This window comes from Flavobacterium tagetis (assembly GCF_016735615.1).
GTDB lineage: Bacteria > Bacteroidota > Bacteroidia > Flavobacteriales > Flavobacteriaceae > Flavobacterium > Flavobacterium tagetis.
Genome location: NZ_JAERSF010000005.1, coordinates 57,672 through 173,014 on the forward strand (window position 1 = coordinate 57,672; position 115,343 = coordinate 173,014).

The following is a 115,343-nucleotide window of genomic DNA, read 5'->3' on the forward strand; positions in this document are numbered from 1 at the left end:
TTGAGCAATCTTCTTTAATAAAAAACTTAATTGAAGGAAAAAGCGGTGTTCAGTTTGTACACAGAACTTTTGCTTATGTTGTTGTAGCGATTATTCTTTTTCTTTTCTTCAAAAGTAAAAAATACACACTTACTCATACTCAATCAAACGGAATCAAAACTTTAGTTGTTTTTGTTTTCATTCAGTTCTTACTTGGCGTTTTCACTTTATTATACAGTGTACCTTTGGCTTTAGGATTAATTCATCAAATTATGGCATTCTTCCTTTTGAGTGCTATGACGTATACTTTACACCGATTAAGCAAATAAGATTGAAATATATTAAAACATAAAAAGGCTGTCTAAAAAAGACAGCCTTTTTTTATTGGAAGGAATATTATTTTTAAAATTTATTTTATATGCAAAACCCCAGCGGAGTGAAATATTTATAGAATTACATTAAGACAAATAAAAAGAGCTCCGGAGGAGCGACATATATGTAGACTTTACAAAAATATGTCGCTCCTCTGAAGCTTTATCCTGTAAACATTTATCTTTTGCTATAAATATTTCGCTTCTCCGAAGCTTACAAAAAAAAGGCTGTCCTTTTAAGACAGCCCATTTTATCATTTCAATTTTAATCAAATCAATTAAAATCTACTGAATTTCTATATTTTATTTGAATTTTATCCCAACCAAGCTTTAAAATCCTGTACCTTCTCTCGGCTTACAATTACCTCATCGTCTTTGTAGCTTGGCAAAATAACTTTTAATCTCGAATTGGTATACACCTGAATTTCTTTGATTGCTTTTAACGGAACAATAAACTTTCTGCTTACGCGAAAGAAATCCTTCTTATCGAGTTCTTGCTCTAAAATCTCTAATGTCGAATCGATCAAATAATCTCGATTGTCATATGTATGAATATATGTTCCTTTATTTTCGCTGAAAAAACATTCAATTTCTTCTGTAGTAATAACTTTTAAATGTTGCCCTATTTTAACCGTAAATCTCTTTTTATACGTTTTCTCAAAAGGATTTGACAGCATTTGACGAATCTGCTCAAAGTCTAATTGCAGATTTGAAGTTTCTGCTATTTTCGGAAGACGCGATTTGAATTTTGAAACCGCAATTTCCAAATCATCTTCATCAATTGGTTTTAGAAGATAATCTATACTGTTTAGTTTGAAAGCTTTTAACGCATATTCATCGTACGCAGTAGTAAAAATGATAGCGCTTTTGATATCTATTTTTTCAAAAATCTCAAATGATAAACCATCAGACAACTGGATATCCAGAAAAATCAAATCTGGGTGCGGATTATTTTCAAACCAATGAACCGATTCTTCAACTGAGTGAAGCATGGTTTCTACGGTTACATCTAACTTTTCAAGTTTTCTTTGCAGCAATCTTGCTGCTGGTTTTTCGTCTTCTATAATTAATGTGATCATTTACTATAATGTGAAATTTGAAAAAATTAAGAAGTCAAAGTTACTCCCATTTATTTTTATTTGCAGTATCTTTTTCCATGTATTTTTGGATTTTTCTTTTCTCCCAATCTGGGCCAAAAAACCAATCAGCACCGAAAACAGATAATGCGTGAGCTAATAGACCAATTCCCCAAAAAAACACCGTAGAGTAAGTTTGCCATTTTGTTAAACCACTTAAATCCATCACCATTAGACCAGCAGACCTATCTCGAGTCAAACTTGATACAATGATGATAATATTTACAATAATGAAAATTTTCAAATGCGAATAAAATCTTTTAAGTCTTTTTACTCTTCTATAAGCTGCATTATAACTTGGATCATCTGTATACTCTCCAGAATGCTGTCTTGCGTAATCTTCGTACATTTCTCTTCTAAAACGTCCCATAACTATATTTTAATTATTTCCACTTGTTTTTATTCTGTTTTTCCTTCTCCATAAATTCTTTAATTTTTCTCTCTTCCCATTCCTTTCCCATTCCTGGAAAGACTTCAAAGACTTTTAATCCGTGAAAAACGACTCCTACTCCCCACCACATTAAAGGCCAAAAAAACCATAAATAGCTTGGTGATGTATAAAGGTTTATAAAAATTAAAATTGCATTTACTAAAATGTACGCTAGAAGATTTCCGTAAAATCCTTTAATGTTTTCAACTTTCTTTTTGGCTTGGATATATTTTTCCTCGTCGCTTAAATTCCTTTCCATATTATTCCCATTTTTGTTTTTTATACTTTTTTTCTAAAATGCTTCTTAGTTTGCGCTCTTCCCATTCTTGTCCAAAAATCTTGTAAGAAGCAAACAAATCGATTGCAGAACCTACAATTACAGCTGTCCAAATAATTACAATCACCCAATTGATATATTTAATCGGAAAAAATTGCAATGGCAGATTAGTGTATTCTTTTAAAAGGAAAAGAATCAGAGCAATGGTGTAAATGAACAAATGCTTGTAAAAAGATTTCAGCTGAATTACTTTTTTACTGGCTAATTCTTGCAACATTACTTCTTCCTGATCATTATTCAAATCTGTTTCCATGACTATTTTCTAAATGTTGTTTGTTTTCCTTTTCTAGAATCTCTCTTATTTTTCTTTCTTCCCATTTCTTATTGAAGAAGGGCGGCAAACTAAAAACTTTTAATCCGTGTAAAACAATTGCTATTCCCCAGCCCATCACAGACCATATCCACCAAAGGTATTCTGGAGAAGTCATATAATTTACAACAATCACAATCGGATTACATAAAACGTAGACAGTCAAGTGCTCGTAAAATCCTTTTATCTCTTTTACTTTTTTCTGAGCATCATAATAGCGAACTGTTTCTGTGAAATCTTTTTCCATTATTTCCACGTTTTTTGATTGTTGTCTTTCTCTAAAATTTCGCGAATTTTTCTTTCTTCCCAATCTGAGCTGTATCCAAAAACTTTAAAAGCATGCATAGCAACTCCAAATCCCCAGCCTAAAGCAGAGAACCAAAACCATTGAAATCCTGGTGAAAATTTTAGATTAATAAAAATCAAGAACGGAATCACACAGCAGTATGAAATTATATTTCCGTAAAATCCTTTTAGTTCTTCTACTCGCTTTTTGGCTCTATAATAAGCTTTTACTTCGTCGGTATATTCTGCACTCATTTCCATAACCGTAATCTGTTTGGTTAAAATTGGAATCCTAACAGTGAAATTCTTTCCATCTTCCTCAACCTTCACTTTTCTATCCGTTACTATTCCGTATCTGTTTACAATATTTTGCAATCCAACGCCTTGTCTGTCCTGCAAAACCTCTTTTTTCTGAAGATCATTCTGAATGGCCAGATAATCTCGATCAATAAAAATTCTAATATGAAGCGGTTTTTGCTCACTTACCACATTATGCTTTACTGTATTCTCTAATAAAAGCTGTAAAGAAAGCGGCACCACTTTAGCTTCTGGGTTAATGTTTTCTGTTGGCAATTCGTAAAACAAACTATTTTCGAAACGCATTTTAAGCAAATTCATATAGGTTTTTGCAAATGACAATTCGTCTTCAACCGAAACCAATTCTTTATCTTTCTGTTCTAAAACATATCTATAAATTTTAGAAAGAGAAGTCGTAAAACGCTGTGCATTATCTGGATTCTCTTCTATTAAAGAACTAAGAACATTTAAGCTATTAAAAAGAAAATGTGGATCAATCTGGTTTTTTAAACTTTCGAATTTGGCATTTGCCGTACCTGCAATAATCTTTTGCTGGGTAACTTTATTTTCCTGATAAAGCTTATAAAAATTAAGTCCATGAAAAAACAGTAGGACAATAAAGGTCATTACTGCAGATTCTATATAATTCTCTGCTTTTTCATTGGCAAGAAAACCGATAATTGTTTTGTTCTCAATTATTACACTTGTAAACAAACGCAATACTCCAATTACGATCATCGAGACTAAAAACGAACTAGCAAAACCAATTAAAATTCTCTTTACGGAATATGGATTTTCTCTGAATACTCTATCTAAAAAATCAAAAAGAACGACGTTTACGATATATAAAACCACACTGTAAAGCATGCAGTACAAGAAATAAATGTAAAGATTCTTGTTAAAGACTGCTGTTCCTAAAGAAGCAAACCGAATTAGGAAAGAGAACAAAAATACTATTCCTCCAACTAAGCATGCTTTTAACAAATTAGGTTTTAATATCATCATATTTTATAAACTACTGAATTATTTACAAGTTTTTTGAATTTCTAAAGCTCTTTCCAATCCCCATTTTGGAGAATAAGGAGTTGCTGGTTTAAAAGTATTAAAAAGTTCAATAGATTTATCAACTTGCGCGCATAAAGGTTTTGTATCTACTCCTGTCCATTTTGCTCCTCCTAATTGATAATCTGCTTCTCCAAAAACCGCTCTCGGATTATTTGGATCTAATGCTTTAGCTTTCGCGTAAGCTTCCATCACTTTAGCAGAATATTTCATTCCGTTTGTCATTGGGTCAGCCACAACATATCCAGTGTAAATTAACGCCTGCATTACATACAATTCTGAATTGGCTTGGTCTTTTATTAATTCGACATCTAATGCATCTTGCGCTTTTGTCAATAACAAATCGATTTTTGTTTTGTCTTTTTCTGTAAAAACAGCTGTTGCATTAATCAAGGCTACATAATAATTTGGCAAATAGCTGTTTTTTTCTGCTGCGGCGATTCTTTCAAACAATGCAGATGCTTCTGTATTCTTTCCTTCTTTCCAAAGTCCAAATGCTTTATTCATTCCTTGTTCAAATTGTGTTTGAGCTGAACCTATTACTACTACAAATAGTGTGACTAAAGTGATGATTTTTTTCATTTTATAAGTTATTTAATGGTTTGTTTAAATGGATTAGTTAATTTGTTTATTAGAATGCAATTTCAACTTTTGAATCTTTAGTGACATTAAATTTAGCATCGCTATACAAAGGAGGTCCCATAAATCCTTTTGCATTGTTTGAAGCCGCGTATTCTTCTATTGGCATTCCCATTGAATTTCTGTCAAGCTTTCCGTTGATGTTTTCATCATGATAAGTTGAAATAGCATATTCTCCCGCAGGAAGATTTTCAAATGTTACAACCGCTTTATTGTCTTTAATTTCGGAAGCCAAACTTTTGTAAGTTGTTTTAAGGAAAGTTCCGTCTGAATTATATAATCCTACTTTCACGATTCCTGTGTCATTTTTCAAACCTGAAACGGCAACAGTTAATTTCACATTTTGAGCAGACATTAAGCTGCAGATAAATAAAATAGTTATTGTAATAATTTTGGTCATGATTTCTTTTTTTAAATTTCTAAGTTACTAAGGTTCTGAGATTCTAAGTTTTTTTTATTGATGATTAAAACTCTTTTTTTTAGGTTCAGAGTTGCAAAGGTTCAGAGGTTTGGTTTTCTCATTACTAGTATTCAAAACTTTGAACCTTTGTCGCTTTGTTTCTTTGTTCCTTTTAATTTACACTTCAAAAGTATATCGGTTTTTAGTCTTTTAAAATTAAATGCTACTGAGTTGTTGATTTTGGTTACTGAATTGTTTTTTCTTGAGGGACAGAGGTTCAAAGGCACAAAGGTTCAGAGGTTTTCCTCTATTTATTCCCAAAGACTTTGTCCCTTTGAGCCTTTGCCTCTTTGCCCCTTTTTTAAAGGTTTTTCAACTGATTCTCATTCTTATTCTGGCTAATCGTCCAGAAGAAACCTACGAAGAAAAATCTGTCTGCTGTTGGCACCACAGCTTGTCTTTGATAAACACCGCTTGCGTCTGGTGTTTTGGCGTAATCATATCCGAAGATATTTTGTGTTCCTAAAACATTCGAAACAGAGAAATAAAGGATTTTTTGTGTGGTTAATAAATACGCCCAGCTAAAACTCAAACTATTGTACGATTTTGTTTTTCCGTTCATAAACTGTGTCTGATTCGGATCGTTGTACGGACGCCCTGAGCTGAAACTATTTGTTAAACTAACCTGAGATTTCCAATCTGTAATAAAATATTTTGCGACTACAGATAAGTTATGGTTGGCAATAAAACTTGGAGTTGCCATATTTGGAAAGTTCTTATACTGTCTTTCTGAATCGATATAAGAATATGAAATCCAATATTCTAAGTTTTTATGCAAATTGCTGTCTCTCCAAAATAAATCCAATCCTTTTGCATAACCCGATCCGTTGTTATTGAAAACTGAATTGTATTGAATATCTCTTGTGTCGTATTGCACTAAATTACTGTAGTCTTTATAATAAGCTTCGGCTCTCAATGTTTGTCCAGGTCTTGTAAACGTATAATTTAAAATATAATGTCTTGCTTTTTCACTCTCAAACTGATGATATTTAGAAAATTTAATATAATCTACAACTGGCGTTTGAGAATAATCACCATAAGCAAAAGAGAACTGACTGTTTTTTGAAGCTTTATATCCTAATGAAGCTCTTGGTGCAATATTGTTTTCGTTTAACAGACTGTTGTTAGAATATCTTAAACCGACTTTCAAAGCTAGTTTTTTAGAGAATAAAATATCTCCTTCAACATAAGATGCAAAAATGTTAGAATCATAACCATTTGTAACATCAAGAGCAATATTGTCCGCTACGTTTTCATCGTACTTGGTAATGAAATAATCACTTCCGAAAGACAATTTAAAGTAGTTTGAAAATTTCTTGCTTAATTTCAATTTCAGCTGGGCTGCGTTTTCCTGACTGTCAACTCCGGTGATATCATATTTCAGTTTGTTTTTGCTGTAACCATAGCTAACTCCAGAAGTTAACTGCCACCCCGTTCCGAAACTTCCTTTGTAAGACGAGTTCAAATAGAAGTTATTATTATTCATATCAGTTCGAATTGGATTTTCGAAATTGACATTTTTCTGATTCAAGTCAAATTTTTCAGAATCAAAAGACGCATACAACTTAAATATTCCGTTTGTGAAATTATATCTGTAAACTGTCTCCCCTCCAAGCGATTGATAAGGATTATTCCAATCTACATTTTGCGGAATAACCGCCTGATAAGGAGCTAAATTCACATACATCATATTTACGCTCAATGAACTTTTTTTGAATTTCTGAGTATTTCCCAAGCTCAAACCAACTGTCATTAATCCGATATCTGTTTTTTCATGATCTTCTTCATCTTGTGTATTTAAAAGCAAAACACTTGATAAAGCTTCGCCATATTCTGCAGAATAACCACCTGTAGAAAAAGCAATTCCGCTAAACAAAAAAGGAGAAAAACGGCTTCTTGTTGGCAAATTATTGGTTGTTGCCCCATAAGGCTGTGCGACACGAATTCCGTCAACAAAAGTCTGCGTTTCGCTAGCCTCTCCTCCACGTACAAATAAACGCCCGTCTTCGCCAACCGTTTGAGTTCCTGGCAAAGTCTGCAATGCTGCAACAATATTTCCTGCCGAACCAGCTGTCGTTACAATATCTAAAGGTTTTAAAACCGAAACTCTCGCCTTTTCTCCAGATTCTAAAGTTCCCGCTGTAATAACCACAGCATCGAGAGCATTAACATTTTCTCTTAATTTTACCGTTTGATTTTTATAATTGGCGACATCAATTTCTTGCTTGTAAGTTTCAAAAAGTAAAAAGCTTACTACTAAAAATTTGTTTCCTGTTTCTGTAGTTTCAAAAGAAAAATCTCCAGTTTCAGAACTTGTTGCTCCGTCGTAAGTTCCGTCAATATAAATATTTGCACCTGCAACTGGTTTTCCTTTTTGATCTACTACTTTTCCTGAAATAGTATTTTGGGCAAAAATTAAAGCTGTAAAAAATAAAAAGCTTATTGTAAAAAATAATCTGGTTTTCATGTCATCTTTGGTTTTTGATGAAGCAAATGTATTTTAACAATTCATGTTAAAAAATATATAATAACCCAATTGTAGATTTTCGAGGATGAGTTGTAAAATACTAATTTGTATCTTAGCTAGGAAAACCAAAAACATCATTTTATGTCAGAAAGTAAACGAATTTCAAATCTATATCAGTCTATTTATAACGGAAATCCATGGCTTGAAGTCAATTTAGACAATACTTTAAAAAATGTTACAGCCGAGCAAGCATACAGAAAAATAAACCCAAAGCTAAATACAATTTGGGAAATTGTGAATCATTTGATTCAATGGAGGAGAAATATTCTGGAGCGTATGCAGGGAGAAACAATTATAACTCCAGATCACAATTATTTTGTTCCGGTTTTAGATCCTTCTGAAGCGGCTTGGGAACAATCGCTTCAAACCTTAGCAAAATCTCAAGATTCTTGGAATGCTTTTTTTGAAGGTTTTGATGACGAAGATTTAGCAAAGATTTATGTGAATAATGGTCATACCTACTACGAACACATTCACGGAATTATCCAACATGATGTTTATCATTTGGGACAGATTGTTATTTTGAAAAAACTGCTTTAAAAATACATAATCATGAAAAAGCCACTTTTAGTTTTTGTTTTTTTAATAATGAGTGCAATCGGTTTTTCGCAAGAAACCGAAGTGAAATATGACGAAGCCTTAGCCAAATCACTTCATGCCGACGAATACGGAATGAAGAAATATGTTTTCTGTCTTCTAAAATCTGGAAGTAATACAACAGCTTCTAAAGAAGAAAGCAAAAAACTTTTTGAAGGTCATATGGAAAATATTGGCAAATTGGCCAAAGAAGGAAAACTAGCTATTGCTGGACCTTTTATGAAAAATGACCGAAATTATCGTGGCATTTATATATTTAATGTAGAAACAATTGAAGAAGCCAAAGCTCTTGTTGCCACCGATCCGGCAATAAAAGCCAATTTACTCGAAGCCGAATTAACGCCTTGGTATTGCACCGCAGCTTTGCAGGAAATTCCGGAAATGCATGAAAAAATTGCCAAGACGAAAATGTAAATATGAAAACAGAAAAAGAAAAAATGATCTCTGGCGAATACTATAACGCTTTTGATCCAGAATTAGTAAAAGGCCGTCGTACCGCAAAGAATCTTTTGCACAGCTTAAATGTAAAAGAATACAGAGTTACCAAGAAAGCAAAAGAAATTTTAAAAGAACTTATTCCAAACGCTGGAGCTGGATTTTATATAGAACCTCCTTTTCATTGTGATTACGGATACAATATTTTTGCTGGAGAAAATGTTTATTTTAATGTGAATTGTGTCGTTTTAGACTGCGCGCCTGTAAATATTGGATCAAATGTATTTATTGCGCCAAATGTTCAGATATACACCGCTTCACATCCTCTTGACGCCGAACTAAGAAAAACATTGGAAAATGCATATCCTGTAACAATTGGAGACGATTGTTGGATTGGCGGAAACTCTGTTATCTGCCCAGGCGTAACAATCGGAAAAGGTTGTGTTATTGGTGCTGGATCTGTCGTGACAAAAGATATTCCAGACAATTCGCTGGCCGTTGGAAATCCAGCAAAAGTTATTCGAAAATTAAATCAAGAACCTGAATCAAAAAAATAATGCTTACCCTTAATAAAGTTCACCATATTGCCATTTTATGTTCCGATTACGAAAAATCGAAATATTTCTACACTCAGATTTTAGGTTTAACCATTATTCGTGAAATTTACCGCGAAGAACGCCAATCGTATAAATTGGATTTGGCTTTGAATGGCTCTTATGTTGTGGAGTTATTTTCATTTCCAAATCCGCCACAAAGACCTTCAAGACCTGAGGCGGTTGGTTTAAGACATTTGGCATTTGAAGTCATTAATCTGGAAGAAACAATTGCTTTTTTAACTTCAAAAAATATAGAATCGGAACCGATAAGAATTGATGAAACCACAGAAAAGCGTTTTACTTTTATTGCAGATCCGGATTTATTGCCGATTGAGTTTTATGAGCGTTAGGCTTTTGCCACAAAGGCACTAAGACACTAAGTTTTTTATTTAAGGCAACGACAAAACAGGCAGTTTGTCATTTCGACGAAGGAGAAATCTTCACAAGTAACTCCGCAATCAAATCGTCAATCTTTATAGAGCTTCTCGCGGAGATTTCTCCTTCGTCGAAATGACAAAAAACGAGAGAATCTTTGCGTCTTAGCGCCTTTGCGACAAAAAACAAATCGAAAGAATTTTCTTATTTATATTGATTTTAACACACTAAATTAAAGATTTCCTATAAAAAACCGAATTTGATTCTTAATTTTGTAACCCGCAGAAAAAAAATGCGGATCTTCAAATTTAAAATGATGAACAAAACGGCGCAAATCAAAAAAAATCATCAATTAATCAAATTCCGAAAATTAGTTATTGTTTCTATCTTAATTGGCTTTCTTTCTGCCTTTCTCGGAATTTCACTAAAAAAAATAACTGAATATTACGAAGAAATCTTCTTTCATGAAGTTTCAGTTCATCCCTTATTTTACATTATATTTCCGGTTTTCGGCCTATCGGTAATTTATTTCTTAAGGCAATACCTTTTTAAGAAAAAAGAAAACAAAGGAATCAAAGAAGTCTTTGAAAGCACTGCATCAAAATCTAAAAATCTGCCATCTTATAAAATTCCATCACATTTCATAAACGGATTATTAACGGTTATTTTCGGAGGTTCTACAGGAATCGAAGTTTCAACTGTTGTCGCTACAGCAACTATTGGTTCGGTTGCTCACGAAAAAGAAAATGTTTTCCGTCAATACAAAACAGAACTAATCTGCGCGGGAGTTGCAGCGGGAGTTACTGCACTTTTCAGCAGTCCGATTGCGGGAGTTTTATTTGCTTTCGAAGTAATCTCCAGAAAAGTAACAAGAGCATTTATCATTTCAAATTTAATTGCCGTTTCTATTGCTTTTGGTTTGCTAACAATTTTAAAAGAAGAACCATTATTTGCGGTTTCAATTACAACATGGAATTTAAAAGCAATTCCATACTTTATTCTTTTAGGAATTTTAGCGGGAATGAACTCTGTTTATTTAACGCGTTGCGTTTTATTCTTCAAATCTCAATTTGGAAAAATTGATACGCATTATTACAAAATCATTTTAGGATCTGCTGTTTTAAGCCTTTCGTTATTCTTTTTTCCGCAATTATATGGAGAAGGATATCACGCTATTAAAGGAATTTTCGGAAATGCACATCAAGCTCAATTGACAATTACTTTGGCTCTCACATTTATTGGTATTTTAATTCTAAAACCAATTGTAACTTCGATTACACTTGCCTCTGGCGGTGACGGAGGTGTTTTTGCGCCAAGTTTATTCATCGGAGCATTTTTAGGATTATTGCTAGCTTCTATCTTAAACAGCTTTTTCCATGTAAATGTAATTCCAGTAAACTTTATGATTATCGGAATGGCTGCGGTTCTAAGTGCTAGTATTCATGCACCTTTTACAGCAATATTCTTAGTTTGTGGATTAACAAACGATTATACTTTGTTTTTTCCAATTCTTGTAGTTTGTCTGATTTCAAAATACACAGCCAAAACCATTTATCCATATACTGTATACAGTTATTCTCCAAGCCTAATTAAATAACCTCAAACCGACAAGCTACAGATTCGCAAAGCAATAAAGTCTAATAATATACCGCAAAGTATATTTAAAAACATAACGAGCAAAATAATACCACACTACTATGCCCACTGAAAAAATAAAAAGAAGCTATCGCAAAACACGTTACATTCTTTACAAAGAAACTTTAATAGATTATAAAGAACATTTCTGGTCTTTCTTAGGTTCGTTTATTGGAATCGGAATTTTGGCTTACGTTCAATCCATACATTTCTCTGGTCCTGATGCGGTTTATTTAATTGGTTCTTTCGGAGCTTCGAGTGTATTGGTTTACGGTATTATTCAGAGTCCGTTTTCTCAACCACGAAATTTAGTTGGTGGACATGTAATTTCGGCTCTTGTTGGAGTCACAGTCAACAAATTGGTTCCCGATATTATGTGGATTGCCGCGCCTTTAGCGGTTTCAATCGCCATTATTTTAATGCAGATTACTAAAACGCTTCATCCGCCAGGAGGAGCAACAGCTTTAATTGCAGTTATTGGAACAGAAAAAGTAAAAGCCCTTGGTTATATGTATGTTCTTTCTCCCGTTTTTACAGGAGTTATGATTTTACTTTTAACGGCCTTGGTTTTTAACAATATGACTTCAAGCAGAAGTTATCCAAGTCACAGTACGTATCACAAACATTACCATAAAATTAGAAAAAGACTGGCGAGAAAATAAAAGTTATCAGGTCTCGTTTGTCATTTCGAGGAACGAGAAATCACACTAGAAACTCCGCAAAGAAATATCAACAATCTTTATCGATCAGCTTGTTTGAGTTCTCGTTCCTCGAAATGACAAATACATTGAAAATCAATTTTCTAAAATCTTTTCAACAAATCACGATTCGTAATTCGTATTTCGTTTTTTATATTTTACCTTTGACCTCTCAATAAAAACAAAGATTATGGTTTATAAATTTAGAGTTATTCTAGACGCCGAAGAAGATATTTTTAGAGACATTGCAATTCTTGAGGAAGATACACTTGAGGATTTACACAATGCAATCTTCAATGCTTTTGGCTTTGACGGATCAGAAGTGGCTTCATTTTATACTTGTGATGATACATGGAATCAAGAAGATGAAATTCCGCTTTTTGATACAGGAGATATTCCTGGCGAAATGAGAACCATGAACGATTATCCGTTATCTAGTATTTTAGACAAAGAAAATACAAAGATTATCTACGTTTACGACTTTATCAGCATGTGGACTTTCTTAGTTGAATTGGCTGCTATAGAAGATGAAGCTGTTGGAGCAACATACCCAGAAACTTTATTTTCTCACGGTGAAATGCCAGACGAGGCTCTTGAAAAAAACTTCGAGGCTGATGACATGCACAACGATATTTACGGAGAATTTGAAGACGACTTAGACGAAGACGATCTTGATATGTTCGAAGGAGATGACAGCTTCGAAGATTATGGATTTGAGGAGAATTGGAACTAACGTTAAGTTGCTAAGGTTCTGAGACGCTAAGATTCTGAGTTTTTACAATTTGAAAGTTTTTTCTTGTTTTTAAATTTAATTTAAAAATAAGTTAATGAGTCATTTTAGAAAGATTTTAGTCTGGCAGAAATCAATTTCCTTAGTTACAAAAGTTTATAAAGTAACAAGAACTTTTCCAAAAGAAGAAAACTTTTGGATTAACTTCACAAATACGTCGAAGTTCAGTATTAATTCCAAGTAACATTGCAGAAGGATCTGGAAGAGAAAGTAATAAAGATTTTTTACGATTTTTGTATATTTCTCTCGGTTCTTTATTTGAAATGCAGACCCAGCTTGAAATTGCAAAAAATATAATTTATATAACCGAAGAAGAATTTAACCTTTTATATGAGTATAGTCGAGAGATCGAGAGGATGTTAGCGTCGTTAATTAAAAAATTAAAGGACACTATCTAAAAAACTTAGAATCTTAGAAACTTAGAATCTCAGCAACTCAAAAAAATGATCAACTTATTCAACACCCACATCGACACGCTGTCAATACACCGCGTAGGAAACAAAAGCCGTAACGAAGCGATTTTTTTATCGGAGCAGCCGTTTAATTTAAATGACGAGATTGTTCCTTTGATTAAAGAATTCTTTTTTAAGCCTTTTAGAGAAAAAGAAGAAAACTATTATCAGTTTGCACACGAAGTGGACTTGGATTACAACGACATGTTTAAATATGCAACGGAGATTTTTGCTAATCCGTCAAATGTTCATGAGGTTTCTAAAAACATTACAAAGCATTTATTTGAGCAGTCAAATCACCCGCATATTAAAAACGGAGAGGTTTACGTGACTTATTTGACCAATTTGAGCATTGATAATAATGTAGTTGATGCTATTGGTATTTTTAAAAGCGAGTTACAGGCAGACTTTTTACAGTTTGAAGAAAACGGAAGCAATCTTGAAATGATTTTACAGCAAGGAATCAACTTGAGTAAATTAGATAAAGGATGTTTGATTTTCAACTATAAAAAAGAAGAAGGATACAAAATCTTAACTGTAGATAGCAACCGCTATGACGCACGTTACTGGTTAGAGCACTTTTTATCTGTTGATGCTTTTGAAGATGAGAATTTCATCACAAAAAAATATTTAAAGTTCTGTCAAAATTTCGCAAAAGACGTGGTTTTGCCTGCAGAAGACAAGAAAGAGGAAGTAATGTTTATGAACCGATCTGTGAATTATTTTGCGAAAAATGATCAGTTTGAAGAACAGAATTTCTTGAATGAAGTACTAGACAATCCTGATTTGATTCCTGAATTTAAAAACTATAAAGTTGATAAAGGAGAAAAATACAGCATCGAAGATGTAACCTCATTCCCTATTGCCAACGCAGCAGTTTCTGACGCTAGAAAATCGATTAAAAACGTAATTAATTTGGATACTCACATTCAGATTAAAATGGATTTTATTAATCCAGAAAGTGCAGAAAAATTTGTTGAAAAAGGCTGGGATGAAGAAAAACAAATGTATTACTATTTAGTTTACTTCAACAAAGAAGAGAAAAGCTAAGAAGTTTTCATTTTCTATTACTTACTTACAAAAAAGGCAATTACAAATGTAATTGCCTTTTTTTATTGAAACTGATTTTCTAAAATAAAGCGAAAATCGATTTTAAAATATCATCGTAAACTTGCTTATCTCTTTCTCCTGCACGAGCTAAAACTCTAATTCCCGAATAATTATTAAAGATAAAACGAGCTAAAGATCGAGCTTCTTGTTTATCAGAAATCTGGCCTAACTCCTGCCCTTTTTTTATGGCTTGAGAAAAAATATCTTCAACCGTTTTCTGATTATCGTGAACAATTTTTGCAATTTCTGGATCGTGCATTGCCAATTCGACTGACGAATTTACCATAAAACAGCCTTTTGTAATTCGATCTTGAAGACTTTCAACAACAGCTTGCTTGAAAATTTCTGTCAAAGCGGTTTTTATATTTTCGCTATTTTCAAAAAGCTCTTTAAGACTATCTAGATTTTGCTTTTGATATCGTTTTAATGACTTTACAAAAAGCTTTTGCTTATCTCCAAAAGTATCATACAAACTAGAACGGCTCAATCCTAAATGATTTACCAAATCCTGTGCAGAAGTTCCGTTGTAACCTTTGTGCCAAAAAATTTCAATTGCTTTATCTAAAGCCTGATCTTCATTAAACTCTTTCGTTCTAGCCATGACATTCAAATTAAATTCATTTACAAAGATATAAAAATACGGAACAATCGTTCCTGAATTGGTCAAAAAAATTATAACACTGTGTTTACGATAAGTCCGCCGTCAACCACAATTTCAGATCCAGTAATAAATGAAGCATCATCTGAAGCTAAGAAACTAACTGTTTTTGCAACTTCAGCAGATTGTCCAAAACGTTTTAATAAAATCTTTTCGCCTAAAGCAGATCCTAATCCCTCTACTTCTTCTTTTTCTAAACCAACTTTTCCATACAATGGTGTTTCAATTGGACCAGGAGAAACCGCGTTTACTCTAATTTTTCTTGAAGCCAATTCTACAGCAAAAACTTTATTTAAAGATAGTACTGCTGCTTTACTCGCTGCATAAACGCTAGAATTTGGCATTCCGACATGAGCATTTACAGAAGTATTAAATATAATTGAACCGCCGTCATTTAAAATTGGAAGCACTTTTTGAACAGTAAAATAAACTCCTTTAACATTGACATTCATAATACTGTCATAATGATCTTCTGAAGCAGAATCTACTGGCGCAAAAGCTGCAATTCCTGCATTTAAGAATAAAATATCTACTTTCCCGAATTTTGTTTTTACTTCTTCAACTAAATTATCTATTGATTTTAAATCAGATTGATCAGCCACAATTCCTGTAACATTCAATTCTGTTTCTGCTTTTGCCAAAGCTTCTTTATTTCTTCCTGTTACAATTACTTTTGCTCCTTTTGATACTAAATCAGCAGCTGCTGCGTATCCAATTCCGCTGTTTCCCCCTGTCACGATTGCTACTTTGTTTTCTAAATTTTTCATTGTTATTTGTTTTTAAGTTATTGATTATTCAATCATTATGGTACAAAGATATAATAACGGAACGATCGTTCCGTTATTATTGATGTTAATTTTTTGTTAAAACAAAAATTACCGTTCTCACTGCCTTTATTTAGTAGGCAATCAGTTATTTAACTATAGACGAAAGAAATTACAAAATGTCGTACATTCTTAATTTATGCTTAATTTTGCATTAAAAAATAACTCAGATGGATATTCAATTTTTTAAAGAAAGTCCTTTTACCACTATAATTTCATTTCATAAGCTTATTGAATCTTTTGAAGAAATTGCCCAATCAGACGTTGATTACAGATCAAATTATGCCAAGGCGATTTTAGAACAAATTGAATTAATTCCGGAACTTAGGACTGGAATCCAGGATTATTCGGTTATCAAAAAAAATGAAGCTTTAATCAAAAATATTTTAGCCGATTTATTCCCAACTGCATTGACGCACAATGAGATAAAAGCGGTTACCATTCCATTTCAAAATATCTCCTTTAATTATACAGAGCGTTTCAAAAAAATCTTGAAAAATGCAGGAGACGAATTTTATATGGAAATTCGTGATTTTAGCGATCATCAATTCTACATCAATAACTGTTGTTTAATTTTGAGCAGTTATTACAAACAGCATATTGATTTCAATCAGCCGTTTTTCTATGACATTCCAAATGAAAATGGAATTGAAAAACATTATCGCATTTTGTACAATGCTGATTTCATGGAAATTATTCCGACTGAAAACGCTGTTCCGCTAACTCAAGAAGATATCGATCAATTATTAGATAATTACAACGATATAAATTTATGGAAATCCAAATTCCCAAAAGGAAGCTGGATTTTAAGAGGTTTCGGTATTGTTTCATTATTTGATGCTACCACAGAAAGTGCTATTTCTATATTGAAAAGCAATCTCTTGAAACCTGGTCCAAAAACAGTTACAACTGGTGAAGAGGTTTCTAATATTTTTCAGTCGATTTTTAATCTTCCAAATTTGAAAGTCGGATTTATTATTTACAATCCTGAAGAAGAAAAATTCATGAGACCAGCAAAATACGAAAATCAGATGAAGAGCTTTTTGCTTTCAGCTGATCAGGAAGTAGATTGTAAAAATGCCTTTTTTGGATGTTCTTTCGAAAATCTATTAGATAAAAAGGAGCCTTTTGTTATTCCTAATGTTACCAAATTCACCGAAGAACAAACAAATAAAAAACTTGGTGAGCATTTACTTTCGCAAGGTATTCACAGCTGCATATTTGCACCAGTTATAAAAAACGGGCATTTATTAGGCGTTGTAGAATTAGTTTCTCAAAATACACGAGATCTAAATAGTGTAAATGCTACAAAATTAGATTTGGTTCTGCCATACCTAACCGATACTATTGATCGTGTTAATACCGACATGCAGCATCAGATTGAAGCGATTATTCAGCGTGAATACACTACAATTCATCCGAGTGTCTATTGGAAATTTAAAAGAGAATCTCAGAACTATTTTCAAAATATGAATCATACTAAAGATTATATTTTTAAAGAAATTGTTTTTAAAAATGTATATCCGCTGTATGGACAAATTGATATTAAAGGCTCTTCTGAACATCGTAATGAAACGGTAAAAATTGATTTAAAAAGTCAATTGACTGCTCTTATGGAAATTTTTGATAACCAAGAAGAAAACTCAAATCTAGTTCTTCTGGAACAAAGAAAATTTGAATTGGAATCTCTTCGAAGCGAATTGGATTATCCATTAAAAGCAGATACCGAACAACATATACAGCGCTATATCGAAGAAGAAATTCATCCGATATTAAAAAATACTAAAAGCAATCCTAAGTCTGAAAAGTTAGAAAAAATTTACTTTGATAGTCTGGACGAAAAAACAGGAATGTTTTATCAGGAAAGAAAGAAATTTGACAATGCCATGTCGATTATCAATAAAAGATTGGCTACGGTATTAGATAGAAAACAAGTTGAAGCTCAGCAGATTTATCCGCATTACTACGAGCGCTTTAAAACAGATGGTGTTGAACACAACTTATATATAGGAGCTTCAATTTCGCCAACAAAACCATTCGATATTATGTATCTGCACAATCTTCGTTTGTGGCAATTGCAGACTTTATGCGAAATGGAACTGGAACACCACGAACTTAAAGAGTCTCTGCCATACGAATTGGATGTTACTTCATTAATTCTAGTTTTTAGTTCTGCACTTTCTATCCGTTTCAGAATGGACGAAAAACGTTTTGATGTAGACGGAACTTACAATGCGAGATATGAAGTCGTGAAAAAACGAATTGACAAATCGCATATTAAAGGAACAAACGAAAGAATTACTGAAAAAGAGAAAATTACAATTGTATATTCTCAAAATAGCGAAGAAGCAGAATATTTAAAATACATTAAATATCTGCAGCACAAGAAAGTTCTTGAACCTTCAATAGAGCAATTTGAAGTGGAAGATCTTCAGGGAGTTTCTGGTTTGAGAGCGATTCGTGTGAAAGTAATCAACAATAATTCGAATCCAGGAATTAAAAAAATAACCTATCAGGATTTACTAGATGAGCTCAACTAAATAGTTGAGCTTTTTTTATTCTTTAAACACATAGAAACATAGATTTTGAAACTTAAAAAAGGCGTTTCACTTGCATCAATACACATAGCTATGTGTGAGAAACTAGTTTCTTTCGTTATTACTTAAAAATAAAGAAAAAACTATGTCTCTATGTGTTTAAAAACATTTCTGTAAAAGTTTTAAACTCTGACAAAGTTCTCTAAATCTAGATTGATTTAAACGCAATCACAAACGCAATAACCGTTATGATAATTCCGAACATAAAAAAGTTATAAGCAATTCGGAGTAAATTATATTTTCGCTGTAAAACCAATCCCAAGTAATACAAATCTTTGATCATGGTTGAGTATAGATAATCACGATCTTTCATCATTTCGTTCATTGCCCAATCATAATCTTCGAGAGGCATTTTGTAGAAATTTCCGAAAAACATCAGATTCACTTTTTTAGCTTCAACATCGTCTCTCGTAAAAAAACCAGAAGTTACTTTTGGACGTGTCGAAAGAATGGCAAAAATAATTGTAATCACACTCGACATCAGCATAATAAACGTCGGCACAACCAAATGCGCATTTTTTGGACTGTCTAATTTTGGAATAATAGACGATAAAGCAATCGAGATGATAATTGCATTTACAGACAATAAAATATTGGCTTTACTATCAGCAATTCCGCTTAAACGCGTGTGATTCCCGAGAGTGACACGGAATAGAGTATCAATTCCGCGATCTGGTTTTTCAGCTTTTTCAGCTTTCTCTTTCTTTTTATTTTCTTCTTCGAGTGCAGCGGCAGCTTTCAATTCCTGTTTGTTTATTTTTTTCTGAATTAATAATAGATTTTTTTCTTTCAGGGGCTGCCATTTTCTCAACGCATAATCTGTATAAAATCTGTGTTTATTCAATAAAAAATTAAGGTTTTCTCTAGTCCATTCTTCATTAGAGAAACTCACAATTCCTGCATTTTTTAATTCCAAACGCAGTAATTCGCAAGTTGTGGCATATTCAGCTCCCATCAAATGAGCATAATCTGCATCTCTGATGATTTTTTCTAAGTGCGTTCTAGGTTCATATTCTTTAACTGTAGCCAAAATTAAACTTGAAACTAGAGCTATAAATTCTTCCGATTTTCCTTTTTCTCGCAAAAAGTCAGCAGCGATTTCAGTACTTTTCTTTTCATGATTTTCATATCCTTCGATGTATCCCGTATCATGAAACCATGCAGCAATCAAAAGTGCTTCCTTATCCTCACCGCTTACATCTTCTTTTTTGCAAAGTTCTTTAACTGCAGTAACAACTGTAAAAGTATGATTAAAATTATGGTAAGAATATAAATTAGAAAGTTTATCTTTGAGTAAATTACTCACGAAATCTTCGGATTGTTCTATTAGATTCATAAAGAATATTTTTATACCACTAAATTATGAAATTGTTTTTGGATAATCATTTTATTGCTAAGATTAAAAACTGTTTATTAGCAATAATGGCACTATTCATCGTTTATTCCTGTGCAACGCGCAAACCTCAATACGGAAAAAATGTTAGTGCCAACGAAACAGAAAACGCAACAGATACCATAAAAATTGCACATACCTTTTTCCTTGTTGGTGATGCTGGAAATGCTGATGAAGAACAGGCGCAGCAAACTCTGGAACTTCTGCATCAAAAGCTTAAGAAAGCAAGCAAAAAATCAACACTTCTTTTCTTAGGTGACAACATTTACCCGAAGGGTTTCCCTAGCGATAAGCATCCAGAAGACAAGGCTTTAGCAGAGACCAAACTAACTAATCAATTAAAATTGACTGAAGGCTATAAAGGAAAAACAGTTGTAATTCCTGGAAATCATGATTGGTATAGCGGCATCAAAGGCCTAGAACGTCAGGCTGATTTTGTAACGAAATATTTAAATGATAAAAAAGGTTTTCTTCCGAGAAAATCGTGTCCGATTGAAAATGTAAAAATAGACAGCACGACTACTTTGATAGCTGTTGATAGTGAATGGTTTCTTGAAGACTGGAATGATCACCCAACTATCAATGATAATTGCGAAATTAAAACCAGAGAAGCTTTTTTTGAAGAGCTTGAAGGTCTTTTAAACAAAAATCAAGAAAAGACAGTGGTTTTAGCCATTCACCACCCGTTATTAAGTAACGGAACACATGGCGGACAATTTTCATTAGAAAAACAATTATTTCCTTTAGAGCAAAAAATTCCGCTTCCAGTAATTGGTTCGTTTATTAATTTATTGCGAAAAACTTCTGGCGTAAATCCGCAGGACATTCAAAACAAACAATATACGATTTATGCTAAAAGAATTAAAACGCTTTTGCAAAAGCAGAAAAATGTAATTGTAGTTTCTGGTCACGATCATAATCTGCAATATATCAGCAAAGAAAATATTCAGCAGATTATCAGTGGCGCAGGATCAAAATCGGAAGCTGCTAGAGCGATTAGTCCGTATGATTTTTCATATGGCGGAAATGGTTATGCAACACTAACTATGTTTAAAAGCGGAGATGCAAAAGTTTCTTTCTATGGAAATGAAAACGGCAAAGAAAAGCTACTTTTTGAACGTGAAATTATAAAGGCCAAAGAAATTAACTGGGCTTCAGATATTCCGAATAAGTTTCCAGCAAAAGTGACTACTTCGATTTATTCTCCAAAAATGACACAAAAAGGTGCATTCCACAGATTTTTATTCGGTCAGCATTATAGAAAATATTATAGTATGCCAATTGAAGCTACAACTGCTACGGTTGATACTTTAAAAGGAGGTTTAAAACCTATTCGCGAAGGCGGAGGACATCAATCTGTTTCTTTGAGAATGTCTGATCCTCAAGGGCGTGAATATATCATGCGTGCGATGAAAAAAAGTGCGACCGTATTTTTGCAGTCGGTGGCTTTTAAAGATCAATATGTGGTAAATGAATTTGAAAAGACCTACGCTGAGGATTTCTTATTTGATTTTTACACGACTTCTCATCCTTATTCTTCTTTCGCTATCGGAAGCATGTCTGATCAAATTGGACTTAGACATACTAATCCAATTTTATACTATATTCCTAAGCAAAATGGTTTGGGTGAATTTAATGCGAGTTTTGGAGACCAATTATATATGGTTGAAGAAAGACCCGCAGATAATCATCTTGATGGTAAAAATTTCGGAAAACCAAGCAACATCATCGGAACTGATGATATGATGCTGAATCTTCATAAAGATGAAAAATATACTGTTGATGAAAAAGAATATATCAAAGCGCGTTTGTTTGATATTCTTTTAGGAGATTGGGATCGTCACAGTGATCAATGGCGTTGGGCTGAATACAAAGAAGATGGAAAAGTAATTTACAGACCAATTCCGCGTGACCGTGATCAGGCTTTTGTAAAATACGACGGCGCTTTGCTTTCACTTATAATGAATATGCCTCCTCTTCGTCATATGCGAACTTTTAAAGGAGACAGAATCAATGTTAAATGGCTTGGAAGAGAACCTTACCCAATGGATTTGGCATTTCTAAAAACTGCTGGAGAAAAAGAATGGGTTGAACAAGCCAAATACATTCAGGAAAACTTGACAGATTCAGATATCGATTTGGCTTTCAAAAATATGCCAAAAGAAGTTCAAGACGAAACAGTTGATGAAATCAAGACAAAACTAAAAAGCAGAAAAAAAGATCTCCAAAAATATGCTCGTGAGTATTCTGATGTGCTAGATAAAACCGTTATGATTGCGGGAACAGACAAAAAAGACAAGTTTGTTTTAAATCATAATGTAAAGAAAGGAATTGAAATTCAGGTTTTCAGAATTAAAAAAGAAGGCGATGAATTGCTTTACACTAAAAACGTAACAGATGATAAAACCAAAAATCTTTGGATTTACGGACTAGACGATAATGATGTTTTTGAAGTAAAAGGAAACGAAAAATCTAGCATTAAAATTCGTTTGATCGGAGGTCAAAACAATGATACTTATAACATTGAAAATGGAAGAAAGGTTATCGTTTACGATTTCAAATCAAAAGAAAACACATACAATCTCGATTCTAAAACACAAACACAGCTTACAGACGATTACGAAGTTAATGCCTATAATTACGAAAGACCAAAATATAATGTAGTTTCTGGCCTTCCAAATATTGGATATAATCCTGATGATGGGGTAAAAATGGGAGTTAATGTAAATTATACCGTTAATAATTTCAAACAAAATCCGTACACGCAAAGACATATTTTTAATGCTTTCTACTATTTTGCGACTGGTGGTTTAGAATTTAATTATGCAGCACACTTCCCTGGTTTATTAGGAAAATGGGTTATTGATGTCGAATCATTATATACGACTCCTAACTTTGCCATGAACTATTTTGGTTACGGAAATGAATCTCAATACGACGATGATTTAGGAATGGATTACAATCGTGTTCGTATTAGAAAATTTAATGCTTCGGGTGCCATTCGTCACGTTGGACGCTATGGAAGTGAATTTAGCATTCAACCCATTTTCCAGAGAATGACCGTTGAAGATACTGAAAACAGATATATCAATATTCCAGGAATTGTAAATCCTGATGTATTTGACAGTCAGAATTTTGGAAGCTTAAAAGTTAAATATGTATTTAAAAATTCAGATTTTACTGCGAAACCAACTTTAGGAATGTATTTTATGATTGCAGGAACTTGGACGACAAATCTTGACGAAACAAAAAAGAATTTTCCAACGCTTGAAAGTATCTTAGGATTTACTCACAAAATTGATCACAACGGAAAACTGATATTGGCTACTTACGTAAAAGGAAAAGCTATTTTTAATAATAATTATGAATTCTACCAAGGTGCTTCTTTAGGTGGTGATACCGATTTGAGAGGTTATAGAAATGAGCGTTTTTTAGGAAGTTCGTATTTCTCTCAAAGCTCTGATCTGCGTTTAAGCATTGGGAAAATCCGCAAAACAATTGTTCCTTTTACGTATGGAATTTTAGGTGGTTTTGACTACGGTAGAGTTTGGCTTGATGGCGAAGATTCTAAAAAATGGCATCAAGATTACGGCGGCGGACTTTGGCTGAATGCCATAAATGTTATTACGGCAAGAATCTCTTATTTCAAATCTCCTGACGAAATTGGAAGGGTGATTTTTGGAGCGGCATATAGCTTTTAAAAAAAGTTGCTAAGATGCTGAAATGCTAAGGTTCTAAGTTTTTTAGCTCTGAGTTTAAAAAAAATAGCCACGAATTCACGAATTTAAATTAAATCATTCGTGAATTCGTGGCTAACTTTTTTCTTTAAAACTTAGAATCTTAGAGTCTAAACTCATAAACCTTTCCTCCTATTTTGTTCGTTTTTTCGTCTGCTATAAGTAAGGTGTTGTTGTCTTTAAAAACGATAGCTTCTTTTTGTGAGAAGTGATTTAAGCTTAATTCCGTTTGAGTTCCTTTATGATATAAATCTCCTTTGAAGTTTTTAAACAAAAGCACTTTATCATGGCTTAATAAAGCTACTTTTTTTCCGTCAGGACTTATTGTTGCACTGGTCAGCACACAATGATTGTAATTATTGCAAGTTTTAAATTCTCCAATTTTAACTGCTTTTTGAGTTCCTGCAGCATTTTTTATTTTGTATATAAAAGCTGTTCCGTCAAAACCTTTACTTCTATTTTTGGTAAAAAGATAAAAATAACCTCCTTGTTCAAAAAAACCTTCAACATCGAAAAACATTTCTTTTTTCTTTGGTGGAAATTCTTTTTGCTCGGGATACGAAAATGAAATTTTATATTCAGCTTTAGCTAAATCATTATTCAATTGATTTTTTGCGACTTTATAAATACACAAATCTCTTCTTTCGTTATCATTATTTCCAAAATCTCCAATGTAGATGTTTCCAGCTTTATCTTTTGTAATGTCTTCCCAATCGACATTTGTAGCATTAGAAATCGTGATTGCTTTAGCTAATTTACCTTTAGAATCAAGGGCATAAATAGCATTTTTATTTCCACTGTCTTCTAAAGTATAAAGCGTTTGCGTTTCGGGAAAGTAAGTTATTCCAGAAACTTCTTTTAATTTTTTCGGAAGCGAATAAAGTTCTTTTAAATCAGAACCAGATTGTTTCTGGCAAGCTAATAAAACTATAGAAACAACTACTAAAAAAGATTTTTTCATAATATTATTTTTTATTTTGCCACAGATTAAGAGGATTATAATGATTAAAAATCCTTTTAATCTGTAAATCCCGATAACTACCGGGAGTGGCTAAAACTTTAAACTAAGTTAGTGTTTTTAAAATTACGTGTAATAAATTCAAAAGCAGCATGCATGACATGTCCCATCGATTTTGCGTTTTTGAATTTCATATCGTTTGTATAGCGGTATAATTCCATTTTTAATTGCAGTAAATGTTCCTGCGTTGAAATGGTATCGTGGCACATAATGTTCAGCAATTTTTTGATTCTCGTTTCAGCTGAATGAATACGTTTTGCTAAAATCGCCCTTTCTTCATCTTTATACTGAATAATCGAACGATCTTCTAATTTCTCTTTAATCAATTGAATCATCGGGAAATTTTCTTTGAAAAACTGCGGGCGATACACTTTAAAATTTCCTTCGTAACATTGCTGGTCAAAATCGATCGGGCGAATTTTATACACTACCTGATCAAAATCGTGAATTGGAACAATAACATAATTATACGCTCTCATGTCACCTAAAAGTCGAATCATACAGCGCTCATTAAACTTGACAAACTCTTTAGCAATTTGAGCTTTTTCCATTTCACTGCATTTATCAAGGAGCGTATCCATAAAAACGTCACCAGGAATTCCGATAATATGTTCTTCGATCAAAGTGTCTTTATAAACCAAAAAATTGATTTTATCTGGCGAAAGAATATCTTCCAATTCTAATCCGTAAATACGAGAAGCATCGGCTTTTTTGATATAAAAATGAACATAGTTGTCATTTAGAATATTTCGAACCTTAATCCTGAAAGGTTTCGAATTTCCAAACGTACAATAATCAATTGCATCGACATTCAAGTATTGAATAATTTCGCTATTTCCATCAGAATGCAGAAGCGAGTATATTTTCTTTAAATTTAAATCAATTTCATTACGTTCAAATTCGCCGTAATATACCCTAATCCAAAGCGTGTCTGTATCATATTTGTCGTAAACATTTATAGAGCCCGAAAAACGAAGCAAGTCATCATAAAACACAGAAACTTTAGAAATACGCTCGTATCGTTCTAAATAACTTAAAAGTGGCTGTGTTAAAGGGTATGACGGTTTTTTTAAAACCATTAAAGGTTCGCTCATTTTGAATATCTTTATTACAAATTTACATCAATACGATTTAAAGTTAGAATTTAAAGTAACAAAAATCAACTTGGCTCGTCATACTAAAAACTAAAACCAGAAAAATTTGGAAACCATATTAACCATTGAGAATTTAAGCAAAAGATACGGTCGAATTCAGGCTTTAAAAAATGTATCTTTTCAAATACAAAAAGGTCGTGTTTATGGCATTCTAGGGCCAAACGGCAGCGGAAAATCGACTACATTAGGAATTGTATTGAATGTTGTTAATAAATCGTCTGGCAGTTATCGCTGGTTTGATGGCAATGTTGAGACTCATGACGCGTTGAAAAAAGTGGGCGCTATTATAGAAAGACCTAATTTCTATCCGTACATGACGGCCGAGCAAAACTTAAAATTGGTTTGCAAAATCAAAAACATTAACTATTCTAAAGTCAATGAAAAACTGGAATTAGTAGGTTTGAGCGAAAGAAAAGACAGCAAATTCAGCACTTTTTCATTAGGAATGAAACAGCGTCTGGCAATTGCATCGGCGCTTTTAAATGATCCGGAAATTTTAATTCTAGACGAACCAACGAACGGATTAGATCCACAGGGAATTCATCAAATTCGCGATATTATTAAAAAAATTGCTTCGCAAGGAACAACTATTTTACTTGCTTCGCATTTATTGGACGAAGTAGAAAAAGTATGTTCGCAGGTAATTGTCCTGAGAAAAGGCGAAGTTTTATATTCTGGTTCTGTTGACGGAATGTCTTCAAATGAAGGTTTCTTCGAAGTGCAATCAAATGATAATTTAGTTTTAAAATCTGCTTTACAAGAACATCCTGCTGTAGATAGAATTTCTGAAGAAGATGGAAAAGTTCTGGTTTACTTAAAATCTGATTTATCCGCTTCAGAATTAAATCACTTTTTATTTTCTAAAAACATTGTTTTAAGCCATTTAGTAAAACGCAAAAACAGTCTAGAAGCTCAATTTTTAGAATTAACCAAAAATGCCATCGCTCAAAAAAACTAAACCATGAAAAGACTTCTCTCTATAGAATTGCAAAAAATCTGGATGAACAAAGCCAGTAAAATATTAACTCTAACTTATTTTATATTACTTTCTTTTATAGCTTTAATTGCTGTAATAAAATTTGACATAGGCCCATTCAAATTTCATTTGGCAGAAATGGGAATCTTTAATTTTCCGTTTATCTGGCATTTCAACACTTATGTTGCTGCTTGGATGAAATTCTTTCTAGCCATTGTAATTGTTTCGATGATGGCCAATGAATATAGCTATGGAACTTTAAAACAAAATCTAATTGATGGTCTTAGCAAAAAAGAATTTATTCTATCTAAATTCTTAACTGTTGTTTTATTTGCTTTTGTTTCTACCGTTTTTGTTTTTGTAATGAGTTTAATTTTAGGATTTTGCTTTTCTTCTTACACCGAATTTGGTATTGTTTTTAGCGACTTAGATTATCTTTTAGCCTTTTTTGTAAAATTGATTGGATTCTTTTCTTTCTGTTTATTTTTAGGAATCTTAGTAAAACGTTCTGCTTTTGCATTAGGTTTCCTTTTGGTTTGGAACATTCTTGAAGGTATTATTAAAGGTATTTTGGCATTTAAAGTTTTTCCTGATAGCAACACTAATCAAAAAATTATGCAATTTTTCCCATTAGAAGCCATGTCTAATTTAATTGTCAATCCAGGCCCGAGATTATCTGTTGTCAAAAACATTGGCACACAAATGGGAATAGAAACTGATGCTGATTTTAGCGTTGATTATTTTGCTGTTTTAATCGTTTTAATTTGGACTTTTCTGTTTATTTATTTTTCTTACAAATTATTAAAAAATAGAGATTTGTAGTATATTTGCTACTATGAGTCCTTCAAGAGTTTTATTTATAATTTTTATTTTGTGCTGTTTTTGCAATCGAATCAGCGCACAGAATATTTCTGTCAATTCCACAATAACTCCAACAGATTTAATTCAGAATGTTTTAATAAATAGTTCTTGTATTGAAACTAATACTGTAAATGCAACAGGAAACCCAACTCCAAACCAGCAGAGTTATGGTTCTTTTACTGCAGGTGCAAACTTTCCATTTTCCAGCGGAATAGTGTTAAGCACTTCACCAAGTAAAAATGCAGAAGGTCCTTTTGTTCAGCAAAACTCTAAAGGAGTACAAGTCCAAGGATGGAATGGTGACTCCGACCTTAATCAAGCTCTAGGCATTAACAATAGCACACAGGCTACAGTTTTGGAATTTGATTTCGTAGCTCTTACTAATTCAATAAGTTTCAATTATATTTTTGCTTCAAATGAATATCAGAATAATTTCCCATGCATTTATTCAGACGGATTTGCTTTCTTGATTAAAGAAGTGGGAAGCAGTGAACCTTACAAAAATCTTGCAGTTTTACCCAACTCTACAACAGCGGTTTCTGCCACAACAGTTCACCCTAAAATTAATACCATAAATGGCAGCGGCGGAGAACCTTTGATTGGATGTGAAGCTGTTAATGAAAACTACTTTAATGGATACAATACATCTTCTAGCCCAATTAATTATGCAGGTCAGACTGTAGTAATGAACGTTTCTACAGATGTTGTTCCAAATAAAAAATACCACTTAAAATTGGTTATTGCCGATGATGCCACAAGACAATACAACTCGGCAGTTTTTATTGAAGCAGGAAGTTTTGTAACTAAAATAAATTTTGGAGAAGATAGAACTGTGGCGAATAATAATCCTGTTTGTTTTGGAGAAAATTATGTTTTGGATACGAATATAAGTTCACCAAATTATACATTTAAATGGTTCAAAAAAGACGCTTCCAACAATTATGTTCAAATTCCAGGAGCGACAGCTTCATCTTATGCCGTGCAAACAACAGGTATGTATAAAGTAGAAGCTACTTTAGGAACCACAACATGTGTATCAATTGGCGAAATTACAGTCGAATTTTCATCAGAAATTCCATCAACAGATACTTCTTTATTACAATGTGATGATGACACGGACGGCATCACCATTTTTGATTTGACTAAAGTTGCCAATATTGTAAAAAACAACAATCCACAAATAAGCAATCAAGGATATTATGAAACTTTGGCAGATGCACAGTCAAAAACAAATCCAATTTTAAATCCGCAACGTTATACCAACAAAGCGCCGAATCAGATCGTTTTTGCGAGAATTGAAAACACTTTTGGTTGCAGTAAAATAGCTCAAATCACACTGAATATTTCTAATAATGTCATTCCAAATCAAGCTCCAGTAAAAACTTGTGATGGAGATACAATGCAAGACGGTTTATATCAATTTGATTTAGCAACAGAAGTAACTCCTCAAATTTCAGCAGGCCTGCCAACGGGATTAATATTCACTTATTTTCTAACAACCTCTGATGCAATTACAGAGACAAATCAGCTGCCGAATATTTTCAAAAATACAACGTCAAATAGCCAGACTATTTATGCACGTGCTGTTAACGGTTCTGATTGTTACGACATAACCCCTATTGAGTTGATTGTACATACTTTTGATCCGCCTAATTTTGAAGATGTAACGCAATATCTTTGCAAAGGAGACGAAATAACATTGTCTGTAGCAACTGGTTTTAGCAGTTATAATTGGTCAAACGGCAGTATAATAAATTCAACACAAGTGAATAGTGCTGGCGATTATTCTGTAACGGTAACAGACGCAAATGGATGTCAAAAAACTAAAAAATATAAAGTAATTCTCTCTGAGCCAGCGACAATTACAGGAGCAGATGTAAAAGATTTTTCTGGGACAGACAATTCTGTTAAAATTCTGTATACTGGTGTTGGAAATTATGAGTTTTCTCTGGACGGAACTGTTTTTCAAGACGATGCTACTTTCACACAAATAAGTCCGGGAGTTTATAATGCAATCATCAGAGACAAAAACGGTTGCGGTCTTTCTAATGTGGTTCAAATATATGTTTTAGATTATCCTCGTTTCTTTACTCCAAATGGAGACGGATACAATGATTTATGGGTAGTTAAAAACATTGATCAGATGCCAGATTACACTATTTCGATTTTTGATCGTTACGGAAAGTTATTAAAGCAAATGAACCAGAATGGATCAGGCTGGAATGGAATTTTTAACGGAAGAGAAATGCCATCAGATGATTATTGGTTTACTCTTTTATTTGTTAATGGAAAAAATGTAAAAGGGCATTTTAGCCTGAAGAGGTAACACTTCAAATTCTTTCTTTTTTAACAGTAACAATTAATTTAATCGTTTAATTTAACATCCCAGAAAATATATTCTACAAAAAACAAAAAACAGTCAACAAACAACAGTTCACTATTTTAAGATTTTAATTACATTATTTTTACTTTTACGTCTTACTTTAATAAGATGAATCGAGTTAAAATATTTCTGTTATTTCTAATTGTCTCCTTAAAATTTTACGGACAAAATGACTGTAAAGATTTTGTAACCGTTTGCGGCAATAACAACTTATCTGATTTGACTGCTCAAGGAGCAGGCTTAATCAAAGATTTCAAAGATATTACTCGTTGCAAAATACCCGAAGTAAGCAGTTTATGGCTAAAAGTAAACATACAGAAAGGCGGAACACTCGGATTTACTTTAACCCCAGAGAGCAGTGACTTAGGTATTGACTTTGATTTTTATGTTTTTGGTCCGAATGTATCCTGCGACAATCTAGGAGATCCTATTCGATACACATTTACGAATCCTCAACTTGCTAAACAAAGTACGAACATCACTGGCATGAGCTCAATTGCATCTGAAAGTTTTGAAGGCTTAGGTGTGCAGCAAGACTGTAAAGATATAGGAACTAATGGCGATGGCTTTGTACAGTGGCTTACTACCCAAGATAACGAAAGTTATTTTATTGTAATTTGCAGATATTCAGGAGATTCTAAATTTTCTGTAACATGGAATGGCTCCGCTAAATTATACGAGCCACCAACATTTAAGACTCCCGATCCAGGATTCATTCTTAATTCAGAAAAGTGCGACACTGATTCTGTTGATGACAATGCTACGCTTTTTGATTTAACACAAAAGATCGATGCAGTTGTACAAAATCAGCCTGATATTACAATTACCTATCATACTAATGCAAATGATGCAATACTCGGAGAAAATCCTATTATGCATCCTGAAGCTTTTAGAAATACGTCTTTGAAACAGAAAATCTACATAAGACTAACAAATTCAATAACTAAATGTTTTACTACAGCAGATTTTTCAATATCGCTCAATAATTACAAATTACAATTTCCTACTACTACATTTGATGTCTGCGATGATTCTTCTGATGGTAACGACAATAACGGTAAATCCAAATTTTATTTAAAAGATATTACTGAAACTTTTTTTCCAAATAAAAAAGATTTAAACATCAAATATTATTTAACTCAGGCAGATGCAGAAAACAATTTAAACGAATTGACTGAATTCTTTTATAACACAATTCCGGCACAGCAATTTATTTATGCAAAAGCATCCGACTCATTTTATTGCCCTACGATCAGAAAAATTACTCTTAATGTAAATCCGTTACCAGCAAAAACCTCTGCTACACTAAGACAATGCGATTCGAGCAAGAACGGAAGTGGATTAGTTTTATTCAATTTAGATCAGGCAAATTCAGAATTGACATTAGAAAACCCAAACATGGTAACTCATTTTTTCTTAAATAAAAATGATGCCGAGAATAACACAAACGCAATAGCTCCAGATTTTTACAATACAACAAATCCCCAAACATTATATGCTAGTATAACAAATTCTATCACGAAATGTTCTACAGTTGGCACTTTAACACTCAAAACGAATCCTGTTTCAATTATTGAGCACACTTTAAATCCTGTATGCGATGATGACGGAATTGAAGATGGACTGCATTTATTCGATTTGTCTGATACCGGCATAGTAACCAGCAATTTGCAAACTGTAAAATATTATAGTTCAGAAAAAGATGCTTTACTGGAGAAAGATGCAATAGAAAACATAAAAGCATATCAAAATAGAATTCCTTATAATCAAGATGTTTATGCTCGCGTAGAAGAAAATAATAACTGTCTAGAAATTCATAAAATTAATCTTGAAGTGAACAAACTCCCTAGTATTGAAACAGCAGGTTTTACAAACGTTTGCGAGGGTTCTTCTTCTTACTATGCACATTTAGAATCTGGAATTACTGAAAATAGCATAGCTAGCAACTTTAGCTACGAGTGGACAAAAGATGGAATTCAAATTCCTAATCAAATCTTACCTACATTAGACGTAAATGAAACTGGCATTTATACCGTAACAGTAAAAAACAAATTTAATTGCAGCAAGACCAGAACAATAGAAGTTACAACATCTAATAAGGCAACTATAACAAAAATTGACATTACAGATTTAACAATTAACGACTCAAATAAAATCACCGTAATTGTTACAGGAAAAGGAGAATATGAATATGCTCTTGACAATCCTAACGGTCCTTTTCAAGATTCAAACACTTTTGAAAATGTCCCAGCCGGAATCTATGAAGTCTATATTAATGATAAAAAAAATTGCGGGACAATACATAAAACTGTTGCTGTGATTGGAGCTCCGAAATTTTTCACACCAAATAATGATGGTCATAATGATTATTGGAACATTGAAGGGCTTAATACCGATGTCTACAAAAAAGCAGTTATTTTCATTTATGATCGATATGGAAAATTAATAAAACAAATTCATCCATCAGATCTAGGATGGGATGGCACATTTACAGGAAATCCTCTTCCATCAGATGATTATTGGTACACCTTAAAACTCGAAGACAACAGAGAAGCTAAAGGGCATTTTAGTTTAAAAAGATAGCACTTAAAATTTCAACTTTTTAAATTCCAAATTCCAATACTTGGCCAGAAATTTTAAATTTTCAAATTCCATTATTGATTCTGAATTTAAAAATTAAAAAAACTACTTTTAATTGTCGAAAAGAAATTTCAATTAAGTATAAAAAAATCCCAAACTCCAGATTGGAATTTGGGATTTCTATATTGAAAATTAATCTAATTAGATTTTGTATCTCTTTCTATCTGTTTCGCTTAAGTAGATTTTTCTTAAACGTAAAGATTTTGGAGTAACTTCAACATACTCATCTTTTTGGATATACTCTAAAGCTTCTTCTAATGAGAATTTGATAGCTGGAATAATTCTAGCTTTATCATCAGCTCCAGAAGAACGTACATTAGAAAGTTTTTTCGTTTTAGTAACGTTAACAGTCATATCGTCGCTACGAGTGTTTTCCCCAATTACCTGACCTTCATAGATATCCTCGTTAGGATCAACGAAGAATTTACCACGATCTTGTAATTTATCGATAGAGTAAGGAATAGCTTTTCCGTTTTCCATAGAGATTAATGAACCATTGTTACGTCCAGGAATTTCTCCTTTGTATGGTTCGTACCCGATGAAACGGTGCGCCATGATAGCTTCACCAGCAGTAGCAGTTAGCAATTGATTTCTTAAACCGATAATTCCACGAGATGGAATGTTGAATTTAATAATCATACGCTCACCTTTACCTTCCATAGAAAGCATTTCTCCTTTACGGATAGTTACAAATTCAACTGCTCTACCTGAAAGGTTCTCTGGCAAGTCGATAGTTAATTCCTCAATTGGCTCACATTTAACACCATCAACTTCTTTGATGATAACTTGTGGCTGACCAATTTGAAGCTCATATCCTTCTCTTCTCATTGTTTCAATAAGAACAGATAAGTGAAGTACACCACGACCAAAAACCATGAATTTATCAGCAGAATCAGTTTCTCCAACTTTCATCGCTAAGTTTTTCTCTAACTCTTTTGTCAATCTTTCACGGATATGACGAGAAGTAACAAATTTACCTTCTTTACCAAAGAAAGGTGAATCGTTAATTGTGAATAACATAGACATTGTTGGTTCGTCGATAGCAATTGTTTGTAAAGCTTCTGGATTTTCGAAGTCAGCGATAGTATCACCAATTTCGAATCCTTCAATACCTACAACAGCACAAATATCACCAGCAACTACTTCTTCTACTTTTCTACGGCCTAAACCTTCAAAAGTGTGTAATTCTTTAATTCTAGATTTGATGATTTTACCATCTCTTTTTACCAAAGAAATTGGCATACCTTCTTTTAAAGTTCCTCTTTCAAGACGTCCGATAGCGATACGACCTGTAAATGAAGAGAAATCTAAAGATGTAATCAACATTTGAGGAGTTCCTTCAGAAACTTTAGGAGCTGGAACATTAGCAATAACCATGTCTAATAATGGCTCAATGTTTTCTGTTTGATTTTTCCAATCATCAGACATCCAGTTGTTTTTAGCAGAACCGTAAACAGCTGGAAAATCTAACTGCTCTTCAGTAGCACCTAATTCAAACATTAAGTCAAAAACTTTCTCATGAACTTCTTCAGGAGTACAGTTTTCTTTATCAACTTTATTGATAACAACGCATGGCTTCAAACCTAAGTCAATAGCTTTTTGCAATACGAAACGCGTTTGTGGCATTGGCCCTTCAAAAGCATCTACTAGCAAACATACACCATCGGCCATGTTCAATACACGTTCTACTTCACCTCCAAAATCGGCGTGGCCAGGAGTGTCGATAATATTGATTTTTGTTCCTTTATATTGAACCGATACGTTTTTAGAAGTAATTGTAATACCTCTTTCGCGCTCTAAATCATTATTATCTAAGATTAAATCACCTGTGTTTTCGTTCTCACGAAATAACTGACAGTGATACATAATTTTATCAACCAAAGTTGTTTTACCGTGATCGACGTGGGCAATAATTGCAATGTTTCTAATAGATTCCATCTGTGATTTTTAATGGGCGCAAAGGTACACTTTATTTTTTAAAAAAAAATGTTTCTGCCATAGTTTGCGTATATACAATCAATTAGTTAATACAAATCATAAAAATATCGTTTCCAAAATGACATTAAGATACGTTCTGTTATAGTTAAATTAACTATATTTGAGGTGATGAAAAGTAAAACTCTCCAAATTACTCTTATTTATACAATCATCTCGATAATTATGGCAGCCTTATGTCATAAATTACTCACAACCTACTTTTCTTCTTCAGAATATTTATATCTATCTTTAATAAAAGATATTGTATTTATTCTAATAACAGGACTGGTTTTCAGTTTAATACTTTCAAAAAACGAAAAAAGAAACATAACCATCTTTGAAAAGCTAAACAAAACCAACGAAGAAATAAAAGAATCTAATGAGAAATATGACATTGTAGCAAAAGCGACAAGCGATACAATCTGGGACTGGAAAATTCAAGAGGACAGTATTAATTGGAACAAAGGAATTGAAGGTGTCTTTGGTTACGATCCAGCAGAAGTAGGTAAAACTTCTAAATGGTGGTTTGACAAAATTCATCCGGAAGACAGCATCCGAATGTCAATAAAATTATATTCTTTTATAGAACAAAAAACAGAAAAATGGCAAGATCAATACCGTTTTAGATGTGCAGACGGGTCATATAAATATGTTTTGGACCGAGGATTTTTACTAAAAGATGAAACTGGAAGAGCTATAAGAATGATTGGTGCAATTCAAGACATTACAAAACAAAAAGAAGAAGAACAACGACTAAAACTTTTAGAAACGGTAATTACACAATCTAAAGATTCTATTTTAATTACCGAGGCAAATTCCTCCGAAAGAAGAATACCAAAAATAGTTTACGTCAACCCTGCATTTTCTCAAATGTCAGGATATCAATCCAATGAAATAATAGGAAAATCACCAAATATCTTTAAAGGACCAAAATCAGATTCTGACGAACTAAAAAAGCTTTTAAGAGCCATAAAAAACGAAGAAGAATGCTTAATCGAAACCATTACTTACACCAAAAATAAAGAAGAGTACTGGGTGCGTTTCTCCATGATTCCTATTTTTAATAATGAAGGAGTAATTTCCCACTGGATTTCGATACAGAGAGATATTACAGATGAGAAAAAATTGGAGACAGAAAAAGAACATCTTATTCGAGAATTAACACAGAACAACAAAGACTTAAAGCAGTTCTCTTACATTACATCACATAACCTTAGAGCACCGCTTTCTAATTTAATCGGACTATTAAATTTAATAGAAGACATTCCGATTGAAAATGAAGAGTTACAAGAAATACTCGCAGGATTTACAAAATCAACTCATTTATTAAATGAAACTATCAATGATTTAGTAAAAGTTATTATTATTAAAGACAATCCATCAATGCAAAAAGAAGAAGTGTCTTTAAAAGAAGTTTTTGAAAATGTTTTTAGTCAGCTTTCTTTTCAAATTGAATTACACAAACCAATAATTAAGCTAAAATTTGACAAAGTTCCTGAACTTATCACAAACAAAGCTTACATAGAAAGTATTCTATTAAATCTGCTTACTAATTCTATAAAATACAAATCTGAAAACAGAAAACTAAAAATATCCATAACGGCAGAACAAATAGAACAAAGAACGATCTTAACTTTTAAAGACAACGGAATCGGAATTGACTTAGAAAGAAATCGCGACAAAGTATTTGGACTTTATCAAAGATTTCACAATTATCCCGACAGCAAAGGATTAGGATTATACCTTGTAAAATCGCAGGTAGAAACAATGGGAGGCACAATCTCTATTGACAGTGAAGTTAATAAAGGAACTACATTTACGATAACATTTAAAAATTAATTATTATGCTTGAGCAGATTTTATGCATCGATGATGACCCTATCACGTTGATGCTATGCAAAAAGGTAATTTCAAAATCTTCGTTTTCACGTGAAGTTATTACAGCTCAAAACGGCGAAGAAGCCCTTCACCATTTCAATGTCTTGAAATACGCAAAAGACAAAGCAAAAAAAAGGCCTGAATTAATTTTTTTAGATTTAAATATGCCAATTATGGGAGGATGGGAATTTTTAGATCATTTCACTTCTCAAGATTATAGAGAGTTCAACACTGTCCCAGTTATCGTGTTATCTTCAACCATTGACCCTGAAGACCTTGCCAAAGCAAAAAAGTATCCCATTATAATAGATTTTCTTTCTAAACCCATTACACAGCCGATGCTAGAATATCTTAAAAAGAAAATTGATTTGTAAAATATAAAATTCCAAAACCCTTCAACACACAAAAATTAAAATTCCAAATTCCAATATTCATAAAGATTGGAATTTGGAATTTATTTTTTTATTGGAATTTTACTTCGGGTTAAAACAAAAAAAGTCCTCTAAAAGAGGACTTTTTATATCTTTAATAAATTGTTTTTAATTACAATTTAGCAACGTGTTTCGTTAATTTAGACTTCAAGTTAGAAGCTTTATTATCGTGAATGATGTTCTTTTTAGCTAATTTATCAATCATAGAGATTACAGTTGATAATTTTGCAGTAGCATCAGCTTTATCAGTAGCTAATCTTAACGCTTTAATAGCATTACGAGTAGTTTTATGCTGGTATCTGTTAAGAACTCTTCTTTTTTCGTTACTTCTGATTCTTTTTAATGCTGACTTATGATTTGCCATTTTCTTTTAATTTTAGATGTAATAATTATTATAAATACTAGTTAAAAAAGAAAAACCTCCCACAATTGCAACGCAATCACTTTGGTTTTAACTAATAAAACAAAAACCGAGACACCAATTTTTGTTTTACAAAACTTATTTACAACTAATTTGTAGTCCGTAGGGGAATCGAACCCCTGTTACCAGGATGAAAACCTGGCGTCCTAACCCCTAGACGAACGGACCAATATTCTCCTAAGCTGGAAACTTTTCAATATGTAATATAACTTGTAGTCCGTGGGGGAATCGAACCCCCCTTACCAGGATGAAAACCTGGCGTCCTAACCGATAGACGAACGGACCGTGCTTCTGTATTGCGGATGCAAAGATACATCTATTTTTTATTTGCGCAACACCTAATGCAAAAAAAACTATATTTTTTTAATATGCCTTAGCAAAAAGCACTCTTTTAGACGATGGTTTCCCAGTAAACACACAGGTTCCCACCTCTTCAACAGCGTCCAAAGGGATGCAACGAATTGTCGCTTTTGTCAATTCTTTTATCTTCTCTTCTGTCTCAGCAGTTCCATCCCAATGAGCAGATAAAAAGCCTCCTTTTCCTTCCAAAACTTCTTTAAATTCCTCAAAACTATTTACTTCCGTAATATGAGTATTACGATAATCTAATGCTTTAGCAAATAAATCAGTTTGAATCTGTTCTAGAAGATCATTTACATGCTCAACGATTTTTTCGCTAGAAACAACTTCTTTTGTCAAATTATCTCGTCTTGCAACCTCAAAAGTTCCGTTTTCTAAATCTTTTGGACCAACCGCAATTCTAACAGGAACTCCTTTCAATTCCCACTCTGCAAATTTGAATCCTGGCTTTTGAGTTGTTCTGTCATCAAATTTAACCGTGATTTTTAATTTTCTCAATTTAGCCGTCAAATCTTTAACTGCTTCTGTAATTTGAGCTAATTGTTCATCGGTCTTATATATAGGCACAATAACCACTTGAATTGGAGCCAAATTTGGTGGCAACACCAATCCTTGATCATCAGAATGTGTCATAATCAAAGCCCCCATCAAACGAGTAGACACTCCCCAAGAAGTTCCCCATACGTGTTCTTGTTTTCCTTCAGCGTTAGCAAATTTAACATCAAATGCTTTTGCAAAGTTTTGCCCTAAGAAGTGAGATGTACCAGCCTGCAATGCTTTTCCGTCTTGCATTAAAGCTTCAATACAATATGTCTCATCTGCTCCAGCAAAACGTTCTGTTTCGGTTTTAAAACCTTTTACAACTGGAATTGCCATAAAGTTCTCAGCAAAATCAGCATAAACATTCATCATTTTTTCAGACTCCTCAATAGCTTCTGCTTTTGTAGCGTGAGCAGTGTGCCCTTCCTGCCATAAAAACTCAGCAGTTCTTAAAAACAAACGCGTACGCATTTCCCAACGAACCACATTTGCCCATTGATTAATCAACAAAGGTAAATCTCTATAAGACTGAACCCATCCTTTATAAGTAGACCAAATAATAGCTTCACTTGTTGGACGAACGATAAGTTCCTCCTCTAATCTTGCATTCGGATCAACCATTAATTTCCCAGGTCTTTCCTCATCATTTTTCAATCTGTAGTGCGTTACAACTGCACATTCTTTTGCAAATCCTTCCGCATTCTTCTCCTCCGCCTCAAACATGCTTTTTGGTACAAACAATGGGAAGTAAGCATTTTGATGTCCAGTCTCTTTGAACATACGATCTAATTCAGCCTGCATTTTTTCCCAAATAGCATATCCGTATGGCTTTATTACCATACAACCTCTAACTCCTGAATTTTCAGCTAGATCTGCTTTTACAACCAGTTCGTTATACCATTTCGAATAATCTTCTGATCTTGTAGTAAGGTTCTTACTCATATTATATATTTTGGCACAAATTTTGTTTTATACAATTTTAACTAAATAGTTTGACAAAACTAACTAATTTTGTAATGTGCAACAATAAAAAACACCACAGATATGAAAACTTACCTTTCACTCCGCCAAAACTCTAATCATTTTTACTTAATTGGATTATTGAGTTTATTGCTAGCATCGTGTGGTTCTTACCAAAACTCCTCTTATTACGATAATGATGGTGTTTATGGTGGCTCATCTGTAAAATATGCGCAAACTACTGGTACAAACAACCAATACAAAGAATATTTCAGATCACTACAAGATGACAATCAGTCAACTGAAATTTTTACTGATGTTGATAATTACACTAATTATTCAGATAGCACTCAAACCGCTTCAACAGGTTATCCAGCTTGGGGAAGTAGCAGTTCTGACGTTTCTGTAAGCTTCTACACTACTCCAACATGGTCATTCGGATTTGGATGGGGCTATCCTTATTATGGATACGGCTATTACGGATGGGGCTACCCTTATTACGGTTGGGGATACCCAGGATATTACCCAGGTTGGGGTTATCCAGGATGGGGATATCCATATTATGGCTACAACTACTCTTATAACTATGGAAGAAGGGGTTCTGCTGGCTATTATGGAGACAGAAACTATGCTTACAACAGAAATTACAGCACTAATAGAGGATACACAACCAATAGAAACTATACCACTAACAGAGGATATACCACTAATAGAGGATATACCACTAATAGAGGAGATTACACAACAAACAGAAATTATACCACAAACAGATCTAACAGCTATACTGATTTTAGAAGGACCTCTACTTTAAACAGAGGAACCTCTAGTCCAACATTTACAAATAGAGGAAATTACAATAACGGTTCTAATTACAACTATAGCAACAGAAGATCTTATAATAATAGCGGAAATACCACAACAAATAGATCTTACACGCCTAGCAACAGCAGTAGCCCATCAAGAAGCTACACTCCTAGCAATAGTGGCTCTTCAAGAAGCTACTCTCCTAGTAATGGTGGCGGTGGCGGTTCTAGATCATACAGCGGCGGCGGTGGCGGTGGCGGAATGAGATCTGGCGGAGGTGGCGGAGGAAGAAGATAATCTTTCCTCAGTCCATTTAAATTCGAACTAAAACTTATCAAAATGAAAAAAATACTTTTCCTATTTATAACAGGACTAACTGTCAGCGCGTCATATTCACAAGAGGTTTCAGATGCCTTACGTTATTCTCAAGAAAATCTTACTGGAACTGCACGTTATAGAGCCATGAGCGGCGCCTTTGGAGCTGTAGGTGGAGACATCTCCGCTTTAAGCGTTAACCCAGCTGGATCTGCAATCTTCAATAGCAATCAAGTTGGAATATCTTTTAGCAATCAAAATATCAAAAACAATTCTAATTATTTCGGCACTCAGACTTCAGACAAAGAAAACTCCTTTATCTTAAATCAAGCTGGAGGTGTTTTTGTATTTAAAAACCATAACCCTAATATAGGTTGGAATAAAATTTCAATTGGGGCAACTTATGAGAATACCAACAATTTCAACAATGAAGTTTTTTCTGCAGGAACAAACCTTAACCATTCGGTTGACGCGTATTTTTTAGATTATGCAAATTACAGCAATGGAGGAGCACCAGTTCCACATCAACTTGTCAATACTCTACCCAACGAAACTATAACCGACTTATATCAGCATCTAGGGTCTAATTTCCCAAATGCACAATATCCAAACCTAAGTGGTTTTTCAGCTCAACAAGCTTTATTAGGATATCAAGGATATATTATGAATATTGATGATGTTAATAATCCTAATAGCACTTATTCAACAAATGTCCCAAAAGGCCAAAATACAAACTATTACCAAACTAACGATATTTACTCAAGAGGCTATAATAGTAAAGTAAGCTTCAATATCGCCACATCTTATAAAGATCGACTATATTTAGGAGCAAATTTAAATGTTCATGTCACAGATTATAGGAGATCAACAAGTTTTTACGAAACCAACAATGGTGTGCTCACATCAAACGAAACAATATCAAGCATAAGATTCAATAATGATTTATATACTTATGGAAATGGTTTTTCTTTCCAACTTGGAGCAATCGGAAAAGTAACTGACAATTTTAGACTGGGTGTAGCATACGAATCTAACACTTGGTATGAATTGTACGATGAGCTTTCACAAAGTCTATACACAACGAGACAAGCTGCAGGCGGACCAATTGTCAATGCTAATGTAGCTCCTAATGTAGTAAACGTATATGAATCTTATACTTTACAAACACCTGATAGATGGACTTTTAGTGCTGCCTATATTTTTGGAAAATCAGGATTATTAAGTATTGATTACGGAATAAGAAATTACGGAAACGCTAAATTCAAACCAAGCAATGCGGGCTTTGGTGGCATTAACAATGAGATAAACAATAGCCTAACGAGTGCTGGAGAGTTACGTATTGGTGCTGAATACAAAGTCAAACAATTAAGCTTAAGAGGCGGATACCGTTATGAAGGAAGCCCTTATAAAAATGGAATTACAGTTGGAGAATTAAACAGTTATTCTGCTGGTTTAGGTTATAATTTTGGATCTACAAAATTAGACTTGGCTTACTCTTATTTAGAAAGAGATTCAAATCAAGGTTTCTTTACAAGAGGATTCACTGACGAAGCTAACATTACTTCGAAATTAAACAACGTCACTATGACTTTATTATTTGAATTGTAATTAAAAATCAAAATAGATGATTGAAATTTCCGTCAGGTTTTTCCTTGGCGGATTTTTTTTACTCTTTCAAAAAAGCACTTGTTTTAAATTCAACTCAAAAAGCACAAGTAACCAAACCTGTTAACTTCATAAAAAACAGCTAAAACAAACTGCAAACTAGTGTGGTTTGAATAAAAAAAGTGTAATTTTGCACTCCAATTTATAAAAGTATGAGAACCAAGTCTTTAAAAAAGAACAAAATTAACGTAATCACTCTTGGGTGTTCAAAAAATGTTTATGATAGCGAAGTCCTAATGGGACAGCTTCGCGCAAATGGAAAAGAGGTTGAACATGAAGCTCCTGCAGAAAAAGAAGGAAACATTATTGTAATTAATACTTGCGGATTTATTGATAATGCAAAAGCAGAATCTGTAAATATGATTTTGGAATATGCAGATAAAAAAGATAAAGGTCTTGTTGATAAAGTTTTTGTTACAGGATGTTTGTCTGAACGTTACAGACCAGATTTAGAAAAAGAAATTCCAAACGTTGACCAATATTTCGGAACTACAGAATTACCTCAGCTATTAAAAGCTCTTGGAGCCGACTACAAACACGAATTACTTGGAGAACGTTTAACTACAACTCCAAAAAATTATGCGTATTTGAAAATTGCAGAAGGATGCGACAGACCTTGTAGTTTTTGTGCAATTCCATTAATGAGAGGTTCGCATGTTTCTCAGCCAATTGAAAAATTGGTTAAAGAAGCAGAAGGTTTAGCTAAAAATGGGGTTAAAGAATTAATCTTAATTGCTCAAGACTTAACTTATTACGGTCTTGATCTTTATAAAAAAAGAAATCTTGCAGAATTACTAGAAGCTTTAGTAAAAGTAGAAGGAATTGAGTGGATTCGTTTACACTATGCCTTCCCTACTGGTTTCCCTATGGATGTTTTGGAAGTAATGAAACGCGAACCTAAAATCTGTAATTATATAGATATTCCGCTACAGCATATTTCTGATTCGATTTTAAAATCAATGCGTCGCGGAACAACTCAGGCAAAAACAACTCAATTATTAAAAGATTTCCGCGCTGCAGTTCCTGGAATGGCAATTAGAACTACTCTTATTGTTGGTTATCCTGGCGAAACTCAAGAAGATTTTGAAATTTTGAAAGATTTTGTTCAGGAAATGAAATTTGACAGAATGGGATGTTTTGCCTATTCTCATGAAGAAAATACTCATGCTTATTTATTGGAAGATGACGTTCCAGATGATGTAAAACAAGCTAGAGCAAACGAAATTATGGAATTGCAATCTCAAATTTCTTGGGATTTGAATCAAGAAAAAGTAGGTAAAGTATATAAATGCATCATTGACAGAAAAGAAGGCGCTCACTTTGTTGGACGTACAGAATTTGACAGTCCAGATGTTGACAACGAAGTTCTAATTGATGCTTCTAAACATTATGTAAAAACAGGAGAATTTGTTAATATCAAGATAATTGAAGCAACAGAATTTGATTTATACGGGGAACCTGCTTAAATTTACGCTGAACTATTGTTAATCACAGATAAAAATACTTTTATGAAACCTTTTCAAACTTTATTTATTTTAGTTTTTGGCTTATTCACCTTTACTGTTTCTGCTCAATATGGAGGATACAATAATGGCTACGGTAACGGTTATGGCAATGGTTACGGAAGAGGAGGCGGAATGGGCATGGACAGAAGCATGATGGCAGGACAGCAACAGGGCTCACAAAGCAAACCTAAGGAAACTCCACCTGAGGAAACTGCAGCATATATTGTTGAACAAATGAAACCGCAGGTAAATCTAGATGAATTACAAGCAATTGCAATAGCAAATGTTTTGGCAGATAGCGTAAGAGAACAAGGGATTTTATTAAAAAACGAAAGCAGCAGTCAAGATCAAAAAATTGAACAAATAAAAGCTTTGCGCGAAAGTACTGACAAAAAAATTACTGCTTTTTTAAATCCTGATCAAGTTGAAAAGTATAAAACTTTTATGGATACTTTAAAAGAAGTAAAAAAGACCAAATCAAAAAAGAAAAAAGAGAAAGATTCTAAAGAAGATTCAAAAGAAGTAAAAGAGACCCCAGATACGAAAATATCAGAATAATCGTTATTAACTTATAAAACAACGAATTATGACAAAAAAACATTTTTGTTATCTGATTTTAGCTGTCATTGTCAGTGCTTGTTCTACAAATCCGTACAAGAATACTGAAAAAGCTTATGATCAGCAGCTAAAAAATTTGGAAAACCAGATTACAAGTAAAGAAGCCAAACCAATTCCGGCAGTTTCACCTGTTGTTATTGACACTTCGTATGCGCAGCAGCTGAGAATTGTAAAAGATACTTTATCTAAAACAAATTCGACTTATTTACAAAACGGAATTAATACAGAATGGATTGGTACTGTAAATTTCAATTTAAGAAAACCAAGTTTTGTTATTATTCACCATACAGCTCAAGATTCTCTTCAGCAGACAATCAATACTTTTACAAAAACCAAGACTCAGGTAAGTGCTCACTACATCATTTCTGAAAATGGAAAAGTAGTACAAATGCTGAATGATTATTTAAGAGCTTGGCATGCTGGAAATTCTACTTGGGGAAAAACAACAGATTTAAACTCTTGTTCTATCGGAATTGAGTTAGACAATAACGGATTTAAGCCTTTTACGGAAGCTCAAATTAGCAGTTTAGTCGCTTTGTTGACCAAATTAAAAAAGGATTACAATATTCCGACACAAAACTTTTTAGGTCACGCAGATATTGCCCCTGGAAGAAAACAAGATCCAAGCGCCTTATTTCCATGGAAAACCCTAGCAGAAAAAGGATTTGGAATCTGGCCAGACGAAGTCTTAGAACCTGCTCCGTTTGATTTTAAAATTGAACCTGCTTTAAGAATTATTGGTTACAACACAAAAAATCTAACCGCAGCAATTCAAGCATTTAAACTGCATTATATTCAAACCGACGCAACTTCAGTTTTAGACAGAAAAACAATTGATGCTATTTATTCGATTTATAAAAAGCAAGTCCAATAAATAAAGATCTATTTCAAAATATAAAACGCATTTCTAGATAATTTAGAAATGCGTTTTTTTTATTTAAAGCGTATCCCGAATACAATTAAAATTAATCACCACCCAATTAATAATTGACAGCTAATAACCCTGCATATATAAAAAGAGGCACTCTTGTACTTCTCTACAATCCTATTAATAAAAAATGTACAAACATATTTGCACCATATACTGATAATTCATAATTACATAAAGTAAAAAAGCTGCCAAAACATTAATATGTTTCGACAGCTCCAAAAAAAAAAAAAATATCAATCTTTATCTCTAGAAAGAGTATGTTGTTGCAATTAAACCATAGAAGCTTCCTCCTGTTGGCAATGCATTTTTATCTAAAAATATATCTTCAGAAGCCGCATCGTATCTTAGCTCAGGAATTATAGTAAGTTTTCCAACTTTGTAGTTTAAAGAAATTGTGTTAGCAAATACATTTGATCCTGCTAAAGTTCCTAAACTTGGAGCTGCATCTTTAGCATCAAAATATTCTATTCTGTAAGCCAAAAGCAATGCTGGATTGAAAGTATAATTAGCATATCCTACCAAAGAAAACCAATCTCCATCTAAATTACTATCAAAATCATTTGTTGTTTTAGCATAAGTCGCATTTAACCCAAGTGCAAAACTATCACTAATTGTCTTAGATGCTGTCAAATCAAACTGTGTTTTATTTTCATCTGAAACTGGAATTGTACTTCCCGGTATCGGGTTAGTACTTCCTGTTGTAAAATTCAAATAAGCACTTCCTGTATCTCCAATATATCCTACTTGTCCAATGAACGTTTTTTGATACGAACCTGCATCCATAGCCGATTTGAAGTCTGTTGGGTTGGTTAATCCTAACATAGCTGTAAATTTACCAGAAGTATATTGCGCTTTAACCCCCGTATTAAAAAATGGTCCGTAAGAAAACGCATAAGACATACTATAGTTTTTGTTATCTACTGCATCTAATACTTCATAACCGATATGAGTTCCGAAACTACCTGCTACTACTTTAAATTCATCAGTCAAATTGTATGTGAAAAATAATTGTTTAATCATAAATTTTGCGCTCGCATCTTTATCTGGTGTTTCATTATATGAAAATTCTGCTGCTCTTTTTCCGAAACCTAAGTCTACAAAAACAGAAGCTTTTCCAAAAGTATGACCCGCTTCGATCGATGCCATTCCTAATTCGAATGAATTCTGTGAGTTGGTAAAGCTCGTTAATCCATTCATTTGTTTTGAAAAATCATATTTATAGTACGCATCTGCAGAACCTCCCCATGTGGTTGCTGGGGGAGCTGCTGCTTCCTCTTCTTGGGCAAAGGCAAAAGAACTAGTTAACATCGCGGCTAAAATGTGAAATGCTTTTTTCATGTTTTAATTTGGTTTTTAGTTATTAATTGATTCTGGTTAGTTAATCTTTTATATATCTATTTAATAGTATAAGTCATTTCTAAAACCTTTCATGCGCCCTTCAAATCATCATCATTTTCATTAGCGAATTTATTAACTTTTGTATGAGTAGAATAATTCAAAAGTGCTTTTTTGACGTTTTAGACGAAGAATTATGGATTACAAAAATTAAGTCACCAATAATCGTTATTTGATATTTATAGATAAACGTTTTTGAAAATTCAATAACAAAATTTTAACCTATTCAATCATTTTTATATAGTTAAAAGCAAAAAATACTACAAAAACAAGAAATAATTCAATAAAAAATAAAATTAAAAAACAACAACCCCTATTTTTTATAGGGGTAAAATAAAAACATTAAAAAATTACAAATATTTAAAACCCATATAAAACAAACATCCACACACCTTTTCACTTCAAATAAATTCTTACAAAAAACACATTACACAAAAGACTATTCTGCACTATAAACCTCATCTCGTTTTTTCAAAAAAAGAGAGATAAAAAGATTTTTATTTGTATACCTAATAAAGGTTACCGAAATTATATTTCATCACATATTTGCATAAAAAAAGACGCACCTTTCAGTACGTCCTTTTTATAAAATTTTATTAAAAACAAATCTTTAAAATCTTTTTTATGATTTTAGTCCTTCAAACGATACCCAGTCTCCTTCCAATTTGAAGGCAAATATCTTTCATAAGTCCATTGATTATATTTTTTAAAATACTCACGAGCCTTTAACCCAGATTCTTTCAGATCTTTATTTTTCCATTTTCCTCCAGACTTAGCAGATTTATATAAAATGGAACAGGTTTCATCTTTATCAGAAACTGACCATACAATCCAACTCAACTTTCTCTCCTCCATCCAATCTATGTATTCTTGCCAAGCTTGGTAGTTTAATGGTCCATCACCAGAAGCCTCCATTCCTGCCGATTCTGAAATAAAGATTGGAAGTCCCTTTTTTATTGCAGCATCAGTTCTGTCTCGTAATTCTTTTCCATGGGTAGCCGCATAAAAATGCATTGTGTACATTATATTATCATATCCTAAAATAGGATCTGAAGCAGGAAGATCTACATCTTGATCCCAATGTGGCGAACCTACCAAAATTATATTATCGGGGTCATTTTCTCTAATTACTTTAATTACCTCTTCAGAATAAGCCTTAACCTCTGGCCACGTTTCATAATCAGGCTCATTAAATATCTCATATATAATATTAGGATAGCTACCGTACTTTTTTGATATGTCTGCAAAGAATTCTTTAGCTTCTTTCAAATTAATATTATGGGTATGCCAATCAACAATTACATAAATATCCTCTTTTATTGCTCCCTTAATAACAGCTTCTATTTTTTCTTTTGAAAATTCTGGATTTTTCATATATGAATACTCCCCAAGCTCTACTCCTAGTGAAGCACGAACAATGTTGCAATTAAAATCTTTTCTTAACCAACTTACCGCTTTTTTATTATAAAACCTTGGCCACATGCTATGCCATCCAAAACTCATTCCTCTTAAAACGACTGGCTTTTTATTTTTATTTACCAATTGAGTGCCATCAACACTAAGCTTTCCATGTGTTTCTACTTGAGCATTTGAAAATGAAAACACAAATACAAAAGCAACCGCTAAAATTTCACTAAACTTCATAATCAATTAGTTTTAATGAATTAATTTTAAAGTAATCACATCATGCGAAGCTATTTCGGCCATAAAGGCCTTTTTTGTATTTCCGATTTCTTTGTTTTTCCAAAGATCTTTTACTTTGAAGATTATTTTGCTAAAATCAGCTTCATAACCAAAATCAGCATCTTTGATGTTGTTTTTTTTCCAATCAAAATTGATTTTTTTTGAAGTTTCGGTTCTGTTGACAAAGCTTACTGCCCAAGCTCCATCTGAAAGTGGTTTTACCCAAACTTCTACACCATCTAAAATAGCATATTTAAATCCTTGGATTCCAAGTTTATCTTGATTAACAGCTAAAAGTTCTTTATTCGTTAAAATTGCCAAAGTCTCTTTTGACATTTTTCTGTAATCATTTCCAGTAAAAAGAGGCGACGAAAGCATGCACCACATTGCAAAATGGGTTTTGTCTTCGGTATCGTTCATCTCATTTCCAACTTCCATCATATCAAAATCATTCCAATGATCTGAACCAGAGTATTTACGAATATCTTTTCTCATATCGGCAATTTTCATGAATCCCCAAGAAGACCAATTTTCTGGATGTTTAAATTCGCAGTCAAAACATGGATAGATATCTCCCGATATTCTCCAAAGATTGCCAATTGGTTTCCCCCATTCCCACGGCTGATTGTCTCCCCATTCGCAAAGACTAAAAACAATTGGTCTTCCAGCAGTTTTCAATGCATTGCTCATTGTGGTGTAAGCTTCTTTTGCCGTGATTCCTTCTGTATTACACCAATCGTATTTTAAAAAATCTATTCCAAGTTTAGCATAAAATCTTGCATCTTGATATTCATACCCTCTTGTTCCTGGATAACCGGCACAGGTTTTTGTACCAGCACAATTATACAAACCGAATTTCAAACCTTTATTATGCACATAATCGATAAGCGCTTTCATTCCGCTTGGAAACTTCTCAGGATCAGGCACTAAATCGCCATTTTCATCACGTTCGTGCGTCATCCAGCCATCATCTAAAACAATATAATTGTAACCAGCAGCAGCTAACCCCGAAGAAACCATAATATCGGCAGTTTCTTTTACTAATTTTTCATCAATATTGGTCGCAAAAGTATTCCATGAATTCCAGCCCATTGGAGGCGTCATTGCCAATCCTTCAAATTTTCCGCCCTGCTGTTTATGTGTATTGCCCTGACTGAAAACAAAACTCGAAATACTTAGAAGGAATCCTAAAATTATTTTTTTCATTCTTTATACATTTAAAAAAGATCTATAAAAAGATATTCCCTAATTTCTCAATTAGGGAATATCTCAAACTAACTCACAACATATTATTTTTTATAAAAATCCGATATCGTCTATATAAAGGATACTAGATGGAGTAATTGTTCCTCCAGAAAATTCTTGAATAAACACACTATCAAAATTTCCATCAGTTAAAAGTTCAGGATGCAAAGCTGAAATAGGAATTGAAATATTATTCCATTGCCCTGGCACTAAAGTAACTGTAGTACCTTTAGCAGAATCACCCGTGTCACTATTTATGGTAACCATAATTTTAGTGCTTTCTGTTGGAAATACAGACATTTTAACGAATTGATAATCTGCAGCTTTTAGAAGCAAATCTGAGTGCATGAAAAGTCCGCTCCAAGCTTCTGCAACTTTTTTGATTGCATTTGTACCTCTGCTAACTTTTTCTGTGCTATCCCAGGTAATGTCTCCTCCCCAGCCCCAGCCCCATCCTTTCAATGAGTCTTCGTATAATAAATATTTAAGTCCTATTCCGCTTGGAGCAGATACCCCAAATTCAGTTTCTACAACGATAAGAGCGTATGAATCAAAATCTGCTGGAACTGTTGCTTTTATTTCTGTTTTAGAAACCGCAGTAAATGTTGCTTCAGTAGATCCGAACTTTACACTTTTAACTTTTACAAAATTTTGTCCTGTAATTGTTATGACGTCTCCCGCAGAAGCTAAAACTTGCGATAACCCAGTAATTACTGGAGCTGGCGGAGTCAATTCAATCACATTGCTTAAAACATTCACAAAACCATTTGTTCCGTAATAATCTAATCCTGGCGCTTCTTTATCAGATCCATTCACTTTTAAAACACCATTGGTTACATTAATGCTTAGTAAATATAAATCTGCATTTACCGCATTTGCCATTGTAACATAATCGCCTGTTTCTAAATAATCAGCTTCAATACCTTCAAGTTTGCCCACTCTTTTTTTGACACCTTTAATAACATGACTTAAAACAAGTTGTTTTAAATCATCAACAGAAACTAGCGTTATATCTGGATATCCTAGATCATTTACATAACCATTAGCTACCAAATAAGCATCGAAAGCAGCATCGTTTGGAACAAAATACGTGTAATTATCAGCTGTATTTAATGTTGATTCTAAACCAGCTAATTTTATTGCTTTTGTAAACGTAGTTAAATTACTATTTGCCTGAATTAAGCCATATGCTGTATTGTAATTTTGCTGTGCTCCTCCAATATCTTCAATTTCGTTATCGCAGGAAGAAGCCGCAACAACCAAAAAGACACTCAGAGCAATATGTTTTACTTTATTATATATATTTTTCATAAATTCTCTTTTAGTTTTTTAATTATGGATTCAGATTAATAGATTGAACTTTTGTCGAAATCTATTTTTTGAATCCTAACAATTATTTTAGTACCAATCCGATATCATCTAGATAGATCACATTTCCGCCAAAACCGCCAAATTCTTGATATCCAATTTGAGATAATTCAGTAGGATTACCGAGTGAACTATATGGCACCTCAACATAAGTCCAAGAAGTTCTTACGTCAACTATCATAATATTTTTCTCAGCATCTCCATTAGCAAAAAACTTTACTTTTCCTGCTTTTTCACCTTTAAGCCAAAATCTTACCGCTTTAAATTTATCTGTATCATGATAAGACCAATTGTTAATACCAATAACATATCCATCCCATTCACCAGCTTTCCATTGAATGCATTTAGTCCCTTGATAAACATCTTTAGCGTAAGACGGGTCAAACTCATTAGTTCCATCCCAGAGAGATTGCCAGCCCCAAATATTAGTGAAAGCATCGTCATAAATTTCAGATCCTATTACTTGAGGAGCCACTGTTGTTCCAGATACATTTGTTACTGATAAACTTTTCAAGTAACTTCCTTCAGGAACTTTAACCACAATCTCGGTTAATGTAGAAGATATTGGCTCAACTTGAATATCTCCAAAATTAACGACAGGACGCAAGAAATATTCACCAGTAATAGTAATAACATCTCCTGGATTTGGATTGACAGGAAACCCTTTAATATTAGGACTTGGAGGCCTAATAGCCACTTTATAATTCAATGTACCTGAATTGGTTACGATCTTCATTTCGTCCATTTCATTATAGTATGGAGTTTTTGAATCTACTAAAACCACAATTGCGTTGTCTGTTACAAATGTTGGATTAAAATAAGATTCTAATCCGTTAAATGAAATTGATTTTAGCGTTGCAAAACCAGATCCTCTGATGATGTAGTAATTTCCAGCATTAATAACATCAGTAGGCACATCTACTTTTCTATCTCCTTCAACCAAAGGATCGTCAACAACAGATCTGCTAATTCCAGTTACTTCAAGTTTTCCAGATGAACCACCTGATGAATCATCATTTGAACAGGAAGCAAACAGCAAAATTGAAATCGAAGCCAAAAAATACAACTTCAATAACATTCTATTTTTTATATTTTTCATAGTGATTTACTTTTAAAAAATTATTTGAAAGTGTAAGGAACTGGTGCCTCTTTCAATTTTGGATTTTTTCTAACTTCGACATCTGGTTTTGGATAAATAAAATCAGTTGGCGTTGGCGTATAATGTATTACCCCTTGAGAATCAAAACCTCTATCTTGCTGAGAAATTATATTAATTGCCTCCTGACGTGGCAGTCTTCCTAAATCGAACCAAAATTCACCTTCAAAAGCAAATTCAACCCTACGCTCATGAAACAAAGCCGTTTTTGTCAAAGGAACATTGGCTCCTAATTCCCCAAGACCCGCTCTAAGTCTCACTTTATTATACGACTCTTTTGCTGCAGCGTTAGTAGTTTCATCAGCACCAGCCATAGTTGCTTCAGCATGTATTAATAAAAGATCAGCATAACGCATAATATAATTACAGTTACTCATTCCTCCCCATCCATCAGCTGGCCCAGTCTCGCTAGTCACTTGCCCGACAACATATTTCTTAACAGCTGCTCCGGTATTGGCTAATGCATCTGGATATTTCGTTTTATCCATAACAAAACCTACAACACCATCTCCTTTAATATTAGGATAAGAATCTCCATAAATCATAAAAGACTCTTTTCTTCTTAAATCTCCAATTTCAAAAGCATCTTGAACATCATTACTTGGCACATAAGTAGCACCATATGACGCATTATCATTCAAAATATCTAGACCGTATTGAATATTAGAGAAATTTCCACCTCCATAAGTATTTATAGCACCAGACCATTGCCAAGAATAAATAGATTCTTCGTTATTATTTTTACTCGTCAAAAACAAATCTGCAAAATTTGGCAACAATCCGAATTCACCTGAGTTAATCACTTTTTCAGCCATTGCTTTAGAATCTGCATATTTTTTTTCATATAAATATACTTTAGCTAAAAATGCTTCAGCAGAACCTTGAGTTACAAAAATGTTGTCTCCGCTAGCAGATCTAGATCTAATTTTCGATTTTAGATTTGCTGCTGCAAATTTTAAATCGTTTTCAATGAAGGTATAAACGTCTTCAACTCTATTGGTATTTACCATCGGATTTTTTGCCAAAGCCAAATTATCTTCAATAATAGGCACTGGTCCATACAAACGAACCAAATAGAAATAAGCGATTGATCTAAAGAAATGCGCTTCAGCAATCGTGTTTTTAATTACTGCTCTATTTACATCTGCTGTGGCATTTTTTTCAATATTGTTAATCAAGTTATTAGCCTGCGCTATGATTGCAAAACACGCCCTCCAAGGATCTAACAATATTGGACTATCAGAAGTCAATTTAAACTGAATAAGTTCTGGTCCATCGGCATAAGCCAAACAATTTCCTGATGATAGTTCTGACAATGCGTAAAAGTTCTTAGTATAATAAGGGGCCCACATTGCGCCATACATTCCGTAAGTGGTTCTTGCTACCTGCTCATCGGTATTATAAAACTGATCACTGCTGTAACTATCTTCAGAAGGGCGATCTAAGAAATCTTCGCTGCAAGAAGTAGTTGCCAAACCTAGCATTAAGAATAAAACTAAGGTCTTTATATTGATATATTTTTTCATAAGAGTAGTAATTAAAATTCTAAATTCATTCCAAAAGTGAAACTACGATTGGTTGGGTAACGCCCTGAATCGATTCCTGATAATAATGGATCTTGGTTATATGATCCAATTTCAGGATCATAGCCTGTATATTTGGTAAATGTGTAAAGATTTTGAATACCAAAATAAAATCTTAATTTACTAATGCTCGCTTTTGAGAGCACATCTGAAGGCATATTATATCCTAAAGTAACTTGCTGAATTCTTAAATACGAACCATCTTCTACATAACGATCTGAGATTGCAATATTTGGATGTCCGTCTCCGCCATCAGGTCTTGGATATTTTGCATCAACATTTTCTGGTGTCCAAAAATCTGCTGCTTCTGCCAATTGATTTTCATACAAACGTTGGTTTTTAGTACCTGCACGTCTTGTCAAGTTCATTACTTTGTTGCCGTACGATCCTTGCAAAAAGACTCCTAGATCAATATTTTTATATTTAAAAGTATTATTGAATCCATAAGTAAATTTTGGCGCTGGATTACCAATGTAGGTTAAGTCCTTATCATCAATCAAACCGTCTTTGTTTTGATCTACATACTCAACATCTCCCAACTGGCTTTTTACCGCTTTGTTTCCTGTAAAAGGAATTGGTGCATTGGCTAACTGCTCGTTGGTTCTGATAATACCAACTGCCTGATATCCGTAAAACTGACCAACTGGCTGACCCACTATAGTTTTAGTTACCGCTTTTGTTGTATAATCATTAAGCAATACATCTTTTGTCAAATCAAAATTATCTTGTAAGCTCAACAATTTATTTTTGTTTGTAGAGAAAATTACTTTTGAATTCCATGAAAAATCTTTTCCAAATTTCTCATTATAATCTAAAGTCATCTCAAAACCTTGATTTCTTAAGCTTCCTAAATTTACACTTGGCGCTCCTAAACCTCCTTGATACGCATCTGTACCGGTAACATAGTACGGCAATGGCAATACGAATAAAAATCCTTCAGATTCTTTTTTGTACACATCAAATGTTGCTTGAAGTTTTGATTTGAAAAGTGTAAAATCTAACCCTAAGTTGGTTTGTTTAGAAGTTTCCCAAGTTAAATCAGGATTTGCAATATTATTAACTGTAAAGAAGTTCCCCATTGCCGATTTGATTGCGCGAACAGTACTCATATAACCGCCACCGCCAATGTTTTGGTTTCCAGTCTCTCCATATCCACCTCTGAACTTGATATTATCAATGTATTCTCTCGTTCCTTCCATAAACTTTTCGTTCGAAAGTTTCCAATATCCAGAAACTGAAGGAAAGTAACCCCATTTTTGACCTGGACCAAAATTAGAACTTCCGTCTGCTCTCATGGTTGCCTGCAAACCATATCGATTATCATAATCATAATTAAAAGATCCGAAGAAAGAATACAAAGCAGAACTTCCCTTATATTCTGAAGCAATAACCGAATCAGGATCTCCTAAACTAATAGAATGAATATCATTACTTAATAAGCCAGAAACAGATTGCGAATTACCAAACCAATGATTATCATTTGCCTCTTGACCTGCTAAAACATTAAAATGATGATTTCCTACATCGGCCTTATAAGTTAAAACGTTTTTAACATTAAGCTGATACCAATTGTTTGCTCTCTCTGTTAGCATATTGGTTTCTCTCACCGCTGAACCCCATTTATAAGTAGGCTGAAAACCTTCGAAATTATCCACATTTGTAGAGCCACCAAAATCAAAACGATACTCTAATCCTTTTGCAATTCTAAAGCTAGCATAAAAATTTCCTAAGAAATTCTTCTTGATCAATTTATTGGTATTCATCAAAGCTGAAGCTACAGGATTGATCCAAACCCCAATTGATCCATCTGCTGGCGGACCAGAGTAATTACCATTAGTATCTTTTACCGCAACATCTGGAGTAGACAAAATAGAAGTACTGATAATACCATTACTAGCACCATTTATTGTAATATCTTCATTTGTTATTCCCGCACCAACAGACACCCCAACAGTTAACCAATCTTTTATTTTACTATCAACGTTTGTTTTAAAATTATATCTTTTAAAAGCAGAACCAATTACAATACCTTCTTGATTAGTGTAACCTCCAGAAATATAGTAGTTAGTACCTTCTTTAGCACCAGAAAACGAAACCTGATAATTATTCATTATAGCCGTTTTATAAATCTCATCCTGCCAATTTGTTCCTTTACCCAGAACAGACGGAACAGCAAATTCATCTCTCGGCGTTACACCGTAAACACCTGCCAAAGCATTTTGCTGTGCAGCATATTGACTCAAAGTCATAGTATCTAACAAACGAGTTACATTTTGAATAGAGAAATAAGAATCAAAAGTGATTTTTCCTGTTCCTTTCTTACCTCTTTTTGTAGTAATAATAACAACTCCATTCGACGCTCTAGAACCATAGATAGCAGTTGCAGAAGCATCTTTCAAAATATCCATTGTTTCGATATCATTCGGATTTAAAAAAGCTATAGGGCTCGAAGTTACGTTTCCTGTATTGGATCCTAAATAACCTGTAACAATTGAACCTCCAGTTGCCGTATTGGCAGCATCTCCAGAAATCGGAATACCGTCTACAATATACAATGGCTCATTGGTTCCAGAGATTGAAGTAGTTCCACGAATTTTAACCGATACACTACTTCCTGGCTGTCCTGAGTTGTTCGTAACTGTTACCCCAGCAGCACGTCCTTGCAATAATTGATCTACAGATACTTGTGGAGAGTCTGCAATATCCTTAGAACTAACAGTAGAAATAGCTCCTGTTAAGTCTTTTTTCTTTACACTTCTATATCCTACGTTTACCAAAACTTCACGAAGATCTTCGGCGCTAAGTTTTAAAATAACGTTTACTGTTCCGCCATTTTTAACATTGATAGTTTGCGCAACATATCCAATAAATGAAACAGAAATAGTAGAGTTTGCAGGTGCTTCGATAGAATATTTTCCATCGAAATCTGTGGAAACCGTCTTCTTTGTCGCTGTAACTATGATATTGGCGCCTGGTATAGATAACCCCTTTTCATCAGATACAGTTCCCGAAACCTTTACCTGAGCCGTAATAAAATTACTAGTCAGTAACAAAAATAATATCAAAGGAACGGCTTTGTGGTCAGCCCTCCAATGAATGAAGCTAGTCATTAGTTTTTTCATAATAAGTGTTTGGTTAGTTAAATTTGTTTATTGCATAATCCAAAAGTAAATGCCTGGGTAATTTTTACTTTTAAATTATTTAACAAATCTATAACAGAGAGGATTATCAAATCGATAGTATTATATCATTTAATGATAATATTTTTACTATAAGCCTTTAAAAAAACACATATAAAAATAAAAGTGTATAAATTTTAAATTATTCGCAATCACATCTCTCTCAAGAACACAAACGATGCATAAAAACCAATGAAATCTTAAAAATCAAACGTTTTCGTTAAAAATAATATTTACTTGTGATAAAAAAGTATCACTATAAAATTCGTTTTAAACCAGAAAACTCTTCACGATATTGACTTGGAGTACAATTTTTTGTTGCTTTAAAACTGCGATTGAAGTTCGCAATATTATTAAAACCAGATTTAAAAGCCACTTCAGAAACACTCATATCTTTTTCTACCAGCCAACGCGCCGCATAACCAATACGAATGTCATTGATATAGTTAACAAAAGTTTTTCCAGTTCTCTTTTTAATGAATCGGTTAAAAGAAATTATCGACATACTCGCCACATTTGCCACATCTTCTAAAGTAATTTTTTCAGCAAAATGTTTTTGCACATATTCGTAAACCAATTTCATTTTATCATAATCATCAAAAGTGTCATAGTCTACCGTATAAGTCGAAAGCAAACGCTGATTTCTGGAATTGGCTAGATCATACAGTAAAGATGTAATCTCTAAAAAATAATCCATACCGTCCAACTTAGAAAGCCTTACAAGCCTTGGCATCAATTCTTCGGCTGTTTTTTTTGAAAAAAGAATTCCATGAATCGATCTATTAAACATATCTCGAATCGGATTCATGATACGTCTTGCAAGCAAAGATTCATGAAATAAATCGTTATGAAATTGAATCGTAATTTCGTGTATTTTTTTATTTGTGCATTTATTCAACTCCCATCCATGATACAAATTCGGACCAATCAAAACCAATTCAACATTGTCAATCTCTTCGATATTATCTCCTACAACTCGCTTTACTCCCTTTCCATTTAGAATAAAATTAATTTCAAATTCCGGATGATAATGAACCGGAAAATCAAAATTGTCCTTTACGCGATCAAAGACCAAAAAGCTATCACTTGCCGCAAGCGGAGCAATTTCTCTATAAAAATTTTTCGTATTACTCATATTAAAAAGTATTTCTCAGGAAAGTATAATTCTAATTTTTGACTGCAATAATATGATATATAATTGATAAAATAATATTAATTACACGATATTCATCCAATTATCTTTGAAAAAATAAATTATCATTTCTTTAAAAAGAGGTTTAATAATAAACATTAATCATTTTTTATTAAATAACTTTTTATAGTTTTAATAATTTTAGAGGTAAATCGGTAAAGAATTTTCGAGTAAATCATTCAATACATTTCAAAACCATAAAGCATTGTATCTTTAGCATTTAGCTCCATAAACAACTAACAATCCGACAATGAAAAACCATTTTATCATCATTATAGCAAGCCTATTAATAGGTACTTCGTGCCAATCTCAGAAACAACCTAGTAATACAATTTTATCACTTTCAGATAAAAAAGCTACTTCAGAAACCAAAACTCTTTATAAAAACCTAAATACATTATCACAAAAAGGTTTTCTATTTGGACACCAAGATGATCTGGCTTACGGCGTAAAATGGAAATATGAAGATGGTAGAAGCGATGTAAAAGATGTAGCTGGCGATTATCCAGCTGTTTACGGCTGGGATATTGCAGGTTTAGAAAATGATAAACCAAACAATATTGACGGTGTTCCTTTCGCTAAAATGAAACAATATATTATAGAGGCAAATGCCAGAGGCGGAATTTCAACCATAAGCTGGCATTTTGATAATCCTGCAACTGGAAAAGATGCTTGGAATAATGTTCCGAATTCTTTAAAAACAATTTTACCAGGCGCAGAAAATCATAAAAAATATACTTCTTGGTTAGATAAAGCTGCGACTTTCTTCTTGTCATTAAAAGACAAAAACGGAAAAAACATTCCGATACTTTTTAGACCATTTCATGAGCTTACTGGCGGATGGTTTTGGTGGGGAAAAGGAAATTGCACGCCAGAAGAATTTAAAACAGCTTGGAAATTCACATTCGATTACCTTCAGAAAAAAGGCGTTCACAACTTGATTTATGTATACAATACAGGAAGTTTTGGCAGTGAAGCCGATTTCTTGGCCAATTATCCTGGAGATAATTATGCCGACATTTTAAGTTTTGACACTTACCAAAATAATGATGATCCAAATGGCGAAAAATTCATTAACGAAGTTCAAAAACAATTTAAAATCTTAAATGAAATCTGCAAACTGAAAAATAAACCAATGGCATTGGCCGAAGCAGGTTATGAAGCTGTCCCAGATCCAAAATGGTGGACAGGAACTTTATTAAAAGCCATTGGAGATTATAAGATTTCTTATGTCTTATTATGGAGAAACCACGGATGGCAGGAAAAAGAGCAAAAAATGCATTATTATGCCCCATTTTCAGGACAAGTGAGCGAGAAGGATTTTGTCGATTTTTATAACCTAGATAGAACTATATTTGAAAAAGACATTCAGAAAAAATTAAAATAACTGCCCCAAAATAAATCACAATCTTAAAAAATAACCAATGCACGACAAAATTAGTTTAAAAGAAAAAATCGGTTACGGTCTTGGAGACGCTGCTTCATCTATGTTTTGGAAAATTTTCAGCATGTATCTTCTCTTTTTCTACACCGATGTTTTCGGATTAGCGCCTGCCGTAGTGGGAACCATGTTTTTAATTACTCGAATCTGGGATTCTTGCTTTGACCCAATTGTTGGAATTCTAGCGGACAGAACCAAAAGCAAATGGGGAAAATTCAGACCTTATCTTCTTTGGGTTGCCATACCTTTTGCCGTGATTGGAGTTTTAACTTTCTACACACCTGATTTTGACGAAAAAGGAAAAATCATCTACGCTTATGTGACGTATTCGCTAATGATGATGATTTATTCTTTAATCAATGTTCCTTATGCTTCACTTTTGGGAGTTATGTCTTCTGATAGAAAAGAAAGAAACACACTTTCATCTTATCGAATGGTTTTTGCTTTCGGAGGAAGTTTATTGGCACTTTGGCTAATTGAACCTTTGGTAAATTATTTTGGCGGAAATCTAAACTCTAAATCGGGCTGGTTGGCAACAATTGCCGTTTTCGGATTCATTACAACTATCTTTTTCTGGGCTTGTTTTGCATTCACCAAAGAAAGAATCAAACCAATCGCAGACGAACAAAATAATCTAAAAGAGGATTTAAAAGATCTATGGAAAAATAAACCGTGGTGGATTCTACTTGGAGCTGGAATTGGAGCTTTAGTATTCAATTCTATTCGTGACGGAGCGGCTGTTTATTATTTTAAATATTATGTAAGCAGTTCTGTAAACTTTGATTTTTCGCTTTTTGGAACCGATTTTCACATGACTCCAACCTCTATTTATTTGGTATTAGGACAAGCAGCAAACATTATTGGAGTAATCATTGCAACGCCAATTGCAAATAAAATTGGTAAAAAGAAAACCTTTTTTGGAGCGATGGCTTTAGCGGCAATCTTAAGCCTTATTTTCTATTTATTCGGAAAAGAAGATGTTTTCTTAATCATGAGCTTTCAAGTTTTAATTAGTATTTGTGCGGGTTGCATTTTCCCATTAATCTGGTCAATGTATGCCGACAGCGCCGATTATTCTGAATGGAAACAAGGCAGAAGAGCAACAGGATTGGTGTTTTCAGCTTCATCTATGTCACAAAAATTCGGTTGGACTATTGGCGGCGCAGGAGCAGGATGGCTTTTAGGTTATTTTGGTTTTCAGGCAAATGTTGAACAAACAGCAACAGCTCAAAACGGAATTCAATTAATGCTAAGCATACTGCCAGCAATTGCAGCAATAATATCAGTAGCTTTTATCGCATTCTACCCTTTATCAGAAGAAAAACTACAAATTATAGAACAGGATCTAAACGAAAAAAGAGATCAAAATCAATAAAATTTATATCTACAGAAATCAATTTATATGACAACAATAACATCTTCGCCGACCTTTCAAGAAAGAAAATCGGCATTAGAAAATGAACATAAAGCACTCTTAGAACTTAAAAACTCTCCGGTAGAAACAGCTGGAAATGGTATTTACGAGCGCTATAAAAACCCTGTTGTGACTGCAGCACACGCTCCGTTAAACTGGCGTTTTGATTTTAACGAAAAAACAAATCCTTTTCTACAGGAAAGAATTGGCATCAATGCTGCTTTTAACGCGGGAGCAATGAAATGGAACGGCAAATACCTTTTAGCTGTTCGCGTAGAAGGAATCGACAGAAAATCGTTTTTTGCGATTGCCGAAAGTCCGAACGGAATTGACAATTTCAAATTTTGGGACAAACCTTGTGTGATTCCGCAAACAGCAGATCCAGATACAAACGTATATGACATGCGTCTGATCAATCACGAAGATGGTTATGTTTACGGAATTTTCTGCACCGAAAGAAAAGATCCAAAAGCTCCAAAAGGAGATACTAGTTCGGCTGTAGCCAATGCAGGAATTGTACGTTCTAAAGATTTAATAAACTGGGAAAGACTTCCAGATCTAATCTCGAATACAGGACAACAGCGAAATGTGGTATTACACCCAAAGTTCGTAAACGGAAAATATGCTTTATACACACGCCCGCAAGATGGTTTTATCGATGTTGGTTCTGGAGGCGGAATTGGTTTAGGTTATGTTGAAGACATGAAAAATCCAGTTGTGAAAGATGAAAAAATCATTTTTGGCAAACAATATCATACCATTTACGAATTGAAAAATGGTTTGGGTCCAGCGCCAATTAAAACTTCAAAAGGTTGGTTGCATCTAGCACATGGAGTTCGCAACACCGCTGCTGGGTTACGTTATACTTTGTATATGTTTATGACTGATTTGAATGATATTTCGAAAGTAACACACGTTCCGGCTGGGCATTTTATGGGGCCAGAAGGAATTGAAAGAGTTGGAGACGTTTCGAATGTTTTATTCTCTAACGGATGGATTGAAGACGAAGACGGAACTGTTTACATTTATTATGCTTCATCAGATACTAGAATGCACGTAGCCGTTTCAACCGTAGACAAATTGGTCGATTACGTAATCAATACTCCTGCAGACACTTTTATTTCTTCGGGATCTGTACAGACTATCATTAATCAAATTGAAAAAAATAACGCAATTTAAAATATCGTGTCATTACAATTAAAGCTTTTAAAATCAGAGTTAACTGCAGAACTAGATTCTATTCTCAACTACTGGTCAAAACGAACGGTAGATGAGAAAAACGGCGGTTTTGTGGGGCAAATTGATTTTAACGATCATCTGATTGCCAATGCAGAAAAAGGTTCGGTTTTAAATGCCCGAATTCTTTGGACGTTTTCAGCCAGTTACAAAACCACAAACAACGAAAACCACAAAAAACTGGCAGAAAGAGCATTTGAATTTCTTACAGCTTATTTTTATGACAATGAATTTGGAGGTCTTTTTTGGAGCATAAATGAGGATAAAACTCCAAAAGACACCAAAAATCAGATTTATGCTTTAGCCTTTGCGATTTACGGATTGTCTGAATATTATTCGATTTCAAATGAAGAAAGAGCTTTAGAAATTGCTAAGAAACTATACCTGAAAATTGAGGAACATAGTTACGATCCTATAAACAAAGGTTATTTTGAAGCTTTCACAAGAGATTGGCAACCCATTGAAGATTTGCGTTTGAGCGAAAAAGATGCCAACGAAAAGAAAACCATGAATACGCATCTTCACATTATTGAAGGTTATACGAATTTATATAAAGTCTGGAAAGATGAAAAACTACTTGCTACAATAATCGAATTATTAGAGACAATCGAAAAATATTTCATCAATACGAAAACAGGTCATTTGCGTTTGTTTTTTGACGAAAACTGGAACGAAAAGCCAGATGTCATTTCATTCGGACATGATATTGAAGCAGCTTGGCTTTTGCAGCAATGTGCTGAAATTTCAGAAAATAAAATTTTGATTGCCAACTATAAAAAACATGCTATTCAGATTGCCGAAGTAACCAAAGAAGGTTTAGATTCAGACGGTGGTTTATGGTACGAATTTGATCCAGAAAAAGATGAGCTTATAGCCGAAAAACATTGGTGGCCACAAGCCGAAGCCTTAATTGGTTTTTACAACGCTTATCAATTAACTGAAAAAGAAGAATATCTGGATATTGTTTACAAAATCTGGAAATTCATAAAAAAACACATGATCGACCACAAAAACGGAGAATGGTTTTGGGGCGTTTATGACGATTATTACACAATGAAAAAAGATAAAGCTGGATTCTGGAAATGTCCCTATCATAATAGTCGCGCTTGTCTGGAGCTTATCCATCGAATTGAAAACTAAGGTTTCAGATAAAAATCAAAACGTCTTGAAGAACGTAAAGCCCTAGCCCCGATAGAAGCGACATCCTTTTATGGTGGGGTTCACCATAAAAGATACAGCGGATAGCGGGATTAGCTCCTTAAAATATAAATTATGAAAAAAAGATTTTTTAAAACCCTTTCAGTAGCCTTGATTTTTACTGCAATTACTTGTCAGGCACAGGAAAAAATTACGGTAAAAGGAAATGAATTTTACAAAGGTGATAAACCGTACGCTTACATTGGAACCAATTATTGGTACGGAAGCATGCTCGCTTCTAAAAAAATAGGCGATCGTAAAAGGCTTTTACGCGAGTTGGATTTAATGAAGAAAAATGGAATCGATAATTTACGGGTTTTAGTTGGCGCTGATGGCGGGAAATACGATTTTACAGTTCGTCCGGCATTGCAATATGAACAAGGAAAATACGACGAAGATTTATTGGACGGATTGGATTTTCTAATTAGCGAAATGAGCAAACGCGGTATGTATGCCGTTTTATATCTGACTAATAACTGGGAATGGTCTGGCGGAATGTCGCAATATTTAGAATGGAATGGCAAAGGTCCAGTTCCGGTTCCGAATATTCCGCCGAATACTTGGCCACAGTTTATGTCTTATACAGAACAATTTCACAGCTGTGAGTCTTGTATGGAGGCTTTAAACAATCATGTGAAGTTTATTATTGGAAGAACAAATGCGTATTCTAAAAAGAAATATAACGAAGACAATACGATTATGTCATGGCAAGTTGGAAACGAACCTAGACTTTTTACGGTAGAAAATGAAGCAAAATTCACTAAATGGCTGAATAATATTGTGGATTTGATTGACAGTTTAGACAAAAACCATTTGGTTTCTACAGGTTCTGAAGGAAAAAATAGTTCGAATGACAGCATGGAAATCTTCGAAAGAACACATCAAAATCCGAATATCGATTATTTGACGATGCATATTTGGCCAAAAAACTGGAATTGGTTTAAAGCTGATAATGCTGAAGCGACATTTCCAAAAACAGTTGAAAACGCCGGAAAATATATTGATGATCATATAAAAGTTGCCAACAATCTGAAAAGGCCTATAATTATTGAAGAATTTGGTCTTCCGAGAGAAAACGAAAATCTGAATGCTGGATCTTCTTCTGTTTACAGAGATAAATTTTACAGTTATATTTTTGGAAGAGTTGCAGAAAGCGTTAAAAGTGGCGGTCCATTGCAAGCTGCCAATTTCTGGGGATATGGTGGTGAAGGAAAAGCAATTCATCCGGACGGAAAATGGAATCCAGGAGAACCTTTTACAACAGATCCTCCGCAAGAACCGCAAGGTTTAAATTCAGTTTTTAATGGAGACAAATCAACATTAGAAATTGTGAAAAAATACAATTCAGAATTAAAGAAAAAGTAAAGTTAATTTTCCACCATATAAGTTATATAAGTTCATTTAAAAGTTTGACTAAACTGAACTTATATAACTTATATGGTTTAAAAAAATATCCCGATGAAAAATATATTCATTCTTTTTTGTTTTTTATTTCTGAACACCTCTTTTTCTCAAAAGAAACAAGACTTTGTTCTCAAATCTCCCGACGGAAAAATCGAAGTTAAAATTGCTGTGAATGACAAAATCAGCTGGACAATCTCGCATGAAAAAGATTTGATTTTGGCTCCATCTGAAATGTCGATGACTTTAGATCAAAATGAGGTTTTAGGAAAAAATCCTGTTGTTTTAAATTCGAAAAAAGAAAGCGTAAATACTTCTTTTGAAACGCCTTTATACAAAAAGAAAACCGTTAAAAATCAATACAACAAACTGATTCTAAATTTTAAAAATGATTTCAGTATTGAATTTCGTGTTTTTGATGATGGCGCAGCGTATCGTTTCATCACAAAAAAGAAAAAGGAGATTACGGTTAAAGATGAAGAAGTAGTTTTAAATTTCGACAAAGATTACAATACTTTGATGCCTTATGTACGTGATTTGAGAAATCCGAAAGATCAGTTTATTTCTTCGTTTGAGTCGCATTATGAAAACAAAAAAGTCAGTGAGTTTTCTAAAGATACTTTGGCATTTCTTCCATTTTTAATTGATTATAAAAACCATAAAAAAGCCGTTTTCTTAGAAGCTGATCTCGAAGATTATGCTGGATTATTTGTAACTAATAATAAAAACAAAACAGGTTTTGAATCTCGTTTTTCTAAATATCCAACTCAAGAAACCAACGGCGGATTTAACTACCTCAACAAACTCATTACCGAAAGAGCCGATTATTTGGTTAAAACCAAAGGAACGAGAACCTTTCCGTGGCGAGCTATTGTAATTTCTGAAGATGATTCCGATTTAGCCAATAACGATATGGTTCAGAAATTGGCAGAACCTTCTAGAATAAAAGATATTTCGTGGATAAAACCCGGAAAAGTGGCTTGGGATTGGTGGAACGATTGGAATATTTACAACGTAGATTTTAAAGCCGGAATTAATACGCAGACTTATAAATACTATATTGATTTTGCATCAAAAAACAAAGTCGAATATGTGGTTTTGGATGAAGGCTGGAGTATTGAAACCGATATCATGAAACATAATCCGAATGTGGATCTGGAGGCTTTAATCGCTTACGCGAAAGAAAGAAACGTCGGTATTATTTTGTGGGCTTCTTGGATGGCTTTGCATGACAATATTGATGGCGTTTTCAGTAATTATGCGAAATTGGGCGTGAAAGGTTTTAAAGTAGATTTCATAGACCGTGACGATGCCAAAATGGTGAATTCAGTTTATGATATTGCACAAAAAGCAGCCAATCATAAATTGATTATCGATTTTCACGGCATGTACAAACCAACTGGAATTCAGAGAACGTATCCAAATATTTTAAACTTTGAAGGTGTAAAAGGTTTAGAAAACAATAAATGGACACCAAATGATGATGTTCCGCTTTACGATGTAACAATTCCATTTATTAGAATGATGGCTGGGCCAATGGATTATACGCCAGGCGCTATGCGAAATGCTACAAAAAGTGAATTCAAACCAAGTCATTCTACTCCAATGAGTCAGGGAACAAGATGTCATCAATTGGCATTGTACACGATTTTTGAAGCGCCTTTGCAGATGATGGCCGACAGTCCGACCGCTTTTATGAAGGAACAAGAAAGCACCGATTTTATCGCTAAAGTTCCAACGACTTTTGATGAAACTTCTGCTCTTGATGGTGAAGTTGGAAAATTCGTTTCTATCGCGAGAAGAAAAGGAAATACTTGGTATTTGGGTGCCATAACCAATTGGGATTCCAAAGACATTACAATTGATTTTTCTTTCCTTGAAAAAGGCAAAAAATTCCAAGCCGAGATTTTCTCAGATGGTCTAAACGCTGATAAAGCTGCAACTGATTATAAGAGAGAAATTATTACGGTTGATTCAACAACAAAGCTAAAATATAAATTGGCAAGCGGAGGAGGATTGGCGATGATTATTAAATAAAAAAAGGAGAACGAATTGTTCTCCTTTTTTTATCATTTCACATTTTACACCAATATCTTTTCAATTGCATTTAATTCATCATGCGTAAATTCTGTATTCTGCAAACAATCAATATTATTGCACAATTGTTTTACAGAACTTGCACCAATTAAAACCGATGTAATTCGTTTGTCTTTCTGCAACCAAGCCAAAGCCATTTGCGCCAAAGACTGATTTCTATTTTGAGCAATTTCATTCAGCTGAATTAATTTCTGAATTCTTTCCTGTGTCACCTCATCTTCTCTCAAATGCCCGTTTGGATTATGCGCCCTTGAGTTTTCAGGAATTCCTTTTAAATATTTATCTGTCAAAAGCCCTTGAGCCAAAGGCGAAAACGCAATACAGCCAACTCCTTTTTCTTCTAAAACATCCAACAAACCATTTTCAACCCAACGTTCCAGCATTGAGTATTTTGCTTGATGAATTAAACACGGTGTTCCCAATTGTTTCAAAACATCGACCGCAACTCTTGTTTGTTCTGCAGAATAATTACTGATTCCAACATACAAAGCTTTTCCGCTTCTAACAGCGTGATCCAAAGCCATCATTGTTTCTTCAATCGGAGTTTCTGGATCTGGGCGGTGCGAATAAAAAATATCGACATAATCAATGCTCATTCGTTTCAAACTTTGGTCTAAACTTGACAACAAATATTTTCTCGAGCCCCAATCTCCATAAGGTCCTTTCCACATGGTATAACCCGCTTTTGTAGAAATCACGATTTCATCACGAAGATTTCCTTGAAAATTATGCCATAAGATTTTACCAAAGTTTTCCTCGGCAGAACCTGGAACTGGTCCGTAATTATTTGCTAAATCAAAATGGGTAATTCCTTTATCAAAAGCCTCAATGGCAATACTTTCGGCATTTTCGAAATTATCAACCGAACCGAAGTTATGCCATAATCCTAAAGAAATTTCAGGAAGCAATAAACCGCTTTTCCCGCATCTGTTATATTTCATGTTTTTAATTTAAAAGTTGGAGTTTTAATAGATTTTAAAAATACAAAAAACTCCCGCAGATTTTGCAGATTTAGGAGATTAAAAAAATCTATTTGATCTGCAAAATCTGCGGGAGGAAATTAAAATCAGACTTTATTTTCTAAACTAAATCGTGTAGCTTTTTCAATTTAAAAGAAAAATAAATATAAAAAAATCCGCTTGCAATAAAAGCAAAAGCAGTCCAATATACTATTGAAAGTCCTGCAAAAACAGGATTCCATAATAAGAGAAATGAGAACAATAGTCCCAAAATTCCTAATCCCAAAAGATTTTTCCAATCTGGAACCGAATAACTTTTTAAATTAAAAGCCATGAAAATAGCCATTACAGAACGAAATAAAATAGCCAGTCCGACATAAAGTGGCAAAAGCGTTACCGAAACTAACGGATTAGCAATTAATACTATTCCAACACCTAAACCTATAATTCCTGATACCAGTGTCCAGCCCCAATTGTCTATTTTTTTTCTGTTTGAAAGTGCAAAAATAATTTCAAAAATTCCGCTGACCAGAAACGACACACTAAATAAAAAGGCCAATGTTAAATATGTTTTTACAGGTGTGGCAAAAGACCAAAATCCGATAATTACAAAAAGAATTCCCACTAATAACGGAATGTACCAATAATCAATTGCTGCTTTCACTTTTTTAAATAAAGAATGTTCCATAATACTATTTTAAAATCTTGCCTACTCTATAAAGTTTTCAGCTTACCTTAAATCACCAATTAAAAAATTTAATTGGCTGTCTATCAAAGATAAAACAAAAGCATAAACCAAAACAGCTTTTCTATAATAAAATACTGACATATAGATACTTAAACATTACAACTCGATAGCATCCGGCTTTAGCTAGATGAAAACATAATCTCAATGAAAAGGGCTTTAGTCAAACTTTATAAGTTTGGCTAAAGCCCATTCTAACTTCAAATCTTATTTCCCTAGCTAAAGCTAGGGGCTATTCAAAAAAACTTTGCGACTCTACTCCCGATAGCTATCGGGATTGCGAGATTAAAAAACTCTGAACCTTTGTTACTTTGCTTCTTTGCACCTCAAAAAAACTTACTCTTTTATCTCAAAACCACTTTGCAAACCTTTATCAGAGCTTCCCCCAACCATGATTTTAAAAGTTCCTGGTTCAATCAAATAATTTCCTTCATTATCATAAAACCCAAGTTCTTTGTCTGTTAAGGTAAAGTTTACCGTTTTAGTTTCTCCTTTTTTCAGATTAACCAATTCAAAACCTTTCAACTCTTTTATCGGGCGAACAATACTTGCATATTCATCGTGAATATATAACTGAACTACTTCTTTTCCGTCATAATTTCCTGAATTTGTAACCTCAACACTTACCTGAACTTTTTCACCTTTTGCGAAAGCCGTTTTATTCAATTTCAAGTTTTTGTAATCAAAAGTTGTATAGCTTAGACCAAAACCAAACGGAAACTGAGGCGTTTTCTCCACATCCATATAATGTGACCAGAAAACATTTTTATCACTGTCAGTTGGTCTTCCTGTACTGTATTTGTTGTAATAAATCGGCACTTGCCCGACATTTCTAGGAAACGACATCGGCAATTTTCCACTCGGATTATAATCTCCGTACAAAACCTGTGCAATCGCATTTCCAGCTTGAGTTCCCAAATGCCAAGCTTCCACAATTGCAGGAACATTTTCTGCCGCCCATGGAATGCTCAACGGACGGCCATTATTTAAAACCAAAACTACATTCGGATTTACTTTAAAAATTTCTTCTAATAATTCCTGTTGCAACCCTGGCAAATTCAGATCAGTTCTACTTCTTCCTTCACCACTTTGGAATCCGTATTCACCTAAAACCATTACCACAACATCGGCATTTTTTGCGACTTTCTTCGCTGCTTCAAATCCGCTTTTGTCTGTTGTATTGAAAATGGTTTCCGTTAAAAACGTTGCTTTTTGTTTTAACAAATCAACTCCTTTTTCAAAAGTCAGCTGATTGTCTTTGTATTGCTGCATTCCTTCTAAAACCGAAACCGCAGTATCATCAGAAGCTGCAATTCTCCAACTTCCTAACGGACTGTTTTTATCATTTGCCAAAGCACCAATCAAAGCGATTTTTTGTCCGGATTTCTTTAGCGGAAGCAAATTCTTTTCGTTCTTCAATAAAACTATAGATTTCTTCGCCATGTCTAGAACACCTTCATTGTTGGCTTTGCTTCCCACAACTTCCTTCTCACGTTTTTCATCGCAATATCTGTACGGATCATCAAATAATCCTAACTCAAATTTCACTCTTAAAATTCGGCGAACCGCATCATCAACTAAAGCTTCTTTTACTTTTCCTGATTTTACTAAATCAACCAATTTTGCAACATACAAATACGATTCCATATCCATATCAGAACCTGCAATTACGGCTTTTGCAGTTGCATCGGCTTCGTCTTTTGCATAACCGTGTGCAATCATTTCACGAATCGAAGCATAATCCGAAATCACAAATCCGTCAAACTTCCATTTTCCTTTTAAAATATCTCTTTGCAAAAAGGCATTTCCAGTTGCTGGAACACCATTCAACGTATTAAACGAATTCATAAACGTACGAACTCCAGCATCAACTGTCGCTTCAAAAGGAGGTAAAACCGAATTGTACAATTTCGAATTACTGATATCCACAATATTATATTCCAAACCCGCTTCAACATAACCATACGCCGCAAAGTGTTTTGCACAAGCCGCAATCGTATTTACTTTAGCCAAATCGGCAACTGTTTCTCCTTGAAAGCCTTTCACACGCGCATAACCCACTTTGCTTCCCAAATACGGATCTTCTCCTGCACCTTCCATCACACGTCCCCAACGCGCATCATTTGCAACATCGACATTTGGTCCAAAAGTCCAGTTAATTCCAGATGCCGAAGCTTCATCAGCCGCAATCGACGCCGATTTTTTAATTGCTTCTAAATCCCAGCTCGCTGCTTCTGCCAACGGAATCGGGCTTAACGTTTTATAGCCATGAATTACGTCAAAACCAATAATAAGTGGAATTCCCAAACGTGTTTCTTCAACCGCAATTTTCTGAACCGCGCGAACTTCTTTCACTCCACGAACGGTCAGCATCGATCCAACCAATCCTTTTCTTAAATGTTCGTATTTAAGTTCGGCTGTTCCTCCTTTTGGCGCCGGCCCTGTAACATCCCAAAAACCATTATATTGGTTCATCTGTCCCACTTTTTCCTCCAGCGTCATCAATGGCAACAGCCAATCAATGCGTTGCTCAACAGTTTTATTTTTATCCAGATAAGGCTTTTTCTGTGCATTCATATTTCCAATCGTAAAAAGGGAAAATACCCCAATAATTAGTATTTGTTTATTTTTCATATGTGGTTTAGTTAGTTTTTTTTAGTTGCTAAGAGACTAAGATGCTAAGATTTCTTTTTTTGGCGTGTCCCTCCGGGTCGGGCTATCCGTTACAAGTCCTCGCACTTCCTTCGTCAGGCTCCGGGCTTTCCACTTCTATCCCTCACGCAAATCGTTTTCAAAAGACACAATCTTGTCATTTCGACGAAGGAGAAATCACACTCGGGATTCGACAAAGATTGGCGAATTTCTGTGTAGGGCTTCGACTTTGCTCAACCTGACAAAAAATCTAAAATCTTAATTCTTTCTTCTTTAAACACTCACTCAGAAACAAAACAAGAAGCAGGCAAATTCGCTTTATTAAACAAATCTGACTGAATTGTATTTCCCCATGCAAACCTCACTTTTACTGGAGAAGTCACTTTTTTACTTGTCAAAATCACTTCGTTATTTTTAATTAAAGCTTCGGCAGGATAGAAAACTCCATCTGCTCCCGCAACTTCAAACTGATTCGATTTTTTCTCTTTGAAATATAATCCGTCTCCGTAGTCAAAAGAAACGGTTACTTTATTCTTATCTATTTTAATGGATTTAAAGAGTGGTCCATTAACTAAATTATTGTTGGCTTTATAAGTTTCAGCCAAAGCCAAATTCGCAAAACGAATTCCGACCGATTTTTTATTTTTTGGATGAATGTCAATCGTATCCGAAATATCACTGATTACAACCATTCCTGTTTTCGGAACTTCTTTAAGGAGTTTTCGCTGCGAATCTCTAACTGTCACATTTGAGAAGTTATTCTTTCCCGTTTTAAAAGGTGCAATCTGAACATAATAAAAAGGAAATTCATCTTTCCATTCCTTTCTCCATGAAGTAATTAAAGCTCCCAGAGTTTTATCATAAACTAAAGATCCAACATTAGATTCTCCTTGATACCAAAGCGTTCCCGCAATTTTAAATCCGATAATTGGATAAATCATCGCGTTATAAGCACGTCCAGGTTGTCGTGGTCCGTATTCTTGTTCGTTCAATTTTTTAGCGTTTTCTAATAAAACGGAATCATTATTTACAACTTCTGCCGACATCCAGATTTCAGCAGGAGTTCCGCCCCAGTTGGAAGAAATTAATCCGATCGGGACATTTTTTAAATCTTCGCGGAGGCGTTTGGCAAAAAAGTAACCAATAGCGCTAAAATATTTCATGGTTTCAGGAGTCGATTCAGTCCAATTTCCCAGTAAATTATTCTGCGGATTTTCAGCTGTCAATTTCGGAACTGTAAAAAATCGAATGTTTGGATTTGTGGCATTTTTCATTTCTTGTTCGCCATCGTCAATTCCCCAACTTACTGACATTTCCATATTTGATTGTCCCGAACAAAGCCAAACTTCTCCAATCAAAATATTCTTTAAAACTACTTCATTATAACCTTTTATAGAAATGGTAAAAGGTCCGCCAGCTTCTGGAGTTTTAATGGTTAATTCCCATTTCGCCTGATTATTGGCAACGGTTTTATATTCCTGATTATTCCAGCTTGAAACCAGTTTAATTTCTTCTTTTGGATTGGCCCAACCCCAAATTTTTACTTCAGAATTGCGCTGTAAAACCATATTATCACTAAAAATATTCGGAAGCGAAACGTTTGCCATCATAGTACTGGAAATCAATAGAAAGAAAACAAACTTAAAAATATTATTTTTCATTTAGCAACTTCTTTAAAAATGGACCATATTCCCCTGCCAAAACCTTATGATCTGCCACATCTGGATGACCAGAGCATCCGTTTGGCTTCATCGGTTTAAATTTGAAAATCTGAATTGGCTTGTGTGATTTATCATTCGCGAAAGCGTTTTTAACTTTATTCAAACAATCTTCAAAAACTACTGCTCTATCTCCGTCAACCATCGGACTATTCGTAATTACGATCAGCACATTAGGATTGTGTTCATAAAGCATTTTTATAAAATTGATATAATTTGAAACATACTTTTCAGCATTGAAAGGCAAGCGCTCTTTTTTGCCGTCTCCACCAGAAAAATCATTTGTTCCTAAAGCAATGCTGATAATATCGGGTTGAAAAGCAAAATCATATTTCGGTTTTGAAGCATCTTTTGTCAGATATAAATTAGGATAAACATCCGGCATTATGGCTTCATCTTTATTCTCATCATTCCAATTTCTATACATTCCGATTCCCGAAACACAACTCATTAAATAGTCAGCATCGATTGCTCTGGAAAGCGTTGGTCCATACGCATAATATCCATTATGATGATCCATATATTCTCCTTTATCACAAGGAATATCAGAAGGATCGCTTGCCGCGCCACAAGTAATGGAATCGCCAATGAATTCGATTTTCTTTTTCTTTCTAAATGAAATCGGAATCAGTTTTGCAGTTGTTCCAGCAAACAAAATATTTCCGCTTTGGGCTTCAGTATTTTTATAGATTTCTAATCGATGTTCTTTTTTATTCGAAGTCACTTTTATTGGAAATGACTGCACAGCTCCTTTTTCTATTCTGATTTTCCCAATATATCTTCCATCCAAAACCAATTGAACATAATTATGATGGTCTTCAACGCTTTGCAATGAAATCGAACATTCATTTCCAGTAAAATTAAAAGCAACCGAAGAAGCTGTTCCGATTAAAATAACCTGATCATTTTGAAGTTTATCAATTCGTCCTTGATATAAAAAAGTTTTATTAGAATTTTGAGTTTGTGAATTCGAAACCGTCGAAATCAGTAAAAACAAAATTAAAAGTGCCATTTTTTTGGGAAACATAATTTATTTGTTAAAATATAAATACGATTCACAAATATATTGGAAAGAGATTATCCAAAAAGATACTAAAATGTCAAAAAGTAATAAAAAAACACCACATAAACCCATCATTCGGGCAATTATAGATGTCAATTCTTACATTTATAAAAAGAAACTACAATTTAGATCTATCTTTGTCGTTTTATACTTTTACAATCTGCAAAAAATGAAAGCCCTAGCCCTAACTTCTTTATTGTTTTTTATCACTCTTTCTTCTTTCAATTTAAAAAAGGAAAAAAAGCAAGTTCAAAACACTCAATATCAAACCGAAATCAATCGAGATTCTATTATTGCTTACGCCAAACAATATTTAGGAACTCCTTATGTATACGCTAGCAGTAATCCGCAAAAAGGTTTTGATTGTTCGGGTTTTGTGAGTTATGTATTTAAAAATTTTGGAATGACACTTCCAAGAAGTTCAAGCGGTTACAAAAATTTAGGCAAAGCTCTAAAACCAGAAGAATTTAAAGTGGGAGATGTTCTAGTTTTCTACGGGTATAAAAATAGGAATGTCGTTGGTCACGTTGGCATAATTTGCGAAGCCAACGGAATGCAGTCAAAATTTATTCATGCTTCTTCAGGAAAAGCACAACAAGTAACTATAACAGCACTTGATACAGAACACTATACCAAACGCTTTTATAAATGTGTTGATGTTTTATCGGAATAGTTTTTTTCGCCACGAATTCACGATTTTTTTTTTTGCCACAGATTAAAAAGATTAACACAGGTTTTTATAATCATTTTTAATCCTTTAATCTGTGGCTTTATTTTTTTTTACTACTAATTACACAAATTTCTACAAATTTTAATTCGTGAAAATTCGTGTAATTAGTGGCGGCCTAAAACTTTTATTCTTCTGTCAATAGCTTGATCATACTTTCATCTCTTCCATAAATATCTTTATAGAAATTTAAATTACCTTGTCGATCTACCCAAGCGGTAAAATATCCAATATAAACTGGGACTTTTTTCTTAAGCGTGTACCAGCTTTCTTTTCCAGCATGCATAGCTTTGTCAATTCTTTCAGGATTCCATTGTGGATCGACTTTTAACAATTCAATTGCCAATTCTCTTGGTTTTGCTACACGTACGCAACCGTGGCTAAAAGCTCTGCTTTCTCTTTCAAACAAACTTTTTGAAGGCGTATCATGCAGATAAATATTGCTTGAATTCGGAAATAAAAATTTAACCAAACCAAGTGAATTATTTTTTCCTGGAAGCTGACGAACAGCACCATTATTCCATTCAAGATTTTTCTTTTGCAGATAGTTTTTATCCTTAGCCATTCCAGGTTTAATTTCCGATTTTATGATACTTGGCGGTACATTCCAATACGGACTGAAAACTATATTGCTCATCATTCCGCTAAAAATCACGGTTTTTGTCATTGCTCTACCCACAACAACTGGCGACACAAAAGCAATTTTACCATCCTCAACTATATACAATTTAAATTCAGGAATATTGACTTCTATATATTTCTGACCTTTTTCTAATTCTGGATCTATCCAACGGCAGCGCTCCATATTCACAATAATCGTTTTGATACGATCTGAAACAGGAATATTCAAATCGTCTATATGTTCCAGAAGAATCGTGTTTTTTGGAGTATAACCATGACGCAATTCGTAGTTTTTCATGGCTTTGATTAAAGTCGTATCACAAATAGCACTTTTATTGTCCTCTTGAATGTCTTTGGTAACAAAAAGCCTTTCTCTAATTTGTGATACAACAGCAGACGAATCCCCTACTTTCAGGCTTTTATAATCTTCGCCTGTTTCAATAGTTTTCCAGCCACCATTTTTCTCAATTTCTCTATACTGTTTCAGAGCATCGCGCAGTTTGTAATACTGGCTGAACATCTTTTTTTTCTTATCATCCAAAATGGTTGATTTTTTAAAGATAGAATCCGAGAGCACTTGGTAATTCAGTTTTTTACGAGGTAAAAGCCATTCTAAAGAAACCACTGTTTTTTCGTCAAAACCGCCCACTTTTTCACCATAATAATAGTATAAATTAGAAAGTATTAGGTCGGTATCTTCTTTTGAAAGTTTGGTGTTTGCATTATTATCAAAAACAGAATTTAACTGCTCATTATAAGGATAATTAGCTTTTAATCCTTCTTGTCCTAAATTTTTGTATTGATTGAAAAGTGTATTGGCAAATTCGACAATTCCTTTATTATCCTGCCACAATTGAGTTGACTTATTTTTTTGATATAAAGAAGTTACATCATTTTTAAATTTATCCAACTTTGGATAATTTTCATAAAACTTCGCAATGCGAACACTGTCAATTGTAAGTTTTAATTCAGGGACTTTTTCAACCGTTTTAATCGAGTTTTCCTCTTTTTTATCAGCTTTCGAATTACACGAAAAAACAGCAAAAAAAACAATAGCAATAATAGGCGTATACCAGATTTTCATAACTCAAATTTTTTGATTAAAAGTAGAAAAAAATCTATTAAAACAAAGAACTCAACAATAAATCTTAAGCCTTATTTTTTTGAAGTTTAAGCGATTAATAAAATAAAAAGCTCCAAACAATTTGCATGTCTGGAGCTTTCGCCATATAACCAACCTATTAAAATTCTAATTAAATAACGGTACCTTTTAATGTAAGTACTTTTGGTGTTGTTTCTGCGCTAGTAGTAACTGTTACTGTTTTTGTAAAAGCTCCTTTGTTTGCAGCATTGTAAGTTGCAGTAACTTTTCCAGATTTTCCAGCCTGAATTGGCTCTTTTGTGTAATCTGTTGCTGTACATCCGCAAGATCCTTGCACATTTGTAATTACTACAGCTGTTTTTCCTGTATTTTTAAATTCATACACAATTGCTTTTGGAGTTCCTTGCGGAATTTGTCCAACATCAATTGTTTCTGCTTTCCAAGCAATTGTAGATCCTGCAAGTTCTGAAACTTCTGTTTCTGAAACTAAAGATTGTACCGGAGCAATTGCTGAAAAAGACATTAGGCCTAAAGCCAAAGCTAACATCGAAATTTTGATCATTTTCATAACTGATATATTTAAAATGGTTTATAGTTCATTTTGATATTACAAAGGTAATTCAGACAAATTCAAGTCGCTGTTAACTGGTTTCAAACGTTTGTTAATGACTTGTTAACCGCCTGTTTTTAGGCTAAAATTGATTAATATTACACTCTCAAAATTCTTTATTCTTGAAAATTAATAAACTCAACAGCATCATTATCTTAGGATTAGTGGCTATCATTAGTATTTTGGTAGCACAATTACTTTGGACAAAAGAGGCTTTTACTATAGAACAAAAAAAGCTCAGCCAGAAAGCGCATATTGCTTTACTGGAAGTAGCTAAAAAATTATATGAAGGGACAAATCACGAATTGCCTGTTCAGAATCCAGTTCAGAAAATTGCAAATGATTATTATATCGTAAATGTCGACAATGAATTTGAGCCCGATATTTTAGAATTTTACCTGAAAACGGAATTCAAAAAAATGAATATCACCACCGATTTCGAATATGCGATGTACAATTGCCAGAGCGACGAAATGATTTATGGTGATTATATTTCGCTTTATAAGAAAAAAGCAGAATGCAAGAAAACCGTTTATTTTCCAAAGCATAAAAATCTGGTTTATTATTTCGCTGTGCGTTTTCCAAATGAGACAACATATCTTTTTAGTTCGATGCGGTTTTGGTTTGTCCTTTCAACAGCATTAATTCTGATTTTATTGATTTACGTTTATTCAATATTTAAACTTTTACAGCATAAAAAATATTCAGAATTACAGCGTGATTTTATCAATAATATGACACATGAGTTTAAAACCCCTTTGGCTTCTATTCTGATTGCATCAAAATATCTGATCGAACAAAAACCAATTAAAGAAGATAAAAAACTCTATACTTATACCGATATAATTATCAATCAGGGAAATAAATTAAATAGTCATATTGAAAAGATTTTAAATGTCGCAAAAGCCGATTATGCGCCTTTAGAACTTAAAAAAGAAAACATTTTAATGGTTCCAATTATTGAAGAAGCAATTGAAAACATTAAATTAAAATATCCTGAAGCTTCGATTACAATTGAAACAGTTTCGAGAGATTATTTGCTCGAAACGGATACTTTTCATTTTGCCAATTTAGTTTACAACCTACTGGACAATGCTATTAAATATTGTAATGAAAAGCCAGAAGTTACTATAAAAATCATCGAAAATAATAATTGCTTAAAGCTAGAGTTTATTGATAACGGAATTGGGATCAATCCTAAAAAAATATCTTTTATCTTTGATAAGTTTTACCGCGTTCAGAACGAAAAAAGCAATGAAGTTAACGGATTTGGACTTGGTTTATACTATGTGAAAGAAATCTGCAGTTTGCAAAACTGGAAAATAAAAGCCGAAAATAATCAAGAAAAAGGCATCACTATAACTTTATCAATTCCTTACAAAAAATGAGAAATTTCAAAATACTATATGCCGAAGATGATGAAACCTTAGCGTTTTTAACCAAAGACAATTTGGAGCAAAACAATTATGAGGTAACACATTGTTCAGACGGAAAATCAGCTTTGAAAATTTTTGAGGAAGAAGAATTTGATATTTGCATTTTTGATATTATGATGCCAAAAATGGACGGTTTTGAACTTGCTGAAGCCGTTCGAAAAATTGATCTTGAAGTTCCGATTATTTTTCTTTCGGCTAAGACTTTAAAAGAAGATCGGATAAAAGGTCTTCGATTAGGTGCCGATGATTATTTGGTAAAACCTTTTAGTATTGAAGAATTACTTCTCAAAATTGAAATTTTCTTAAAGCGTTCACAGAAAAATATTCCGACTGCAAAAACGATTTACGAAGTTGGTAAATATCAGTTTGACACCAAAAACTTTATTCTTTTTAATAATGAAGAAAAAGTTGGTTTAACACAGCGTGAAGCCGAATTACTGAAGCTTTTCTTGGATCACAAAAATTCTGTTTTGAAAAGAGAACAAATTTTAACTTCTTTATGGGGAACAGACGACTATTTTATGGGAAGAAGTTTGGATGTTTTTATTTCGCGTCTGCGTAAAATCTTAGCAAATGAAGAAGGGATTTCGATAGAAAACCTGCACGGAATTGGATTTAGATTTTCTATTGGGTAAAATAACAATTCTGTTAAAAATAAAGAAAAATCTGTAAGCAGTTTTTCGAAAAACTTTGTATTTTTAATATCTAATTTTCTTGGATATGAAATTACATCATTTGCGAAATGCCTCTTTGGTAATTGAAACAGAAAAGCATGTCATTTTAGTTGACCCAATGTTAGGTAAAAGAAAAACAATTCCGCCTTTTACTATTTTCAGATACAAACCCAAACGAAATCCGCTGGTGGCTTTGCCCAAAAATAGCCGTGATATCTTAAGCCGCGTAACGCATTGTTTGATTACACATTTACATCCTGATCATATTGATAAAGCAGGAGAAGTTTTTTTGAGAAGAAAAAGCATTCCAGTAATCTGCAGCTCTAAAGATGAAAAAGCACTTGTACAAAGAGGATTAAGTGTAATTCAGACTTTAGAATATTGGGAACCGCAAAAATTTCTAGACGGAAAGATTACGGGAATTCCTGCCATTCATGGCTACGGATTTGTTGCCAAATTAATGGGGAATGTAATGGGATTTCTTATCGAATTGGCAGATCAAAAATCTATTTATATTAGTTCAGACACCATTTACACAGAACACGTCGAAAAAGTTCTAACACAATTTAAACCCGACATTTCAATTGTTGCCTGCGGTACTGCAAGATTAGATTTTGGTCAGCCTTTATTAATGCGAATGGATGATATTTTGAAATTTGTTACTCTTGCTCCAGGAAAAGTTCTTGCCAATCACTTAGAAGCTTTAAATCATTGTCCGACCACAAGATTGCAATTAAGAACGGCTCTTTCAGATCATGGACTTTTATCCAAGACTTCTATTCCCAATGACGGAGAATGCATTGAATATTAGCTAAAAAAAAATAAATCTATTTTTTGTGTGCAATTATTTCTTATTCTCTCGTAAATAGTATATTTGGCTCGCTAACCAAATCAAAACAAATGACCGATTTTTTAAGAAAAATACACTTAGTTAAAGACATTTCTATACAATTACCAGTTTCAAAAATAGATTTTATTCAGAAATTCAGAAGTCATGTTGATGAATCTGATTTAAGTTTTGTTCCTTTTGAAGTTTTGCAATCAAGCAGAAATGAATACAAAGGCAATATTTCTAATAATTATTTTGAATTAAAGAAACGAAGAAAATTATTTGACACTAATTATTCATTTGCAAAAGTAACAGCCCATTTTAGTGAAGATAATAACCGTTTAAACATTGAAGCTGAAATTAATGGCTTTAGGAAAAGAATGCTTTTGTTTGTAGGAGTTATGCTTGCATTTTATTCCATATTTATTATTACTTCTCTTTTTCTTACCAGCGATAATTCTGCTTCCTTTTTTGTTTTGCCTTTCCTTCTATTTCACATGTCTATAATGTTAGGAATTCCTTATTTCATTATTAGACGAAGTGTGAAAAGAATGATTTACGATTTAGAAAGAGATTTACATTATTGGGTAACCAAAAACTAATTATTACTTTTAAAGAACAAGTAACCCAAACTCCCTTAAAGTATTGACAGGTTTAGAATACCAAAATAATTCAAAATCTTCTAAAGAAGTTTCAAAATCATTTTTAACTTCTTGAAAAGTATAACCTTTAGAACCAGAAACGGCTATTTTTGACAAAATTGAAAGTAGCCATTCACCTTCCTCTTTACTAGTCTGAATATCGAAACTTTCTTTTTTATCATGAAAAGTTAGCGACATCATTTCCCAGCTTCTTCCTTTTTTTGATTTCGTAAAAGTCTCTGGAGAAGGTTTTCCGCCAAGCCAAACCACTTTCGCATTCGGTTTTGTATTGAAATCGTTTTGTTCTTCTAAAGCATTAAAAATAAAATCAGGATGAATTTTGGTTCTCGGAATTTTAAAATCGAACCATTCCTGCAATTCGTAATCAAAACAAATTCCGTGCATGAAATTAAAAAGTGATTTCTTTAATCCGAAACTGAATTTATCATGATTGATTCCTGTTGCATCAGTATATTCAATATCATTATTGGCAAAAGTTCCTATTGCCTCTGTTTTCTTAGTCACGCCAAATTGTTCTGGATAAAGCCCAACTGGACTGTGTGCCGTCAAAGCAAACTGATGCCAAAATCCTGATTGCAAAACTCCAGCTTCAAACAGCTGACGAACCATTTCCAGACTGTCGACCGTTTCTTGAATCGTTTGTGTTGGATATCCGTACATCAAATAAGCGTGAACCATAATTCCTGCCTCGGTAAAATTGCGCGTCACTTTTGCCACTTGTTCTACAGTTACTCCTTTATCGATTAATTTCAATAATCGGTCTGAAGCTACTTCCAAACCACCAGAAACGGCAATACAGCCAGAAGCTTTCAGCAATAAACATAAATCTTTAGAAAAGCTTTTTTCAAAGCGAATATTAGTCCACCAAGTAACGGCTAATTTTCTTTTTAGAATTTCAAGTGCCAAAGCACGCATTAAAGCTGGCGGTGCAGCTTCGTCAACAAAATGGAATCCGTTTTGACCTGTTTTTTCAATTAATTCTTCTATTCTATCGCAAAGCAGACTTGCCGCAACAGGTTCGTAAACTTTGATATAATCTAAAGAAATATCGCAAAAAGTACATTTTCCCCAATAACAGCCGTGCGCCATTGTGAGTTTATTCCAACGGCCATCGCTCCACATTCTGTGCATTGGATTTACAATTTCGATAACCGAAATATATTTATCCAAAGGCAAATCTGAATAATCTGGAGTCCCAACTTGAGACTGTTTATAATCGTGTTTTAAAGAATTGTTTTTATAAACCACTTCTCCATTTTCTAACAGAAAAGTTCTTTTATAAGAATTGTGATCTGGATTTTCTAAATTGGTTATTAATTCTTCAATTGGTACTTCGCCATCGTCTAAAGTAATAAAATCGAAAAACTCAAAAACACGTTTATCTGAAAGTGAACGTAATTCAGTATTTGGAAAACCTCCTCCCATCGAAATCTTAATTTCTGGATGATTTTGTTTTACCCATTGTGCAGAACGAAATGCACTGTATAAATTTCCAGGAAAAGGGACTGAGATTAAAAATAAAGTCGGTTTTACAGTTTCAATTTTTGCTTCTAAAAGAGAAAGCAAAATCGAATCGATATAAGTTGGCTCTTTTTGAAGTTCTTCATATAACTCATCAAACGAATTGGCGCTTCGCCCTAAACGTTCAGCATATCGGCTGAAGCCAAAATTTTCGTCAACACATTCAACAATAAAATCTGAAATATCTTCTAGATATAAAGTAGCCAAATGTTTGGCCTTGTCCTGAGTTCCCATTGAGCCAAAAGCCCAATCCAATTCTTCTAATTGTGCAAAACGCGAAGCTTCAGGCAGAAAATCTTCCTGACAAATCTGCAAAGCCAATGTTGGATTTTTTCCTTGCAGAAATTGAATTACAGAATCGATTGTTTTAATGTATTCATCTTGAAGAGCAAAAATACGCTTAGAATTGTCTGAAACTTCAGAGCTAGAAATCTGAAGCTCGGAAACTTGAAACAAATCCTGTAATCCTTTTTTCGAAAACAATTCCAAAATCACATCAATACCCAAATCAGCCTGCACTGATTCTATATTTTTAGTATTTAGAAAACCTTTTATATACGCCGTTGCCGGATACGGAGTATTCAGTTGAGTAAATGGCGGCGTAATTACAAAAAGTTTCGTTTTCAAAGGGATTTATTTTTTTGCAAAAATACGGGATATTGGGGACTTTTTCACATTTCATTTTTTGATTTGGAAATGAAGTTTAAAATGATAAAGGTCCGCAATTCAAATAGTATTGAATTACGAACTTTTCATTGAAACTTCAAACTTAATTTTAGTTTGTCTGAATCAAAACCCAACTTGAGATTTCTTCTAATGCTACAGGAGAGATTGTCTGCTCAATTGCTCCATATTCAAATTGAGATCCTGTTTTACATTCTTGAAATAAATGATTTAAATTAGGCAATTCTTTAATTGTTACCCTTTTATTCCCTCCTTTTGTCAAAGCTTTATTAATATTTTGAAGATTTGCTTCTGCAGGAACTTGCACATCTTTGCTTCCGTTAATTGCCAAAACTGGGCATTTTACTTTTTCTAAATACGGAGTTGGATCCAGTTTTAAGAAATCGTATATCCAAGGATTTGTTACTTCATAAGTGTAGGCATCTGCTCTTTTATCTTTTACACCAAGTTTAGATTCAAAAATATTCTTAACATCTTTCTTAAGTTTTTCGTCAACTGAAGAACTAGAAGTTATAAGTTCATAAATCTCTTTATAAGTTTCCTGCCCTCTTTTTATCTCTGCTTCAGAAACTCCCATTTGTCTTTCTATCAATTCTTTTTGTAAGAGAAGCAATTTATCACCACGAATTCCTGTTCCAGCCATTAAAACAATGAATGAGATATCTTTAGAATTTCCAGCAACAATTGGCGCAATTACCCCTCCTTCACTATGCCCAATTAAACCAATTTTCTTTTTATTGATTTCTTTGCGAGTTTTCAAATAGTCAGCCCCAGCCTGTACATCTTTCGCAAAATCTGTAGTAGTTGCACTTTTAAAATCACCTGTAGACTCACCAAAACCACGATCATCAAAACGTAAAACAGCTATTCCTTTTTTGGTAAGATAATCTGCTAAAACTAAAAATGGCTTATGACCTAGCATCTCTTCATCTCGATTTTGTGCGCCGCTTCCGGAAATTAAAATAACCACTGGAAAATTACCTTCTTTTTTAGGCAACGATAAAGTTCCTGCCAGAGTCACTTGATCTTTTTTATTTTCGAATTTTACATCTTCTGTATAATACGGAAATGGTTGTTTTGGTTCCTGAGGTCTTACAATTTCAATATTTCCTTTTGATAAATCAAGATCTAATGTATGTCCGTTTTGAGTTACTTTCCCAACAAAGATATTATCAGTATTCAATTTTCCTTCGTACGAACCACCTATAGCAGGAATATCTAATTTTAATACCGAATTTTCAAAAACAGTAGATTTAACTGGAATTCCTTTCACATTTTGATCTGGACTATCTGTCGTAGAAGTATATCCGTTTTCTGTTTTAGTAATATTAAAAACAACCTTTAATTGATTGGTTGGAAGTTTTAAAACACCATTCCATTGTCCCGAAATATCTTGTGCAAAAGATTGAGAAAAGCTAAAAAGTATAAATAAAAGAGGTATTATTTTTTTCATTTTCATTAATTAATTTAGTTAAAGATTACCTTCTTTTTTATCGAGACTTTTGAATTTGAAGTAAGAATAAATCATCGGAACAACGGCAATAGTAATTCCTATACCGACAAAAATTTTAGAAAAATTAAATTCCGAAAATATCAAACCACCCAATATTATCACAAAACCGCCTGCAAGCCATAATTTCCCAGCAAAAGCATGTGTCGCTTTCCAAACCTGCTGATTTTCCAACGTCCATGGTGTACGAATTCCGATAAAATAATTCGGCTGAATAACTTTAAAATAGTTTCCGAATATAATTAATAGCACTCCAACCGCTACATACATTAAACCGGGACTAGAGAGAGATTGGTTTTTGGCCAAGTAAACAAAAAAAGAAGCCAATACAGACATGAATAAAACCAAGAAAAATTTAAGCTGATAGAACTTTCTTCCCATTAACGAAATTCTTTTTTTGGGATCAATTTTAGATGCTGCAGTCATTAAGCCATACATCAAAACAGGAAGCATAAAAAGCAAAAAAAGTAAGCTAAACTTATCACCCCAATTATCAATTTCTCCTTTGTAATTCCAATGTACAGGAACTCTTTCAGGAAGTGTGTTCCAAATTGTTGCCAAATAAACAAAAGGAATTAAAACAATTCCGATTAGGGGAAGCTCTTTTTTAAATTCAAAATTCATTTTTTATTGTTTAAAGGTTAGTATCCATTGCAAAACATCTTCCATTATGGTGGTATTGATGGAGTAAATGATGAATTGCCCGTTTTTTTCAGATGTAATTAAATCAGCTCTTTTTAAAATGTCTAAATGATGTGAAATACTTGGTTTAGAAATATTAAAAGCATCGGCAATCTCTCCTGCCGACATATCTTTTTGTTTCAAAAGATCCAGGATCTCTCTTCTGGTTGCATCATTTAGCGCTTTAAAAATATCATTCATCACATTTATATATTTAGACAAATATCTAAATACTTTTTAAACAAACAAAAAAAAGCAGTAATTTTTTACATTACTGCTTTTGAAATATCTTAAAACAAAAATTTAGAATTTGTGTTCGTCTTTGCTAATTACCAAAAAGGAAATTAAAGATATCAGTGCGGCAGCGACTAAATAAAATCCCACATAACTCACATCGTATGTTTTAGCCAGCCAAATTGCAATCATTGGTGCAAAGGCAGCGCCAAGGATTCCTGCCATATTGAACGTTAATGAAGCTCCTGAATAACGAACGTTTGTAGGAAACAATTCAGAAAGAAAAGTTCCCAAAGGACCGTAAGTAAAGCCCATCAAAGACATTCCAATACAGGCAAAAATGGTAACTAACACAATATTTCCTGAACTTAAAAAGTATGAAAAGAAAAATCCGAAAACAGCAATAGCTGCTGTCGCTGCAATAAGCATTTTGCGACGACCAATTTTATCTGCAACTACAGCCGAAACTGGAATAAAAAGCGCAAAAAACAATACTGAGAACAACTGTATTAGCAGTCCATCACGCTTAACAATTCCTAAATCTGAGGTTGCCCAGCTTAGAGTGAAAACCGTCATCAAATAGAAAACCAAAAATGTTGTAATCGCTGCGAAAGTTCCAAAGATCAATTGATTTTTATAGGATTTTACCAACTCTAAAAATGGAACTTTTACTTCTTCCTCGTGTTTTTTAGCTTCTTCAAATGAAGGAGTTTCTGTAATTTTTGTTCTGATATAAAACCCTACTATTACCAAAAGTGCACTGGCAATAAAAGGAATTCTCCAGCCATAATCCATAAAATCTTCATTACTCATCGAATCGGTCAGCAATAGAAAAGTTCCTCCAGAAAGCAATAATCCGATTGGAGCACCTAATTGCGGAAACATTCCGTACCAAGCACGTTTATTTGGAGGCGCATTCTCGATTGCAAGAAGTACTGCTCCTCCCCATTCTCCTCCTAAACCAACTCCTTGCCCAAATCGGCAAAGCATCAATAATAACGGAGCTGCAACACCAATACTTTCATAACTTGGTAGAAAACCAATTGTCACGGTAGAAATTCCCATTGTCAACAAAGCGGCAACAAGAGTAAATTTCCGTCCGATTTTATCGCCGTAATGTCCAAAAAATGCAGAACCTAATGGACGTGATAAAAAGGCGATAGAAAAAGTAGCTAATGATTCCAGAGTTGCCATTGTCGAATCTGAACTTGGAAAAAATAATTGCGGAAAAACCAATACCGCGGCATTGGCATAAATATAAAAATCAAAAAATTCGATTGTAGTACCTATAAGGCTTCCAAAAAGAACATGTTTTAAAGAGTTCTTTTTATTCGGGTTATTTTTCATGAAAAATGATATCTTTTTTATTTGCAAAAATAGAGTTTCATTATTAAAAATTCATGTTTAGATAAATTACTTTTACCACTACTTTACATTTTTAACAAATTATCTAAATTTTCAATTTTCAGCAACCTTACAAAATCAAAATTTAAAAACCTGATAACAACGCTTTTAAGAGCATCTAAAAAAAATCAAATCTTAAGCAATTGTTAATAGCGTTTTTAACTGTATATTTTCATTAAATTTACAGCTGTCAAAAATAAATTTAAAATTATGCCTACCGACTGTATCAGCTTTCAATCTTCTGGATATTTCTCTAAACTAATGCAGGATTATTTAGATCAAAAACCAGAGTTAAAACCGCTGTACAACAATTTTCCAATCTTAGAAAATTTCGAAAAACAAATTGCTGAAAAATCAGCCAATTTTGACCATAACAACCGAAAAGTTTTGGTTGACACTTTGCAAAAGCAATATCAAAACATCGAAATTTCTGATATAACCAAACAAAACATTTCGCTTTTAGCACTCGAAAATACTTTTACCATTACAACTGGACATCAGCTGAATCTTTTTAGCGGACCGTTATACTTTTTGTATAAAATTATTTCTACGATTAATTTAACTAAAGAATTAAAATCGAAATATCCTTCATACAATTTCGTTCCCGTTTATTGGATGGCAACGGAAGATCACGATTTTGAAGAAATTAATTATTTTAATTTTAAAGGAAAAAAAATCCGTTGGAACGCAGAAAGCACTGGCCCAGTCGGAAGACTTTCAACTGAAGGTTTAGAAGATTTATTTGAAGTTTATTCTAAAGAACTAGGTTCAAGCACGAATGCCAATACGCTAAAAAAACTATTTGAAGACGCCTATTTAAAACACAAAAATCTTGCAGATGCAACACGTTATTTAGCCAATGCTCTTTTTGCAAACTACGGTTTGGTTATTGTAGAAGCAGACGATGCCGATTTAAAACGTGCTTTTATTCCGTATGCAAAAGAAGAATTAGAAAACCAGACTTCATTTAAAGCAGTTCAAAAGTCTATTGAAGAACTTTCCGATTATACCGTTCAAGTAAATCCGCGTGAGATTAATTTATTTTACATTGAAGACAAACTGCGCGAAAGAATCATTTTTGAAAATGATAAATATTGGGTTAACAATACCAAAATTTCATTTTCTAAAGATGAAATTTTCAAATTACTAGAAAGTAATCCTGAAAAATTCAGTCCAAACGTAATTATGCGTCCACTTTATCAGGAAATTATTTTACCAAACCTTTGCTACATTGGCGGAGGTGGAGAAATTGCTTATTGGTTAGAATTGAAAGCATTCTTTGAAACTGTAAATATTACTTTTCCAATTTTATTAGTTCGAAATTCAGTTCTTCTAGCAACCGAAAAACAAGCTAAAAAAGCTGATAATTTAGGTTTGACATGGAAAGATTTATTCAGCAAATCTGAGAATTTAGTTAATAAAATTACCCATAAACTTTCTCCATTTCCAATAGATTTGACTCCTCAAAAAGAAGCACTTGAAAAACAGTTTGCATATCTTTTTGAATTGGCTGAAAAAACCGACAAATCTTTCTCTGGAGCTGTAAAAGCACAAGAAGTAAAACAAAAGAAAGGTTTAGAAAACCTAGAAAAGCGTTTATTGAAAGCACAAAAAAGAAAACTGGCCGATCAATTGGAACGTGTTACCGATTTGCAATGTGAGTTATTTCCAAACAATAGTCTTCAGGAACGCCAAGCTAATTTTTCTGAATTTTATTTAGAAAAAGGAGATCAGCTGATTCCTCTTTTAATTCAGAAATTAAAACCTTTAGAACATAATTTTGATATCATAATAATCTAAAATAATTATCTTTAGAAATTCAAAAGCGATAATTTAGGAAAAAATAACCAGCACACTTCCTAAATTATTGCTCTCTCAAACCAAATAGAATTATATTTTATAACCTATTTAACGAACTAACCTAATGGTAAGAGAACGCCTAATTTCGCTTGATGTCTTTCGCGGACTGACAATTCTATTGATGACTATTGTAAACAATCCCGGAGACTGGGGAAATGTTTATCCGCCGCTTTTGCACGCACAATGGAATGGCTGTACACCAACAGATCTTGTATTTCCTTTTTTCATATTTATAATGGGAGTTGCTGTACCGCTTGCAATGCCCTACAAAAAATATGACGAAACAACATTCAACAAAATCCTGATCCGTTCTTTAAGAATGTTCTGTTTAGGGATTTTCTTTAATTTCTTTGGAAAAATTCAGCTATTTGGTTTAGATGGAGTCCTACTTTTAATCGCAAGATTGATAATTACTTTTGCTGTTGGTTATGCGTTGATGGGAAATTTTAGCAACAGACTAAAAAACATTTTTGCTTTTAGCATTTTAGCAATATATCTCGTTCTAGCTTACGGAGGTTTTGAAAATTATGCAGATGTAAGACTTCCTGGGGTTTTACAACGTATTGCAGTGGTCTATTTTGTAGTTTCGCTTTTGTATTTAAAAACATCACGAAAAACACAGCTTATTACAGGAATTATTTTGCTTTTCGGATATTGGGCTGTTATGACTTTAATTCCAGTCCCAGGATTTGGAGAAGCTAATTTAGAAAAAGGAACCAATTTAGCCGCGTGGGTAGACAGTGCCTTCCTAAAAGGACACATGTACCATGAAACTAAAACTTGGGATCCAGAAGGAATCTTGAGCACGCTTCCATCAATTGTAAATGGAATTATTGGCTTATTTATTGGACAAATTCTACTTCTTAACGTAACTAAAATTCAGAAAGCCCAAAGAATGGGAATGATTGGCACATCGCTAATCTTTTTTGGATTAATGTGGGATTTAGTTTTCCCTATAAACAAATCAATCTGGACAAGCAGTTATGTTATATACACCACGGGATTAGCAACTGTATGTTTAACCGTTCTATATTACATCATTGATATTAGAGAATACAAAAAAGGCTTTAAACTATTTATTATTTGGGGAGTAAACCCTATGATCGTTTTCTTTGCTTCACAAATTATTCCGCAAGCTTTGGTAATGATTCGTTTTCAGCATCCATCGCTTGCTGGTGAGCAAATTAACCTTTTAGATTATCTATACCGTTTCGGAATCGCACCATTTTTCAGCAATCCAATGACAGCTTCTTTAGCTGGTGCATTGACCTATGTTGGAATCTGGACTTTTATTTTATGGATTTTCTATAGAAACAAATTAATCTTTAAAGTATAAATTTCAATAAAAACATATTATTAAGACGTACCTGTGTACGTCTTTTTATTTACTCCATACTGCGTTTTATATCTTTCTTGCTCAAAACATCATTCTAAAGCGTTTAAATTATGATTTTATTAAAATAAATTCATAAAAAAAGTATACTTTTGCACAAAATTTAATAAAATATAAAATGGCAACAAATAGAACTTTTACAATGATTAAACCAGATGCTGTTGCAAACGGACACATCGGGAATATCTTAGCAATGATCACTAATGGTGGTTTCAAAATCGTTTCATTAAAATTAACTCAATTAACTGTAGCAGATGCAAAAGCATTTTACGCAGTTCACGCAGAAAGACCTTTCTACGGAGAATTAGTTGAATTTATGTCTCGTGGACCAATTGTTGCTGCTATTTTAGAAAAAAACAACGCAGTAGAAGATTTCAGAACTTTAATTGGTGCTACAAACCCAGCTGAAGCTGCTGAAGGAACTATTCGTAAAGCATATGCTACTTCAATCGGAGAAAATGCAGTTCACGGATCTGACAGCGATGAAAACGCTGCTATCGAAAGCGCATTCCACTTTGCAGGAAGAGAGCAGTTTTAATTTCAGACTTCCTTAGACAGTTAGAATTTTAGACTAACTTAGATTTCTTAGAATTACATAAAAAAAGAAACCCACTTCAATGAAGTGGGTTTCTTTTTTTATTCTATATTTTTTATTAATAATCTAAGAAGTCTAAGTTAGTCTATCGTAAAACAACATCCTTCACAACCTCACGTCCCAATTCTTCATTGATCATTTTTACGATTTTGTACTTTCCGTGGGTTAATTCTTCTCGCAGAACAGACGAACCTAATTCTACATAAAGTGTACTACCTTTTAACACCACATTTCGAGTATAAGTATTTACACCACTTCCCATAAGATTTTTCCAAGCGTCGCGAACATCAATTTGATCCATACCAGGCTGCAATTTGTTCTCTTGAATAATTTGCTGTAAAACAGCACTAATGGTACTTTCGTTATTTATTCTTTTCGCCATCGTTCAAAAGATTTACCGGTCCAGCTTTTTTATAATGATATTCAATTTTTTGTGGGTTTTTAACCACCAATTTGTCATCCGAAAGCGAAATAATTTCCTCGCTCCATTTGGTATATTTCGTTTTGTAATCTAAGAAAACCTGTTCTCCAGCAAAACGAACTGAAACATTCTCAAAAGTATCTGTAGTTAGAAAAGTTCCATCAAACTGCGGCATCACTTTCGTTCGAACCCCTTTATTATTCTTAATTTGAAAAAAATCAAAAGTCTCATTCATCTTATACTCCTTCTCCTCGCCTTTCTCAAAAACTACTTTTTCGATTTCCCAATAGCCATTTAGTTTAGCAATATCAGCAGGCTTTATTTCCTGTTTACAGCTCACAAACAAAAGCGAGCAAAACAAAACTATGAAAGTATTTTTCATATATAAAAGTATTAAAATTTATTCTTTTTTTTTAGAATGAAGTCGAAGAATTAGAAGCTAATCCTGCTGTCCGCTGTATCTTTTGTGCCGAACACCGGCACAAAAGGATGCCGCTCCCATCAGGGCTAGGGCTCCCGTTTTCAAAAGAAATTTTCCTCGGACTACAAAGATAGTCTTATAATCATCAAAAGAAATAAAAAATCGAAAACACATTCAACTATTTTTCAAAACAAATATTTCCCTAATAAAAAAGAGTCTTCAAATAGAAAAATCCCAAATGATCTTTCTATTCGAAGACTCAATATTTTAAATAATCTTTATTATCGGTTAGTTTTTATTCTCTTAAGAACTCCCAAAAAGAATAAAACAATTCCCAAAACTAATAGAATATAATATGCTGAAAGATTTTTGTCCTTTAAAACATTTGCCAGAACAAAAGATATCACACTAGCAAAATAAAAGGTTAAAGCTGATATATTTTTCATTATAAATTATTTAAAGAAACTGTCAACGAATTCATATTTATTAAAGACTTGCAAATCTTCAATTCCTTCGCCAACACCAATATATTTTACTGGAATTTGAAATTGATCAGAAATTCCAATTACAACCCCTCCTTTTGCAGTTCCGTCCAATTTAGTAACTGCTAATGAAGTTACTTCTGTTGCTGCGGTAAATTGTTTTGCTTGTTCAAAAGCATTCTGACCTGTTGATCCGTCTAAAACCAAAAGCACATCGTGAGGCGCGTCTGCTACAACTTTTTGCATTACACGCTTTACTTTTGTCAGCTCATTCATCAAATTTACTTTATTATGAAGACGTCCTGCAGTATCAATAATAACAACATCAGCATTTTGAGCTACTGCAGATTGCAAAGTATCAAACGCTACAGAAGCAGGATCGCTTCCCATTTGCTGTCTTACAATTGGCACATCTACACGATCTGCCCAAACCTGCAACTGATCAATCGCAGCAGCACGAAAAGTATCTGCAGCTCCTAAAACTACATTATGACCAGCTTTTTTAAATTGATAAGCCAATTTACCAATCGTTGTGGTTTTCCCAACACCATTTACTCCAACAACCATTAAAACGTAAGGCTTTTTATCTTTTGGAATCTCAAATTCGGTTGCTTCACCTGTATTAGTTTCAGATAACAAAGCACCAATTTCATCACGAAGAATTTGATTTAACTCTTCCGTTCCTAGATATTTATCTTCAGCAACACGTTTTTCAATTCTTTCAATGATTTTTAATGTAGTATTTACTCCAACATCAGAAGCAACAAGCACTTCTTCCAAATTATCTAAAACATCATCATCAACTTTAGATTTTCCAGCAACGGCTTTGCTTAACTTCGAGAAAAAAGTAGTTTTTGTTTTTTCAAGACCTTTGTCTAAAGTCTCTTTTTTTTCGCTAGAGAATAATTTTTTAAAAAAACTCATTTTTTGTAGATTATTAGATTTACTAGATTTCTCGATTTTTAGACAAGAAATCCAAATCTTTAAAGAAAGTGCAATTGTTTTTCAAAAAACAACCAATTGTTACGATTCTTTAAATTTTTAGACAAATATAGGTAATAAAAAAGCTACTTCCGAATGAAAGTAGCTTTTCTATATAATGTAATTGTAATTATTTCTTTTTCAAGAATTCATCAACTTCTTCAGGAGCCATAATAGATTCTACGAATGTATATGCACCAGTTTTAGGAGATTTTACCATTTTGATGGCTTTTGATAATCTCTTAGAAGATGTTTGTAACGATGCTACGGTTTTCTTTGCCATGATTCAAATGTTTTGGAATTCAATAAATCTTCAAATGAAAAACCATTTGAGATTTTATCAAAATCTCTAATTATTACTTAATTTCTTTGTGAACAGTTACTCTTTTTAAGATTGGATTAAATTTTTTAATCTCTAATCTATCTGGAGTGTTTTTTTTGTTCTTAGTTGTAATATATCTAGAAGTTCCTGCAACACCAGAAGCTTTGTGCTCAGTACATTCTAAAATTACTTGGATTCTATTACCTTTCTTTGCCATCTTGCTATATATTTATTTAGGAAAAGATTATTTGATAAATCCTTCTGACTGCGCTTTTTTCAAAACTGCAGTGATTCCATTTTTATTAATTGTTTTTATCGTAGATGCTGCTACTCTAAGAGTAATCCATCTATCTTCTTCTGGAAGATAAAAACGCTTTTTAACTAAGTTTACAGAAAACTTTCTCTTAGTTTTGTTCATAGCGTGAGAAACGTTATTTCCTACCATCGCTCTTTTACCTGTAAGGTCACAAACTCTTGACATTATACTTATCTTTTATCGTTATTCAAAATCAGGGTGCAAAGAAAAGAAAAATAAACCATTGTAGCAAAAAATTATTGCACAATTTTTAAAATTTCTTTCTGTAATATTTCTAAACTCTTAACTGATGCCCTATCTATCACTTTTTCACGCGGTTGTCCGAAGTTAAATTCTTCTACAATTACTTCGTTTGGTGTTGCCAAAGCAATAAAAACTGTACCAATTTCGGCATCAGAATCTCCTTTTGAAGGACCTGCATTACCTGTCGTAGCAAGCGCATAGTCGGTTTTAAGCAAATCTTTCACGCTCAGAGCCATAGCCGATGCAACTTCAGCACTAACTACTGAAAACTGATCAATTAAATTTTGTGAAATTCCTAAAACATTCACTTTTGCTTCTGTCGCATAAGAAACAATACTTCCTTTAAAATAAGTTGATGAACCTGGAATTGCAGACAACAACGATGCAATTTTCCCTCCTGTGCAACTTTCTGCCGTCGAGATGGTTTTATTTTGCTTAGAAAGCAATTTACCTATTACCGTTTCTATTGTCTCGTTTTCTTCATAACCTACAATTATATCATGAATTATAGCATCCAATGATTGCACATTGCTGTCTATAGCTGCTTCCAATTCTTCTTTATTAGTTCCGCGGGCAGTTAAACGAAGACGAACTCGTCCCGGATTTGGCAAATAAGCCAGTTTTATAAATTCAGGAAGATTATTTTCCCATTGTTCAATACGTTCGGCCACTAAACTTTCTCCCTGACCATAAGTCAAAATCGTTTTATGAATAATGTACGGACGTTTGTATTCGCGAACAATTTTCGGAATTATCTCTTCTTCTACCAGATATTTCATTTCATACGGAACTCCTGGAAGCGAAATAAAAACGGTATTTTCCTTTTTCATCCACATTCCTGGCGCGGTTCCAACTTTGTTATGCAAAACAGTACACGTTGACGGAACCAAGGCTTGATCTTTATTCAGTTGTGAAATTGGTCGTTTATAAAAACCTTCAATTAATTCTGTAACGTGTGCCAAAACTTTTTGATCGACTACTAATTCATCATCAAAGTATTCACAAAATGTTTTCTTTGTAACATCGTCTTTTGTTGGCCCTAATCCGCCTGTTACAATAACAACATCCATTTTGTTTTGCAATTGCGCAAAAGTGTCTAAAATATGTTTTTTGTCATCGCTTATAGATAGCATTTCTGCCACCTCAACTCCAATTCTATCGAGTGATTTAGCAATAAAAGCCGAATTTGTATCTACGATTTGGCCAATTAAGATTTCATCTCCAATAGTAATAATTGCTGCTTTCATATCAGTGAAATATTTTTGTCGCTTAAATAAGCAAATAATTTATAAGTAGAAAATTTAAACTTTGTCTTGGAGGAAGGTAATTATAGCTTTTACAGATTATAAGCCGCTTACAAAATTTAAAAAATGATTTTGACTTATCCCTTAATTTAAAGAAATCAGGAATAAGTCAAATTTTATATTAAAGATCAAAATCTTTCTTAATTTCTTTAATCGCTTCTTTTACCTGTACTTTAATACTTTTAAAAGTTTCGATAATATCTTTTTTCTTGCCTTCAGCTTTTGTCCATGCTTCCACTTGCAAGATTTCTTCAAAAGCTACATTTAACCCCATTAAATCTAATGTAGGCTTTATTTTGTGGGCATAGGAATAGGCGTATTTATGATCCTTCTTTTTAATTCCTTCTTTGATTTGTTTTAAATCTTCTGGAACCTCTGTAACAAATAAAGTTAAAATCTGATTTACAAATTCAGGATCGTTATCTGAAAGCGCATATACTTTCGAAAGGTTGTACTTTAAAGCCATTATTTTACTTGTATTCTGAATAATTTTTTATCTTCTAAAAAGCCTTCTAAAACATCATTTGGTTTTACCGCCGAAACACCTGCCGGCGTTCCTGTAAAAATAATATCTCCAATTTTTAAGGTAAAAAACTGAGATACATGAGAAATCAATTCGTCAATTTTCCAAAGCATCATACTCGAGTTTCCTTTCTGAACTATTTCTCCATTTGTTCTTAATTCAAAATTAAGATTTTCCATAGAAACAAAGTTATCTTTTGGTAAAAAATCACCAATAACTGCTGAACCGTCAAATGCCTTGGCTTTTTCCCACGGAAGTCTCTTTTCTTTTAATTTACTTTGAAGGTCTCGTGCTGTAAAATCGATTCCAACACTAATTTCGTCATAGTATTTATGAGCAAATTTTGGCTCAATATATTTTCCGACTTTATTAATTTTTACGACTATTTCAACTTCATGATGAACATCTTCGGAAAATTCAGGAATTACAAACGGATGCTGTTTCAGCAAGACTGCCGAGTCAGGCTTCATAAAAACAACAGGCTCACTCGGACGCTCGTTTTTCAACTCTTCTATATGATTGGCATAATTCCTGCCGACACAGATAATTTTCATTCTTTTTAAGGTTCTAAGATTCTAAGACACTAAGGTTCTAAGAAAAACAATGCAAAAAGACTTAGTATCTTAGAACCTTAGCAACTCAGCGCCTTTATTTGGTATTTAATTTTCTTAATTTAATTGCTGTCAAAACTTTTTTAGTGTACAAAGGGAAATCTGCATTTTGAATCCAGCTGAAATATCCTGGCTCTGTTTCTAGAACCTTCTCTACTTTTGCACCTTTGTGTTTTCCAAAAGTAAAAATTTCTTCATCATCTTTATCAAAAGCAATCATTCCGGCGAAATCTGCTATTTTTTTACGAGTTGTAAATTCAGACAATGATTTCATATCGTTCTCTAATTCTGGATAACGGTCCAATTGCGCTTTCAAGATTTCATAAGTCGCCATAGTATCTGCTTCTGCCGAATGCGCGTTGTCTAAACTTTTTCCGCAATAAAACTTCAAAGCAGCACTTAAAGTACGCTCTTCCATTTTATGAAAAATCGTCTGCACATCTACAGAAACTTTATTTTTCATATCGAAATCAACTCCAGCACGAAGTAATTCTTCTGCCAGAAGCGGGATATCAAACCGATCTGAATTAAATCCGCCAAGATCACTGTCTTTAATCATATTATGAATGTGCGGCGCAAGTTCTGCAAAAGTTGGTTCGTTAGCCACTTTTTCGTCAGTGATGCCATGAACTGCAGTTGTTTGTGGAGGAATTGGAATTGTTGGATTAACCAGCCAGGTTTTACTTTCTTTGTTTCCGTTAGGAAAAACTTTGAATATTGAAATTTCTACGATTCTATCTTTACCGATATCAATTCCCGTTGTTTCGAGATCAAAAAAGCAAATTGGCTTGTTAAGTTTTAATTCCATTTCTAATTTTTATAAGTTTACAAATGTAATTTTTAAAGCCGAATATCCTCCTTTATTCTGATTTTTTTTTGTCGAAAAAAGCTTTCAAATCGCGATTTTAACTTTTCTAAAATAGGCCATAGACCAGATTACGCATTTCCACTTAATTCTTTTCTTACAAAACAAAAAAATCCGATAAGTTTTAAAACCTATCGGATTTGAATTTGTTTATAATCGATTTTTAGAAATCTCTATCTATATCAAAAGCTTCTAAATATTCTGCTACTCTTTTCACAAAACTTCCTCCTAAAGCTCCATCAACTACTCTATGATCATAAGAGTGTGACAAGAACATTTTCTGACGGATCCCGATAAAGTCACCTTCTGGAGTTTCTATAACCGCAGGAACTTTACGAATTGCACCAAGAGCTAGAATACCTACTTGCGGCTGATTGATAATTGGCGTTCCGAAAACACTTCCAAAAGTACCAACATTCGTTACCGTATAAGTTCCGCCTTGTGTGTCGTCTGGCTTTAGTTTTCCAGCTTTTGCACGGTTTCCTAAATCGTTCACCGCTTTTGCCATTCCAACCAAATTCAACTGATCTGCATTTTTAATTACAGGAACAATTAAATTTCCGTTTGGCAATGCTGCCGCCATTCCTAAATTGATATTTTTCTTTTTAATGATATAATCTCCATCAACAGAAATATTCATTCCAGGAAAATCTTTTAAAGCTTTTGCAACCGCTTCCATCATAATCGGAGTAAAAGTCAATTTCTCGCCTTCTCTTTTCTCAAAAGCAGATTTTACTTTGTCTCTCCATTTTACAATGTTTGTTACATCAACTTCAATAAAAGATTGTACGTGAGCCGAAGTCTGAACTGAAGCCACCATATAACCTGAAATCAATTTACGCATTCTGTCCATTTCTACAATTTCGTCAGCACCGTTTACAGAAACTGGAACAGCCTGTTGGCTTTTTTGAACAACTGGTTCAACCGCTTTCGGAGCTTCAGTTTTTGGAGTTTCAACAACTATTTTTGGAGCTGCCTCAACTGTTTGAGGTGCTTGAACAGAACCCGATTTACGAGCCTCTACATATTTTAGAATATCTTCTTTTGTTACTCGTCCATCTTTTCCAGAACCAGCAATATTTTCAAGTTCACTTAAAGAAAGACCTTCTTCTTTTGCAATATTTTTTACCAAAGGAGAAAAGAATTTATCTGATCCTGAGAAATCTTGAGAAGCTACAGTTTCTTTAACCGATTCAATTGTTTTTTCGATTTCGGCAGCTTCTGCAGGAGCGGAAGTTTCTTGAACTGCGTTTACAGCTTCTGGAGTTGCTGTTTCTCCGCCTTCAGTTTCAATAATAGCAATGGTTTGCCCTACTTGCACTAAATCATCTTTACCAAACAATTGCTCAACTAAAATCCCTGATACTTCGCTAGGCACTTCACTGTCAACTTTATCTGTTGCAATTTCGAGTACGGCTTCATCAGCCTCAATTTTGTCTCCAACTTCTTTCAACCAGTTTGTAATGGTTGCTTCAGCGACACTTTCTCCCATTTTAGGAAGCTTTAATTCAAATCTTGCCATATTGTTAATCTAAAAGATGTTTTTGATTTTCAGATTGCGAAATTAATGAAAATTTTAAATATAAATTTCATTTAATATAATTTTTTACTCAATTTTCACGATTTGCCCTCTGTCATTCCTTGAATTACTTCCAATAATAAAACCTGTATTTTTGGGAAAAATTTTAAAAGTAACCTTCTTATCTTTAAGAGTTTCTATGATTTCGATACATTTTTTGAATGAAATATAGTGATTATCCAAAATGATCTCTGCCTTTTTACCCTTTAAAATTAGCCACGAATTTACCATTTTTTCTCCTTTGAAATCTAAAAAAGCAACTTTATTTTCCAAAATCGAAGCTAGTCTTTTAGCGAAATTCTCATTTTCGGAGCACAAAAAATAACTTTCTGGCAATGGGTTTTCTTTTGGTTTTCCTTGAAACATTTTAGCGATTGAAAACAAAAAAGCACCAACTTGAATAAAAATACTAAAAAGCCAAGATTTCTTAAAATGTTTTTGATAAAAGAAATTCATAGCTTCCTGAAAGCGCATCATATATTTTTCGTCTTTTACGGTACTTTCTCCTTTATAATGCAAAACGGTAGTTTCGTGAAAGTAAAAATTTGTTTTTTGCATTTGTAAAGCACGATACGACAAGTCAATATCATCAGCATACATGAAACAGTTTTCATCAAAACCACTTAAAGTTTCATATAGTTTTCTTTCTAAAAACATAAAAGCACCAACCAGAATATCTACTTTCCCTGTTTCATTTTCATTGAGATGCTGAGCATAATATTGATTGAAAAGTTTGGTTTTGGGAAATACTTTGTACAATCCAAAGATTTTGGTGAAAGCAACCCAAGGTGTCGGAATACCACGTTTACTTTCTGGAAGAAATGCTCCTGTTCCATCAATCAACTTACAACCAATAATTCCGAGATTATTTTGCCTTTCGGCGAAAGCCAAAATTTTTGTGAATGTATCTTCTGAAACAACAGTATCAGGATTTAAAATACAAACGTACTTTCCTTTCGCTTGACGAACACCAATATTATTGCCTTTTGGGAACCCAAAATTTTCCTTGTTTTCAATCAGTTTTACATTCAGAAATTTTTTTTTCATCATCAAAACACTTTCGTCTGATGAATTATTATCCACTACAATAATTTCTGCATCGATTGACGCAATTGCTTCTTGAACACTTAAAATGCATTGTTCGAGAAAGTAACGCACATTGTAATTTAAAATAACAACCGATAATTGCATGAATAATTGAGTCTGTAGATTTTGGCCGAAGTTAGAAATTTTCTGATAACCCCAAACGCAGTGACCAGTCGTTTTTACTGATTCCGTAATCTAGAGCCAAATTACTGCCGTTACGTTTATTCCATTTAATTCGAATTCCGGTTCCAACCGCAGGATTCCACTTTTTAAATTCATAGGTATCAAGTTTGGAAACCGAAGAAACATTCGTAAAAAAAACAGCTCCAAAAAAACCATTTCGACTGATATCGGTTCTGTATTCGGTCTCAAAATAAATTAAAGCATTGCTACGATATCTGTTTTTTGTGAATCCACGGCCTGTTTTTCCTTCGCGATCCCACCCAATACTTGGCAAATCCAGATAATGCGGTTTCCCTCCAAAAGTGGACCAAAAAAATGCTCTAGAAGCCCAGACCCTATGTTTGGTTTTACTGAAAGAATGGTATTTTCGTGCATCAAAATATATAGACTGCCACTTGTCTCCCTCTACTCCGCTAGTATTGAGTCGCAAATCGGCTTCGACATATAACCCTTGTTCCGGATTAATGATATTTTCTCTTGAATCGTATAAACCTTGAATCGCAAATCCAAAAGAAGTCTCATCAGAATAATCGCCATTCATATATTTATAATAATCTGTTTCTCCGTCTATATAAGATTCTTCAGAAATATTTTTATAATTATCGAAAAGAAAACCAACTCCCAACCTATAATTTCCCACAATCTGCCTTGTAATAAACTGATAAAAACGCCACTGTTTATAATCGAGAGTTGACATTTCTTTATCAGAATTGTCTGCACCTAATCCATAAGTATCCTGCGGATAAATCATATAACGATAATCTCCAATAAGATTCCATTTATTATCACTTGTGTAGATATAAGATTGGATGGGAAACACAAACTGATTGCTGAAACTAAAGTAAGGCGAAAAGGTAATCTGAGACATTTTAGTTTTTTCTGCATCTCCCAAATAAAAAGTTGTCAGAAAAGAAACAACCAAACCATTACTAGAATTAACACCTACAGGAACAGGCAACAAAGAAAAAGTTAGTTTTCGTTTTCTATCTGGACGAATCGTGTCCTGCTTATCAAAAATTTTATGAATAACATCTAAGATATCTCTAGTTCCCACGGCTGTACTATCATTTTGAGCCTGACAAAACGATCCTATTAAAAACAAAGCCAAGATGTATTTAATCTTTAAACTATTCACGCACAATATCTTAAAAACCGTCTCTTACAAATTTAAAATTTTATTAAGAATAACAATCTTTTTTTTGTGCGAAAATTTTTTAGTCGTAATCTCAGTTTTCAGTTTCAAACTGTCACTGCATACTTGGTTTAAAGATGCAGTTGAATTTTATATTTATTCAAGATTTTCATTACAAAAAGCATAATCGTAGAAAACACCAGAGACCAAATAATTCCTGGGACGCCCTCTGTAAAATACTCTGGCAGAACATGAATGTTAAGCGCTTTATTAAAATAATAAATAACGCCTGGCAAAATATAAATCAATAATGGATTGGCAGCGGCTGGCATAAAAAACTCGCTCCATTTAGTTTGTTTTTTAACTTCCATTAACCAATACAGAAAATAGAAAAGAGCTGTGCAGATTGCTGCTGAAAACATTGTCCAAGAAGGTGTTCCTTTGATTTTTGATATTCCGAAATATGGACGGAGTAAAATTGCTGTTATGGTAAACAACGCAATAAAACCAATTACTGGCCAGTTGATTTTGGAACTGATTTTTCGATCAAAAAACAATAATGAAATTATAATTCCTGCTGAAGTAAGCGAAACGTGCGTTAAGTGACCTGCTATAAAACTCAGCCAAGAAGTGCTTTGAACAAAAGAGTTTTCTACTAAATTAAGAGAATTCATAGCGACAGAAAAAACTAAGAATGCAATTATTGCCCATAAGTTTCCTGAAACCAACCAATAATAAATTACCGTAAAAAGATACGCCCAACCTATCAATCCTAGAATTCCCCACCATTTTGGCGTCATTCCGCGATCTCCTGTATCTTGGACATATATAAAATATAGGGCTACGAGAACTAAAATTCCTCCGTATTGCAATACGTTTTTTAACCAAACAGAAAAATCTTTTGGGTATTTATTCCAAATTGGAATTGGCATGCTATAAGCCAAAAGCCCCCAAAATGCTGGTGTGATTATCATTTTCGCTGCGTCATAACCATATTCCGCATTGACCATAAAAACACCAATTACAATAAGCGCAATGGCTCTTTTTAAAGTATGAGTCCAAATTGTTTTTGGACTGTCTCCTTTTATTAATCGGGCATTGAAAGCAAAAGGAATAGACATTCCGACAATAAATAAAAAAGCAGGAAAAACTAAATCAACAAAGGTCATTGCATCTGCATCTGCAGGCATGTGTTTCATCCATTGTGGAACATTTTTGACACTTGCCAACTCATTTACAAAAATCATTACAAAAATGGTGATTCCACGCAAAGCATCAATAGAAATAATTCGTTGATTAAACAGATTCTCTTTTATTTTCATAAATTTTTACTTTTTTACTAAAAATCAAATATAGTATAATTCTTAAATGTCTTATTACAAATTCTCGACTAATTTTGTAGTTCATAATTGTGCTATAGATTTCTTGCTTTATGCTTTCATTCTTCAAACCTAAACCTGTCTTAAAAGATCTGTTGGCCGACAGTTTTATTGACATTCATTCTCATATTTTGCCAGGAATTGATGATGGTGCAAAAAACATTCAAGATACAATTAATCTAACTAAATCATTAGAAGGGTTTGGCATTTCTCAATTTGTAACTACGCCTCACATTAGTCACTATATTTGGGACAACACGCCTCAAACCATTTTAAATACCTATACAGAAACCAAGCAACTTTTAGAAAGAGAAAACATAAATACTCCCTTTAAAGCCGCAGCAGAATATTTTATGGATGATTGGTTTGAAAAACATTTTAGAGACGAAAAGCTTTTAACTTTAAAAGATAATTATGTCCTTGTAGAAATGTCATACATGAACGCACCTTTAGAGCTTTATAAAATACTTTTTGATCTACAAGTAGCTGGTTATATCCCTGTTTTAGCACACCCAGAAAGGTATGTTTTTTATCACAGCAATTTTAATGAATATGATAAACTAAAAAGGGCTGGATGCAAATTTCAATTAAATTTACTTTCCATTGTTGGTTACTATGGCGGAGAAATTACTAAAATAGCTGAAGAGCTTCTAAAAAAAGGCATGTATGATTTTGGAGGAACCGATATCCATCATGTCAAACATATTAGAGCCTTTTATGAAAAAGTAAATAGTAGAAACATTTCAAATCTTAAAGAAGTTATTGCAAACAATTCTTTTTTTAAGTTTTAAAATACAATCAATAGGCATTTTCTTCACCTTGAACAATATTCATAATTGTTCTAATTATAATTTTAATATCTAACAGCAGGCTCCAGTTTTCTATATACCAAATATCACATTCCACCCTATTTTCCATATCAGAAATTTTCTTTGTTTCTCCTCGATAACCATTTACCTGCGCCCATCCTGTAATTCCAGGTTTTGCGTAATGTCTAACAGAATAATTATCTATTAGTTGCCCATACTCTTTGGCAAGATTTATCATATGAGGTCGTGGTCCCACAACAGACATATTTCCTAAAAGAACATTGAAAAACTGAGGCAGCTCATCAATACTAGTTTTACGCATAAAAGCTCCAAACTTTGTGATACGCGAATCTCCTTTCCTAGCCTGCTTATCATGTGCATCATCATTTACATACATACTTCTAAATTTATAACATGAAAATGATTTATTATCACGGCCAGAACGTTCTTGTCTAAAAAATATTGGACCAGCTGATTCTAGTTTTATAAACAATATTACTATAGGAAATAGCCAAGGAAATATTAAAACTATAACAGATATTGAAAAACAAAGATCAAATACTTTTTTTACAAGTCTATTAATTGCCAACTCTAAAGGTTCTGGACGTAACATCAAAACAGGTGTGTTTTCATAAAAAGCGACCTCCACCTTACTTGATTTGGTATACAACTGAAAATCTGGAATAAACTTAATTCTTACCAAGTTTTGCTCACATATTTTTGTTATTTTATTAATTATTTCAATTTTATCAATATGCAAAGCGATATAGACTTCTTCAACTTTTTCTCTAATGATAAAATCCTCTATATCCCCAAACCCTCCAGTAATTGGAATAGAGTGATTCTCAGTTTCATTTTTTTGATCAAAAAAACCTAAAAATTTGTATCCGTAAGTTAAGTTTTTGGCTAATATTTTTCGCATTTTCTCGCCTGTTTCATTAGCTCCTACAATGATAATTTTCTTAAAATTGTAGCCTTTAGCCCTAATAATCTTTAACAGCTTCATTAAAATGTAGCGTGAGATCAGCAGTAAAGTGAAAAAAAACAAGTAAAAGTATAAGAGTCGCAACCTCGAAATATCTGTATACTTTAAAAAAACCACAAAAAAAACAATTAGCGCAATGTGTATAAAGATCTTCTTAATTGTTCTCCTTAAAATTGACTCAATATATTCAATCCTAATTATTCGATGAGAATCCTTTTGCATTAATAAAGCTATCCAAATTAAATTTGCTAGCAATGAGATTGTTTTTTCGTCTTTCAAAAAAAGTTTATCTAAATCTCCAAATCTGACCATAGCAGATAGATATATAGCAAAATTTAGCAATAGCAAATCCCAGCACACAAATAATAGTTTGGAGTAACGAGAAATACGATAGCGTGAGAAGTCTTGCAAAAAATTCATTTTAAACTTACTTGACTGGATATGATTTTGTTTTTAAGTATGGATGACGAAAATAATATTTTAATTATTGTTATACTATTTTTGAAATTAATTCTTGTAAAACTTTATATTAAGAGTGTGTAATAAAAAAAAACGGTTCAAAATATTTTGAACCGTTTTTTATCTTCTTCTAGCTAATCAGTCTTTTAAACCACTTTCTTTTCTCAACTTTCTCTCCATAACCATAGCTATATTTTTGAGTAGGATTTGTATCATTTAGAACAATACACATATTAGGAAGTTTTTTGTCTTTAAAGAAACCATTTACGATAGATATCATTCTTTTTTCCAAAAATCTAGCCCTCATGACATATACAAATGTGTCCGCATTTTTTGCCACTAGCAGTGTATCTGTTACAAGATTAACTGGTGCTGTATCAACTATTATATAATCATATTCTCTCTTTAGCTTTTCAAATAACGTATCAACTTTTTTGTTCATCAATAACTCAGGTGGATTAGGAGGAATTATTCCTGCTGGCAGAATATAAAAATTTTCGTATTCATAATTCTTTATGATGTAGTCTTCAAGATTTTTATTATCCGAAGACAAATAATTAGTTAATCCTTCAGAGGGAAGTGCGATGTAGTCATTCAATCTTGGATTTCTAATATCCATACCAATAAGCAAAACTTTCTTTCCTAATAAGGCAAAACTAGCTGCTAGATTTGATGCTATAAATGTTTTTCCTTCGGAAGCAAAGGTTGATGTTACAAATATTTTTTTTGCAATTCCTTCTTCAACATTACTCAGCATGAAACTAAGATTTGTTCTAACAATTCGCAATGCTTCTGCAGAACTACTCCTGCTATTAGTCTTAATTAACTCTGAAACATCATTACAATTAGGCACATCTCCTATATATGGTATTTGTGTTTTTCCGTCTAAATCATTCCTATTTTGAATTTTAATATTTAGCAAGTCATTTATATAAATAATACCAAAAGGAACTAACAATCCAAATAATAATCCTGCTAAATATACAATCTTTTTCTTAGGACTTAGGGGGTTCTCATCTGCCTTTGCAGCATCAATAACTCGGGCATTTGGTTCTGTTGCCGCAAGAGAAATTGCTGTTTCTTCCCTTTTCTGAAGTAAATACAAATATAATTCCTCTTTTACCTTTTGTTGCCTAGCTATAACTTTAAACTGACGTTCTTGAGCAGGAATTCGACCAATTTTACTATTCAAAATATCTTCCTGACTTTTTAAATCTCTATTTTGAATCTGTAAATTTGATAGCATTCGACCTAGACTTGCTGTGACATTTGACTTTAAGGAGGTTATCTGTTCTTCTAGTTTTAGTACTGTAGGGTTTTCGGTAGTTGCTGATTTCAAAATTCTATTACGATCTAAAACCAACTGATTATACGAATTAATCAAACCGACAGCATCACTCTTGTCACTAAGCATATTAGATGGCAATAATTCTGAGATTGAACTTTTCTTAATAAAAGTAAGTAATGAGGAAACTACATTTAACTGAATTTCTGTCTCAACTCCCTTTTTGTCATATTCATTAGAATTCTCAACAAATAGCTTTGCCTCAGATTCAATATCAGTTAATTTGTTTGATTTTTTAAAGCTTTCTACATTCTGTTCTACACCATCTAATTCTTGAGTGATTAAAGCAAGTCGGCTTGCAATAAATTTTGATGTATTTTCAGAAATAAAATTCTTATCCTCGGCGGCATCCTCATTATAAATCCGAATCATTGCATCTAAAAAGTTTTCAGCTTTTATAGCTACTGGATCTGAAATCGAAATATTGACAACACTACTATTTTTGCTTACAGGTTCTACTTTCAATTTTTTTCTAAATCGTTCTGTCAATTCATCTATAGGCTTTATAACAATACGAATATCATCAGAGAGATTCTTATCCTTTTCAGAAAAAAAAACTGTTTTATTTATTATTAAAACTCCTATTGGTGTCCCTATTTTTTCTCCATACTGAAATATTTTTTTTGTTAATAAAATACTTTTATCACTGTCGCCTGATTCATTTTCCAAAGAAAAAGTATCTGGTGTTAAAAACTTGAAATTAAACTCAACATCGGCGTCATCAAACAATTTGCTTTTGTTTATTACATGTATACTTATAGGCGTTTCAGCATAAATATCTTCAGTTCTAATTTTCTTTTTTGCTAACAATTCAACATTCAAATTCAGTTTGGAAACTGTACTTTCAATCAATGTCCTAGATTTTAATATTTCAATCTCATTATCTACATTAGTCTTGATATTGCTTCCTATTCCTAAATCTGAGAATATCGATAATTCTGAAAGCATTCCGCCTTTTTTTTCATCTTTTACAAGAATTGTGCTTGTAGCTTCATAACAAGGAATTGTATAAATCAAATAAACAAACGCTAATAGCATGCATATTATAGAGCTACCCACAAACCATCTCCAATGAACTAAATATTTTTCTAATTGCTCTCTTAAACTAACGCTGATTTCATCTTCCATAAAATCATTATAAATATCTTCCTTACGCATTTTCTTATTTCAACTTTATTTAAAAATTAGGACTGAAAGCGAAACTAAAATAGAAATCGCAGATATAATAACTGAAGTATTTGGACCAACTGCCGAAGAATTTACTCTTGTTTTATTAGGTTCTACATATACCACATCATTCTGGGCCAAATAGTAAAAAGGCGAATTAATAAAATCTGATTTTGTTAAATCAACTCTATTATATGATTTTAGCCCATTTGTCTCTCTAATAATCAAAATATTATTTCTTTTACCGTAAATGGTTAAATCTTTTGCCATACTCAAAGCTTCAATAATCGTAATTCTCTCTGAAGCAACACTATAAACTCCAGGTAAATTAACCTCCCCTTGTATAGAAACTTTAAAATTAGTTATACGAAGATTGATTATCGGATTCTTAATATAGACACTGATTTTTTCCTGAAGCAATTGTAACGCTTCTGTACGGCTAAGTCCTCCAATTTTAAGAGTTCCTAAAACTGGAAATTCTATATTTCCCCTTGAATCCACCAAATAAGTCTGAACTGTTTCCTGTCCGCGAGCAATATCTGACTTTGCATTACTTGAAATACTGTATGTTTTTAAATTAAAAGGAACAGCCACTTCGGGATCATCAGCAGAAACAATAATCATTAATAAATCATCTGGCTGAATTTTGACTTCATAAGTCGCTATTTTTTCTTTGGAAGAAAGTGTATCAATATTCTGATAATAAAGCACATCTTTTTTAGAACCACAAGAAAAAAACAAAAACAATAGAGATAAAAAACTTATGTTTTTTATCAAAAAAATAAATTGAAATTTCATTATGCAAATTTTTAAATCGTAAACATCTATAGTTAAACAAGTAATGTTAACCTACGGACATTTTGTAGTGAGGGAATTCTATTTTTATTAGGCAGAAAAATGTTAATACGCATTTTTTTCGCCTCGAAAAACATTTACAACTGTTTTTATAATAATTTTTATATCCAAGAGTAAACTCCAGTTTTCTATATACCAAATATCGTATTCTACTCTATTCTCCATATCAATTAACTCTTTTGTTTCGCCACGATAACCGTTTACTTGTGCCCATCCTGTTATACCAGGTTTCGCATATTGGCGAACAAGATAATTATTGATTAACTCTTTATATTCTTGTGTATGAAACAGCATATGCGGTCTTGGCCCCACAACCGACATGTTACCCAAAAAAACATTAAAAAATTGAGGCAATTCATCGATACTTGTTTTACGCATAAAAGCACCAAATTTTGTAACACGCAGGTCATTTTTTTGAGCCTGTTTGTTGTCTGATGAATCATTTACAGTCATGCTTCTAAATTTAAAACAAGAAAATGCTTTATTATCCCTGCCTGATCGATCTTGTTTAAAGAAAATAGGCCCTGGTGACTCCAGTTTAATAATAATCATAACAATAGGAAACAACCAAGGAAAGAGCCCCAAAATAACTAATGACGAAAAACATATATCAAATGCTTTTTTCAAAAGTCTGTTTACAGCATACTCTAAGGGTTCTCGGCGTGACATTAATACAGGCGTATTTTCATAAAAAGAAATTTCGACTCTGCTAGATTTAGTATACAACTGAAAATCGGGTATAAACTTAATTCTAACCATGTGATGCTCACAGATATCAATTAAGCGATTAATTACATTCACGTTATCTATATGCAATGCAATGTACATTTCGTCAACATGCACTTTGGTAAAATAACTTTGAACATCATCAAATCCCCCTAAGACACTGTCTGAAGTAGTTCCAGAAATATTTTCTTTTTGATCAAAAAAACCTAAAAACTTATAACCATAAGTTAAATTCTTGGCCAGTATTTTACGCATTCTCTCCCCTTTGTCATTGGCTCCCACAATAACAACATTTCTAAAATTATAACCCTCTGATCGTACATATTTTAAGAACCTCATCAAAAAGAAACGTGATAACATCAGTAAAACAAAAAATATCACATAGAAACAAAATAATTGAAGTCTCGAAATATTAGAATATTCTAGAAAAACTACAAAAACAGCAACTATAGAGGCATGTATAATAACTTTTTTAATCGTTCTGCTTAAGATCGATTCCAGAGTTTCTATTCTAATAATTTTATAAGAGTTCTTATATAGTAGCAATCCAATCCAAATTAGATTTCCTAACAGAAGAATTGTTCTTGATTCTATTACTGGCAACTCATCATAATTCTTTAATTTAATCAAACCAGAAACAAAGACGGCTATATTTAATAAAATCATATCCCATAAAATGAACAGGATTTGGTAGTATCTTGAAAAACTATATTGAGACAGTTTTTGTAAAATTTTCATGAGTATTCAAAATAATTATTTATTTACAATAGAGGAAAAATGTTCTATATATTGATCAACAATAATGTTCCAATCGTACAAATCAGTTATTTTTTTTCTATTTTTAGCCAACATAGATTGAAAACTACAATCTTCATATTTTGTATTTATTAAATGCTTTGCTACATCAGCATCATTAGTAAAGTAAAGAGCGTCTTCTCCTAAAATTCCTCTATTAAAATCATTATTATGCGCACAAATTAAACTATTAGATGCCATCGCTTCCAACAAAGAAGGATTTGTACCACCAACAGTATGGCCATGAAAATAAATGTTAGAATAATAGCGAAGATTATTTAATATTTCTATATCATATAAACTTCCCAAAAACTGAATCTGCTTATGTTTCGAATATTTTAATTTCAAGTAGTTTCCATACTTTGTATTATGATTTCCAATTATTAAAAAAGGCCTCGTAGTGTAAGATTTCACGACACCATCTAGAATTATTTCTATACTATTTTCTGGCTCCAATCTGGCAATAAGCATATCATAGTTAAAAGGAATCAAACTGTAACGCTTTAAAACTATGTCCTCATTGTTTTGAAAGAGATTTGCACCATAGGCAATATAAGTTGAAACCGCTCCATATTTGTTCTCCAAATATTTTTTAATTCCAATAGAATCAGAAATAAGATGGTCACTATATTTAACCGCTAAAGATTCTGCAAACTCGAGAAATCTTTTTACTCTTTGAGAATATTTAGTTCTTTTCCATTCTAGACCATCCATGTTGGTTGTAATGATAGCTTTTTTAGGCATTAGCCAATTCCAAATTGAACTACTAGTATAGCCTAATTGTAAAATAATGTCACAATTTTGTCTTCGCACATTTAAAATACAATTAAGATCATATATAAACTGCCCTGCTGTTCCCAATTTATTTTCTGGATCATAACAATGCTCTATTTGAATTCCATTCCACTGTTTTTCTTGGTATGCGTGATTATGAGAATTATAGACAATCACTTCAAACCCCTTTTTCACCAATCCTAAAGCTAGATACTCTGCACATTGTTCAAAGCCTCCATAATTATTAGGAATTCCTCTCGTTCCTATTATTGCGATTTTCATTTTTAAATTATTAATTAGATATATAAAAACTTATTTGATTGAACTGTGTAAAAAATCGTTCGTAGCAAATAGTTCTTTTGAATTGCAGTAAAAAATCAAGTCTAAAATTCACTTGACAGTATTGAATGGTAAAATTTTTTTGTTAAGCCCCCTATCTTAATCCAACTATACTTATCTCTAATCAAAAGTTTAGTATTGTTTTTAACTCTTGTCAAATTAGTTTTATCTGAGACTATCTCTTGAATTTTCTGAGCTAAATCTTGAGGGTTTTCACTTTTAAATAAAAATCCATTTTCATTATGGATGATAATTTCTTTAAAAGGATCTAAATCAGAACATAATACAGGCTTTCCATAACTTAAAGCCAGAAGTAAAACACCGCTTTGATAAATATCTCGGTAAGGCAAAATAATTAAATCAGCTTTTTCATAAAACGTTCCTACTTCATTATCTGGAATATATCTAAAATCACTAACAACAATATCTTCTAATTCTAGATTTGTGATCATTTGTTTGTATTTTTCTAAATCATCTTTCCAGGCTTTTCCTGCTATAGTTAATTCAACTTGACAGTTATTTTTTTTTAAAATACTAATAGCTTTCAGTAAAATATCTAGCCCCTTAACTTTTTTTATTTGTCCAAAAAATAATAAGGAAAATTTATTCGAATGTTTAAATGCTTTATCATTTAATCTGTCAATAAAAGGCAGATAATTTCCATGCGGAATTATGGCTTTGGGGATAGATAAATTAAATTTACTATTCAAAGATTTTAATGAACTTTCATTATGAACAATTATACCATCGATATATTTAAAACATATTTTCTCAATAAGATTATTTGCTCTTTTATCGAAGGAATTAATATCATGAATTGTAACAATCTTTTTTAAATTATTCAATCGAGCATAATAAAGAATAATCAAATCAATGCTTCTAAAAGTGAAAAAATGCATATGAATGATTTTTACATTTCTTCTCTTTAAATCTGAAATTGCCGAATAATGACCATATAGATATTTAAAAGCTTTAATTATGAAATGCCTATTCCACATTCTCTTAAAATAAAAAAGAGTAAGTACATTTTCATATTTTCTTTCGTTAGTTTCATTACATGTATAAAAAAGTACTTTCACATCATTTGCACCCAAACCCAATGCCAATCCATAATCATAGTAATCCATTCCACCATGCCCTCCTACTGGTTCAATCAAACCAATTGATAAATCCTTTACACCCATGATTTTTATTTACTATATTTTGTGAGTACCGAAAAAATACTTTGTTTTATATTTTCAAGATTTTCCGATTTGGGCTTTTTAAAATCAGGAACAAATTCTTCAAAATTATATCTACCAATTAATCTTGAAGCTTCCTTGGCTTCCTCTAAGAACTTCTTATTTTTATCTGAATAGTTATATAAAGCATAAGGGATATTTAAATTTTGTGCCACGACTGCAGGATGCAAGCGTGAGGTAATCACAAATTTTGAATTACGAATAGCAATTAGAGAATCTTCAATTTTATAACCATAAATATTATTTACAGAAATGCCTTCTTGCAAAAAGAGTTCGTTAGCTAATTGGCTTGGCTTTTGGTCTACTTCAAAATCGCAAACTAAATTGAAAACTCTCTTTATTTTTAATTTATTACATATCGAAATAGTTAGATCAACTAAATATTTGTTAACTTTTTCATTATTTAAAGATTGATAATTTGATAAATCTCGACAGCAAAAAACAATGTAATCATTAAAAGCTAGCTGATGCTGCACAGTTTTAATATTTGCAATATCTGGTACATACTTAATTTTATAGCTCATCAAATTGAGAGTTAAACTTTTAGCAGTCAACAAAGATTTCTCATCTCTAAAATATAATGCCTTAGAAAACAAAACAGCTGTGAACATAATTAGTCTAGTTCTAATTTTAGAATAAGAATCAATACCTATTCCCATATACAGTACACGTACTTTACAAAAATATGCTCCAATCATATATTTAATGCCTCCTGTACCTCCTTGATCCATAAAACAGGTTCCGCCACCCCATAGTATATATTTAGAGTTTTTTACTGTTTTTAAGAAAGTTTTGTATGTAATTTTCTGAATACCAGTTAGAGTAAAGACTTCGATTTGGCATTTACTAGAATTTAAAGCCAACGAATCACTAAGATTAGCCTCAATTCCATAGGTGTAGATGTTTATTTGCTCATAGTATTGGCTATAATAATCAATAAGGACATTAAGCATTAATAAATCTCCAAAATTACTTCCATAATAACCAATAAGTGAAAGCTTCATTTCTAAATAGAATTTTTATTATTAAAATATTTTAAAAAAATTATTGTATAAACAATGGCTGTAAAAACCTCACTTAAAACAAAAGATATCGATAAAGATTTTTCTCCTATTCCTTGCAGAAAAAAAATCAAGCAAATCTGAAATACAAGCGATAAAAACGATGCTGTTACTTTATTTTTTATACATTTTTCGTTTAAAAGTGCCGCTCCAATTGCAGTAGAATAAAATCTAAATGGCAAACTAACCGCCAAAATTTTTAATAGAATTGAAGAATTTTTAAAACTAGCAGGGTACAATGACTGAATAACAATTCCTGATAAAGTATAAATTATAATAACAAATATAAGACCAAGTAAAAATGCAGCAATTGCATAAAACTGACTTATGTTTTTTAAAGCATCCTTTTCTAGCTTATGATATTTTGGAAGAAGATATGTTCCAAATATTAAGTTAGGAAGAATATAACATGCTGTTATTAATGTAATCGCTGAAGAATAAATCGCTGAAGCAACAGATCCAAAAAGATGTATAGCTATAAAAATCGAGAATTGAATCTGAATAACATTTATAGATCCATTAAATGAATAAAAAAAAGACTCTTTATAAAACGAAAAAAGCAACTTTCTCGATTGTTCTAATGATATTTTTTTTAATGCTTTTTTTAAATCAATAAGATTCAAAAGAATTGCAAATGAAACAATATTAGCTAAAAGGAGTAAAATAACTGTATTTGTTAAATTGGGTGATATTAGAAACAAAAACAAAACAGCAATAAGCCTTAGCATAGGATTAATTATTTGTGCTATTGAAACTTTCGTAAAGTTTTCTGAAACTTGTCCATAAGAAATAACCAGATATTGGATTGCTGCTGGCAGATAAAAAGAGGTCAAGCAAAGAGATTGAATAAAATTTAAACCAGTGTAAAAAAAAATAATATTACCAACAATAATTGCAATTACTATATTTGTCAAAATACATTTCAGCGCCATAATTAAATACCTATCCTTCTCTATCTCGCTAATACATACATTGCGTAAAAACAAACCACCAATACCCATTCCTGCAAAGGGCCCTATCATTGTAAGCGAAGAATTTGCTGCTACATAAACCCCGAAATCTTGCATTGACAATTTATGACTTAGCAAAACCTGTAAAATAAAAGTTGCGCCAGCTGCGCCAAATCCAGAACAAAGTACTCTTATTAATTTTGACATCTACTTAAAAAACAACTTATTACTTATATATTAAAGGCTTTTTTACATTCATAAGTGAGCTAAAAATTTTGTACAGAACAATAAATACAAATAACCAAACGACACTAACAGATTGCGCAGAAAAACCTGAGGTAATGATTTTCGATGCAATTTCTAAGGATATTATATACAAGAACACATCGAAAAGGCTTTTCTTCCTAATAATGAATCTATTGTATAATTTTCTAATTATATATCCGAAAAAAAAACATCCAATAACAATCCCTGGATATCCGAAATTCACATAGAAATCTCCCATTATTGTTGGTGGTATTCCAAAACCTTCAAACTCTAACTCTGTAACTGCTTTTAGCCATGATTGATAATCTATTTGTTTTCCCGGAAGAGCAGTAAGTAAATCCATAAAAAAGGTTCCTCCATATTCAAAACTATCTTTTCTAATAAAAGCAGATAATACTTTCTCTAAATTTGATATATAAATCAAAAACCTATAAAGAAATGTTGTTTTTAAGTCGACTGTAGTCATACTGTCAGGATTTCTAAACATTTCAAATAAATTAACAAACAAAAGTCCAGACATTGCAAAGACAGCCATCTTTTTTATTGGAATGAAAGCATATAAAAAATGTCTTGCCATAAAAATGTACAAGCAAAGCCAAAGAAAATACCTTCTAGAACCAGTTCCAGTCATAACAAGTCCAACAATAGCAATTAACACAAATAATAATGTTGTTCTATTACTGTATAGGTATGTATATAGTGCTAGTAATAATACTCCATACATTGCTAATGTCATTAAATATAGAAAATATCCATTGCCACTTATATTTAGAGCCATTACTCGTGCTGCTTCTTTATTATGGGCAAGCATTGGTATGTTACCAGCTCTTGCAAAAAAAATAACAGCTGCCATTAAACCTATAATTACAAATAAATTTCCAGTCGATTTAAATTTCCAGCTCCTCCGTTGTTTTCTGATAATATAAATAGCAGAAGTAGTTTTATTGCTAAGAACTATTTTTTTAGAAGAAGCCGCTATGTAATATCCTAAATTGATCGATAAGTAGCCTAGTAGTATTATAAAAAAAACCAGTTGATAGTTTGCTGAATTAAAAAGTTCTTTTGAAAAAAAATAAAGTGCTATAGGTCCAAGCCCTATTAAAGTAATAAAATATAAATTAAGAAAAATTTCAGGTTGAAAAAAATCCTTATTTCTTTTATTATACATTGAAAAGAAATAAGCCAAAAAACTTACAAACAAAAGAATCATCCTTATTTCAGATTTAAAAACCCTGCTATAATATCCTCACTCCATATTTCCAGCCACATTGGTCCAATCTTATCTGCC

The 115,343-nt window shown here is 33.0% G+C and carries 99 protein-coding genes and 2 tRNA genes (2 of these 101 cut by a window edge); 38 read left to right on the forward strand and 63 right to left on the reverse strand.

The genetic code is table 11. The features are described from left to right. Window positions 1-308: the 3' end of a COX15/CtaA family protein gene (locus JI750_RS20185; RefSeq protein WP_202006234.1), read on the forward strand. 718 nt of this gene lie to the left of the window's left edge; only the last 308 of its 1,026 coding nucleotides appear in the window; its start codon lies beyond the left edge, outside the window; it ends in the stop codon at window positions 306-308. A gap of 356 nt (window positions 309-664) precedes the next feature. Here JI750_RS20185 and JI750_RS20190 read toward each other — a convergent pair whose 3' ends face one another. The 9 genes from JI750_RS20190 to JI750_RS20230 all read right to left on the reverse strand — a co-directional run bounded on the left by JI750_RS20190 (window position 665) and on the right by JI750_RS20230 (window position 7,773). Then, window positions 665-1,429, reverse strand: a complete 765-nt coding sequence (locus JI750_RS20190; RefSeq protein ID WP_202006235.1) for a LytR/AlgR family response regulator transcription factor — start codon at window positions 1,427-1,429, stop codon at window positions 665-667. Between the two features lie 40 nt (window positions 1,430-1,469). Next, window positions 1,470-1,856, reverse strand: a complete 387-nt coding sequence (locus JI750_RS20195; protein WP_202006236.1) for a 2TM domain-containing protein — start codon at window positions 1,854-1,856, stop codon at window positions 1,470-1,472. Between the two features lie 13 nt (window positions 1,857-1,869). Next, window positions 1,870-2,175 (reverse strand): 2TM domain-containing protein, encoded by a 306-nt coding sequence (locus tag JI750_RS20200; protein WP_202006237.1) that lies wholly within the window; start codon window positions 2,173-2,175, stop codon window positions 1,870-1,872. Window position 2,176: 1 nt separating this feature from the next. After that, window positions 2,177-2,506 carry a 2TM domain-containing protein gene (locus JI750_RS20205; protein WP_202006238.1) on the reverse strand — a complete coding sequence of 110 codons (330 nt, stop codon included), beginning with the start codon at window positions 2,504-2,506 and terminating at the stop codon, window positions 2,177-2,179. After that, a complete protein-coding gene (locus JI750_RS20210) occupies window positions 2,487-2,810 on the reverse strand; it encodes a 2TM domain-containing protein (protein WP_202006239.1) in 324 nt (107 codons plus the stop codon). The genes JI750_RS20205 and JI750_RS20210 overlap by 20 nt, the downstream gene beginning before the upstream one ends. Further along, the gene (locus JI750_RS20215; protein ID WP_202006384.1) at window positions 2,810-4,147 is read right to left on the reverse strand and encodes a 2TM domain-containing protein; all 1,338 of its coding nucleotides are present in this window, start codon (window positions 4,145-4,147) and stop codon (window positions 2,810-2,812) included. The genes JI750_RS20210 and JI750_RS20215 overlap by 1 nt, the downstream gene beginning before the upstream one ends. Before the next feature lie 21 nt (window positions 4,148-4,168). Continuing rightward, window positions 4,169-4,789: a hypothetical protein gene (locus tag JI750_RS20220; RefSeq protein WP_202006240.1), complete on the reverse strand. Its 621-nt coding sequence runs from the start codon at window positions 4,787-4,789 to the stop codon at window positions 4,169-4,171. A gap of 49 nt (window positions 4,790-4,838) precedes the next feature. Beyond that, window positions 4,839-5,246 (reverse strand): DUF2141 domain-containing protein, encoded by a 408-nt coding sequence (locus JI750_RS20225; RefSeq protein WP_202006241.1) that lies wholly within the window; start codon window positions 5,244-5,246, stop codon window positions 4,839-4,841. Between the two features lie 361 nt (window positions 5,247-5,607). Continuing rightward, window positions 5,608-7,773, reverse strand: coding sequence for a TonB-dependent receptor (locus tag JI750_RS20230; RefSeq protein WP_202006242.1), 2,166 nt, complete (start codon window positions 7,771-7,773; stop codon window positions 5,608-5,610). A 141-nt stretch (window positions 7,774-7,914) separates the two neighbouring features. Here JI750_RS20230 and JI750_RS20235 point away from each other — a divergent pair, with 141 nt between their 5' ends. The 9 genes from JI750_RS20235 to JI750_RS20275 all read left to right on the forward strand — a co-directional run bounded on the left by JI750_RS20235 (window position 7,915) and on the right by JI750_RS20275 (window position 14,461). Further along, the gene (locus JI750_RS20235) at window positions 7,915-8,373 is read left to right on the forward strand and encodes a DinB family protein (RefSeq protein ID WP_202006243.1); all 459 of its coding nucleotides are present in this window, start codon (window positions 7,915-7,917) and stop codon (window positions 8,371-8,373) included. Window positions 8,374-8,385: 12 nt separating this feature from the next. After that, window positions 8,386-8,844: a YciI family protein gene (locus JI750_RS20240; protein WP_202006244.1), complete on the forward strand. Its 459-nt coding sequence runs from the start codon at window positions 8,386-8,388 to the stop codon at window positions 8,842-8,844. Between the two features lie 2 nt (window positions 8,845-8,846). Then, window positions 8,847-9,422 carry a sugar O-acetyltransferase gene (locus JI750_RS20245; protein ID WP_202006245.1) on the forward strand — a complete coding sequence of 192 codons (576 nt, stop codon included), beginning with the start codon at window positions 8,847-8,849 and terminating at the stop codon, window positions 9,420-9,422. Next, complete coding sequence (gene gloA2 / locus JI750_RS20250; RefSeq protein ID WP_111363319.1) at window positions 9,422-9,811, forward strand: SMU1112c/YaeR family gloxylase I-like metalloprotein; 390 nt, start codon at window positions 9,422-9,424, stop codon at window positions 9,809-9,811. Before JI750_RS20245 ends, gloA2 begins: the two co-directional genes overlap by 1 nt. A gap of 341 nt (window positions 9,812-10,152) precedes the next feature. Continuing rightward, window positions 10,153-11,433 carry a chloride channel protein gene (locus JI750_RS20255; RefSeq protein ID WP_202006385.1) on the forward strand — a complete coding sequence of 427 codons (1,281 nt, stop codon included), beginning with the start codon at window positions 10,153-10,155 and terminating at the stop codon, window positions 11,431-11,433. Between the two features lie 100 nt (window positions 11,434-11,533). Then, the gene (locus tag JI750_RS20260) at window positions 11,534-12,133 is read left to right on the forward strand and encodes an HPP family protein (protein ID WP_111378298.1); all 600 of its coding nucleotides are present in this window, start codon (window positions 11,534-11,536) and stop codon (window positions 12,131-12,133) included. Window positions 12,134-12,359: 226 nt separating this feature from the next. Then, window positions 12,360-12,902: an IS1096 element passenger TnpR family protein gene (locus JI750_RS20265; protein WP_202006246.1), complete on the forward strand. Its 543-nt coding sequence runs from the start codon at window positions 12,360-12,362 to the stop codon at window positions 12,900-12,902. A 230-nt stretch (window positions 12,903-13,132) separates the two neighbouring features. Next, window positions 13,133-13,357, forward strand: coding sequence for a four helix bundle protein (locus JI750_RS22260; RefSeq protein WP_439649354.1), 225 nt, complete (start codon window positions 13,133-13,135; stop codon window positions 13,355-13,357). 45 nt (window positions 13,358-13,402) lie between these two features. Continuing rightward, a complete protein-coding gene (locus JI750_RS20275) occupies window positions 13,403-14,461 on the forward strand; it encodes a nucleoid-associated protein (RefSeq protein WP_035647713.1) in 1,059 nt (352 codons plus the stop codon). Window positions 14,462-14,540: 79 nt separating this feature from the next. On the opposite strand, the gene JI750_RS20280 is transcribed toward JI750_RS20275, so the two are convergent. After that, the gene (locus JI750_RS20280) at window positions 14,541-15,122 is read right to left on the reverse strand and encodes a TetR/AcrR family transcriptional regulator (protein ID WP_202006247.1); all 582 of its coding nucleotides are present in this window, start codon (window positions 15,120-15,122) and stop codon (window positions 14,541-14,543) included. A 71-nt stretch (window positions 15,123-15,193) separates the two neighbouring features. Beyond that, entirely contained in the window at window positions 15,194-15,946 is a 753-nt protein-coding gene (locus JI750_RS20285) for an SDR family oxidoreductase (RefSeq protein WP_202006248.1), read from the reverse strand. Window positions 15,947-16,173: 227 nt separating this feature from the next. Between JI750_RS20285 and JI750_RS20290 the strand changes: the two genes are divergently transcribed. Next, complete coding sequence (locus tag JI750_RS20290) at window positions 16,174-18,543, forward strand: GAF domain-containing protein (protein ID WP_202006249.1); 2,370 nt, start codon at window positions 16,174-16,176, stop codon at window positions 18,541-18,543. A 205-nt stretch (window positions 18,544-18,748) separates the two neighbouring features. Here JI750_RS20290 and JI750_RS20295 read toward each other — a convergent pair whose 3' ends face one another. After that, a complete protein-coding gene (locus tag JI750_RS20295) occupies window positions 18,749-19,936 on the reverse strand; it encodes a Pycsar system effector family protein (RefSeq protein ID WP_202006250.1) in 1,188 nt (395 codons plus the stop codon). A 26-nt stretch (window positions 19,937-19,962) separates the two neighbouring features. On the opposite strand from JI750_RS20295, the gene JI750_RS20300 reads away from it, so the two are divergent. Then, on the forward strand, window positions 19,963-23,694 hold the full coding sequence (locus tag JI750_RS20300; RefSeq protein WP_202006251.1) for a metallophosphoesterase: 3,732 nt from the start codon (window positions 19,963-19,965) through the stop codon (window positions 23,692-23,694). 139 nt (window positions 23,695-23,833) lie between these two features. Here the strand turns inward: JI750_RS20300 and JI750_RS20305 are convergent, their stop codons facing one another. Together JI750_RS20305 and JI750_RS20310 are read right to left on the reverse strand one after the other, a co-directional pair. Further along, on the reverse strand, window positions 23,834-24,691 hold the full coding sequence (locus tag JI750_RS20305; RefSeq protein ID WP_202006252.1) for an SdiA-regulated domain-containing protein: 858 nt from the start codon (window positions 24,689-24,691) through the stop codon (window positions 23,834-23,836). 98 nt (window positions 24,692-24,789) lie between these two features. After that, a complete protein-coding gene (locus JI750_RS20310) occupies window positions 24,790-25,842 on the reverse strand; it encodes a hypothetical protein (RefSeq protein ID WP_202006253.1) in 1,053 nt (350 codons plus the stop codon). 106 nt (window positions 25,843-25,948) lie between these two features. Between JI750_RS20310 and JI750_RS20315 the strand changes: the two genes are divergently transcribed. From JI750_RS20315 to JI750_RS20330, 4 genes are all read left to right on the forward strand, one after another. Then, the gene (locus JI750_RS20315; RefSeq protein ID WP_202006254.1) at window positions 25,949-26,860 is read left to right on the forward strand and encodes an ABC transporter ATP-binding protein; all 912 of its coding nucleotides are present in this window, start codon (window positions 25,949-25,951) and stop codon (window positions 26,858-26,860) included. Between the two features lie 3 nt (window positions 26,861-26,863). After that, entirely contained in the window at window positions 26,864-27,700 is an 837-nt protein-coding gene (locus tag JI750_RS20320) for an ABC transporter permease (RefSeq protein WP_202006255.1), read from the forward strand. Window positions 27,701-27,713: 13 nt separating this feature from the next. Beyond that, window positions 27,714-30,065, forward strand: a complete 2,352-nt coding sequence (locus JI750_RS20325; RefSeq protein ID WP_202006256.1) for a T9SS type B sorting domain-containing protein — start codon at window positions 27,714-27,716, stop codon at window positions 30,063-30,065. A gap of 165 nt (window positions 30,066-30,230) precedes the next feature. After that, on the forward strand, window positions 30,231-32,705 hold the full coding sequence (locus JI750_RS20330; RefSeq protein ID WP_202006257.1) for a T9SS type B sorting domain-containing protein: 2,475 nt from the start codon (window positions 30,231-30,233) through the stop codon (window positions 32,703-32,705). 198 nt (window positions 32,706-32,903) lie between these two features. On the opposite strand, the gene typA is transcribed toward JI750_RS20330, so the two are convergent. Continuing rightward, window positions 32,904-34,700 (reverse strand): translational GTPase TypA, encoded by a 1,797-nt coding sequence (typA, locus tag JI750_RS20335; protein WP_111378311.1) that lies wholly within the window; start codon window positions 34,698-34,700, stop codon window positions 32,904-32,906. A gap of 168 nt (window positions 34,701-34,868) precedes the next feature. Between typA and JI750_RS20340 the strand changes: the two genes are divergently transcribed. Both JI750_RS20340 and JI750_RS20345 read left to right on the forward strand, forming a co-directional pair. Next, window positions 34,869-36,578, forward strand: a complete 1,710-nt coding sequence (locus tag JI750_RS20340; RefSeq protein WP_202006258.1) for a PAS domain-containing sensor histidine kinase — start codon at window positions 34,869-34,871, stop codon at window positions 36,576-36,578. A gap of 5 nt (window positions 36,579-36,583) precedes the next feature. Beyond that, window positions 36,584-36,991, forward strand: a complete 408-nt coding sequence (locus JI750_RS20345; RefSeq protein WP_202006259.1) for a response regulator — start codon at window positions 36,584-36,586, stop codon at window positions 36,989-36,991. A 169-nt stretch (window positions 36,992-37,160) separates the two neighbouring features. Here the strand turns inward: JI750_RS20345 and rpsT are convergent, their stop codons facing one another. The 4 genes from rpsT to proS form a co-directional block, all read right to left on the reverse strand. Further along, complete coding sequence (rpsT, locus tag JI750_RS20350; protein ID WP_073417115.1) at window positions 37,161-37,412, reverse strand: 30S ribosomal protein S20; 252 nt, start codon at window positions 37,410-37,412, stop codon at window positions 37,161-37,163. A gap of 153 nt (window positions 37,413-37,565) precedes the next feature. Then, window positions 37,566-37,637, reverse strand: a tRNA-Glu gene (locus tag JI750_RS20355). A 45-nt stretch (window positions 37,638-37,682) separates the two neighbouring features. Continuing rightward, a tRNA-Glu gene (locus JI750_RS20360) sits at window positions 37,683-37,754 on the reverse strand. Between the two features lie 78 nt (window positions 37,755-37,832). Next, a complete protein-coding gene (gene proS, locus JI750_RS20365; RefSeq protein WP_202006260.1) occupies window positions 37,833-39,311 on the reverse strand; it encodes a proline--tRNA ligase in 1,479 nt (492 codons plus the stop codon). A gap of 102 nt (window positions 39,312-39,413) precedes the next feature. On the opposite strand from proS, the gene JI750_RS20370 reads away from it, so the two are divergent. From JI750_RS20370 to JI750_RS20390, 5 genes are all read left to right on the forward strand, one after another. Further along, window positions 39,414-40,430 carry a hypothetical protein gene (locus tag JI750_RS20370; protein WP_202006261.1) on the forward strand — a complete coding sequence of 339 codons (1,017 nt, stop codon included), beginning with the start codon at window positions 39,414-39,416 and terminating at the stop codon, window positions 40,428-40,430. Between the two features lie 42 nt (window positions 40,431-40,472). Then, a complete protein-coding gene (locus JI750_RS20375; protein ID WP_202006262.1) occupies window positions 40,473-42,056 on the forward strand; it encodes an OmpP1/FadL family transporter in 1,584 nt (527 codons plus the stop codon). Between the two features lie 209 nt (window positions 42,057-42,265). Continuing rightward, window positions 42,266-43,579, forward strand: a complete 1,314-nt coding sequence (gene rimO, locus JI750_RS20380; RefSeq protein WP_111378318.1) for a 30S ribosomal protein S12 methylthiotransferase RimO — start codon at window positions 42,266-42,268, stop codon at window positions 43,577-43,579. Window positions 43,580-43,621: 42 nt separating this feature from the next. After that, on the forward strand, window positions 43,622-44,176 hold the full coding sequence (locus JI750_RS20385) for a hypothetical protein (protein WP_202006263.1): 555 nt from the start codon (window positions 43,622-43,624) through the stop codon (window positions 44,174-44,176). Between the two features lie 28 nt (window positions 44,177-44,204). Next, a complete protein-coding gene (locus JI750_RS20390) occupies window positions 44,205-45,110 on the forward strand; it encodes an N-acetylmuramoyl-L-alanine amidase (protein ID WP_202006264.1) in 906 nt (301 codons plus the stop codon). Window positions 45,111-45,413: 303 nt separating this feature from the next. On the opposite strand, the gene JI750_RS20395 is transcribed toward JI750_RS20390, so the two are convergent. The 8 genes from JI750_RS20395 to JI750_RS20430 form a co-directional block, all read right to left on the reverse strand. Beyond that, the gene (locus JI750_RS20395) at window positions 45,414-46,505 is read right to left on the reverse strand and encodes an outer membrane beta-barrel protein (protein ID WP_202006265.1); all 1,092 of its coding nucleotides are present in this window, start codon (window positions 46,503-46,505) and stop codon (window positions 45,414-45,416) included. 687 nt (window positions 46,506-47,192) lie between these two features. Further along, a complete protein-coding gene (locus JI750_RS20400; RefSeq protein WP_202006266.1) occupies window positions 47,193-48,206 on the reverse strand; it encodes a glycoside hydrolase family 5 protein in 1,014 nt (337 codons plus the stop codon). A 12-nt stretch (window positions 48,207-48,218) separates the two neighbouring features. Further along, entirely contained in the window at window positions 48,219-49,451 is a 1,233-nt protein-coding gene (locus tag JI750_RS20405; RefSeq protein WP_202006267.1) for a glycoside hydrolase family 27 protein, read from the reverse strand. Window positions 49,452-49,541: 90 nt separating this feature from the next. Then, window positions 49,542-50,801: a fasciclin domain-containing protein gene (locus JI750_RS20410; RefSeq protein WP_202006268.1), complete on the reverse strand. Its 1,260-nt coding sequence runs from the start codon at window positions 50,799-50,801 to the stop codon at window positions 49,542-49,544. Window positions 50,802-50,883: 82 nt separating this feature from the next. Further along, window positions 50,884-51,957, reverse strand: coding sequence for an IPT/TIG domain-containing protein (locus JI750_RS20415; protein ID WP_202006269.1), 1,074 nt, complete (start codon window positions 51,955-51,957; stop codon window positions 50,884-50,886). A 20-nt stretch (window positions 51,958-51,977) separates the two neighbouring features. Beyond that, entirely contained in the window at window positions 51,978-53,540 is a 1,563-nt protein-coding gene (locus JI750_RS20420) for a RagB/SusD family nutrient uptake outer membrane protein (RefSeq protein WP_202006270.1), read from the reverse strand. An 11-nt stretch (window positions 53,541-53,551) separates the two neighbouring features. Next, window positions 53,552-56,719 (reverse strand): SusC/RagA family TonB-linked outer membrane protein, encoded by a 3,168-nt coding sequence (locus tag JI750_RS20425; RefSeq protein WP_202006271.1) that lies wholly within the window; start codon window positions 56,717-56,719, stop codon window positions 53,552-53,554. A gap of 313 nt (window positions 56,720-57,032) precedes the next feature. Next, window positions 57,033-57,911 (reverse strand): AraC family transcriptional regulator, encoded by an 879-nt coding sequence (locus tag JI750_RS20430; RefSeq protein ID WP_202006272.1) that lies wholly within the window; start codon window positions 57,909-57,911, stop codon window positions 57,033-57,035. 307 nt (window positions 57,912-58,218) lie between these two features. On the opposite strand from JI750_RS20430, the gene JI750_RS20435 reads away from it, so the two are divergent. The 6 genes from JI750_RS20435 to JI750_RS20460 all read left to right on the forward strand — a co-directional run bounded on the left by JI750_RS20435 (window position 58,219) and on the right by JI750_RS20460 (window position 66,694). Beyond that, window positions 58,219-59,355 carry a glycoside hydrolase family 26 protein gene (locus tag JI750_RS20435; protein ID WP_202006273.1) on the forward strand — a complete coding sequence of 379 codons (1,137 nt, stop codon included), beginning with the start codon at window positions 58,219-58,221 and terminating at the stop codon, window positions 59,353-59,355. Window positions 59,356-59,392: 37 nt separating this feature from the next. Continuing rightward, the gene (locus JI750_RS20440; protein WP_202006274.1) at window positions 59,393-60,784 is read left to right on the forward strand and encodes an MFS transporter; all 1,392 of its coding nucleotides are present in this window, start codon (window positions 59,393-59,395) and stop codon (window positions 60,782-60,784) included. A 27-nt stretch (window positions 60,785-60,811) separates the two neighbouring features. Continuing rightward, window positions 60,812-62,002, forward strand: coding sequence for a glycoside hydrolase family 130 protein (locus JI750_RS20445; RefSeq protein WP_202006275.1), 1,191 nt, complete (start codon window positions 60,812-60,814; stop codon window positions 62,000-62,002). Window positions 62,003-62,008: 6 nt separating this feature from the next. Next, window positions 62,009-63,199 (forward strand): AGE family epimerase/isomerase, encoded by a 1,191-nt coding sequence (locus tag JI750_RS20450; RefSeq protein WP_202006276.1) that lies wholly within the window; start codon window positions 62,009-62,011, stop codon window positions 63,197-63,199. A gap of 132 nt (window positions 63,200-63,331) precedes the next feature. Further along, the gene (locus JI750_RS20455) at window positions 63,332-64,621 is read left to right on the forward strand and encodes a glycoside hydrolase 5 family protein (RefSeq protein ID WP_202006277.1); all 1,290 of its coding nucleotides are present in this window, start codon (window positions 63,332-63,334) and stop codon (window positions 64,619-64,621) included. A 93-nt stretch (window positions 64,622-64,714) separates the two neighbouring features. Beyond that, window positions 64,715-66,694: a retaining alpha-galactosidase gene (locus tag JI750_RS20460; protein WP_202006278.1), complete on the forward strand. Its 1,980-nt coding sequence runs from the start codon at window positions 64,715-64,717 to the stop codon at window positions 66,692-66,694. Between the two features lie 44 nt (window positions 66,695-66,738). Here the strand turns inward: JI750_RS20460 and JI750_RS20465 are convergent, their stop codons facing one another. The 5 genes from JI750_RS20465 to JI750_RS20485 all read right to left on the reverse strand — a co-directional run bounded on the left by JI750_RS20465 (window position 66,739) and on the right by JI750_RS20485 (window position 73,840). Further along, window positions 66,739-67,695: an aldo/keto reductase gene (locus tag JI750_RS20465; protein ID WP_202006279.1), complete on the reverse strand. Its 957-nt coding sequence runs from the start codon at window positions 67,693-67,695 to the stop codon at window positions 66,739-66,741. Between the two features lie 139 nt (window positions 67,696-67,834). After that, on the reverse strand, window positions 67,835-68,401 hold the full coding sequence (locus JI750_RS20470; RefSeq protein ID WP_202006280.1) for an HdeD family acid-resistance protein: 567 nt from the start codon (window positions 68,399-68,401) through the stop codon (window positions 67,835-67,837). 393 nt (window positions 68,402-68,794) lie between these two features. After that, entirely contained in the window at window positions 68,795-71,092 is a 2,298-nt protein-coding gene (gene bglX, locus JI750_RS20475; protein ID WP_202006281.1) for a beta-glucosidase BglX, read from the reverse strand. A 299-nt stretch (window positions 71,093-71,391) separates the two neighbouring features. Further along, window positions 71,392-72,771 (reverse strand): sialate O-acetylesterase, encoded by a 1,380-nt coding sequence (locus tag JI750_RS20480; protein WP_202006282.1) that lies wholly within the window; start codon window positions 72,769-72,771, stop codon window positions 71,392-71,394. Then, entirely contained in the window at window positions 72,761-73,840 is a 1,080-nt protein-coding gene (locus JI750_RS20485) for an SGNH/GDSL hydrolase family protein (protein ID WP_236673116.1), read from the reverse strand. The genes JI750_RS20480 and JI750_RS20485 overlap by 11 nt, the downstream gene beginning before the upstream one ends. A 220-nt stretch (window positions 73,841-74,060) precedes the next feature. On the opposite strand from JI750_RS20485, the gene JI750_RS20490 reads away from it, so the two are divergent. Further along, window positions 74,061-74,564, forward strand: coding sequence for a C40 family peptidase (locus JI750_RS20490; RefSeq protein ID WP_202006284.1), 504 nt, complete (start codon window positions 74,061-74,063; stop codon window positions 74,562-74,564). 181 nt (window positions 74,565-74,745) lie between these two features. Here the strand turns inward: JI750_RS20490 and JI750_RS20495 are convergent, their stop codons facing one another. Beyond that, window positions 74,746-76,323 carry a L,D-transpeptidase family protein gene (locus JI750_RS20495; protein ID WP_202006285.1) on the reverse strand — a complete coding sequence of 526 codons (1,578 nt, stop codon included), beginning with the start codon at window positions 76,321-76,323 and terminating at the stop codon, window positions 74,746-74,748. Between the two features lie 169 nt (window positions 76,324-76,492). Next, window positions 76,493-76,909: a DUF1573 domain-containing protein gene (locus JI750_RS20500; protein WP_111364020.1), complete on the reverse strand. Its 417-nt coding sequence runs from the start codon at window positions 76,907-76,909 to the stop codon at window positions 76,493-76,495. 164 nt (window positions 76,910-77,073) lie between these two features. On the opposite strand from JI750_RS20500, the gene JI750_RS20505 reads away from it, so the two are divergent. The 4 genes from JI750_RS20505 to JI750_RS20520 all read left to right on the forward strand — a co-directional run bounded on the left by JI750_RS20505 (window position 77,074) and on the right by JI750_RS20520 (window position 80,492). Further along, complete coding sequence (locus JI750_RS20505) at window positions 77,074-78,339, forward strand: sensor histidine kinase (RefSeq protein ID WP_202006286.1); 1,266 nt, start codon at window positions 77,074-77,076, stop codon at window positions 78,337-78,339. Beyond that, window positions 78,336-79,022, forward strand: coding sequence for a response regulator transcription factor (locus JI750_RS20510; protein ID WP_202006287.1), 687 nt, complete (start codon window positions 78,336-78,338; stop codon window positions 79,020-79,022). Before JI750_RS20505 ends, JI750_RS20510 begins: the two co-directional genes overlap by 4 nt. Window positions 79,023-79,107: 85 nt before the next feature. Next, complete coding sequence (locus tag JI750_RS20515) at window positions 79,108-79,872, forward strand: MBL fold metallo-hydrolase (protein ID WP_202006288.1); 765 nt, start codon at window positions 79,108-79,110, stop codon at window positions 79,870-79,872. An 89-nt stretch (window positions 79,873-79,961) separates the two neighbouring features. Further along, a complete protein-coding gene (locus tag JI750_RS20520; RefSeq protein ID WP_202006289.1) occupies window positions 79,962-80,492 on the forward strand; it encodes a hypothetical protein in 531 nt (176 codons plus the stop codon). A gap of 9 nt (window positions 80,493-80,501) precedes the next feature. On the opposite strand, the gene JI750_RS20525 is transcribed toward JI750_RS20520, so the two are convergent. From JI750_RS20525 to JI750_RS20545, 5 genes are all read right to left on the reverse strand, one after another. After that, window positions 80,502-82,700, reverse strand: coding sequence for a B12-binding domain-containing radical SAM protein (locus JI750_RS20525; protein WP_202006290.1), 2,199 nt, complete (start codon window positions 82,698-82,700; stop codon window positions 80,502-80,504). Between the two features lie 148 nt (window positions 82,701-82,848). Beyond that, a complete protein-coding gene (locus tag JI750_RS20530; RefSeq protein WP_202006291.1) occupies window positions 82,849-84,210 on the reverse strand; it encodes an alpha/beta hydrolase family protein in 1,362 nt (453 codons plus the stop codon). An 18-nt stretch (window positions 84,211-84,228) separates the two neighbouring features. Continuing rightward, window positions 84,229-84,891, reverse strand: a complete 663-nt coding sequence (locus JI750_RS20535; protein ID WP_202006292.1) for an SdpI family protein — start codon at window positions 84,889-84,891, stop codon at window positions 84,229-84,231. Between the two features lie 3 nt (window positions 84,892-84,894). Continuing rightward, window positions 84,895-85,149 carry an autorepressor SdpR family transcription factor gene (locus JI750_RS20540; RefSeq protein ID WP_111378348.1) on the reverse strand — a complete coding sequence of 85 codons (255 nt, stop codon included), beginning with the start codon at window positions 85,147-85,149 and terminating at the stop codon, window positions 84,895-84,897. Between the two features lie 102 nt (window positions 85,150-85,251). Then, entirely contained in the window at window positions 85,252-86,529 is a 1,278-nt protein-coding gene (locus JI750_RS20545; protein ID WP_202006293.1) for an MFS transporter, read from the reverse strand. Between the two features lie 267 nt (window positions 86,530-86,796). Here JI750_RS20545 and bshC point away from each other — a divergent pair, with 267 nt between their 5' ends. The 3 genes from bshC (at window position 86,797) to JI750_RS20560 (ending at window position 90,377) form a co-directional block, all read left to right on the forward strand. Next, window positions 86,797-88,386, forward strand: coding sequence for a bacillithiol biosynthesis cysteine-adding enzyme BshC (gene bshC / locus JI750_RS20550; protein ID WP_202006294.1), 1,590 nt, complete (start codon window positions 86,797-86,799; stop codon window positions 88,384-88,386). 124 nt (window positions 88,387-88,510) lie between these two features. After that, window positions 88,511-89,782, forward strand: a complete 1,272-nt coding sequence (locus JI750_RS20555; RefSeq protein WP_202006295.1) for an acyltransferase family protein — start codon at window positions 88,511-88,513, stop codon at window positions 89,780-89,782. Between the two features lie 175 nt (window positions 89,783-89,957). Next, a complete protein-coding gene (locus JI750_RS20560) occupies window positions 89,958-90,377 on the forward strand; it encodes a nucleoside-diphosphate kinase (protein WP_202006296.1) in 420 nt (139 codons plus the stop codon). Between the two features lie 142 nt (window positions 90,378-90,519). Here JI750_RS20560 and JI750_RS20565 read toward each other — a convergent pair whose 3' ends face one another. The 14 genes from JI750_RS20565 to JI750_RS20630 form a co-directional block, all read right to left on the reverse strand. Continuing rightward, window positions 90,520-90,816, reverse strand: a complete 297-nt coding sequence (locus tag JI750_RS20565) for a DciA family protein (RefSeq protein WP_202006297.1) — start codon at window positions 90,814-90,816, stop codon at window positions 90,520-90,522. After that, window positions 90,797-91,237: a lipocalin-like domain-containing protein gene (locus JI750_RS20570; protein ID WP_202006298.1), complete on the reverse strand. Its 441-nt coding sequence runs from the start codon at window positions 91,235-91,237 to the stop codon at window positions 90,797-90,799. Before JI750_RS20570 ends, JI750_RS20565 begins: the two co-directional genes overlap by 20 nt. A gap of 491 nt (window positions 91,238-91,728) precedes the next feature. Next, a complete protein-coding gene (gene ftsY, locus JI750_RS20575; RefSeq protein WP_202006299.1) occupies window positions 91,729-92,682 on the reverse strand; it encodes a signal recognition particle-docking protein FtsY in 954 nt (317 codons plus the stop codon). A gap of 187 nt (window positions 92,683-92,869) precedes the next feature. Beyond that, window positions 92,870-93,022 (reverse strand): DUF4295 domain-containing protein, encoded by a 153-nt coding sequence (locus tag JI750_RS20580; RefSeq protein ID WP_008468081.1) that lies wholly within the window; start codon window positions 93,020-93,022, stop codon window positions 92,870-92,872. A gap of 73 nt (window positions 93,023-93,095) precedes the next feature. Further along, entirely contained in the window at window positions 93,096-93,278 is a 183-nt protein-coding gene (rpmG, locus tag JI750_RS20585) for a 50S ribosomal protein L33 (protein ID WP_035640032.1), read from the reverse strand. Between the two features lie 27 nt (window positions 93,279-93,305). Then, window positions 93,306-93,542 carry a 50S ribosomal protein L28 gene (rpmB, locus tag JI750_RS20590; protein WP_008468080.1) on the reverse strand — a complete coding sequence of 79 codons (237 nt, stop codon included), beginning with the start codon at window positions 93,540-93,542 and terminating at the stop codon, window positions 93,306-93,308. A 71-nt stretch (window positions 93,543-93,613) separates the two neighbouring features. Further along, the gene (locus tag JI750_RS20595) at window positions 93,614-94,867 is read right to left on the reverse strand and encodes a CinA family nicotinamide mononucleotide deamidase-related protein (RefSeq protein WP_202006300.1); all 1,254 of its coding nucleotides are present in this window, start codon (window positions 94,865-94,867) and stop codon (window positions 93,614-93,616) included. Window positions 94,868-95,045: 178 nt separating this feature from the next. Next, complete coding sequence (locus JI750_RS20600; protein WP_008468078.1) at window positions 95,046-95,390, reverse strand: Hpt domain-containing protein; 345 nt, start codon at window positions 95,388-95,390, stop codon at window positions 95,046-95,048. Further along, complete coding sequence (locus JI750_RS20605; protein WP_202006301.1) at window positions 95,390-96,001, reverse strand: fumarylacetoacetate hydrolase family protein; 612 nt, start codon at window positions 95,999-96,001, stop codon at window positions 95,390-95,392. The genes JI750_RS20600 and JI750_RS20605 overlap by 1 nt, the downstream gene beginning before the upstream one ends. 94 nt (window positions 96,002-96,095) lie before the next feature. Continuing rightward, the gene (locus JI750_RS20610) at window positions 96,096-96,866 is read right to left on the reverse strand and encodes a 3'-5' exonuclease (protein WP_095931062.1); all 771 of its coding nucleotides are present in this window, start codon (window positions 96,864-96,866) and stop codon (window positions 96,096-96,098) included. Window positions 96,867-97,086: 220 nt separating this feature from the next. Then, the gene (locus JI750_RS20615) at window positions 97,087-98,445 is read right to left on the reverse strand and encodes a dihydrolipoamide acetyltransferase family protein (RefSeq protein WP_202006302.1); all 1,359 of its coding nucleotides are present in this window, start codon (window positions 98,443-98,445) and stop codon (window positions 97,087-97,089) included. A gap of 84 nt (window positions 98,446-98,529) precedes the next feature. Beyond that, window positions 98,530-99,693, reverse strand: a complete 1,164-nt coding sequence (locus tag JI750_RS20620; protein WP_202006303.1) for a glycosyltransferase family 2 protein — start codon at window positions 99,691-99,693, stop codon at window positions 98,530-98,532. 31 nt (window positions 99,694-99,724) lie between these two features. After that, window positions 99,725-100,906 carry a BamA/TamA family outer membrane protein gene (locus tag JI750_RS20625; protein ID WP_369410043.1) on the reverse strand — a complete coding sequence of 394 codons (1,182 nt, stop codon included), beginning with the start codon at window positions 100,904-100,906 and terminating at the stop codon, window positions 99,725-99,727. A gap of 128 nt (window positions 100,907-101,034) precedes the next feature. Further along, complete coding sequence (locus JI750_RS20630) at window positions 101,035-102,225, reverse strand: DUF5009 domain-containing protein (protein WP_202006304.1); 1,191 nt, start codon at window positions 102,223-102,225, stop codon at window positions 101,035-101,037. 110 nt (window positions 102,226-102,335) lie between these two features. Between JI750_RS20630 and JI750_RS20635 the strand changes: the two genes are divergently transcribed. Next, on the forward strand, window positions 102,336-103,073 hold the full coding sequence (locus tag JI750_RS20635) for a tyrosine-protein phosphatase (RefSeq protein WP_202006305.1): 738 nt from the start codon (window positions 102,336-102,338) through the stop codon (window positions 103,071-103,073). Window positions 103,074-103,080: 7 nt separating this feature from the next. Here JI750_RS20635 and JI750_RS20640 read toward each other — a convergent pair whose 3' ends face one another. The 10 genes from JI750_RS20640 to JI750_RS20685 all read right to left on the reverse strand — a co-directional run. Further along, complete coding sequence (locus tag JI750_RS20640; protein WP_202006306.1) at window positions 103,081-104,496, reverse strand: undecaprenyl-phosphate glucose phosphotransferase; 1,416 nt, start codon at window positions 104,494-104,496, stop codon at window positions 103,081-103,083. Between the two features lie 169 nt (window positions 104,497-104,665). Next, window positions 104,666-107,038: a GumC family protein gene (locus tag JI750_RS20645; protein ID WP_202006307.1), complete on the reverse strand. Its 2,373-nt coding sequence runs from the start codon at window positions 107,036-107,038 to the stop codon at window positions 104,666-104,668. A gap of 15 nt (window positions 107,039-107,053) precedes the next feature. Next, entirely contained in the window at window positions 107,054-107,845 is a 792-nt protein-coding gene (locus JI750_RS20650) for a polysaccharide biosynthesis/export family protein (protein WP_202006308.1), read from the reverse strand. Window positions 107,846-107,947: 102 nt separating this feature from the next. Then, window positions 107,948-109,366, reverse strand: coding sequence for an undecaprenyl-phosphate glucose phosphotransferase (locus tag JI750_RS20655; RefSeq protein WP_202006309.1), 1,419 nt, complete (start codon window positions 109,364-109,366; stop codon window positions 107,948-107,950). Window positions 109,367-109,381: 15 nt separating this feature from the next. Continuing rightward, window positions 109,382-110,479, reverse strand: a complete 1,098-nt coding sequence (locus tag JI750_RS20660) for a DUF1972 domain-containing protein (protein ID WP_202006310.1) — start codon at window positions 110,477-110,479, stop codon at window positions 109,382-109,384. A gap of 101 nt (window positions 110,480-110,580) precedes the next feature. Further along, window positions 110,581-111,720: a glycosyltransferase family 4 protein gene (locus JI750_RS20665; RefSeq protein ID WP_202006311.1), complete on the reverse strand. Its 1,140-nt coding sequence runs from the start codon at window positions 111,718-111,720 to the stop codon at window positions 110,581-110,583. Between the two features lie 5 nt (window positions 111,721-111,725). Further along, the gene (locus tag JI750_RS20670; RefSeq protein ID WP_202006312.1) at window positions 111,726-112,781 is read right to left on the reverse strand and encodes a polysaccharide pyruvyl transferase family protein; all 1,056 of its coding nucleotides are present in this window, start codon (window positions 112,779-112,781) and stop codon (window positions 111,726-111,728) included. Between the two features lie 2 nt (window positions 112,782-112,783). Continuing rightward, complete coding sequence (locus JI750_RS20675; RefSeq protein WP_202006313.1) at window positions 112,784-113,995, reverse strand: MATE family efflux transporter; 1,212 nt, start codon at window positions 113,993-113,995, stop codon at window positions 112,784-112,786. A 19-nt stretch (window positions 113,996-114,014) separates the two neighbouring features. Further along, window positions 114,015-115,223 (reverse strand): O-antigen polymerase, encoded by a 1,209-nt coding sequence (locus tag JI750_RS20680; RefSeq protein WP_202006314.1) that lies wholly within the window; start codon window positions 115,221-115,223, stop codon window positions 114,015-114,017. A gap of 44 nt (window positions 115,224-115,267) precedes the next feature. Next, a protein-coding gene (locus JI750_RS20685; RefSeq protein ID WP_202006315.1) for a beta-galactosidase crosses the window boundary here: on the reverse strand, window positions 115,268-115,343 show its final stretch. The gene runs 905 nt beyond the window's last position; the window shows 76 of its 981 coding nt (coding positions 906-981); the start codon falls outside the window, past its right edge; its stop codon occupies window positions 115,268-115,270.

Excerpts from the sequence above, each read along its gene's own strand:
- JI750_RS20190 (WP_202006235.1), bottom strand. The coding sequence starts at position 1,429 with ATGATCACATTAATTATAGAAGACGAAAAACCAGCAGCAAGATTGCTG.
- JI750_RS20195 (WP_202006236.1), bottom strand. The coding sequence starts at position 1,856 with ATGGGACGTTTTAGAAGAGAAATGTACGAAGATTACGCAAGACAGCAT.
- JI750_RS20200 (WP_202006237.1), bottom strand. The coding sequence starts at position 2,175 with ATGGAAAGGAATTTAAGCGACGAGGAAAAATATATCCAAGCCAAAAAG.
- JI750_RS20205 (WP_202006238.1), bottom strand. The coding sequence starts at position 2,506 with ATGGAAACAGATTTGAATAATGATCAGGAAGAAGTAATGTTGCAAGAA.
- JI750_RS20210 (WP_202006239.1), bottom strand. The coding sequence starts at position 2,810 with ATGGAAAAAGATTTCACAGAAACAGTTCGCTATTATGATGCTCAGAAA.
- JI750_RS20215 (WP_202006384.1), bottom strand. The coding sequence starts at position 4,147 with ATGATATTAAAACCTAATTTGTTAAAAGCATGCTTAGTTGGAGGAATA.
- JI750_RS20220 (WP_202006240.1), bottom strand. The coding sequence starts at position 4,789 with ATGAAAAAAATCATCACTTTAGTCACACTATTTGTAGTAGTAATAGGT.
- JI750_RS20225 (WP_202006241.1), bottom strand. The coding sequence starts at position 5,246 with ATGACCAAAATTATTACAATAACTATTTTATTTATCTGCAGCTTAATG.
- JI750_RS20230 (WP_202006242.1), bottom strand. The coding sequence starts at position 7,773 with ATGAAAACCAGATTATTTTTTACAATAAGCTTTTTATTTTTTACAGCT.
- JI750_RS20235 (WP_202006243.1), top strand. The coding sequence starts at position 7,915 with ATGTCAGAAAGTAAACGAATTTCAAATCTATATCAGTCTATTTATAAC.
- JI750_RS20240 (WP_202006244.1), top strand. The coding sequence starts at position 8,386 with ATGAAAAAGCCACTTTTAGTTTTTGTTTTTTTAATAATGAGTGCAATC.
- JI750_RS20245 (WP_202006245.1), top strand. The coding sequence starts at position 8,847 with ATGAAAACAGAAAAAGAAAAAATGATCTCTGGCGAATACTATAACGCT.
- gloA2 (WP_111363319.1), top strand. The coding sequence starts at position 9,422 with ATGCTTACCCTTAATAAAGTTCACCATATTGCCATTTTATGTTCCGAT.
- JI750_RS20255 (WP_202006385.1), top strand. The coding sequence starts at position 10,153 with ATGAACAAAACGGCGCAAATCAAAAAAAATCATCAATTAATCAAATTC.
- JI750_RS20260 (WP_111378298.1), top strand. The coding sequence starts at position 11,534 with ATGCCCACTGAAAAAATAAAAAGAAGCTATCGCAAAACACGTTACATT.
- JI750_RS20265 (WP_202006246.1), top strand. The coding sequence starts at position 12,360 with ATGGTTTATAAATTTAGAGTTATTCTAGACGCCGAAGAAGATATTTTT.
- JI750_RS20275 (WP_035647713.1), top strand. The coding sequence starts at position 13,403 with ATGATCAACTTATTCAACACCCACATCGACACGCTGTCAATACACCGC.
- JI750_RS20280 (WP_202006247.1), bottom strand. The coding sequence starts at position 15,122 with ATGGCTAGAACGAAAGAGTTTAATGAAGATCAGGCTTTAGATAAAGCA.
- JI750_RS20285 (WP_202006248.1), bottom strand. The coding sequence starts at position 15,946 with ATGAAAAATTTAGAAAACAAAGTAGCAATCGTGACAGGGGGAAACAGC.
- JI750_RS20290 (WP_202006249.1), top strand. The coding sequence starts at position 16,174 with ATGGATATTCAATTTTTTAAAGAAAGTCCTTTTACCACTATAATTTCA.
- JI750_RS20295 (WP_202006250.1), bottom strand. The coding sequence starts at position 19,936 with ATGAATCTAATAGAACAATCCGAAGATTTCGTGAGTAATTTACTCAAA.
- JI750_RS20300 (WP_202006251.1), top strand. The coding sequence starts at position 19,963 with ATGAAATTGTTTTTGGATAATCATTTTATTGCTAAGATTAAAAACTGT.
- JI750_RS20305 (WP_202006252.1), bottom strand. The coding sequence starts at position 24,691 with ATGAAAAAATCTTTTTTAGTAGTTGTTTCTATAGTTTTATTAGCTTGC.
- JI750_RS20310 (WP_202006253.1), bottom strand. The coding sequence starts at position 25,842 with ATGAGCGAACCTTTAATGGTTTTAAAAAAACCGTCATACCCTTTAACA.
- JI750_RS20320 (WP_202006255.1), top strand. The coding sequence starts at position 26,864 with ATGAAAAGACTTCTCTCTATAGAATTGCAAAAAATCTGGATGAACAAA.
- JI750_RS20325 (WP_202006256.1), top strand. The coding sequence starts at position 27,714 with ATGAGTCCTTCAAGAGTTTTATTTATAATTTTTATTTTGTGCTGTTTT.
- JI750_RS20330 (WP_202006257.1), top strand. The coding sequence starts at position 30,231 with ATGAATCGAGTTAAAATATTTCTGTTATTTCTAATTGTCTCCTTAAAA.
- typA (WP_111378311.1), bottom strand. The coding sequence starts at position 34,700 with ATGGAATCTATTAGAAACATTGCAATTATTGCCCACGTCGATCACGGT.
- JI750_RS20340 (WP_202006258.1), top strand. The coding sequence starts at position 34,869 with ATGAAAAGTAAAACTCTCCAAATTACTCTTATTTATACAATCATCTCG.
- JI750_RS20345 (WP_202006259.1), top strand. The coding sequence starts at position 36,584 with ATGCTTGAGCAGATTTTATGCATCGATGATGACCCTATCACGTTGATG.
- rpsT (WP_073417115.1), bottom strand. The coding sequence starts at position 37,412 with ATGGCAAATCATAAGTCAGCATTAAAAAGAATCAGAAGTAACGAAAAA.
- proS (WP_202006260.1), bottom strand. The coding sequence starts at position 39,311 with ATGAGTAAGAACCTTACTACAAGATCAGAAGATTATTCGAAATGGTAT.
- JI750_RS20370 (WP_202006261.1), top strand. The coding sequence starts at position 39,414 with ATGAAAACTTACCTTTCACTCCGCCAAAACTCTAATCATTTTTACTTA.
- JI750_RS20375 (WP_202006262.1), top strand. The coding sequence starts at position 40,473 with ATGAAAAAAATACTTTTCCTATTTATAACAGGACTAACTGTCAGCGCG.
- rimO (WP_111378318.1), top strand. The coding sequence starts at position 42,266 with ATGAGAACCAAGTCTTTAAAAAAGAACAAAATTAACGTAATCACTCTT.
- JI750_RS20385 (WP_202006263.1), top strand. The coding sequence starts at position 43,622 with ATGAAACCTTTTCAAACTTTATTTATTTTAGTTTTTGGCTTATTCACC.
- JI750_RS20390 (WP_202006264.1), top strand. The coding sequence starts at position 44,205 with ATGACAAAAAAACATTTTTGTTATCTGATTTTAGCTGTCATTGTCAGT.
- JI750_RS20395 (WP_202006265.1), bottom strand. The coding sequence starts at position 46,505 with ATGAAAAAAGCATTTCACATTTTAGCCGCGATGTTAACTAGTTCTTTT.
- JI750_RS20400 (WP_202006266.1), bottom strand. The coding sequence starts at position 48,206 with ATGAAGTTTAGTGAAATTTTAGCGGTTGCTTTTGTATTTGTGTTTTCA.
- JI750_RS20405 (WP_202006267.1), bottom strand. The coding sequence starts at position 49,451 with ATGAAAAAAATAATTTTAGGATTCCTTCTAAGTATTTCGAGTTTTGTT.
- JI750_RS20410 (WP_202006268.1), bottom strand. The coding sequence starts at position 50,801 with ATGAAAAATATATATAATAAAGTAAAACATATTGCTCTGAGTGTCTTT.
- JI750_RS20415 (WP_202006269.1), bottom strand. The coding sequence starts at position 51,957 with ATGAAAAATATAAAAAATAGAATGTTATTGAAGTTGTATTTTTTGGCT.
- JI750_RS20420 (WP_202006270.1), bottom strand. The coding sequence starts at position 53,540 with ATGAAAAAATATATCAATATAAAGACCTTAGTTTTATTCTTAATGCTA.
- JI750_RS20425 (WP_202006271.1), bottom strand. The coding sequence starts at position 56,719 with ATGAAAAAACTAATGACTAGCTTCATTCATTGGAGGGCTGACCACAAA.
- JI750_RS20430 (WP_202006272.1), bottom strand. The coding sequence starts at position 57,911 with ATGAGTAATACGAAAAATTTTTATAGAGAAATTGCTCCGCTTGCGGCA.
- JI750_RS20435 (WP_202006273.1), top strand. The coding sequence starts at position 58,219 with ATGAAAAACCATTTTATCATCATTATAGCAAGCCTATTAATAGGTACT.
- JI750_RS20440 (WP_202006274.1), top strand. The coding sequence starts at position 59,393 with ATGCACGACAAAATTAGTTTAAAAGAAAAAATCGGTTACGGTCTTGGA.
- JI750_RS20445 (WP_202006275.1), top strand. The coding sequence starts at position 60,812 with ATGACAACAATAACATCTTCGCCGACCTTTCAAGAAAGAAAATCGGCA.
- JI750_RS20455 (WP_202006277.1), top strand. The coding sequence starts at position 63,332 with ATGAAAAAAAGATTTTTTAAAACCCTTTCAGTAGCCTTGATTTTTACT.
- JI750_RS20460 (WP_202006278.1), top strand. The coding sequence starts at position 64,715 with ATGAAAAATATATTCATTCTTTTTTGTTTTTTATTTCTGAACACCTCT.
- JI750_RS20465 (WP_202006279.1), bottom strand. The coding sequence starts at position 67,695 with ATGAAATATAACAGATGCGGGAAAAGCGGTTTATTGCTTCCTGAAATT.
- JI750_RS20470 (WP_202006280.1), bottom strand. The coding sequence starts at position 68,401 with ATGGAACATTCTTTATTTAAAAAAGTGAAAGCAGCAATTGATTATTGG.
- bglX (WP_202006281.1), bottom strand. The coding sequence starts at position 71,092 with ATGAAAAATAAACAAATACTAATTATTGGGGTATTTTCCCTTTTTACG.
- JI750_RS20480 (WP_202006282.1), bottom strand. The coding sequence starts at position 72,771 with ATGAAAAATAATATTTTTAAGTTTGTTTTCTTTCTATTGATTTCCAGT.
- JI750_RS20485 (WP_236673116.1), bottom strand. The coding sequence starts at position 73,840 with ATGGCACTTTTAATTTTGTTTTTACTGATTTCGACGGTTTCGAATTCA.
- JI750_RS20490 (WP_202006284.1), top strand. The coding sequence starts at position 74,061 with ATGAAAGCCCTAGCCCTAACTTCTTTATTGTTTTTTATCACTCTTTCT.
- JI750_RS20495 (WP_202006285.1), bottom strand. The coding sequence starts at position 76,323 with ATGAAAATCTGGTATACGCCTATTATTGCTATTGTTTTTTTTGCTGTT.
- JI750_RS20500 (WP_111364020.1), bottom strand. The coding sequence starts at position 76,909 with ATGAAAATGATCAAAATTTCGATGTTAGCTTTGGCTTTAGGCCTAATG.
- JI750_RS20510 (WP_202006287.1), top strand. The coding sequence starts at position 78,336 with ATGAGAAATTTCAAAATACTATATGCCGAAGATGATGAAACCTTAGCG.
- JI750_RS20515 (WP_202006288.1), top strand. The coding sequence starts at position 79,108 with ATGAAATTACATCATTTGCGAAATGCCTCTTTGGTAATTGAAACAGAA.
- JI750_RS20520 (WP_202006289.1), top strand. The coding sequence starts at position 79,962 with ATGACCGATTTTTTAAGAAAAATACACTTAGTTAAAGACATTTCTATA.
- JI750_RS20530 (WP_202006291.1), bottom strand. The coding sequence starts at position 84,210 with ATGAAAAAAATAATACCTCTTTTATTTATACTTTTTAGCTTTTCTCAA.
- JI750_RS20535 (WP_202006292.1), bottom strand. The coding sequence starts at position 84,891 with ATGAATTTTGAATTTAAAAAAGAGCTTCCCCTAATCGGAATTGTTTTA.
- JI750_RS20540 (WP_111378348.1), bottom strand. The coding sequence starts at position 85,149 with ATGAATGATATTTTTAAAGCGCTAAATGATGCAACCAGAAGAGAGATC.
- JI750_RS20545 (WP_202006293.1), bottom strand. The coding sequence starts at position 86,529 with ATGAAAAATAACCCGAATAAAAAGAACTCTTTAAAACATGTTCTTTTT.
- bshC (WP_202006294.1), top strand. The coding sequence starts at position 86,797 with ATGCCTACCGACTGTATCAGCTTTCAATCTTCTGGATATTTCTCTAAA.
- JI750_RS20555 (WP_202006295.1), top strand. The coding sequence starts at position 88,511 with ATGGTAAGAGAACGCCTAATTTCGCTTGATGTCTTTCGCGGACTGACA.
- JI750_RS20560 (WP_202006296.1), top strand. The coding sequence starts at position 89,958 with ATGGCAACAAATAGAACTTTTACAATGATTAAACCAGATGCTGTTGCA.
- JI750_RS20565 (WP_202006297.1), bottom strand. The coding sequence starts at position 90,816 with ATGGCGAAAAGAATAAATAACGAAAGTACCATTAGTGCTGTTTTACAG.
- JI750_RS20570 (WP_202006298.1), bottom strand. The coding sequence starts at position 91,237 with ATGAAAAATACTTTCATAGTTTTGTTTTGCTCGCTTTTGTTTGTGAGC.
- ftsY (WP_202006299.1), bottom strand. The coding sequence starts at position 92,682 with ATGAGTTTTTTTAAAAAATTATTCTCTAGCGAAAAAAAAGAGACTTTA.
- JI750_RS20580 (WP_008468081.1), bottom strand. The coding sequence starts at position 93,022 with ATGGCAAAGAAAACCGTAGCATCGTTACAAACATCTTCTAAGAGATTA.
- rpmG (WP_035640032.1), bottom strand. The coding sequence starts at position 93,278 with ATGGCAAAGAAAGGTAATAGAATCCAAGTAATTTTAGAATGTACTGAG.
- rpmB (WP_008468080.1), bottom strand. The coding sequence starts at position 93,542 with ATGTCAAGAGTTTGTGACCTTACAGGTAAAAGAGCGATGGTAGGAAAT.
- JI750_RS20595 (WP_202006300.1), bottom strand. The coding sequence starts at position 94,867 with ATGAAAGCAGCAATTATTACTATTGGAGATGAAATCTTAATTGGCCAA.
- JI750_RS20600 (WP_008468078.1), bottom strand. The coding sequence starts at position 95,390 with ATGGCTTTAAAGTACAACCTTTCGAAAGTATATGCGCTTTCAGATAAC.
- JI750_RS20605 (WP_202006301.1), bottom strand. The coding sequence starts at position 96,001 with ATGAAAATTATCTGTGTCGGCAGGAATTATGCCAATCATATAGAAGAG.
- JI750_RS20610 (WP_095931062.1), bottom strand. The coding sequence starts at position 96,866 with ATGGAATTAAAACTTAACAAGCCAATTTGCTTTTTTGATCTCGAAACA.
- JI750_RS20615 (WP_202006302.1), bottom strand. The coding sequence starts at position 98,445 with ATGGCAAGATTTGAATTAAAGCTTCCTAAAATGGGAGAAAGTGTCGCT.
- JI750_RS20620 (WP_202006303.1), bottom strand. The coding sequence starts at position 99,693 with ATGCAATTATCGGTTGTTATTTTAAATTACAATGTGCGTTACTTTCTC.
- JI750_RS20630 (WP_202006304.1), bottom strand. The coding sequence starts at position 102,225 with ATGAAAATAAAAGAGAATCTGTTTAATCAACGAATTATTTCTATTGAT.
- JI750_RS20635 (WP_202006305.1), top strand. The coding sequence starts at position 102,336 with ATGCTTTCATTCTTCAAACCTAAACCTGTCTTAAAAGATCTGTTGGCC.
- JI750_RS20640 (WP_202006306.1), bottom strand. The coding sequence starts at position 104,496 with ATGAATTTTTTGCAAGACTTCTCACGCTATCGTATTTCTCGTTACTCC.
- JI750_RS20645 (WP_202006307.1), bottom strand. The coding sequence starts at position 107,038 with ATGCGTAAGGAAGATATTTATAATGATTTTATGGAAGATGAAATCAGC.
- JI750_RS20650 (WP_202006308.1), bottom strand. The coding sequence starts at position 107,845 with ATGAAATTTCAATTTATTTTTTTGATAAAAAACATAAGTTTTTTATCT.
- JI750_RS20655 (WP_202006309.1), bottom strand. The coding sequence starts at position 109,366 with ATGAAAATTTTACAAAAACTGTCTCAATATAGTTTTTCAAGATACTAC.
- JI750_RS20660 (WP_202006310.1), bottom strand. The coding sequence starts at position 110,479 with ATGAAAATCGCAATAATAGGAACGAGAGGAATTCCTAATAATTATGGA.
- JI750_RS20665 (WP_202006311.1), bottom strand. The coding sequence starts at position 111,720 with ATGGGTGTAAAGGATTTATCAATTGGTTTGATTGAACCAGTAGGAGGG.
- JI750_RS20670 (WP_202006312.1), bottom strand. The coding sequence starts at position 112,781 with ATGAAGCTTTCACTTATTGGTTATTATGGAAGTAATTTTGGAGATTTA.
- JI750_RS20675 (WP_202006313.1), bottom strand. The coding sequence starts at position 113,995 with ATGTCAAAATTAATAAGAGTACTTTGTTCTGGATTTGGCGCAGCTGGC.
- JI750_RS20680 (WP_202006314.1), bottom strand. The coding sequence starts at position 115,223 with ATGTATAATAAAAGAAATAAGGATTTTTTTCAACCTGAAATTTTTCTT.